Genomic DNA, 115343 nt, shown 5'->3' on the forward strand with positions numbered 1-115343 from the left:
TCATCAAAAATAGCTACACCATCACTGCCAATAATAATTCCATCGATTTCCGTATCAACAGCCATCACGCCATTTTCATAGAAGAAGTACGTATTCTCACCGATGTCATTCCAGCCAACAAACATTCCATATTCTGCATCTAGGTAGTACCATTTTCCAGAGTACGCAAACCAGCCCGTTTTCATTGAACCGTTCGCGTTGAAGTAGAACCAAGTACCTTCGAGGTTAACCCAGCCAGTCTTCATGACACCTTTTGCATCAAAGTAATATTCTTTGTTAGAAATTGTTGCCCAACCTGTAAGCATCTTACCGTTGCTGCTTAGGTAGTACCATTTGCCGCCAGACGCGATCCAGCCCGTTTTCATTACTCCGTTAGCATCAAGATAGTACCAAGAACCTGAAACCAGCTTCCATCCTGTTGCCATTGAACCGTCTGTGTTTAGGTAATACCACTTTCCGCCTGAAGCAACCCAGCCCGTTTTCATTGTTCCGTTACTATTTAAGAAGTACCACTTGCCGCCAGATTTTACCCAGCCTGTTTTCATGACGCCATTAGCATCTAGGAAGTACCACTGACCTCCCGTATAAAGCCAGCCCGTTTTCTTCACACCATTACTATAGTAGTACCACTTGCCATTGATTGCTTTCCAACCTGTATTGGAAGTTGTTGTAGTAGTTGTTGTAGTTTTGCTTTTTACATATGAGCTGTACTCGCCTGCTGAAACTTCGCAAGGTAGTCCATCATTGTCACGATCAAGGTCGTGTGGATCGTAAGACTTGCTATAACCATTTTTGTACCAGAAATCCATTACTGCTGTTTTGCTTGAGAATTCTCCGCAATCTTTGTCGCCAGCAATCGCTGCTTTTGAAGGCGTTGCGATTGTCAAAATTGCAAAGAGCATTGCTAATGAGAAAAATAACTTTTTCACTTATGTATCCCCCTATTTTTTTACATAATTAACACAACTTATAAAATATAACACTATTATCATAGTAAATAAATAGGTATTTTAGGAAAATAATCAGGACATTTTTACTGATTATTTAGGGTGAGTGGATGGTAGGGTGACTGGCACAAATATAATGCGGTTTACACAAATAAAACACTGATTCCCACGAGTAAACTTTACAGTTACACAAATAGGAATTGAGTGCCCAGATGGTCGGCGTATAAATCGTTCTGATTGGGGTTTATTTTGCACCTTGATTCGAACAGCGAGGTTGTTTTAGTGGTCTTGAGACGAATTTGAGGGCGGGTGTGGTTGGCGGTCTATGTCTGAATTTTGACAGGCGCGAGTAGAATCGGGATTTACCCAAGTAAAACTCTGATTTACACGAGTAAACTGTACAGTTACACGAATAAACCGTACAGTTACACAAATAGAAATTGTGCGTCAAGATGGTAGGCGTATAAATCGTTCTGATTGGCGTTTATTTTGCACCTTGATTCGAACAGCGAGGCTGTTTTAGAGGTCATGAGATGAATTTGAGGGCGGGTGTGGTTGGCGGCCTATGTCTGAATTTTGACAGGCGCGAGTAGAATCGAGATTTACCCAAGTAAAACTCTGATTTACACGAGTAAACTGTACAGTTACACAAATAAACCATACAGTTACACAAATAGAAATTGAGTGCCCAGTTGGTAGGCGTATAAATCGTTCTGATTGGCGTTTATTTTGCACCTCGAATCGGATAGCGAGGTCGTTTTGGAGTTCCTGTGATGGGTTTGAGGTAAGAATATGGGGTATCCTACAAGATGAGACAGCTTTTTTAGGTCGATTACCCTATGTTAATAGTGGCTGGTTCACTGTATTTTAGTAGGAAGAACGCGATCAGGAGGTTTTCGATGAGAAATCTATCAAAATTGCTGTTGCTGCTAGTGTTTCTGATAGGCAGTTCTATGAGTGTGTCGGCCGGCACGACGAATAATGGCTGGGTCGATACAGGCGGCAAGCGTTATTTTTATCAAAATCAGCAGGTTGTTAAAGGCTGGCTCTATTACGAGAATAATTGGTATTACTTTGATCCTAATACGGGTGCAATGAAGACCGGATGGGTGTTCTATAAGGAAAACTGGTACTACTTGAAGAGTGACGGGGCCATGAAAGTCGGCTGGCTTTATGAAAATGGCAAGTGGTATTATCTGACGAAGAGCGGCGCCATGAAGATGGGGTGGCTGCTCGATGAGGGCAAGTGGTATTACTTAAATAGTACTGGCGCCATGCATAAGGGATGGCTGAAATATAAGGATAAATGGTACTTTCTTGCTAACAACGGAGCGATGTTGACGGGTTGGGTGACGTTGGAAAAGCGCTATTACCTCAATAAATCTGGTGTGTGGATTCCGAACACGATTGCAGACGGGTTCAAGACGGTCGGAGATAATCAACAGTTGATTCTCGTGACTTCCGCTGGTTACGGCACGAACCGTGCGACCATTCGTACTTTTCAAAAAAGCGATGGCAAATGGTATCAAGGCATGTCGATCCCAGGCTATATCGGAAAACTGGGCTTTGCCGATGTGATGAGCGAAGGCGGACAGAAATCTCCAAGAGGTAAATATACGATCGGGACGGCGTTTGGGAGATACGACAATCCTGGCACAAAGCTTCCTTATCGAAAAATAACGAGCGATGACGTGTGGGTAGATGATCCGAAGTCTTCCCTCTATAACACTTGGCAGAAAGCTTCACAGAATAATGGCCAGTGGAATAGCGCTGAAAAAATGAACGTCCTTGCTTATAATTACGGTTTTGTGATTAATTACAATACGGTTGAGCGAACTCCTGGCGCTGGTTCGGCGATATTCTTCCATGTGGGTTCAAGTTATACATTGGGTTGTACGGCTGTTTCACAAGCGAATGTGGTGTCGATTATCAAATGGTTGAATCCTGAGCGTAAACCGGTGATTATTCAGTCACCAGAAGCGGAGTTAAGTAAGTATTAAGCAATAAACAAAACAAAACCGACAGCTGATTGCTGTCGGTTTTTATACTGATAAATGGTTATTCACTTGGGTTGCTTTTTTTAAAAATAGCTTGGGATATAACATCACAAACAATAGGAAAATCAACATTGTATAAATATAAGTCCAGTCCGTTGTATGATCAATAATCTTCAAGTCACTCATATTGCCGATCTGACTTTTGAAAAGTGATACGGTATTCCATCCCCAATGACAACCAATGGTGAACCAGAGGGAGCCTGTTGCGGCAAAAGGTATCGCGTAGGTTAAACCCATTAGGAGGAGCATAATCCACTGAGTATACCCTTCATCAATTCTCCAAATATGATTGAATACATAAATAAATGAAGAGATTAAAATCAGAGCTTCCGGTGTTAATTTTTGAGGAAGGTATTTGAAAACATACCCACGCGTTAAGACGTCCTCACTTGCTGATGAGAGAAACGTGATCAAGATGATTCCTAGCAAAGGAAGAATCATTTGATATATGGAGAATGTGCCTTCAAAAGTGATTTTACCTTGAATGACGGAGACAAGAAAACTTCCCCCGTAAAAAAGGACACCTAACAAATAACCTATTAAAAGATTGATAGGGGCATTTTTATGCTTCTGCATCCCAAATACGGTGATTCCTCTTTCTCCGAGCCATTTTGCTACTATTTGTGCTACTACAAAAAAGAGAATGAAACTCCCCAGAATAAATACCGGGTTATTTCCTACTATCTCTGAGGTATGGTAGACAGCGAATAGAATTAGAAAACCTAGAAAAGCTTTTAATCTCATTTTTATACCCACTTATGATTAAGATTTTTATAAAGTACAAGTATTCGACTTAAATGGGTAATTCCCTTTATTTTCTATAATTCGACTTTTATGATTGGAACTGAACATTCAAAGAACTAAACCTGATTACCTCTTTTCGGAAACCCTTTTATTTTGCGCTAAGTTCAAGTGTTATTCGCTTAATTCAAAGCGCCATCCTACGTCGCCAAACTTATGTTATGTTCGCGCGATTTTTTGCGGTGTTTTTGAGATATATGCGGTGTTTTTGAGATATTTGTTATGTTCAGTGAGATATATGCTTACTTCGAAAAACACCACTTGAAAAGGTGGCTGGCACCATTCAAAATTCAAAAGCATTTAGAAATTATGATACAAAAAATGTGCATCAATCCTGCTGGGATCGATGCACCTGGTCTTTAAAAACGGGTTAAATTTCATAGAATCACGATCTATTAGTCTCTGCAACCGCTGTAAAAACTTGCGCCAACAATGATTAATAATATAAACAATACAACGATGAGCACAAAATCGTTGCATCTATTCACTGGAGGGGGATAACAAAAGGCAGGAGCCGCATAGTAAGCAGGTTGAGGAGGCATATTGGCACTTAATACGGGTGCTACGTTTTCGTTTCTAAACATCTAAACACTTCCCTTCGTATCAAAAGAGGTTTACTTTTTTCTGAACATTACATTATACACACATAGACAAAAATGGAGCCCGTCTATGTTGAAAAATCGATAATCGTTTTTTTGTCAGGGTTAGTGTCATGTACAAGGAGTAGCGGGCTAGGACAATTTTCTTAACTTTTTCTTCAAAAATAAATGAAGCCCATCCTAATAAGATGGGCTTCTGGCTTAGATGTAAACATTGAAGTAAGCTAAATACTGGGCATATGCTATGGAACATTGATCATGGTGGATGACCCTGTGTTGCATTTTGTAAGTTTCATTTGTTCGTGGGTAGGCGGATAGGGATAACAGATCTTTAAATAACGGCCTTGTAATTAAGCTTGTTAAGTAGGCTGACGTTTGACTTTCTGGCTTTCTTTTTTCATTCAAAAGTTCAATCATTTCTTTAGGGGTCCTGATGCTAAATCCATGTCCAAAATAGGTTCCATCACCCAAATCAACTACGTTTTGACCTCTCCACCAAAAGGTTTTCGGATTAACATCTGGATTGTTAACATAAAGAACATCTCCAGGTAAAACGTGCTCTCCATAAAAGGTGTGAATCCTGTAATCAGAGTCTAAATGCCAACTGTATAAAGAGATGTTCCTGAAGTATTGATCAAATTTCGTTTCACCTATCATTTTTAATAACGCATAGTAATAGATGATTATGATTGAGGTGGCACACTCAAAAGTATAAAGGGAACTATTCATAAAAATGTCACGAATCGCATCAGATGGTTTCACATCAAGTCTCAATTGGAATTCCCCGAGTGGAGACATTACCCAGTATTGAGGGTTACCACGCGAATTTTTGAGAATATTAAACTTCGCCTTACTTTTACTCATTTCTATGGAACTATTGATAATATGTTTTCTGAACTTCAGTTCGAATACTAATTCAGCGAGGGTTTGATACGAATAAATGACCTTTGCTTCTTGCATGCGCTTAATAATGACGCTCTCGATACTGTCAGACTTCCAAAGGTCCTTTTTTTCGAAAGGCTTCCCAGATATTTGTATCATTTGGTTCCCTCCAATTTATTGATGTTATTATTTATATTTCAATCTCGTGAAAAATAGCTGAAATCTTGCGAAAAACAGTTGGAATCTTGCGAAAGTTGGTAGGAATCTTGCGAAAATCGCACTCTTTCTTGCAAAACCACTTTTACTCCTGCTCCCTGCCATCCTCAAATCAAACAGAAACCCTTTTCCTTGTGTCTACTGCCCTATTTTTAGGTATAATAGAGGAATATGGATTTTTCTTGAAGGGTGGTTCAGAGAATGGGAACGGGGCCTGGAGATTATGAGGAACGGATGAAGGATGCGGCGTTGAAGCTACAGGCTTTGCTGGATCCGACGATAGAAGATGAAGCGAGTCGCGTACAGAAGGGCTTGATGCTGTACCGTCAGAGTCAGGTGTACCAAATGGTTATCGAAGAGGACGGGATTTCTGCTTCGGTTCAGGATGTGACGCCGGTTCGCGTATTTATAGATTTGGACGAAATGGAACATAGTGGCTGTACGTGCCCAGCAGAAGGAATTTGCCGACATCAGGTGGCGGTTTTCTTTGCTGCGTACTCGAAAAAGAGTAGCGTTGGCGATTGGCTCGATCAATGGCGCAAGCCGCTCAAAGAACAGAATATCGCTTCGATGCTCGGTTTGCAGCGTGCGAAGGATTTGATCAAGACGAACGGTACACTCGCACCCGATTACGATCGTTGGGTTGCTTCCTTTGAAGAAAGCTTCGATTTCATTTTGAAATCAAAGACGCACGTCAATCCCTACATCGTGCCGGAGCTTTATCAAGTGTACATAAGGAAAATCAGAGTTGATGCTCCGATTGAACAGGAATGGCGCATGCTTTACGACTTGATTTCTACGGTTGTTTCTTTCCGCAAGCTTGCCGAATTGAGCGAGGAAATGGGACACACGGAAGACATGGCCCAGCGCTATTACGGACATCTATTTCAACGCGGCTTGGAAGAAGCTGAAATACATATCCGCCGCTTAGGCGTTCAGACATTGCCGTTTGCTTTTGACAACTTCCTGCCAAGGTTGAAGGATGATGCTTTCTCTTTGTTGACGGCATGCCGGACGCTACCATACGAACGCATTTATTTATACCGATTGCTTTGGACGAAGTTATTTAAGAATCGCCCTTGGCGTGAAGAAGAATCGGCTAGAATTCGCGATTTCCTTCAGGAGCAAGAGGACGGTGGAGATACCACTGCCCTGCTTATCTCGCAAATACACATAAATGTACTGCTCCAAGAGGATGAATTGGCCATCAGTGTGGCAGATTCCATAGAGAACAAAACGATCGTCCCTTACCTTCCCTACTGGATCGATTTATTGACAGAACAAAAGGAATGGACGCGCGTTGCCCTTTACATAGACCTGCTTATGGCAAAAATAAAAGCTTATTTCAGTGTGTTGCATTCGTATGCAGCTTCCGAATTCACAAGGATTGCATTGCGTTCCATCGCACCTTATTTTAAGGAAAATGGCCGAACGGATATGTATGAAAAAGCGCTTGTTCAGACGCTTCCGTACAGCTATCGGGAATACGAATACTTCCTATTTGACCAGCAGCAATACGAAAAATGGGGCGAACTCAATGCTTTCATCGGCTTCCAGCTTTCAGAGATGCCGAAAGATCGCTTGAAGGTCGTTGAAAAGGAACAGCCGCAAGTTGTTTTGGCGCTATACCATCAATCGGTCCAAAGCCATCTCGACATGAAAAACAGGCAGAGCTACAAAGCGGCTGTTCGCCATTTGAAGAAGTTGCGCACCCTTTATAAAAAGTTAAAACAACAGGATGAGTGGCAGGTCTTTTTCGACCGCCTTCTCGAAAAAACTAAACGTCTTCGCGCTTTTCATGAAGAATGCAGAAGGAGCAAGTTAATCGATGCTTAGGACGAGATACATCAAAATCGTGACCGAAAAACTGAATGATGGACGCTTTAGCGTTTCTGCTGTTGATGAGCATGACGAATCTTTAAGCGTCGCAGTCTGGAAAAACCTGCTTTTCTCCGGACACGACGAAAGCTATTTCGGGACCTTCATTGAAAAAAATACCACGGATTCCGTCATCCTTGATGCCTGGGAACTTCTTACCCTGTTTGCACGCGAGCGGTTCAACCAGTTTGTAGATTGGGACTGGGCGGAAGAAGCAGAGATTTGCTTTACGGCTGCGCCTGCCCTTCACGAGGCGATTATGGAGAGAGACTGGCTTCCTGATTTTAGTGCGCTTGAAGAAGGTGTATTCAAGTGGCAGCTGCCCGACCGCGTAAAATCGGAATTTGATGTGTCGTTTTGGGAGCAGCCGCTCGCTTCAGAGAACGTGAGCGAATTTATGAGCGGGTGGTTTTCGAATGCTCTCGATGCCTTTTTGACCAATGATAAAGAAATGAAGGATATGTTCGGGGCGAAGCTGGCGTTGCTTCGCGAGCATGGTATTGCGGGCGCGGATTTGGCGCGCTTTTTTACGGAGGAGAGCTGGCTTGAGTGGGTTGGCTTGAAGGAGAGCCCTGTGCCGTTTACGGTTGGTTTGCGTTTGGATGAGCCGATTGATGGTGAGGGTGATTGGATTCTTGAGATTGCGGTGCGTGATAAGAAGGATCCGGATGGTTTGTATAGTGTGGTAGATTCTCGTTTGCCGAAGGCTTGGCTTCCGTTTATGGATCGGGTTGGTGAGGAGCAGCTGCGCTGGATTCGCTTGATTCCTTGGCTTGAGGAGGATGGCGCTTTGAAGTCGACGCTGACGGAGGAGGAAGCATGGCTGTTTCTGACGGAGGCGAGTGAGACTTTGCTTGCGCTTGGCGTGGAGATTCTCCTTCCTTCTTGGTGGCAGGCGATTAAGAACGCGAATTTGAAGGTAAAGGCTTCGTTGAAAGGAACGTCTAGTCATCGTCCGTCTTTCGTTGGTTTGCAGGCGATGCTGGACTTCAATTGGCGCTTTTCGATGAATGGCGTGGATTTGTCGGAGGAGGATTTCCAAAAGCTTGTCGGGGAAAAACGCCGACTTGTGTATGTGCGCGGCCGCTGGGTGAAGTTGGATCCGAATTTTATCCGCCAAATTCAAGGGTTAATGAAGCAGGCAGAAAAAGAAGGCTTACACGTGCGCGATTTGCTTGAGCAGGAGTTGCAGGAGCACGACGAAGAAGAGGACGATTTGGAAAATCCTAAGGCGTTTGCGCGCATTCAGATTGAGCTGAATCGTCATTGGAAGCAGATGATCAAGCAGCTTTCGGAGATCAAGGAAGTCCCGTTGCTGCCGACCCCGAGCTTGCTTCAAGGTGAGCTCCGCCCTTACCAGCAATTCGGGATGAGCTGGCTGTTGTTTTTGCGACAGCATCATTTCGGGGCTGTTTTGGCGGATGATATGGGTCTAGGTAAGACTGTACAGTTGATTTCGTATTTGCTGGCGGTTCATGAGCAGGAAGGTCCTGGTGCGGAGGTTGTTCTTGATGGTGAGGCGTCTCCAGCTGGTCCTGCACTTATCATCTGTCCGACGTCCGTGCTTGGCAACTGGCAGAAAGAGCTCGAGCGCTTCGCACCTAATTTGCGCGTGTACTTGCATTACGGTTCGAACCGCTTGAAGGAAGAGGCTTTTGCCGAGTGTGTTCGCGGTTCGGATGTTGTGTTGACGTCATATGGATTGAGCCATCTCGATGCCACAGAGTTTGAAGGGTTCACGTGGAGCTCGATTGCGATTGATGAGGCGCAAAATATCAAGAATGCTCAAACGAAGCAGTCGCGGGCGGTTCGCCGTTTAAAAGGGCGTCATGCGATCGCGTTGACGGGGACGCCGATGGAAAACCGATTGAGCGAGCTTTGGTCGATTTTTGATTTTACGAATCACGGCTATTTGGGCAGTCTTGGCCAATTCCAGAAACGTTTTGTCATTCCGATTGAGAAGGAAGAGAAGAAGGAAAAGGTTCAGGAGCTTCAGAGCTTGATTCGACCGTTCTTGTTGCGCCGTACGAAGCGCGATGAGGAAGTCGCGCTGAATCTGCCAGATAAACAGGAGCAGAAGGAATATTGTCCGCTGACGGCTGAGCAGGCTTCACTTTATGAGCAGCTGGTCCGCGATACGTTTGAAGAGATTGAGAAGCTGAGCGGTTTTGAGCGCAAAGGCTTGATCCTCCAGATGTTGAGCAGGCTGAAGCAGCTTTGTAACCACCCTGCCCTTTACTTGAAGGAAAAAGCAGCGGCGAAGAACTTGCTTGACCGCTCGACGAAGCTCGAGAAGTTATCGGAACTTGTTGAGGCGTTGATTGAGAACGGTGAAAGTTGCCTTATTTTCACGCAATATATTGAAATGGGCGAAATGATTAAGCGTTTGATGAAGGAGAAATTCAAAGTCGATGTTCCGTTTTTGAATGGAAGTGTTCCGAAGGCGCAGCGCGATAATATGATAGATCGATTCCAAAATCGCGAGTTCCCTGTGTTCCTGCTTTCGTTGAAGGCTGGCGGAACGGGATTGAACTTAACGGCGGCGAATCATGTTATTCACTATGACCGCTGGTGGAATCCAGCCGTTGAGAATCAAGCGACTGACCGTGCCCACAGGATTGGGCAACAGCGCTTCGTGCACGTGCATAAGCTAATCTGTACGGGTACGCTCGAGGAAAAAATCGATGCGATGTTGGAGAAAAAGCAGCATCTCAATGATCAAATTATCCAAAGCGAAAACTGGATCACCGAGCTTTCGACGGACGATCTGCACGATTTGGTGAAGTTGACTTAAATATTGTGTTAGAGAACAAGCCACTTTTCGAGTGGCTTGTTTTTTTATAAAAATGATTGGTCGATTGGGATGGAAAACACGTCTTTCAGGCCTGCTTTTCCTTTTATTGTGACTGATAGCGCACGTGTTTCAGGCATGCGGGTGATCCACTTAAGTTCAATGAGTTTTTCTAAAATGGCATTCCCGAGTGCACCGCCTAGGTGATGTCGTCGCTCACTCCAATCTAGGCACTTGTGACAGAACGATCGCCTTTTCTTCCTTGTTTCCGGAATGTCGATTTGGAAATCTTCAAAGAAGAGTTCCCCTTCCTTTGTAAGTGAATATTCATTTGGATGATCACAAAGAATTCCTTTTTCCAATAGTGCTTCGGTGATTTTCACTCCTAAGCTTCCTGCTATATGGTCATAGCACGTTCTTGCCTGTCGGATGGCTGAATCATCCCGTGATTGTTTGAAAGACTTAATCGTAGATTGTGGTGAGATGACTAATAAAGATTCCAGTGTTGTGGCAATTTCCTGGTTGGGAATGCCAAAATAACGGTGCCTTCCTTGCTTTTCTACTGTAATCAGTTCTTGTTCTAATAGTTTGTTTAAGTGGTAGCTGATGGTTTGAGGAGTAATTCCTATTTTTGAGGACAATTCCGTTGCAGTATGATATCTGCCGTCTAGTAAAACGGTCAAGATTCCTGCTCGGGAAACATCGGCAATCGATGAAGCTACTCTTGCTACATTTGGGTTTATGGACATGCTTCAACTCTCCTTTTCGGTGTAATCCATATTTCGATGATAATGGAAGTGTTAATATTTTACAATCATAATGAAGCTAACTTAAAGGAGAGAGAAACTGATGTATACACATAAACCTGTAGCAAAATCTGTAGGGATTCAACCTAAAATTATGTATTATGGCACACCTGTGATTCTATTGAATACGCTTAATGAGGATGGGACGACGAATATTAGCCCTCTCTCGTCTTCATGGTGTTTAGGAGAGTACTTAATCTTGGGGATTGGGGTTGGCGGAAAGGCATTTGAAAATTTGCAAAGGACCGGTGAATGTGTAATCAATATTCCCAATCCTGATTTATGGGAAAACGTTGAGAGGTTAGCACCGTTTACAGGCAAGAAAGAGGTTCCCGATTATAAAAGACAACTAGGCTATACTTTTAAAAAAGATAAGTTTTCAGCATGTGGGCTGACTCCTATTTCTTCTATAAAGGTGGAGCCAGATAGAATCGAACAATGCCCGATTCAGATAGAAGCAGTTGTAAAAAACATGACTGTCCCCTCTTACTCTGATGATTTTGCCATTGTTGAAACGCAAAAAGTCATGATTCATGCACATGAAGATATCATTTGCGGCAATCACGTGAACCCTCAGAAATGGAGTCCTTTGATTTATAATTTCAGACACTACTTCGGGTTAGGCTGTGAATTAGGCAAGACATTTCGATCCGAAACATAAATGGGGAATGGTCTGAGAGTGCTCTTAGATTTAGGAGAAAAAACTCTATGTGCATCACACTTTTATTTAGAGCTGATGGTAGGGGTACAAGGGCTGTTGTACCCTACAATTTTGCCCTCCATTTGATTTACAAATTGTCTTATAAAAAATGCTCGGAATTAATGCTGAAATTGGATATATATGTTAAGTTTAAATAAAGTTTTTGAACATAGTTATTTTTTACTAGATAACAAAACAAAAATATATTGGAGTTAGTTTTTTAAGTGTATAATCTTCTAAGGGAAGGTAATTTATGGAAAATAATAATCGATATACAAGACATTACGATTTAGACTGGGTAAAGGTATTGGCTACCTTTATTGTGTTCCTTTATCATTGTTCAATGTTCTTTAATTCATTTGATTGGCATATCAAAAACGACATGATTAATAAAACATATATAGAGTTTTTTTCTCTTTTAGTGGGAAATTGGATCATGCCTATATTTTTTCTAATCTCAGGAATTGCTACATTTCACGCTCTTAAAAAAAGAAATGCTCAAAGTTTTATGAAAGAAAGGCTTTTACGACTAGGATTGCCTTTACTTCTAGGAATCTTTCTATTATCACCGCCTCAAGTGTATATTGAAAGAATAACGAACAATCAATTTGAAGGTTCATTCCTACAATTCTTTCCTCATTATTTTGATGGATTTTATTTAGAAATGGGCGGAACAGGTAACTTCGCATTTTTTGGACATCATCTTTGGTATTTATTGGAGTTATTACTTTTTTCAATGATCACACTTCCTTTTTTTCTGATGATTAAAAATAATGCGGGACGGGATGTTTTTGGATACTTTCATTATCTATTAATGCCTATCCCTTTAGTGGCAGCTGCTTTAACCTCCAATAGTATTGTCAATCTAGCGAGTTGGGGAATTATCTTTTATTTAATTTTATATGTTTATGGTTACTATTTTTTTTCAAGAGTATCTCTAAGGGAATTCGTCCGTAGAATAGGTGTTTTAGCAGGGGTTTTAAGTGTCCTTAGCACAGCTGCTTATATATTCTGGGCTATGTATATTGGGTTTCCGATGAATGTCTCGTTAAATTGGGCTATATTTATGATTCTTCGAGTCATTCTCGTATGGAATACACTCTTCTTTATCCTTTTTCTAGCCGACAAGTACTTTAATTTCTCAAATGCGGCATTAAAATATACAAGTGAAGCATCCATGCCCTTTTATGTGCTTCACCAACCTATTATTATCATCATAGGATTCTTTATCTATAACCAGGAGTGGCCAGTACCGGTGAAAGTGGTATTTTTAGTACCGATTGCATTTACAATAATAATGTTTATCTATCACTTTATTATTCGAAAAGTTAATTTGCTTCGAGTCTTTTTCGGATTAAAAACGGTTGAAAAAATCAACTCTATTACCGAGCAGGGATTAAATAACTCAAAGTAAATGGGATCTAATTCACCTATAGGGGCTTTACGGTAATAACGAACAAAGCCGTTTTCTAATTCTAGAAACTAGTGCGTTAGTTCAACAAGCTACAAAAATGGATATTAAAAATGGCTCTGGTGCACTGAGCCATTTTATATTTAATTGTAAAAACAGATTCAAAAGTCAGTACAAATTAGGCTACAATTTCGGGTTTTGGTGATAGGAAACGGAACCCGTTACTCTTTTGCACCTCCTTTTTATTCGAGCCTCTTTTCTTGTCCATGATAGAGGACTTCTTGTTTGTTTCTTTTTCTAATTTTGCTTTCTTTTGTATCAAAGAGGATATGAAACTTATTTTCGTGTTTTATGATTAAGTTAGATAACATTTTTATGATGGCTTCCGGAGATATGGCTGGATCTGAGCCGCTAATATGTATTTGTTTTTGGTGAAAATCTAATTGAATATTATTTAGGAATGTTTTGTTGCAATAAATGAGTGACATTTTATCGTGTTTTGGCAGCGGAATGATTTGATATCGTGAAGATACTGAAACGGAACTGGATAAATGAAAAGCATCGTATATACTGACGGATTCCTTTACTTCAATTTCATTGTTATGTTTTTCGCCGATAAAAATTATCGCGTTTTTGCGATTGAGCACTTTTCTCTTCTTCAAATTGTTTCCCCCAAAATATGATTTCACACAACATTATTCGACTATAACTTTATGTTTCCTTTTACCTAGAAAAAAAAAGTGAAGGCTGAAGCGAAATGTGTGACATTTTTGTCCACAATTTTCCCGTTATGTTTCCAAAACGCAAAGAAGACCGCTCGAATTCGAATTCGACGGTCTTCTTTTATCATCAGGGGGGTTTTTATCATTTTGTCCTTCATTATCGCTTTTATACCCATCTGACAAAAAAGATACCGGCAAAGAGGTACCGGTTAACGGGAGGGACTTGCGGGGAATTCTTTGAACGTCTCTCATTGAAGCTTTGCCATATGGGAGGACACTTCTCAAAAATTCTCGCTATCGCTGTGAAGTTAAATACTGATATTGAAACGGTTTTGTTTTGAAGAGTTCTGGGAGCACTGGCTCGTGGTGAGGAAGAATGTTTTTGCGTTTTCAGGCGGTTTCGCAGGTAGTTCCATTTCGTGGAGGATCCATTCAAGCTGGTTGATGCGTTTGTGGAGGTTACTGACTTGTTCATTTGTCTTTCCGACCATTTTGATCAGACTTCCAAGCAGTTGTTCTAAGTTTTTGGCGGGGTCATTGTTACATTCCAAGCGGCATCGCCTCCCGTTGTAGAGGTGGAGGTGTCAGCACTTCTTCTTTTGGAGGGGCAGGTTTTTTATCAAGGAAACGGACAGATTCTGCAACGACTTCCGTGACATACACTCTTTTCCCATCGTTATTTTCATAATTACGCGTTTGAATGCGGCCTGTAATGCCGATGACTGCACCCTTGCGGCAATATTGAGCTGTATTTTCAGCCGCTTTTCGCCAAAGTGTACATTGAACGAAATCAGTTTCAATATCACCATTATGGTTCTTGTAATGGCGGTTCACAGCTAACGTAATGTTCGCAACCGGCGTCCCTTCTGTTGTCATCTTCAGTTCGGGATCACGCGTAATTCTTCCCACAATCGTAACTTGATTGATCATATTTTCTCTCCTCTCATTTGATGCCTCCATCATAGCGCTGCGTGTTAGCCTTGTAAAATGCCGACTATGGTTTTTTTGAACTCACATTTTGTTGAAAATGGGTTTTTCTCTTGCTAGAAAATCACATTTTTAGTACCATTCCTGAATTGATTTTTCAAAAAGAGGACGGTTTTCATTTATTTTTCGACATGTGAAAAGTTTCTGTCGCTTCCGCTTGTATGCTATAATCTAGGAAAATTGCGTTTCGGGGAGGTCCACATGAAAACGTTCAAACTTGTATCGCTTCATGTAGAATCTGAAGAAGAAGTGCTAGAGGTTCCCATCGTTGATGGCTTGATCATTAACAAAGAAGATGAAAGAAGCTCGTGGCTTATTGAGGTTTACACTGACCAGAGTTTCCACGATAAGTTTAAGAAGCTTCACGACGATCAGACTGAGGTAATTGTTCATGCGATTATTACGAAAAAAGAAAATAATCCTGCCTTTTTCAAGATGAAGGTTTGCTCGGTAAAATTACTGACCGGCCATGTGAGCGCCCTATTGGATGGGATGTTAAAACTGACGCGTAGCGACTATGCTGAATTGCTGCTCGAGCACTTGATGGCTAGTGGCTTAACCGGGGACAAGTTGAAGGAAGAGTTCAAGCTCAAAATGAAAACTAGACCACCTATTACATCGAAAAAATAAGGGACAGGCTCCGATTACCGGGCCTGTCCTTCTTTTTGTGGGAACTTTTTACTCGTCCTTAGTATCAGCATCGTTGATATCTGTCTTATCTTCGATGATGTCTTCTTTAGGAGTGTTGTTATCCTTCACTGCGTCGCCATCATTATCTGTGTTCTTATCGTTTCCACCGTTGTTTAGATCACCATTGTCGTTGACGCCGTTATCGTTAACGCCATCGCCATTGTTGTCGTTCAGATTATCGTTCATGTCATTGTTTAGGTCATCGTTGACATCTGGATTTTCTACATCAACATCATCTTCCGGAGGCGGCTCCTGATCGTTGTTTGCGCAACCAGTTAGAAGCATTGCCGACAATAGTGTTCCACCAATTAACTTAAGTAGCTTTTTACTCATGAATAAAAGCCCCTTTCAATAAGAGTTTTTTTTGACCTTGTACATTGGTCTGCTGTTATGTTGCCCAATATTTGAAAAAACTCTCATTTTTACAGAAAAATTTTTGGGATCTATTTTGCAGGTGGGGTTAGTTGTGGTGGAATATGCGCGGAGTTTGCGGGTTTGTGGGCATTTTTTATAATCGGTTTTCATGGTCTTCGGGGTTGTGAGGGAAAATCTTCTGTTCTGCAAATAATTTCGTCTAACTGAGTGTTAATCTCTACTATCTGTTGAATAATCTCCCCCAATCTTGTATTAATTTCGTCCATTCTAAGGATAATACTTTTGATGATTCCGACGATTTTAAGTTTGGTAAGCACCGTTATCCACTATTTTTAAGCGACCTCTTTCCATTCCCGCCGAGTAGAGTGATAATCCCGCGGCTTTTCTTCAAAGTCCCGCGAACTCTGGCAATAATCCCGCGCGTTTTGCCGATTATTACGCGCGCCAGAATTTTCAGAACAAACAATAAAGCCGGCTCCCTCTCAAAAGGGAAGCCAGCTCATTCAAAATCCTATTCTTCTTTCTTTTCTCCTAAAGCAAACATCATTTCCAGTTCAACAGCTACTTCGCCGTCAACGGTTGCAACGCCTCGGCCTTTACCGATCTTTCCGCGGACACGAGTCATTTCAACTTCAAGGCGCAGCTGATCGCCCGGAACAACCTGACGCTTGATGCGGCAGTTGTCGATGCCTGCAAAGAATGCCAGGCGGCCACGGTTTTCTTCTTTTTTCAACATAGCGACTGCACCAACTTGTGCTAGCGCCTCGATGACAAGAACGCCAGGCATAACTGGATAGTCCGGGAAGTGTCCGTTGAAGAATTCTTCATTTGCCGTTACGTTCTTGATTCCAACCGCTCTTTGGCCTTCTTCGACCTCTAGGATTCTGTCCACCAACAAGAATGGATAGCGGTGTGGAATGATTTCTTTAATTTGATTGATATCTAACAATTTGTGACCTCCTCATAAGATAAGGTTATACTTTATTGTTATTTTACTATTAATCGCATACAAAAAGGAAGGGGTTTGTCCCCTTCCTGCTTATTTTTGTTTATTTACAAGGTCCACAACGTGTGTCCAAGTTGATTTATTGAAGACGTCAGTCGGTTTGCCGTCACCAAGAACGCCGTAACCTACCATGGCTCCAGCCGAGGCGCTTACGAATAGAAGGGCAAGGATGATAATCAGCCTGAGCCATATTGGAATAAGACGGATACGAATGCGCTTCTGCTTTACCCGCACTTCTCCCTCTGTTTGCTCTTTCTTTGCTTTTTTCAATTCCTCACGCGTTTTTGCTTCTTGGTTATTTAGTGACATTCCGATAATCCCCTTTAGCGAATCTGGTTAACAAGACCCATCATTTGATCTGATAAAGTAATTGATCTAGCTTGGAATTGGTAGGAGCGCTGCACATTGATCAGTTCAGTCATTTCTCTGCCCATGTCAACGTTCGATTGCTCGAGTACGCCTTGGTTAACAGCAATGCCGTTTCTCAATGCGCCATTCAATGCTGTAAAAGCAACGCCTTCACCCTGCCCCGCAAAATTAGCTGCCAGTCCAAGTAGATTATTTCCTTTTTGCTCAAAGAATTGCGGTTTATTAATCTGGATAACGCCTAGATTTGCAGTTTGCTGAGTACCATCAGCTTTCTCCGCAATGATTTGACCGTTTGCAGTGATTTTATAATTTTTTACGTCACCTGTAAACGTTATTGGATTATTATTTTCATCAAGAATCGGATTTCCCGTGCTATTCACGAGCATCGTTTCGTTTTCGGATACTGGTGAAAGTGAAAATGCCCCGTCTCTTGTGTACTGTACAGAGCTATTTGCACCATCCTGTACTAACACACTGAAATACTGATTTGGTGTTGTAAAAGCAACATCCAATGGTCTTTCAGTTGTTTTCAAGTTACCTTGGGTCATGTTGATTTGAACCTGGCCGAGTCTCGCACCAACACCTTGACGCAAGCCCATCGGCGTTAAGCGATTCGAATTCAACTCGTCCTGTTGAGGCTGAGTCTTGAACTCGCTGTATAGCAGGTCCGTGAATGTTGCGTCCCGCTTCTTATAGCCGGTTGTATCTATGTTAGCCATATTGTTGCTGATAATATCCATCTGTTTTTGCAGCTGGGATAACGTATTTGTGGCTGTAATCATCATGCGATTCATATCTCATATCCCCCTCAATGGACGTTTTTATTTTTAACCAACTCGTCCTATTTCGTTTGCTGCTTTTTCCATGCTACGATCATAGGCTTGAAGTACCTTTTGGTTCGCTTCGAAAGCACGGTAAGCTGTCAGCATATCTGTCATCGTTCTGCTTGCATCTACGTTCGAACGTTCCAAGAAACCTTGTTGCAGTTTGAATTGAGCACCTTGCTCGTTAAAAGCATTTGTAAGGGGCGTTCCGTCTTCCGTACGGAATAATCCGTCACCCTCTTTGATTAAGCGATTCGGATCTTGAGAGAATCCAATGCCTAGACGCGCTTGCTCACCATTTGCGCCTGTCAGCACACCTGCTTCATTGATTGAGAATTGATCACTAGAAAGCTGGATTTTTTGACCGCGGTCGTCTAGGACGAATAAGCCGCTGCCTGTTGTTAAAAATCCTGCATGATCAAGCGTGAAGTTTCCGTTTCTCGTGTAACGGGATGCGCCGCTTGGGTGCTGAACAGTAAAGAATACAGAACCTGTTGCACCGTCTTGGTTGGCAGGCATCACAACATCAAGTAATGATACATCTGTCTTTTTGTCTGTTTGCTGCAAGTCGCCCTGCAAGAAATTTGGCGCAATGTCTTGAACATATACACCAGAATTGATTGGGCCAATCGTTTTGTTATATGGAAGGTTTAAACCGTTTTCAGTTGGAATTGAATATTTGTCCATCTTTTGCAATAGCATCTCAGGAAAAGCACGAAGAGAGGCTTGGTCCGCTTTAAATCCTGGAGTATTCGCATTTGCCATATTGTTCGTAAGCATTTCCGTTCTGTGCTGCTGAGCAAACATTCCGGATGCAACCGTATAAAAGCCTTTGAACATGTTTTTCCCTCCTATGTGCATATCATTGAAGTAAATAAATCCGTGCAATTTAACAACTACTTATCTATTATAAAAAATTTTATTCAAATAAACATCAACTTTTTGCAGAAAAAGTCACTTTCAGTAAAAAAATGTATGTTCTTAGCGAAAAAATGGCGCAAATTCGCCATTTGATGAGGTTGTGTTAATTTATGTAAAACACTTTTTCATTTCACGTGTTGATTTCCGCTCCAATCAACAATGTGTCAAAATCATCAATGAACATATTTAAGAATAAAATAAAAATGCCAGGTACCATCCAAATCATGGACGGTGCCTGGCACTTTATCAATTATCCTAATCTGCGCTTTGGCAGTCTGTCGATGTTATCAAGCATGATGCCTGTTCCGATAGCTACGCAGTCCATTGGGTTTTCAGCGACTAGTACAGGAACTTTCAATTCTTCAGCAAGAAGCATATCAATTCCGTGCAACAGTGCGCCTCCTCCTGTCAGGATGACACCGCGATCGATGATGTCCGCAGATAGTTCAGGTGGTGTGCGCTCAAGAACGCTTTTCGCAGCCTGAACAATGACAGCTACCGATTCACGTAATGCTTGTTCGATTTCTTCGGAACGAACAGTAATCGTCCGCGGCAATCCGCTCACCATGTCACGACCGCGGATATCCAATTCCTCTGAACGAGAGCCAGGGAATACTGTCGCGATCTTGATCTTGATATCTTCTGCCGTACGCTCACCAATGAGGAGCTTGTACTCTCTCTTGATGTAGTTAAGGATTTCCATGTCGAACTTGTCACCGGCCATTTTTATAGAGGAAGAAGTCACGATATCGCCCATAGATAGTACCGCGACATCCGTCGTTCCTCCTCCGATATCCACAACCATGTTACCGCTCGGTTGGAAAATATCCATACCAGCACCGATTGCAGCCACTTTCGGCTCTTCTTCAAGGTAAATCTTCTTGCCGCCGCTTTTTTCAGCAGCTTCCTTGATTGCCTTTTGCTCAACGCTAGTAATGTTCGTTGGGCAGCAAATCAAGATTCTTGGCTTAGATAAAAAGCCTTTTACGTTCAATTTATTAATAAAGTGTTTTAACATTGCTTCCGTCACATCAAAGTCAGCGATAACGCCGTCTTTTAATGGGCGAATGGCAACAATGTTCCCTGGTGTACGTCCAACCATTTTACGAGCTTCTTCACCAACAGCCAAAACACGGTTCGTATTTTTATCAATAGCCACAACTGATGGCTCATTTAAAACAATTCCTCGACCTTTTACGTGGATCAACACATTTGCCGTCCCTAAATCAATCCCAATATCCCTAGCAAACATCGTAATTCCTTTCCTCCTCAACGAATCCATTTACTACTCTAATAGTTTATTTTAGCACAATCATTTCGAATTCCATACCTTTTGTCAAAAAATGTTGAAATTTTTACGGATTGTGTGTTAAGGAGGATGTAAACTTATAAAAAGACATTGTTACTTGACTGGTTCGCCTTCCCTTTCTTCCTTCTGGTACTTCATCTTTGTGGCTTCACCACCGCGCAAATGGCGGATCGATTTATGGTAATCTAAAATTTCTTTCACTTCATTCGCAAGCTCAGGATTAATTTCAGGAAGTCTCTCAGTTAGATCTTTATGGACTGTACTTTTGGATACGCCAAACTCCTTCGCAATGACGCGAACCGTTTTTTTCGTCTCCACGATATACTTTCCAATCTTGATAGTTCTCTCTTTGATGTAATCGTGCACACTCTCGCCCTCCCCAAATTGGATGTGAGAAGTGTGAAATGAGACTCGCTTTTCTCCCCGACGAGTTACTGAATCCGCAAGAAGGCTTCAGGCTTTTTTTCAGATACCACATTGCCAGTTCCTTTTTGCGGCAGAAGGTTAATTGCCCCTTCAACAACCTACCATGAATAATCATATCCCCGACAACATTCCCGTTGTTTTCAAACGATTCCTCACCTCAAACACTCTCTTTACAAGGTTTGTATCAGTGTATTAGCTTGGGTAGGGATATATGCACAAATTTGCATAGAAACGCAACTGTCTGCTGGACTCCATTTATAATCTTGTTGAGCACCCGCACGATTCGACAAAAAGGCGAATCCCAGCAACGCCTTGACGTGACTAGGATTCGCCTTATTTAGCGACATCATTATCAGATTATTTCCCAAGAAATTTGTCGTAAAAATCATTCAATGTTACCAAGCAGAAATGCAGCCATCTGTTCGTTTTTCAGTGCCACCAACGAGCACTCCTGTCTCAGGATTTCGGACAATTACTTGACCGCGCCCGAAACCTCCCGAATCGTGCGAAACTTGAATTTCATGTCCCTTTGCTACAAGTTGCTTAATCAAGTAATTTGGAAAATCTTGTTCAACCTCCACCTTCTTACCAGAAATCCACTGCCATCTTGGTGCGTCCAAGGCTGCTTGAGGATTAAGCTTGAAATCAATCAAGTTCATAGCCACTTGAACATGCCCTTGTGGCTGCATGTATCCACCCATCACACCAAATGGTCCGACTGCTGCCTCTCCCTTTGTGATGAAGCCTGGAATGATTGTATGATACGTCTTTTTACCTGGCGCTAGAGCGTTAACGTGATCAGCATCCAGTGAGAAATCATGACCTCGATTCTGCATTGCAATCCCTGTCCCAGGTACAACAACGCCCGAACCGAAGCCCATATAATTGCTTTGGATAAAAGAAACCATATTTCCATCACCGTCTGCTGTGGCCAAATAGACGGTACCACCTTTCGGAAGCATGCCAGGTTCAGGAATCCTTGCTGTTTCTTGCAATTTGGCACGAGCTTCCGCTCCAAAGCTTTCAGAAAGCAAATCTTCGACTTTGGCTTTCATCTCTGACGGATCCGTTACATATGCTTTGCCATCTGTGAAAGCCTGTTTGATGGCTTCGAGTTGAAGGTGAACAGTATGTACATCTTCCTTCTGCTTGAACTCATACCCTTTTAAAATATTGAGCGCCATTAATGCCACAATTCCTTGACCATTCGGTGGAATCTCCCAAATGCGATAGCCATTATAATCCACTCCGATTGGATCAACCCACTCCGGACGGTATGATTGTAAATCTTCTTTTGCCAAGAAACCGCCCGCATTAGCGGAGGCTTTTGCGATTTTTTCTGCTAGATTTCCACGGTAAAAGCTTTCTGCATTCGTTTCCGCGATTTCTTCCAGTGTGTTTGCATGATCCTCTGAACTCCAGATCTTGGCTATTTCAGGCGATTTGCCATTTGGAGCAAAGACGCGGAACCATTCTTCAAATTCCTCACCTTTCAAACGTTCCTTATAAACTTGTGAGGCACGTTCCCAGTTTGAAGCCAATATCGGGGAGACTGGATAGCCGTTTCGAGCGTAATCAATTGCTGGTTTCAGCACTTCTTGCAACGGCAGTTTTCCAAAACGGCGGGAAAGTTCTGCCCACGCTGCCGGAGCACCTGGTACTGTTACCGGAATCCAGCCGTGCACTGGCATATCCTTGTGTCCAAGCTCTTTTACTTTTTCAATTGATATGTTTTTTGGTGCAGGTCCGCTTGCGTTCAAGCCATAAAGCTCATTCTTCATCCAAATGAGCGCAAACGCGTCACCGCCAATGCCGTTTGAAGTGGGTTCTACCACTGTGAGGCATGCCGCTGTTGCAATCGCAGCATCGACAGCATTTCCGCCTTTTTTCAATATATCAAGTCCTGCCTGTGCAGCAAGCGGCTGAGAAGTAGCCACCATACCATTGCGGGCAACTGTTGCCATTCTTTGTGAACGATATGGATAATGGAGCATCCTGAAACCTCCCCCTCCTTTTCAAAAAGCTGTTTTCGCATAGATGCTTTCTTTTACGATTAGAGCAAAAACACGTAAAGATTCTAATTTCGTGCTCTCTTCCTCAAAATAAAATTCTAAACGCAAAATCTCGTCTGACTAATCCAATAACAACAAAGTTTACGAAAAGAGCTTATCCAAAAATTATAACAAACAGCGGTGGAATCTGTCTAAAAGTTCAGACTTTTAAGAGAGATGAAAAAACGGCACTTCCATTAAGAAGTACCGCTAGTTGATGCTTTATAAGATTTTTCTTCCGAGCTGCCCAAGAGCATATAGAATCCCATGTTGTAAGGTTTGAAAACAATCGAATTTAGAGAAATTAATATTCGATTCGGATATCGCTTTCCCAAGTTCTGCTGAAATTCCCACAAGGACCGTTTTCGTCCCAATTAGTGAAGCCGCAGAACCAATTTTATTAATCAAGCTGGTTGTATGCTCGCTGATATCCTTATCAAGTGCCGTTAAGTCAAGAATGAGATAGTTTGCCTGATGGGATGGTAAGTTGGTTAATGTTTTAATCACCAATTCCTCTGAACGTTCCTCATCGTATTTACCAATCAAAGGAACGACGACGATTCCATCGAGAACTGGAATGATGGGTGACGATAGTTTTTTGACTAATGCCTTCAATTCTCGAGTCTTCTCTTCCACAATCGCTTCTAAATGGAGAATTTGCTGCGATTCCTTTTTTCTAGCCAATTGATGAATATTATTCGCAACTGTAATATCTGTAGGAAAATATTCAATCACACTGTATTCATGTCCATCAAGTTGATCTTGAACAACCTTATACCAAGTATTTGAACCGAATAATCCTGTGAAAATCCCTGCATAATGGGCAGCGAGAAAATTTGTACTTTTGTTTTTCTCTTGAGCCACGTTGATTTTATGCTCCCAACTGTCCTTAAGATGGACTGTAAGCGTTTTTGATTCAGCATCTAAATCCTTGATTTCAGTACGTCCCCATCCAGCCGAGGCATATGTATTCGTGATGACCTCTGTTGCCTGAAAGACGTTGATATCCTTCATATTTTGAAAGTATTCGCCTACGACTAGGCCTTGACGGAATCCTGTTGTTTCAAATACTAGATTCGAGGATTCTTCCCCAGAAATTTCTTCAATTGTATCGAAGAAGGTTTTCATTGCGCTAGAAATCCAGAAAAGTACAGCATCTTGTCCTTCAAAGAGGAAACGTCCATTCTCTAAATCCCAACCAAAATCGAGTCCACCTATATTAATGTTTGAATCCATAGAATCTCCTTTTATTTTGTAGATTTGTCGTTCCAATATATTATTTTCATTATAGCGAGTCCCAAAACATTCGTCCAAAATTAGCGTTTGTACTACTTATTGTTCTCTACCGTTTCGACTATTATTTATTGCCTTTATCTCCATTCTAGTTGAATTTGCTAGAATCGAAAAAAAGCCAAGGCAACATACACCTTGACTTCATGCTTCTACTGCTTCAATTGTTCAAAAATCTTCTTCACTTTTTTAACCGGGACTTGAGAGCCTTTCCGCTTTCCAACATCCTCAATCATCATGGCAATCATGTGCGTTGGCTGTTCCGCTCCATAGGCGACAAACCAGCCATTTTCCGTTCCTTTTTCACCTTGCTTCAACTTCAACTCCGCTGTTCCTGTTTTACCTGCCAGCGGATAGCCTGGGATTTCCGCAGAATGTGCCGTACCACTCGCATCAGAAACGACTTTTCGCAAGCCACCTGCAATCGCCGTCACTGCTTCCGGGGTCATCACGCCTTCTTTTAACACCTGACTCTTCGGCTCGTCAAAGAGAAGCGTCGGCATGATCATCTTCCCTTGATTAACAAGCGGTGTATAAGTCGCCAACAAATGAACAATGCTCATTTCGATTTGGCCTTGGCCATAACCAGAATCGGCTAAGAGGATATCCGTATCCAAACCGCCGATTTTCGAAGATTCCAGCGGAAACGGATACTTCAGCTCTTGTTCGAATGCGAATTCCTTCAATCCTGCCGCGAACTTGTCTTTGCCAATTGCAAGTGCTGCTTGAGCAAAATAAATATTATCGGAAGCCACCAACGCCTCCTCTAAATTTACCGGTCCCCTCGATTCGTGAACCCTTGTCACGTTGTAGTTACCCCATGACTTATCCTTTTGCCACTTTAATCCTGTAATCGGCAACTCCTGATCTGCTGTCAGGGTATTATTTTTAAGCGCAATGGCAGCTGTGATCGGCTTCATCACCGAACCCGGCGCGTAAGTTTGCTTGAATCTCGTCATCAATGGCTGTTTTTTATCTTCCTCAAGTACCTTCCATTCATCCTTAGAAAGCCCTAGCACCATCTTATTCGGATTAAAACTTGGACTGCTCGCCAATGCCAGCGTCTCACCTGTGAAAGGATCAATCACCGCCGCAGTGCCTGCTTCTCCCTTCAGTTCTGCAAACACCTTTTGCTGCGTCTCCACATCTATCGTCAGCTTCACCGTTTTTCCGTTCTCAACCGGTTTTTCCGCCAAAGTCACCTCACGTCCACCGACTTTCGTAATCGTGATTTTCACACCATCTTTACCCTTTAGCTCATCCTCAAACACTTGCTCAAGACCACGTTTACCGACGACATCATTGCTCGTATACCCTTTACCTTTCAGCTTTTCCAAATCATCCGCCGTCACAGGACCCACATAACCAATCAAATGCGCAGCGACTTCACCTAGCGGATACGCTCGTGTCTCCACCTTCTTCGTTTGAACCGGCACCAATTCGACCAACTGGGCGACCAATTCCTTCTCATCCATCGAAATCTTCTTCAACGGGACAAAATAGCTCGGCTTCACCCAAGAAGCCGTCATGGCTTTATCGATTTGCTCAGGGCTCATCTTCAACAATGTCGAAAGCTTTGCCTTATCTGCGTCCGTCATTTTTTCAGGAATCACGCCTACCTCATAAGCGAGCCCATTAAAAGCAATCGGATTATCATGACGATCCACAATACTGCCGCGCTCCGCCTCAAGGGTACTTACCCCTATTTTCGCACCCTTTTCCAACTCTGGAAAAATGAACGTAGGGCTCCACTCAATATACCAGTTCGCTTTATCATCCCGTTCTTCCCTTGTAACACGTGCCATCTGATCGAACGCGATTTCTCCTGCCAAGCTGTTCATCTTCGCAGAAAACTTATATTCCATCTCTTCCGCTTTTTCATCGCGCTCTTCCTTCGGCTTTTTGAAGTTTACCTTTAAATCTGTAATTTCAAGATCGTTATAAATCTTCTCGTGCCTGCTTATAAATTCTTTTTTTGTCACCAACTCTTTTGCATCTTTTGATAAGTAGTCGTACATCTTATCAAACTTCTTCTCATTCCAAAGCTTTATGTATTGTGCAAACCGTTCTTCAGGCTGTGGTTCTTTGCTGCATCCGACAATCATCAGCAACATCGTCAATATGATCAGGAAAATCCGTTTCATCCTAGCCCCTCCCTTTTGTCATATTTTAACACAAATTAAAAACCAGATGAGGGTTCAACGTACGCAAAAAAGAGGAAGGTTTCCCCCTTCCTCTCTTATTGCCTTATGGAAAGCTAACGCTGCAAGTCACACATCACTCTACGATTGTATACGTTTATGTTTCGTGACTCCTCGCACTGCTTGATTAAGAGTTTTCGTTATCTAAGGAATCAGAAGACTCATCTGATGGTTCTTTAATTTCAGATGGATTTTCGTCATCTGCTGAATCTTTCTTATCGTCTGCGCTACCATCTTCAGATTTGCTATCATCCGCTGATTTACCAGCGTCACCATCTTCAGATGATTCTTGTTTTTTACCAGCAGCAGGAATTTTAGCTTCCTGTAATGCGCTTAATGACTTTTCAAAATAGTCAATTGGATTTACAGCAACATTGTCTTTACGAATTTCGAAATGTACATGTACTCCAGCTTTTTCATTGAACAAGCTTTGACCAGCCTTAGCAAGAGCTTGACCTTGTTTCACTTCATCGCCAACCTCGACCTTGATGTCTTTAACTGATTGATATTGTGTTACAATACCTTTGTCATGTTCGATTTCAATGACGTTACCAAGAAGTGAATCTTCTTCTACTTTAGTTACGGTTCCGCTCATCGCTGCTACTACATCAAATGCCTCGCCGCTTTTTAGAGCGATATCAATCCCTGTGTTTGGATGATACGTATTGTTGTAGAATACTAATGCTGCTTCTTGCTGTTCTTTCTTGCCTTCGAAATCATAGAATTGCTTTTGCACTACTGCATCTGCGTTTGTGACAGGCATTTTGAAGTTTTCTAATGCACGGTTTACCTCGAGTGATGGCTGGTTGAAACCTTTACCAGGTACATCTGTCGCATTGTAATCGTACATCTTAGACTTCTCATTAACATTACCGCTGCTTTGATACCAAAGTAGACCTGTTAGAATGATAGCAGCACTTGCAATATAAACGGCTGGAAATACCCAACGCTTTTGGAAAAAGCGCTTGAAACTGGAGTTTTGAGAAGATCGCTTGTTTTCTTCCTCTCTCATTTTACATCACCTCAGCAACAGTCTGAACAGATTGAGAGAAATATATACCACAGCCGAAAAAATTTTTTTCCACTTATTTTTCGACAAGCCCTTTCTTTTTATACATGTTTATTATAAAAATTTTTATGAGGTGTTTTTTATGAAAATCTTAAAATGGCCGTTGCGCCTTCTACCCTTCATTTACATGGCTCTGATCTGGATGATGTCGAGTTTGCCATCCAATCAATTCGTCGAGCTTCCCGCTTCCGACGTTGACCATTTTATGAAAGAATCACTGCACTTAATTGAATTTGGAATCCTGTATATGTTGTTTGTGGTTGCCGTCCTATCTACCGGGCGTGAACTGACACCACGCCTTAACATGGTGTTGGCTCTGATTTCGATCCTTTACGGACTAACAGATGAAATTCATCAATCGTTCTATCCATACCGCTCTTCCACTTTAATTGACTTCGTGAAAGATACCATTGGCGTTTCAGTCGGCTACTTCTTTGTAAGTCGCGCGCTTTTCAGAGGAAAGTTTGTAAGGTTGCAGAAAGTCTTGGAGTTGTTTAAAGCTTAATGCTTAAGGCCGCTGATAAACGCGGCCTTTTTTTGTGCCGGTTGGGTGGAGGTTGGAGGTTTCTAGGATTCTTAAAGCTATGTGACGGGAAGGTAACCGTAGAATATTTCGTAATTCTGTATTATTAATCGTGGATTTAATAATAAGTAAATAATCTTTAATATATTGTTCTACAACAATCTTGTGGATCTTGCGACAATGGAGACATTTCCAATTCCCCCTAAACACTGGTAAAGGACGGTAATTACAGACAGGACACCTAAGGCCTGAAAACAATTCCTCCTCTTTAATATCGTAAATTTTCATGAGTTCTGGTACATGTGGAGTGTGCTTGGCCAAAAGTTGTCGCGTCAATTTACGTAAATCTTTGTGGTTAAGTACATCTTTTGTGAAGCACTCTTCTAATTTGTTGATTCGATTGAGTAATTTATCAGGGTGGGAAACCGTATTATAGAGGCTTTGTTTACCGGGGTTCGTGGAAAGGATGGTACGTGGCTGGCTGATGACTACGAGGCACTTAATGGGAGGCATAGGAATCTTTTCATTTTGCAGCCATCTGGTGAGCTGCCGTTGCTGATGCTCGGCTTGGCTGATGGGATCTTGGAACCCCTCTTTCTTTTCGTTACTAGTTCTGATGAGTTGTCCCGCTTCTTGGTCAAAAAACAATGTCCCGTATATATTTTTGATTTCAATGATGATCGCTAAGCTTGCTGAAACGAGGAGCGTATCAATTTGGAAGTACTTTCTGCCATTCGTCAGCCTTAAATCATGAAAAATAAGATACTATTTTTCTGGTAGGAAGTCTAGATAATCGTCGATGGACTCCTCACCTCGAAATCCTGCCTCTCTCCTCGCAAGTTCTGCCTCGATCGATGGTCGTTTCGGATGATTTTTGGGAAGCCATCGTAAAATTGCCTGCAACATCGTAATTCTGAGCGGAATCGTTCTATTTTTTACAATCAATTTCATCAGCACCTTTCTTTTAAAAGAGAATTCTTGGTGCCGATAATGGTTTCCTGCTCAAATCTGAGGTCAGAAGTGTCAAACTCGTGTCCAAATGAAGTTACCTTTTTGTATGTGAAAAACTTTTGTTATGTTCGCGCAGATATTTGCGGTCTTTTTGAGATTTATGCGGTCTTTTTTTCATATTTGTTATGTTCAGCAACTTTTATGCTTACTTCTTAATATTCAGAAAACTAACCCTATCTAAAACACCTCATATTTAAGCTAAAATCTCAATATTTACGCCGCGCCAAAATCAAAGTGCAGACTTCATTAGATGCGCTCCCTTCATAGCGCAAACTTCAACAGAAAACAAAACCCCGCCACTTCTTTGTGCCGATAATGGCTATCTGCTCAAATCTGAGGTCAGAAGTGTCAAACTCGTGTCCAAATGAAGTTACCTTTTTGTATGTGAAAAACTTTTGTTATGTTCGCGCAGATATTTGCGGTCTTTTTGAGATTTATGCGGTCTTTTTTTCATATTTGTTATGTTCAGCAACTTTTATGCTTGCTTCTTAATATTCAGAAAACTACCCCTACTTAAAACACCTCATATTTAAGCTGAAATCTCAATATTTACGCCGAGGAAAAGTCAAAGTGCAAACTTCATTAGATGTGCTCCCTTCATAGCGCAAACTTCAACAGAATACAAAACCCCGCCACGTGAATGGCGGGGTTCATCATACCAATCTTATTTTTTCGCGGTGATGGTGGAGAGTGATTGTGCGGCGGAGGAGATTTCCACGCCTTGATAGTAATGCTGGACGATTTGCTTGTAGTTCTTGCCTTCTGACGCCATTCCGTTCGCGCCATACTGACTCATACCGACTCCGTGCCCGTAGCCTTTCGTTTTGACGACGATTTGGTTGCCTTTGCGCTCCCAAGTGAAGTCGGATGATTTCAACTCAAGTTTTTCACGAATATCTTTGCCGGTCAGCACCTTGCCATTAAAATCGACTTTGCTGACGCGTTTACCGGCTGTGCGTTCGGTGATTTTTCCGATTGTTGCTGCATCGCCAAGTTTGACGCCGAGCCTGTTTTCAAATTCCTTCACTGTATAAATGTTTTCAGAACTGAATTTCTCTGTTCCCACGTCCCAAGGGCTTTCTACACTTCGTAAATAAGGAAATGCGTTGGACCAATAGTCCTCGGAGTTTTCGGTAAACCCGTTGCTGGTGGAGAAAAAGGTGGCCGTGATCGCTTCACCTTTATACGTTAAGATTTGCCCGCTCGTTGCTTTCACGGCATCGAGGATCTTTTTCTTTTTCCAACTGTAGTCCTTGCCCCAGCTTTTCTGAAGTTCAGCGTCACTTCTGTACACTTGATGGAATTCCGTGTCGGAAACGTCGGCACCCTCTGGCAATCCTATCTTTTCTTTCGTGAGCATTTGTTTGACGTAATACGTCCGTGCAGTCAATGCCTGAGCCTTCAAAGCCTCCATCTCGAAATCGGCGGGCATTTCCGCTGCCACTACCCCTACCAAATATTGTTCGAGAGGAACCTTTTCAATCACCTCTTTCGCTGCCCTGAAAACCGCTACGTCTATTGCAGCATCGGCGGAAGCCTCCTGTGATTGCGCCTCTTCAACTGGCTGTTTCAGCTCTTCTCCCAGTTTGCCGTTGACCTTTTCTTCTGAAAAAGGCAGCACGAGCACCGATGGGACGATTAAAGTGACTGCGAATAGGATGACTGCTAGAACGAGTAGTGGTTTTATTTTTTTCATAAAAAAAAGCCTCCAGTTTGAAAAGTTAACGGCCTAAAGAATTGGCTTCGTCTCATTTCATCCTATGGCTCGGGACAAGCATTTATGACTAAAATCGGATGTCTGCCTTAGACAAATCGTCTATCAAAAGAAAAGCGCAAGCGCCCTGTTCAGCCCCGACAGGCATAAGACGAAGCGTGCAGGAAATCCTGATTTCTGGAGCGCTTTGGCTTATGACCCAGAGGGGCTGGGCGCTGAAGCTAGACAGTTAACTTCGTTATATTTTATACTTTCTTATTTGTTAAAAACAAAAAACCGAGTCGACTTCTTGTCAGACATCTGACAGCAAGTTTCCTCGGCTTTCCTCATTCGCTAGAGTCTGATGACTCTGGGCGATCTTTATGCGTTCATATCAGAGATATACGTTTGTTCCATTTCAACTGTTTCATCGACTTCTGTTACGCGTTCGATGTCAGCACCAAGTGCTTCGAGTTTCTTGTGGAAGTCAACATATCCGCGGTCTAAGTGTTTAAGCTCAGTAACGCGTGTCATGCCGTCAGCTACTAATCCTGTTAAAATTAACGCTGCTGCTGCACGAAGATCCGTTGCAGCTACCTCAGCACCTTGCAAGTCCGCACCGCCAGTCATAATCACAGAGCGGCCATCAATTTTGATTTCAGCGTTCATGCGACGGAATTCTTCCACATGCATGAAGCGGTTTTCAAATACCGTTTCAGTGATCATGCTCGTTCCTTCTGCGCGCAATAGCAATGCCATCATTTGAGATTGCATATCTGTAGGGAAACCTGGGTGTGGCATCGTTTTGATGTCGACAGCCTTTAATTTTTCAGGACCAATAACGCGTAGTCCATCTTCTTCTTCATGAATCTCAACGCCCATTTCTTGCATCTTAGAAACTAAAGATGAAAGGTGGTCATTCACTGCGCCTCTCACTAGAACGTTACCGCCAGTGATTGCAGCAGCTACCATGAAAGTTCCTGCTTCGATACGGTCTGGAATCATAGTGTGGTCTGCACCGAATAGTACATTTACACCTTCAATTGTAAGAGTTCCAGTGCCAGCACCTGTCACTTTAGCACCCATGCTGTTCAGGAAGTTTGCTAAATCAACGATTTCTGGTTCTTTAGCTGCATTTTCGATGATTGTTGTGCCATCTGCAAGTGTTGCAGCCATCATAATGTTTTCAGTCGCGCCAACGCTTGGGAAGTCTAAATAAACTTTAGCACCCTTTAGGCGGCCGCCTTCTGCTTCTGCTTCAATGAAGCCGTTACCGACTTTCACATTTGCACCCATAGCTTCAAAGCCTTTAAGGTGCTGATCAATAGGACGGGAACCGATTGCACAGCCACCTGGTAAGGCAACGCGTGCACGGCCATTCCGTGCTAATAATGATCCCATGACTAATACGGAAGCGCGCATTTTGCGCACATATTCAAATGGTGCTTCAACTTTTAACTCTCTGGATGCATTTACAACAACTCGATTATCTTTAAACTCCACTTCGGCGTTTAAATAGCGTAATACTTCATTGATCGTATATACATCGGAGAGAGTTGGCACATTGCGAATTACGCTTTTTCCATCACTTGCTAATAGTGTTGCAGCGATTACTGGCAAGACGGCATTTTTTGCCCCTTCTACTTGAACGGCACCGTTCAGCCTTCTACCGCCGCGGACGATGATTTTTTCCAAAAGTATTCCCCTCCGCGTCCAAATTCTCTATATTAATATTCAATCGTAATGATCGGCGTGCCAACTACAATGGTAGTCTTAGCGCCCAATCCTTGGGAACGTACGGCAATTTGCAAATTCATGTTATCTTTTTCGGACTGAATCGACTCAGCAAACTTAGGTGAAAAAGCCGAAACCGATATAAATGTATCTTCCTTTAACGCTTCTATTTCTTTCGCATTAAATCTTGACAGCACTTTATTTACTGAATTAGGTAAAGCCGAATCAATCTTATCACTGAAAACGCCTTTCATACAAGAGAAAATTGTAGGATTTCCACGAAATATGTTCGACAATCTCGGTTCAAAATGCTTAGACAAGAAAGCTTCTGATTCCTTGCTCCATTTTTGACCCTTAACTTCATAAACCATATACGCATCGATCTTGTCATTTGTGAGGGTTGCAATCATTTGAAGTTTTTCTTGGTGGTGTTTAGAAGCTGGAGAAACTGCTATAACTTCCCATTTGTGACCGTCGGAAGTTTCCGACCATTGCCACTTTGGAAATTTTTCTTGCAGTTGTGTTACGTATTCTTCAACTTCACGGTCACTCTTAAAAGAAAGCAAATGCTCACGTGCATGAAAAGTCCATTCATTGAGTAAAATATTTTCGTCCTTCAGAACAGTCGCGATTGTCTGTAAATCTAATTCTTGATTAGCTACAGTCGTCATATTCCCAAGTTGACTCATAATAAAACCAATAATGACAATTATTGATAAAATAAACTTTGTTTTCATATCTATAACCCCTCTCCCCTTAATAACATTGTTACCAGGGAGACAAGGAGCATACTTGGGAATTGTCGTCACTTTTTGACAAGCTTCTGTTCCTTGCAACTCGTAAAGAGCACAAAGAGAATTGTACTGAAAAAGTGTCCTCATGAAAACATGCTTGAAGACCTAAATTTCAAAGAAATTGATATTTTGTAAAATTAGCGGAAGTTGCTGGGACCAGAGAAGATAATTAAGGAAAAAATTGCTGACAGTTGAGCCGAGGACAATGGCTAATAATATATATAGTACGCGCGCCTGCACCACATGGTTCTTACGAAGCAACTTTTCAAAGTTAAAAGCTTGAATAGCCCACCATGACAAGGCAATGAACGCGATATGAACGACAATACTGACAAGAGCTTGAGTACCAAAACCAGTAATCATATCCGACCTCCTTTTCTTCCTTTTATAGATTACAACGTTTTAAGATTTGAGGCAAAAAACAATCCACTAAATTCGTAAAATAAATCAGGAATATTAAATTAATGTTACGAGTATGTTGCAATTTACAATTATTTACCATGACGAATTCCCTACTCCTATGGGGTATTCATAGTTGTTTTTTGATTTAACAGCGGTTGTGGAAATTTAACGGCGGTTACGCTCACTCTAACGGCGCTTAGAGAATGTTTAACGGCGGTTACAAACTATTTAACGAGTTTTCGACAAAACGGGGCCCAGACCACAAAAAAAGAAGGAGGTACGGCCTCCTTCTTCGTGTATCTATTCATTCCCCTTTGAATCTAGGACAAGAACTTCCCCCAAAGTTCCTTTCCTTCTCCCGTGAAAAACTTCTATTTAGCCTAAGAAATCCTGGAATTGATTGAAGTGTTCGTGAATAAAGTCGAGCCCGACGTTTGGTGCTACCCCTAATAGCACGGTTGCGATCAAGCAAATTCCTAACACAACAAGGATGGTGGCTGGTGCTTTAATTTTTTCATCGCTAGCAGATGGACGGAAGAACATTTGTACCATGATACCGAAATAGTAGAAGTATGAAACGACTGTTGTCGCGATCATAACAGAACCAAGTACATAATGTGCTTCATTTTCCACAAACGCACCCATGAAGATGTTTAGTTTTCCAATGAATCCAGCTGTGCCTGGGAAACCAGCCAATGAGATGATCAAGACTCCGAATGCTACAGCGAGTAGCGGTGCACGACGGTAAAGCCCTGCGTAAGCGCTGATTTCTCCTGAACCTGTTTTTTCCTCGATCAACTGAATGATAGCGAAAGCACCGATATTCATGAATAAGTATGCTGCTAGGTAGAACCAGATTGCATCAAACATGAAGAAGCTCATGGATGCAAAAGCAACTAACACGTAACCTGCATGCGCAATACTTGAGTAAGCGAATAAGCGCTTGATGTTGGATTGACGTAAAGCAATGACGTTTCCAATCACCATTGTAGCTGCCGCGATGAATGCGATGTAGTCTTGCATTTTAAGTAGGATTGGCATTGTACCAGGTCCTTCTGCCGGTGTAATACCAAAAACAGAAAGCAACACTCGAATCACTAGCACAAATCCTGCCGTTTTAGAAACAACGCTCAGGAATGCTGTAACCGGCGTTGGTGCACCTTGATACACATCTGGAGCCCACATGTGGAACGGTGCTGCTGCCAATTTGAATGACAAGCCTACAAAGATCATTAAGAAAGCTAAACTTAGCAAGTACACGTGCTGCGGGTCACTTAGAGTGGCCAATGCACTTGTCATGCCTTTAAGATTTGTTGTGCCTGTTAGTCCGTATACATAGCTCATCCCAAACAAAGTAATCGCTGTGGAAATTCCGCCATTGATGACGTATTTCATCGCTGATTCATTTGATTGAAGATGATGCTTGCGAATCCCCGCTAAAATATAAGAAGAAATCGACAATAATTCCAAACCAACAAACAAGGTGATCAAATCGCCACTTGATGCCATAAACATCGCACCAAGTAAGGCAGTCAGGAACAGGTAGTAGAACTCACCGTGAGCTTCTTCCATCCCGTCCTTCTTCTTGTAGCTAATTGCAAGCATCAACACAAGTGCCGAACCTGCAAGTAACAATAGCTTAAATGCCTTGCCGAATGCATCTAGGCGGAATGTGTCCGCTAAGATACTGACAACTGGCTCATCAACCATTCCAAGAAGTGTTACGATGGCTGCAGCAATACCTGCAACGCCTATCCAGCCAAGGATCTTTCGGTCGATCGATTTTGGCATAAATAAATCTAATAATGAAAGGATGGTGGCAACACCAAGGATGATGAATTCGGGTGCCATGGCGCCCCATTCAAATGATAGCAATACGTCCATATCCATCGTTCATCACCCTCCTAATCCAAGCATGATAGTTTCTAATGTCGTCTTCAATGGTGTGCTCAGAACAGTCGGGTAAACACCGATCAGCACAATCAAGCCGACCAAGGTTACAACAGGAACAAGCTCAATACCTTTTAAGTCTGTCATACTCGCAAATTCGCGATGTGCTTTTCCAAAAGTAATGCCAAGAACCGCACGTAGCAGATATACAGCCGTCATGATGATACCGATTGTTCCGATTGCTGCTAGGACAGGCTGTTCTTCGAATAAACCGAGGAAGGCCATGAACTCACTGACAAATCCGGACATTCCTGGCAGTCCAAGTGATGCCATTGCAGCTGCAAGCAAGACTCCTGATAATATTGGCATTCCTTTAGCCAGTCCGCCAAGGTTATCGATTAATGATGTGCCTACGCGCTCATAGAATGAGCCGACAAGGAAGAACAATAGTGCCGAAATTAAACCGTGGGAAACGACTTGGAAAATCGCTCCTTGGACTCCTGCTTCGTTCATTGCTCCAAGACCGATCAACACAATCCCCATGTGCGAAATGGAAGAATACGCAAGCACCATTTTGAAGTCTTTTTGTACAAATGCTAGGAATGCACCGAATAACAGGTTAACAACACCAAGTACGGCTAAAATAAACGCCATTTTTTCAAATTGCTCTGGGAAAATCCCCATTCCAAAGCGGATTAGACCAAATGCCCCAATTTTCAAAAGAATCCCTGAGTGAAGCATAACGATTGAAGGCGGCGCTTGAACGTGAACCTTCAGCATCCAGCTGTGCAAAGGGAAAATCGGAAGCTTTACTCCGAATGCGACTAGAAGCGCAATGAATAAGCCGTATTTCGCACTCTCTGAAATAGGTGAAACAATCTTTGCATCTGGCGTATTGATGAACGCCGTTAGCGCTTCAATATTCGTTGTACCCGTACGAGCAAACAGCACCATGATGACGATTAACAGGATTGCTGATCCAAGACCGTTATAAATCAAGAAGCTGTAAGCCGCTTTTTCTTTTTCAAAATAACCCCACTTCCCGATCAAGAAGAACATTGGAATCAATGTTACTTCAAAGAAAACGAAGAAGAGGATTAAGTTTTGCGCAGTGAAAACTCCAAGCATACCTATCTCAAGCAAGAGGAATAGCATGAAATAGCCTTTCCACTCCTTCTTGATACGGAAGGAAGCAAGAGCCGCCAATGTCGATAATACGGCCGTTAAAACGACCATGAGCATTGAGAAGCCATCCACGCTCAGTTCATAGTAAACGGCGAAAAGGTATTCATCGACACCCTTCATGCCTCCGAATTGAATCCATGGAACTTTTACCGAAAAATCGGCTAGCGCTTTTCCAGCCAAGTAGTGGAAATAAACCGCTAACGATAGCAAAAGTGCCGGAAGCGTCGCCAAGAAACCAATTCGTTTGATTGTCTTTTCATCCGTTTTAGGGAGAAAAGCAAGTACTAGCATACCTAATAAAGGGGAGAATACTAGGATGGACAAAACATACGTTAAATTCATTTTAAGTACCCCCCTGTTAAAGCAAAAATCAAAACTAGAACCGCAAGACCGACGAAAGCCATTGCTCCGTACGTCTGCACCTGCCCTGTTTGAAGCTTCGAACCAGTACGTCCAAGCGTTTGAACGAAGCCAGAAATCGCCTTCACAACTCCTTCAACCAGGAATACATCAATCATTCTTAAGAAGTAGCTAACTCCTTTTGTAAAATTAACTACTGTTAAGCTGTAGAATTCATCGATGTAGTATTTGTTGTAAAGGATGTTGTAGATTGTAGGTGCTCCTCCGCTCAGCCAGTCACGCGCAATAGAGCGCTTGCCGTACATGAGATAAGCAAGGAAGATTCCTGCCAGAGAAACGACTGTTGCCACAATCATGATCCAAATTGGACCTTCGATGTGACCGTGCCCAAGTGCTTCATTTCCTTCAGTCAGCCAATCGCCAAGGAATGTACCAAACCAAGGAGTGTTCACGTATCCAGCAACTACAGCAAGAACGCCAAGCACCATCATCGGAACGGTCATCGTTGCCGGTGACTCGTGAACCTTCTTCAAGTCTCCCTTGGCTGGGCCAGTGAACACCATAAAGAATAAGCGGAACATATAGAAAGCTGTAAAGAATGCGGCAATCAAGGCAAGTAAGAACAAGACCGGATGACCATTTTCCCATGCAGCAATCAAAATCTCTTCTTTACTGAAAAATCCCGAGAACAACGGCACACCGCTGATTGCGAGTGTTCCGATTAAGAATAATGGGCCTGTTAAGCGCAGCTTTTTCCAAAGACCGCCCATTTCCTCGATGTTTTGTGTGTGAACGGCATGAATGACGCTTCCTGCCGCCAAGAACAATAGTGCTTTGAAGAATGCATGCGTCATCAAGTGGAACACACCCGCCACATAGCCTGCAGATCCTAGCGCAAGCATCATGTAACCGAGTTGGCTCACCGTTGAGTAAGCTAACACTCTCTTAATATCTGTTTGGACAAGACCAATGCTTGCTGCAAAAATCGCTGTGAAAGCACCAATCACCGCAACTGTCATCATCGCCGTTTCACTCGCTACAAATAGCGGGAACATCGCCGCTACCAAGTAAACACCGGCAGCAACCATCGTCGCAGCATGGATTAATGCTGAAACAGGCGTTGGGCCTTCCATTGCGTCTGGAAGCCATGTGTGAAGCGGGAACTGACCTGATTTACCCACTGCCCCGACGAATATAAGGATCGCCGTTAATGTAATCATGCTAGCTGAAATCGCGCCTTCTTCAACTGCTGCGAAAATCGCGTCATATTCGAAGCTGCCAACCTGCCAGAATAATAGAATCATCCCGATTAGTAGACCAACATCCCCGATACGAGTCATGATAAAGGCTTTTTTTGCAGCCTGTCTTGCTTCATCTTTGTAAAAATAGAAACCGATCAGTAGGAATGATCCTACCCCGACAAGTTCCCAGAAAATATACGTTTGTAATAAGTTAGGTGAAAGCACCAAACCTAGCATTGCAAACGTAAACAAACCTAAATATGCATAGAATACCGGGAAGCGCTCATCGCCGTGCATATAACCTTTTGAGTATGTATGTACTAGACAGCTTACGAGCGATACGATAAACAGCATTAATGCATTTAACTGATTCACTTCAAAGCCCGCTGTTAATTGAAGCTCCCCTATTTTCAGCCAGACCGTTTCAGCCTTGTAAGTCGATTCTGTCAAACGTTCGAACAGAACCATGATGGAAAAGGCTAAAGCAGCGAGCGTAAGGATGATCCCCACGTGTGCACTGGCTTCTTTCAGCTTCTTGCCGAATAGTAGAAGAATCAAGAAAGACAAAAGCGGGAAAAGCGGTATGATCCATGCTAATTCCATCACTATCACAATCCCCTTTTTTAAACGCGCTGTTTGCTGCTGATTTCTAATAGAATGCGCGTAGATTGAGGCCCGCCTTATTTGGAGCGGGTCATACAGATCGTCCGTTGTATGCGGATAACCTGCAAGGCTCGGATTTGAACCTGTTAATTTTTCATCGTATTCATTTCATCAATGTTAACCGTTTTTCGGTTACGGTAAAGTGCAATCAAAATTGCCAGTCCAACGGCCGCTTCTGCTGCTGCAATTGCAATCGCGAATAGCGCAAACACTTGACCCGTGATGGAAGGCATAATTCCGTATTTACTAAAAGTGACAAGATTAATATTGACGGCATTCAGCATCAATTCGATGGAAATCAGGACAATAACCGTATTTCTCTTTGTTAATGCCCCGTAAAGTCCGATACAGAAAAGGATGAGTGCCAATGCCAGAAAGGCTGAAGCGGGAACCGTACTCATTATTTATCCCCCTCCTTGTCATCTTTCTTTGCAAGAATGATCGCCCCAATTAGAGCTACTAGCAGGACAACTGAAGTTAATTCAAACGGAATGATGAAGTCCGAATAAAGTGATACTCCGATTTGTTCTGTGTTGTTTTCATGCAAAGCGCTAGGTGCAGGATGGATATCCAAATTGTAAATCCCGATATAAACGGCAAAAGCGAAGGCCAATACACCAAGCAATAGGAACAGCTTGCGCCATTTATCACCTGTTGGTTCGCTATTGTCGTCATGCCTCGTCAACATGATTCCGAAGAGCATGATAATCGTGATCGCACCTGAGTAGATCAGGATTTGAACAGCTGCCACGAATTCAGCTGACAACAAAACGTAAATGCCTGCGATGCTGACAAATGTAAATACTAAAGCAACAATCATGTGTACGACTTTTGTAAGGTTTAATAAAAGCACGCCGCCGATAACTGCCACTAAAGCGAGAGACATAAATGCAAAAAATTCGCCTGATAACGTCATGCTTTATTCACCTTCCGTACGTTTTCGTCATTTTCATCAAGCCATTCCAAGTTTTTAAATAACTGGTCACGGCTGTATTCAGCTAGTTCGAAATTGTTCGTCATGATAATCGCCTCAGTCGGACATACCTCTGTACATAAGTCACAAAGGATGCAAAGTTCGAAGTTGATATCATACGTATCAATGATTTTCCCTTTTTTCGTCGGATCGGGATGCTTTTTACCAGTTAATTGAATGCAATCTGTCGGACATATCGCCGAACATTGATTACATACGATACATTTTTCCGGATAAAACTTCTGAATCCCGCGGAAACGGTCCGGTAACGGAAGCGGTTCGTTTGGGTAGTCATACGTTACTTTTTCCCGAGTTAGGTTTTTAAGGGTATATACTAAACCTTTTGCTAATCCTAGCATGCTATTTCACCCCTTTTGAGAAAGTAGGAGATGTTCTGTTAATCAGGCTCTGCTAGACTTGGCTGTTGATTTCCGTTCCAGTCGCTTGCTTTCCGGGGGCGTTCGCCGAGCCTCCTCGTCGCTATCGCTCCTGCGGGGTCTCGCCTGTAACGCTAATCCCCCAGGAGTCTAGCGCCTTCCACTCCAATCAACAAAGTGCCAAAAATAATACCGAGCCTTTAACAAAGTCTTTAATTAAAACCACACAACGAATTCTTTGATTAGTGCGGTGATGAAGATGTTTGCCAATGCGATTGGCAGTAGTACCTTCCAGCCGAACTCCATTAGTTGGTCGGCACGAACACGTGGGAACGTTACACGGAACCAGACAAGAATGAAGACAACCACACTGAATTTAATAGAAAACCAAACGGCACCTGGAATGAAGTCAAGCACTTCAAGCGGAGGCAGCCAACCGCCTAGGAATAATACTGTTGTTAATGACGCCATTGCGAAGAAATATACGTATTCTGAGAGCATGAAGAATGCCCAGCGGAATCCGGAATATTCAACGTGGAAACCGGCAACCAACTCGGATTCTGCTTCCGGAAGGTCAAACGGTGCCCTGTTTAATTCGGCAACGGATGCGATTAAGAAAATGATGAAGGCAATCGGCTGCCAAAGGATGAACCAGCCATGTTTTTGCGCTTCGACGATTTCGTTCAAGTTCAAGCTGCCAGCAAGTAAGATGACACCTAATACTGACATAACGAGCGGTATTTCGTAGGAAATCATTTGCGCCGCAGCACGCATGCCCCCGAGTAAGGCGTATTTATTGTTCGATGCCCAGCCGCCTGTTACAACACCGATTGTCGTCAATCCAGAGATGGCGATGTAGTAAAGCAAGCCGACACCGATATCAGCAAATTGAAGCTTATCCGTAAGCGGAATCGTTGCAAGCACCATGAATGCAGGTGCGAAAGCAATGACAGGAGCCAAAATGAACAATGGTCTGTCAGCCAGCTTAGGAATGCTGTCTTCTTTTAATAAAAGCTTCAGAACGTCAGCGACCGTCTGTAATAATCCCCAGCTTCCACCAACCTGATTCGGACCATGTCTGAGTTGCATGAAACCCATGACTTTACGTTCAGCTAAGATAGCATACGTAACAAATCCGAGAACTACTAATAGTAAGACTGTACCTAGTAAAAAGAAGATTCCAAAGTTTAGCCAGCCCGGACTTGATTGCAATAAATCTTCAATCATTAGCCGTCAACCTCCCCAAGAACAATGTCAATTGCCCCTAAAATCGCAATAAGATTTGCAATGTTTTCGCCTTCTAGAAGCTTCGGGAGAATTTGAAGGTTGTAGAAAGACGGCCTTCTGAATTTCAGACGGTAAGGTTCTTTTTTACCATCACTCGCAATATAACAGCCGATTTCACCGCGTGGCGACTCAATACGCACGAACGCTTCGCCTTTAGGCGCCTTAATGATCTTCGGCACTTTTGCTAAAATATCACCCTCGCTTGGGAATTGCTCAACCGCTTGCTCAAGGATTTTTAAAGATTCTTCGATTTCAGCCATTCTCACTTGATAGCGAGCCCAAGCGTCTCCGCCATTTTGAACCGGCACGTCAAAATCAAAGCGTTCATAAATCGAATATGGCTCATCTTTACGAAGATCCCACTTCACGCCAGTACAACGTAAGTTAGGTCCGCTTAGCGAGTATTGCAAAGCATCTTCCTTCGTGTATTTACCCACGCCTTTGACACGGTTCAAGAAGATTTCGTTGCCTGTTACAAGCGTGTGATAACCTTTTAACTGTTCTCTCATGTAAGGAATGAATTCCTGAACCTTCTCGATCCAGCCTTCAGGAGCGTCCCACTTAACGCCGCCCACGCGCATGTAGTTGAACGTCAAACGCGCACCAGATAACTCATTCAACATGTTGATGATCATTTCACGCTCACGGAAAGCGTATAGGAATGGACTGACTGCCCCGATATCCAATAAATATGTACCCCACCAAACAAGGTGGCTGGCAATACGGCCAAGTTCCATTACGATGACGCGCAAGTATTCCGCACGGTCAGGTACTTTGATGTCCATCATTGTCTCAACCGCGTGGCAAAGCACATAGTTCGTCGTCATGGCAGACAGATAATCCATACGGTCTGTGTATGGAATGATTTGTGTATATTGAAGATCTTCAGCAAGCTTTTCGGTTCCGCGGTGCAAATAACCGATAACAGGCTTTGCTTCCTTAATGATTTCCCCGTCAATTTTCAATACAAGCCGGAAAACACCATGCGTACTTGGATGCTGAGGACCTACATTCAGTAACATTTCTTCTGTACGTAACACTGCTTACACCTCCACATCATACGGCTCGTAGTCTTTTCTTAACGGATAACCAATCCACTCTTCGCCGAGCATGATCCGGTATAAATTTGGGTGGCCTGTGAATTTGATGCCAAGAAGGTCAAATACTTCACATTCTGGCCAGTTTGCACCGTTCCAAAGCGGCTGCAATGAATCTACGACTGGCTGTTCGCGATCCAACTTCACTTTTATCGCAACCGATTGACGGTTCTTATATGAGAATAAGTGCACATACACTTCCATATGTGTCTCGTAATCTGTTCCATGAAGATTTGATAGATAATCGAAGCTCAATAGCTCGTTGAATTTAAGGAATTGCGCCACTTTGAAGTAGCTCTCTCTTTTCACAACAAGCGTTGGGACATCCTTGGATAGTTTGTTAATGTAGGAATCTTCTAGAACGTCTGCACCAAGGTTTTCTTCAATTACTTTCAAATATTTATCTAAATATGGTTGATTCACAGATGGCGCTGTTGCTTCCGCTTCAGGGGCATCCCCTTCTGTCTTCGCTGCCGCTGCTGCACGTGCTTTTGCCGCCGCTGCCGCCTTCGCCTTTGCTGCTGCAATCGCTTTTGCTTTCTCGTCATCTGATGCCGGGGCTGAGTCTGCTCCGCCCGCTGCCTTGGCTTGAGCTGCCGCCTTTGCTTTTGCCGCCGCTGCCGCTTTCGCCTTCGCTGCTGCAATTGCCTTCGCTTTTTCATCATCCGATGCTGGCACTGACTCTGCTCCACCTGCTTGCTTCGCTAACGCCGCTGCCTTTGCTTTTGCCGCTGCTGCCGCTTTCGCCTTTGCTGCTGCAATTGCCTTCGCTTTTTCATCATCCGATGCTGGCGCTGTGTCTGCTCCGCCTGCTTGCTTCGCTAACGCCGCTGCTTTTGCTTTTGCCGCCGCTGCCGCTTTCGCCTTTGCTAGCTCAAGAGCTTTTGCCTTCTCGTCATAACTTGATGGGGCTGCTGACTCTGCTCCACCTGCTTGCTTCGATAACGCCGCTGCTTTTGCTTTTGCCGCTGCTGCCGCTTTCGCCTTTGCTAGCTCAAGTGCTTTTGCTTTCTCGTCATCACCTGATGCTGCAGGATCGCTCGCTTTCTGGCCATCATCACCCGTTGCCGTCGCAACAGAAGAAGCCGATCCACCCGCTTGCTTCGCCATTGCAGCCGCCTTTGCTTTTGCTGCTGCCGCCGCTTTCGCCTTCGCTAGTTCAAGTGCCTTTGCCTTCTCATCATCACCAGAAGTAGAAGCTTCAGGAACTTGAGCTTCTGTCTCAGCCTTTTCAGGTTTACTAGCCTCAGCTTGAGCGCCAGCCTGACCGGTTCTTTGCATCTTTGCCAATGCAGCCGCCTTCGCTTTCGCAGCCGCTTCTTTCTTTAACTGTTCCAGGTCCTTTTCACCGCTCATCGGTTAGATCACCTTCTTCCCAGTCTTCGCCTCATAACGGATTTTCTCTTTTAACTTATTAATTCCATATATCAATGCCGCAGGGTTTGGAGGACATCCAGGTATGTATACATCTACAGGAACAATCTGGTCAACACCCTTCACAACCGCATAAGACTTCACATAAGGTCCGCCCGCAGTCGCACAAGAACCCATCGCGATTACCCACTTTGGCTCAGGCATTTGATCATAAAGACGTCGTACAATCGGCGCCATCTTCTTCGTCAACGTACCCGAAACAATCATGACATCCGACTGTCTAGGAGAAGTACGGAAGAAAGAACCAAAACGGTCCAAATCGTAATGCGAAGAACCTACACCCATCATTTCAATCGCACAACAAGCAAGACCAAAAGTCATTGGCCACAGTGAATTACTACGAGCCCACGCCTTGACCTGCTCCAAAGTCGTCATAAAGATATTACGCTTCAACTCTTCCATTTCCATTGCGGAGATATTCATATTCTCTAACTTTAAATCCATTTCAGCACCTTCTTCTTCCATGCATAAACAAGACCAATTACTAGCATCAGTACAAAAATTAACATTTCAATCAACGCAAAAAGACCGAGCTTCTCATAGGCAACCGCCCACGGATACAAAAACACAGTCTCCACATCGAAAATAACAAACATAAGGGCAAAAATATAATAGCGGACATTGAACTGCACACGCGAATCGTGGAAAGGTTCAATCCCGCTTTCATATGTGGTGTACTTAGCTTCACTCGGTTTATATGGACGCAAAAGTTTACCTAAAAAAAGCGCCACCACAGGCAACAATACTCCAAGACATAGAAACACAAAAACTATCAGATAGTTATTCTGATATACATTCAGAAGATCCACGCCATCCCCTCCAATGATGTAGAATTTTCACACTCTTTAAACATGTAACCGAATTCATTATAGCACTGTTACAATTATGTGTCGACAAGCCCAACACTTTATTTGGAAAAATCTCTCGCCCGCAAAATGGAACATTTTAAGCGCTCGAGAGCTCGCTCTCGTAAAGCTGAAAATGTTCCTATTTTGCGCAGCTTCAGCGTAGCTGAAGCGCCGGGTGCGACAGCACCGCGAGAGCATTTTTCCAGATACGCCACACTGGTCGTCGACACATCATCCCCCTCCTGAGCGATTGCGTGATCTCGAAGAAATCACTCCCAGAAAAAGCTCCCAGAGATGACGCAAAAGCGAACTGTACAAGAACCCTGTTCATGGTCGGAAAAGAGCGCACGTGATCTGAAGCGCAGCGGAAGATGACGTGCCCAGCCGCACTGTTTTTCAAAATGAAGCTCGTAAGAGCAACCAGGTTATGATTCTTAAAAGTAGCTCGCCAGAGCGACATGTGTTTGGCCCTTAAAAAAGCAACTCACAAGAGCCAAGAAGGTTCGGCACTAATAAAAGGCTCGGCTCTAAAAAAGACTCGCCAGAGCCACTGCTTTTACACCAACTCAATCTCCCCATCATCCCTAACCCCCATCCTCGAAACCTTCACAACAGCATCCAAATTCAACTCTCCATAAATATGCGGAAACAATTTACCCGTCTCATACAAATCCTCAAAAACAATCTCAGCACTCACCAAATCAGAATCAATAGAAAGAATCCGTAAATCCTTCTCTCCCCTAAAAAATACATCCGCAACCTCTACCAGCTGCTCCTCTGTCGAACAATGGATGAAGCCCTCCGTTACCAAACTATCTGGAGCATAAACACTTTCTTCCCTCACCTTGTCCCACTCATCAGCACGAATAATGTGATACAGTACCTTTTCAGCTTCCATCCAAAACGCCTCCCTATCATTCTATTCAAAACCTGTCTAAATATTTGTCACGAGCCGAATCATCGCTGTAAAAATCCTTGCATATCTATCACATACTCCTTTAACAACAAAAAAACCTGCTATTTCACAGGAAATACACAGGTTTCAAGCTACTATTTTTTTATCAATGGCTCTGATAATCTTACCTGTTGATTTCCGTTCCTGTCGCTTGCTTTGCTGAACCAATTTAGAATAAGCCCTAATTCCCAAGGACACTGATGATCTTCCTCTAAAGAACCCAAGCACCTTTCGCTCCAATCCACAAAGTGCAGAAAACCAACATTTCACTTTAATTTTCCTTTATTTTTTAAAAATACTGTCAGAAGGTACGAAATGTCTACTTGTACATAAATTTGTATGATTAAATATGGAGAAATTGACGTAATTATCTCTTTTAAAGTGGATATGAAAATATCACATTATACCCTTGTGGGGTTTGTGATATTTTTTATACTCTTATTTTTTGATCGTAATCGCCATTTTCAAAAATGTTATCGCCTGTATTTTCATGGTAATCAACGTTTTCAAAAATTTATTCACTAAGTTCATATACAACTTTTTAGGAAAATCACGAAATCAGAGAAATCCACGTAGATTTTCCTAACAAATATGCTATGTTAATCTTACTGATGATTTCCGCTCCAGTCGCTTGTTTTCCGAGGAGTCCTTCGCCTTCCGCTCCAATCAACAAAGTGCAGAAATCCAGCAATGTACTTCAGCAGAGCCTATTCAATAAAAAAAGGACCGTAGAGGTCCTTACATAACGCTATAAGCAGCATTATTTAGATAAAAGAAAGTCCCCAATCCAATCGTTACTACCATCATAACAATCCCCAAAACACCACAAATAACCCCTAAAATAGCTAACCATCTTCCAGACTGTTTGCTACGTTTAATATCCTTCAAAGCTAAAATACCCAATATCAGCCCAGCAATTCCAAGAAAAACCCCAATAATAGGAAACACTATCATCCAAAAAATCGTCGTTAATCCAAGGATAAATGAAATAATGGCCTTAACATTGGTTCCTACGTTATTTGTTTCATTTGTCATCTCATTCACTCCGAAACACTCCAATTTATAAACTAAAATTACTTCCTAAACCTAAACCTTCTCCAAATAAAGAAAGTCACAACTCCTATTATACCAACCGCAATCAGCCATATATACAAATTTGACCCATTTAACTCTTTCCCTAGATCAACATCCTTAGTCGGAGCTTTCCCCTCTCCGAGAACAAGTAAATCTTCTTCCGCTGCACTTAACTCATTCGTCCTGCTACAAATTCCCGCACTTAGATAATCACTGTCTTCGTATATTGACGATTGATTCGCATATACCAAATATTCTTCGCCCTCAACGAAATCAATTCCGCAGTCACCACCACCTTGTCCTGTGACCACTATAACTTGAGATTCAGACACACCTTTCCAAGTACTATTCACCTCAAATAGTATCCTTTTTGACATATTACCCGTTTAACTTTTTTGAACTACAACATCCATAACCTTACCACTAAAAACTGCTTGAGATTCTTCCAACTCTACTTCAGCACCATCAGGTTCAACACACTTACAAGCAAAACATAAGGAAGGAATGATTGTGAGGGCTATCCCAGTCAACCCAATCCATAATGCCATTATCACTAGAATCCTCTTTCTCAATTCATTCACCCCTATAAGTCATCTTCAAATTTCCACTCTACTTCCTTTTATAACGATACTCCTAAATACATTCCACTCTTTTGAAAATAATTCCTTTTTTCTTTATATCTATTTAAAAAGCAACCTAATCTAAATAAAGTACCGTAAGGTACGCAAGAAGTTGTCATCTCTTCACCAAAACATTTTCAAAGCATTCTATTCTTATCAGGTCTAAATCCCACCATCATCAAATATTTTATAGGAGGATATATTGATGCACCACATACCATATGAAATAGGTGAGATAAAATGGTTGTTGTGAAGTATTTTGAGAACAAAAATCTTTTATTAAGTCAGTTACGCAAAAGCGTACCTGCTGTTGGTGATGACATCATAATCAAAGGGCGCAAAGCGAAGGTGTCGAGTATTAATTGTGTAGATGAGCAGAATTGTGATGTTCAGGTTGTCCGTGAAGTCGTCGTGAATAAAAATAAATTGCTTCTTGATAACTCGAAAAAGAAAAGGCGCTAACCCAAATAGGTATCTACCATAATAAAAGGACGCACAACGCGTCCTTTCTTCATTTGCTTTCAGGTGAGTTATCCATTCAAATAACCATCCCAATCATAATCATCAATTTTATAAAAAACTCCTATAGCATTTCTCTCAAATGCACATAAAGCTGGTACATCAATAAAGGATAAAGAATCATCCATTTTAAAATGACACCGATTGAAATAACTTGAAAGTGTTTAATCGGAAATTTTCTATATGACTTACCGGTTTCCATAGTAGCCAAAATTCTCTCCGATAAATTTTCAAATCACCATTTTTTTGTATCAGGATTCATTCATATTGGATTCGGCTTTGTTCCATCCCTTTTTGAAACATTTTTGTTTACTCCTGCTATTATTTGCTCTGTCATCTTTTTCGCACTTGATGAAATTACTAGAAAGAGATTTTACACAAGATAAAAATAAGAGCTGCAGACGCAGCTCTTACAAAGAATCTTACTTTTTCAAAACAGGGATCCATATTTCACTTTTAAACGTTGGTGAAGTTACATCCTTATTTTCATTCCACAAGATTTCTGGACCTTCGATCAATTCATAGTTAGAAGATGGAATCCATTCTGAATAAATGCGCCCCCATACACTTTGCAATGTTTCTGGGAAAGGTCCAACCGCTTCGAATACCGCCCATGTAGATGCAAGCACTTCAAGTTCTGCAAAGTGAGCTGGACACTCATTTGTTGTGGCTACACCTATATAATGATCAAGCTCCCCTTTTTCCTCCAACCTTCCTTCGGAAAAATTCGTTGATGCACTAAGCAATCCTAATGGCTTAACATTCGATAAATTTTTGAGCTCGTTAATCGTTCCCTCATTTAAACTACTCCACATCGAAGCGATCTCTGGATTTATCCCCTCAAAAATAATTGGTACTCGTTTCTTAATTCCCACAATACGAAATGCCTCTTTTTCAACGATTCGATAGTTCATTTCACTGCCTCCCTTTATGGATAAATGGAAGGACATCTGTGGATATGCTTTAAGTGAATGACCATCCCTTCTTGCTTCTGATGGAGTGATCCCATGCAATTGTTGAAACGCTCTTGCAAATGAATCAGGTGAATTGTATCCGTATTTGAGCGCTATATCAATGACCTTTATGCTATTATCCCTTAGTTCAAAAGCTGCCAGCGTGAGGCGTCTTCTTCTTATATATTCGGAAAGTGTAACACCTGCAAGAAAGGAAAACATTCTCTTAAAATGATATTCCGAGCTATAAGCTAGCCTTGCAACCTCTTTAAAGTCAATTTCGCCAGCAAGATTCTCTTCAATATATCTAATGGCAGTATTCATCTGTTTCAGCATATCCAATTAATGAACTCCTTCCTTGTATCAATAGAATATCAGGAGTTAATTCAAGACATCCGACAATCAGTGCACCGTTTTGCAGGATGTAGTTTTCAATCGAGTCATTCTAACACTTTTGTTATAAAAGAAAAACAGCCCCAAGGACTGCCTATATTCTACACAACGCTGTATGATTTATGAACTTAATACCTGTCTAGTAAAATCAGTGAAATCAGTTAGATGATATTCCACGATTTGCTTTAATATCTCAATGTTTAAGGTTTGATAGTCGTGTACTGCAATATTCCGAAAGCCAACCATCGCTTTTAGTCTATTTGCGACACTTTCGGTAATAATAGAATTCTTCTGCAGCATATCAAATGCATCCCTACTGTTCTGTGGCAACCCCAACCGCTTTTCCGATACAATATGCATTGCCAAATCAATCGAAGCTTCGCAAGAACGTTGAATATTTAAGATAATAGAATCTTGTTTTGTGAAATCGTTTAGGTTCGCTGGATCGTTTGAATAAACCTCTTTTACTCTCACAAGACATCGTTCAATGACACTAACCTTATTCAAAATGACGTCATTATTCATACACTGACCCACTTTCCTTAATCGATTTCAAAACATCCTCACGTTCCTCATTCAATTTTGCATACATACTAAGAGCCGTCATTTGTAAATTTTTCAGTGTGTAATCATCTTTTGAATAAATAACATTACCCGTTGTATATATTTGTGCTTTGAAAACTGTAGAAGCGGAACTAATATCAACCAAATCTATCTCATTCTTTAAAATATCTGCTAAATTTTGTGCCAGCATGAAAACTTCGTACTTAGTCTGACTTGATTTTTCACAATAAAAGGCGATATCAATGTCGCTATGCTCATGATTATATCCTTTGGCGTATGAACCAAAGACGATGATAAACACTGGATCCAATTTATTTATTAGGAAATCTTTAATTGCTTGGACCATTTCTGTTTTCATACGACACATCCCTTACCTATTTATGGAATATTATATCAAATAACACCGTGTTCTCCCACTACCCTCTATGAACACTAATTCCACAACGCATGTCCTAATCCTTCCACACAAATAAAAAACCACCCTCAAGCCGAAGCCTGAAAGGTGGTTTTTCATAAAAATATTATAACTTTCTCTCCACAACGGAGATACGGTTGATGGCACGTTGAAGAGCCAGCTCGGCACGTTTGAAGTCGACGTTGTCCTGCTTGCTTTCTTGCAAACGCTGTTCTGCACGTTCTTTCGCGCGGACAGCACGGTCAATGTCGATTTCAGAAGCTTGTTCAGCAGATTGAGCCAAAATTGTTACTTGATCAGGGCGGACTTCTAAGAAACCACCACTCACAGCAACAAATTCAGTCGTTCCAGCTTTTTTTAAGCGAACCGCACCGATTTCCAAAGGTGCAACCATAGGAATGTGACCTGGTAAAATTCCAAGCTCACCACTTTGAGCTTTTGTGCTTACCATTTCTACATCTGATTCATAAACCGGACCATCGGGAGTAACAACACTGACTTTAATTGTCTTCATTTTTTACCCTCCTGGGCATGTTTTAGACCTCTACACCCATGCGTTTCGCACTTTCGATTACTTCCTCAATACGGCCGACTAAGCGGAATGCATCTTCTGGAAGGTGGTCATACTTACCATCAAGGATTTCTTTGAATCCTTTTACTGTTTCTTTTACTGGTACGTAAGAACCTGCTTGACCAGTAAATTGTTCAGCAACGTGGAAGTTTTGTGATAAGAAGAACTGAACACGACGAGCGCGGTGTACGACTAATTTATCATCATCAGATAATTCGTCCATACCAAGGATCGCAATGATATCTTGAAGTTCTTTATAACGTTGTAATGTTTGTTGAACTTGACGAGCTACAGAATAGTGCTCTTCTCCAACGATTTCTGGTGACAATGCACGAGAAGTTGAAGCAAGTGGATCCACCGCAGGGTAGATACCCATTTCTGAAAGCTTACGCTCAAGGTTAGTTGTTGCATCTAAGTGAGCAAATGTTGTAGCTGGAGCTGGATCCGTGTAGTCATCGGCTGGTACGTAGATCGCTTGGATCGAAGTAACAGAACCAACGTTTGTAGACGTGATACGCTCTTGCAATTTCCCCATCTCAGTAGCAAGTGTCGGTTGGTAACCAACGGCAGAAGGCATACGGCCTAATAGCGCGGAAACCTCAGAACCTGCTTGAGTGAAACGGAAGATGTTATCCATGAAGAATAGAACGTCTTGTCCTTGATCATCACGGAAATATTCAGCCATTGTCAAACCAGTCAAGGCAACACGCATACGTGCACCAGGAGGCTCGTTCATTTGTCCGAATACCATCGCTGTTTGTTTGATAACGCCTGAGTCAGTCATTTCGTGGTAAAGGTCATTACCTTCACGCGTACGCTCACCAACACCTGCGAATACAGAGATACCGCTGTGTTCTTGTGCGATATTGTTGATTAATTCCTGGATTAAAACGGTTTTACCTACACCGGCACCACCGAATAGACCGATCTTACCACCCTTGATGTAAGGAGCAAGTAAGTCTACTACTTTAATTCCAGTTTCTAGGATTTCAACTTGAGTTGAAAGCTGTTCAAATGTAGGTGCTTCTCTGTGAATTGAATCACGACGAGCATCTGCAGGAATAGCTGCATCAAGGTCAATTGTTTCTCCTAAAACGTTGAATACACGGCCTAGTGTTACGTCACCAACCGGTACAGAGATAGGCGCACCCATATCGAGTACTTCCACTCCACGAGTTAATCCGTCAGTAGAAGCCATTGCGATTGTACGAACTGTGTCATCACCTAAATGAAGGGCTACTTCAAGAGTTAGGTTGATTTCAACACCAGACTCGCTGCCAGCACTGACAACTTTTAACGCATTATAGATCTCAGGTAATTGTCCGCTTTCGAACTTTACGTCAACAACCGGACCCATAATTTGAAGAACGCGTCCTTTGTTCATCTTATTCCCTCCTAACTTACTCTTTCAAACGAAAGACCGAGGGGGACCGAAATCCACCTGCAGTCTAATATTTTTTTACTATTCTAAAGCTGCCGCACCGCCGACGATTTCGGTAATTTCCTGTGTAATCGCTGCTTGACGTGCACGGTTGTAGCTTAGGCTTAATGCATTAATCAGTTCCTTTGCATTGTCCGTTGCGTTTCTCATCGCTGTCATACGAGCAGCATGTTCAGATGCTTTACTATCAAGTAAAGCGCCGTAAATCAAGCTTTCTGCGTATTGTGGCAATAAAACGTCAAGGATTTCTTCTGCAGAAGGTTCAAATTCATAAGATGTCAACTTGCCAGAAGGAGCGATATCCGTTAATGGAAGCAACTTCTTCTCCGTAACATCTTGTTGAATTGCACTGACGTAATGGCTGTAGAACATATATAGTTCATCGAATGTTCCGTCTGAGAACATGCCGACAGTACTGCTGGCGATATTTTTGATATCAGCGAATGAAGGCTGATCCGAAATACCAACAATATCAAGTACGACATTCATGCCGCGCTTGGCGAAAAAGTCACGACCAACTCGACCAATTGCGATTACTGCAAACTCATCATTCGACTTATGGCGATTTTTAATCGTCTGATATACCTGACGCAATACGTTACTGTTGTATGCACCAGCTAATCCACGATCAGAAGTAATAACTAGATAACCGGTCTTCTTAACTGGACGGGACTGAAGCATAGGATGGTTGGAGTTCTTGCTGCCAAGTGCAATAGCAGCTGTCACTTCTTGCATTTTTTCCATGTAAGGTACGAATGACTTAGCATTCATAACTCCACGGTTCCATTTAGAAGCGGATACCATTTCCATCGCTTTTGTAATCTGACTCGTCTTCTTAGTAGAAGTGATCCGGGATTTTATGTCGCGTAATGATGCCACAGGTTCTCACCACCTTCATTCAAAGTTTGTCGTTAGACCCTTAATTCCTTATCCAGCGAAAGCGCCAAGGCGCTTTCGCTTTTCTAATTACTCAGAAACAGCGAACGTCTTTTTGAAAGCGTTGATTGCAGCTGAGAAATCTTCATCAGAAGGAAGATCCTTCGTTGTGCGGATATGGTCTAACAACTCTTTGCGGTTGTGGTCTAACCATGTTAGGTATTCAGATTCGAAACGACGAACATCTGTTAATGGAATATCATCGATGAATCCGCGTGTTAATGCATAAAGGATTGCAACTTGCTTCTCAACGCTTAGCGGTTGGTTAAGGTCTTGTTTAAGAACCTCTACAGTACGCGCTCCACGGTTAAGTTTCGCTTGAGTTGCTTTATCAAGGTCAGATCCAAACTGAGCAAATGCTTCAAGTTCACGGTATGATGCAAGGTCAAGACGCAGTGTACCAGATACCTTCTTCATCGCTTTGATTTGAGCTGATCCTCCTACACGGGATACAGAAAGACCTGCGTTGATCGCTGGACGTACACCGGAGAAGAATAGATCTGATTGTAAGAAAATTTGTCCATCAGTGATGGAAATAACGTTTGTTGGAATATACGCAGATACGTCACCAGCTTGCGTTTCGATGAACGGCAATGCAGTGATTGATCCAGCGCCTTTTGCGTCGCTCAACTTAGCAGCGCGCTCTAATAAGCGTGAGTGCAAGTAGAATACATCCCCTGGATATGCTTCACGACCTGGAGGACGGCGAAGTAGCAAGGATAATTCACGGTAAGCAGCAGCTTGCTTAGATAGATCATCATAAACAACCAATACGTGCTTGCCAGCGAACATGAATTCTTCTGCCATTGTAACACCTGCATAAGGAGCAAGGAATAACAATGGAGCTGGTTGAGATGCAGATGCAGATACAACGATTGTGTATTCTAAAGCACCTGTTTTACGAAGCGTTTCTACCGCATTACGTACAGTAGATTCTTTTTGTCCGATAGCAACATAGATACATACCATGTCTTGACCTTTTTGGTTCAAGATTGTATCGATCGCTACAGATGTTTTACCAGTTTGACGGTCACCGATGATTAACTCACGTTGACCACGTCCGATTGGCACAAGAGCGTCAATCGCTTTGATACCCGTTTGAAGCGGCTCGTGTACGGATTTACGATCCATAACACCTGGAGCATTGCTTTCAATTGGGCGAGTTTTTGTTGTATTGATTGGTCCCATGCCGTCGATCGGCTGACCTAATGGGTTTACAACGCGTCCAATTAGCTCTTCGCCAACTGGAACTTCCATGATACGGCCTGTGCGGCGTACTTCGTCGCCTTCACGGATACCTGTATATGGTCCAAGAATGATAATACCGACGTTATTTGCTTCTAGGTTTTGTGCCATACCTAAAACGCCGTTTGAAAATTCAACAAGTTCTCCAGCCATGACATTGTCGAGGCCATGAGCACGAGCGATACCGTCACCAATTTGGATGACCGTACCTACATCACTCACTTGAATTTCCGACTGATAGTTTTCGATCTGCTTTTTTATCAGCGCACTAATTTCTTCAGCTTTGATGCTCATGAGTTTCACCCCTATCTACGAATCTTAGCCTAACAATTTGCGTTCTAAACGATCCAGCTTCCCGCGAAGGCTGCCGTCAAAAATACGGTTACCAATGCGTAGCTTTACGCCACCTAGCAAATTGGAATCAACTATATTTTCAATACGAAGAGAATTCTTTCCGACCTTTTTTGCAAAGGAAACGGAAATTGCTTCACGTTCTGAGTCCGTCAATGGACGAACACTATATACTTTTGCATCTGCTACTCCGCGAGCTTCGTTTGCAAGCACGATGAATTCTTCTGCCATTTCCACCGTTTGATCTTCACGGTGACGGTCAATCAGAAGCATAAGCGTGTTTACTACGAATGGGTTAGCAGATGTGAATGTTCCTTTTAAAATCTCTTTTTTCTTTTCAACTGAAAGCTTCGGAGATTTCAAGACAGCATTCATATCAGGATTATTGATAAAAACTTCTTTCACTACGCGAAGTTCTTGTTCCATTTGTTCAAGAATCTGGTGTTCCTTCGCCAATTGGAAAAGTGCCAACGCATAGCGCTTAGCTACCATGGAGTTGCTCATCGGCCTTCTCCTGCCTCTTGAATGTAATCATTGATCAGCTTTTCTTGATCTGCTGCAGTCAATTCTTTCTCAATCACTTTAGAAGCGACCAATACAGATAATGAAGCAACTTGTTCGCGAATAGCAGCTACTGCTTGTTCTTTTTGTTGCTGAATTTCAAGCTTAGCGGATTCTTTCAAACGGTCTGCTTCTGTACGAGCAGTTCCGATGATTTCTTCACGTTGGATATCGCCTTGTTTCTTAGCATTTTCAATAATATTCTGAGCGTCTGTGCGAGCTTCTTTTAAAAGATTACGTTGCTCTTCTAAAATTTTAGCTGCTTCGGCACGGCTTTGTTCTGCTGCCCCAATTTCAGTCGCAATCAACTCTTCACGTTGCTTCATGATGCCCATTAATGGACCCCACGCGAATTTTTTCAACAACGCTAACAAGATGATGAACATGATAAGTTGGAATAGAATATCTCCACCATTGATGCCGTGAGCTGCACCCTCAGCACTAGCTAATACAAAATTGCTTGTTAACACCCTCGATTCACTCCCTTCAAGAGTCTTTCACTTAGGAAAACAACATGTGACAATGTTCATTTATTTACATCAAGATGATAGATTAAAGATTTTAGGCATAAAGGAATGGCGAAGCTTTTAGAATGAAACCTCTCCGCCATTCAACGTTTTCCTATTATTGACCAAGAACCATGAACGCAATAACTACACCGATGATCGGTAATGCTTCTACTAACGCAACCCCGATGAACATTGTAGTTTGAAGCATACCACGTGCTTCTGGTTGACGAGCGATACCCTCAACTGTACGTCCTACGATTAAACCGTTACCGATACCAGCTCCTACTGCTGCTAAACCGATTGCTATTGCTGCTGCTATAAGATTCATTATAAAGTTCCTCCTTCAAATTGTATGAAAAGTATTTTTTTTACTTGTTTTGTTCATTAGATGAACAGGTATATATTAATGGTCATGACTCACTTTGTGTGACATGTATACCATCGTTAACATTGTGAAAATGTACGCCTGAATTGCACCTACAAATATTGAAAACCCTTGCCATACAAGTGTTAACGGTACGGCTGCAATCATTCCTAACGCACCCTGCCAAGCTAAACCGCCTGCTAAAAGCGTTAATAGCAATTCACCGGCGAAGATGTTTCCGTAAAGACGCAAACCAAGAGTTAAAGTATTGGCAAACTCTTCAATAATTTTCAGAGGAAATAAGAATTTCATCGGGCTAAAGAATCCCTTTGCATATTCCTTAGGACCTAAGAGACGTAATCCATAATAATGAGACAGCACAACCACCATTACCGCTAAAGTAAGTGTTATGACCGGATCAGCTGTTGGTGATTTCCACCAAAGTTCATGGCCAACTACCACTGAAAACGGAAGCCCAAGCATATTCGAAACAAAAATATACATGAGTAGTGTTAAACCTAGAATGTGGAATCTTCCACCGTCTTTCCAATCCATCGTACTGCTAATAATATTTCTAACAAAGTCCATTACCCATTCAAGGAAGTTTTGCATTCCTGTAGGTTTAATTGACATTGTACGCGTAGAAAGGATAGCAATGATTAAAACAATAGCACTTGCAATTGTGATCATCATAATGTTTGCTAGGTTAAAATTAAGTCCTAAAAACGTAACAATAGGAGCTTCATGATTCATCAAAATTCACCTCGCTTCCTGCTATTTGCTTTTACGAAAAGTTTGAACAAAAAAATCTATCATAATGACAATGTATGATGTCATTAATCCCAAAACAAGACTTGCAATATGGATTTTATCCGGGTACTTTAATGCGATAATCACGGCAATCGCTGCTGTAGCCATCCTTGAGAGTGAACCAAGTGATTTGACTTTCTTCCCATTCGACACATCTGTGTCAAACTTCTGTGATTTTCTCACTAATTGCCATAACATTAATAAACTAAAGCTTGTCCCCAAGATCAACCCTAAGAATATTGACTGGTAAGAGGTAAACCCCCAGCCAAGAACATAAATAGACAACAGTGTAAAGATGAGTTTCCGTTGCCTAAGGTACATCGCTCTAATTTCTGGCATGTTTATGATTCTCCTGAAAAGAATTTGCGGATCAATGCAAGCATTGCATAAATCCCTGACGCTAATCCCGAAAGCAATCCAACAATTAAGAAAATCGGTTCGCTCCCTATTTGATGATCAAGCCATCTTCCTCCGAAAATGCCGATCAAAACGGAGCCAACTAATTGTGAAAGGATAACAGACATTAATGCCATCGCTTGAAAAGGGTGGCGGTTGTTTTGACGCATATTATCCAATCCTCTCTTAAGAGAATACGAGATGCTAAAGAGACTATTATGTAAGAAGATAAACGTTACAAACACTAGATATTGCCCTTTGTAAACCTTATCATTCCATGCCCTTTGTAAGCATACAATAGCGGAATATCAATGTCAATCCATTTGGAGTGAAAATATTCACATACTAGTCACTCAATTTTCATCATTTGGTCTTATTTTTTTGAAGGGCATTTCTTGAAAAACGAAAACGCTCTCATTTTATAAAAGAAGGGTGATTTCCACTCCAGGATGCTCGCTTTCCGCGGGGCGGGCGGTGAGCCTTCTCGGCGCAAGCGCCTCCGGGGTCTCACCTGTCCCGCTAGTCCCGCTGGAGTCTCGCACCTTCCGCTCCAATCAACCTCAACAATCTTTTAGAAAAGAGCATAAAAAAAGAGGGCAAACCCCTCTTATTGATGTGTTTTTACACCCACTTCACTCTTTCCAATATGAATCATCATTTCAATCATATCTTCTTTGCCAGCCTTTTTAGCGAATACTTTAATGAGGTAATCCCCATCCTCTGGGAGTTGCTCACCTTTTAAATCCTTTTTCAGCATACCTTTTTTCACATTTCGAGCCGAATCTAGAAAGCCTTTGAAGGTGAGATCTGCCGGATCAAACAAGGCGATACCAAACTCCTCTGCCCCTCCAGGTAAATACACCTCATATCGATAGCTTCCAGCTTGATCTCCTTCCGCTAGATCAAATCCCATTACCCTTGGGTATCCCGGCTCCTCAAGAACATACAAGTACGGAATGTGAATGGTTTTTCTTCCTGCCTTCAAGCTTAAATACCCATCCTGTATCTTCCCTTTCAAAAGGAGAGGTTCAACGGTCAATTCTATTTCTACATCTTTTTTCTGCTTAGGAGCCAATGTAAAACTGAAAGGCATTCTCCACCTTAGCCCTTCGACCGCTTTGGGGATGTCAAATGAATAACGGAGCTTTTCAGAACTCACATTTTCTATCGTTAAGAAAGCCTTATGTTGATGTTTTCGATCGGCAAGTTGAAACTTCCCTAACTGGATCGAAGATGGGGTAACCAATGATTGACTCTCCAAAGCTTCTTTTATTTGAATCCTTCCCGCACCTTGTTCATATGTGCGATATAATTCTTTACTTTTCACAAGCGGTTTGGCAGCATTCATTAAAGCTGCTTTGATTTGGTTTGGAGACCAATCTGGATGCGCCTGTTTCAATAATGCGCAAGCACCAGCCACATGAGGTGCCGCCATACTTGTTCCTTGCAGCGGCATATATCCTCCTGGAACGGTACTATTGATGGCCACTCCTGGAGCAAGTACATCAGGCTTGATTTCCCATGTTGAAGTGACAGGCCCCCTAGAACTGAAGTCGGCCAATCTATCACTTTCTTCTATTAAATGAACTCGTGCCAATCCACCACTTCTTAGAAGTTCCTCCCCCGCTTTTTTCGGAATCGCTGCCACAGGTATCGGCAGTTTCTCTTCCAAGTTGCCGTAGAAGTTTCCTTTTGTATTGTTATAAATTAAAACGGCCTTGGCTCCTGCCTCTAGGGCGTTCCTCGCTTTTTCTGTAAAAGTGAGTCTTCCCCGCTTCACGACAACTAGTTTATTTTTCACATTCTTCATATCCTCTTTAAGACCAATTCCACCTTCCGCAATTTGCAAAGATCGGTCAATGTTCCACTCCGCTGCTCCTGCCATTGCTTCAAGTTTTGTCGTCCCCGTTCCTCCCTTTTGTAAAAAAGGAACCTTCATCACTGGTGTGGATGCTCCAACTGAAATGGCTTTTGTTGCCGTTCCTGGCGACCCCACTGTCCAAATGCCTGGTCCAGAATTGCCCGATGATGTGACGGCCACAATCCCACTGTCTACCGCCTTGTTTAGAGCCAAACTAATCGGCAGGTCTGGTCCATTAATGCTGTTTCCTAGCGATAAGTTCACCACATCGACTTTATCTTTGATTGCCTGCTCAATTCCCGCAATCACTTGCTCCGTTGTCCCACTTCCCCCAGGTCCAAGCGCACGATAAGCTTTGATTTTGGCTTCCGGTGCGACGCCTTTTATTTTTCCATTAGCCGCAATGATTCCTGCTACGTGTGTCCCATGCAATGTCGGTGCACCGGCCGAGCTTAAGGTTTCCATCGGATCATCATCCTGGTCGACAAGATCGCGCCCCCCACCATAGTTCCGCCTCAAGTCGGGGTGGTTATAATCGATTCCCGTATCAATGACGCCTACCGTGATGCCTTTTCCGGTAATCCTTTGATTATTTCGGTCAAAATAACCCCGTACGTCTTCTGCACCAATCATTTTTACGCTTTCTTCACCATCTATTGAGTATGACTGCGCATGTGAAACGAGTTGAACTTCTTCTATTCCTTCTAGCTTTTGGAGCGTTTTTGATTTCCCTTTTACCGAAAACCCTGTCAATGCATGTTTAAAAACATAGCGAAGTTCTAAATCCTGATATGGCTCCAGCAAAGTTTTAATTTCTTGTTCATTAAGAGGCTTTTTTGTAATAACGATTGCGATTTTCGAAGTTTCGGTTGATTCTACTGGTATTGGAGGATGCTCGAGCGCTCTCCCCGAGGCGGTCCATTGTGCTGAAATCATCAATATTACAAGCAATATGGTGATTTTTTTTGCCATCCGCTCGTCTCCTTCCTTTTTATATAGGGTTTTCTCAGGAAGGAGTCTGTATGCATGAGTTTGCGGAGCATTTGAATGGGATGCGAAGTTGGTCAGGGATGCATGAATTGTTAATTTCCTGTTTGGCCGGCTTAATTTCCGTTTCGCGTGGGAATTTTCCCGTTTTAAAAATTATTTTCCCGTATCTGTCAGATTTTTTCCCGTTACGCAGAATTTTTTCCCTTTTCGTAAAAGAGATAAGAAAAAGCACCCGAAATGGGTGCTTCCTTTTACACAATATAGTTTTCCGGACGCTCAGAAGTTTGTTTGAAATAGTAGCGGATGCTTTCGCAGATTCTGCTTGAAGCATTTCCATCGCCGTACGGATTTGTAGCTTTCGCCATTTTTTCGTATTCAGTCTGGTTAGTCAGCAATTCGTTTGCCAACGTGTAAATTGTTTCTTCGTCTACACCTGCAAGCTTTAATGTTCCTGCTGCAATTCCTTCTGGACGTTCCGTCGTATCACGAAGAACCAATACTGGTACTCCAAGTGAAGGAGCTTCTTCTTGTACGCCACCGGAATCAGTCAGAATGAGCGTTGCTCGTGAAGCGAAGTTGTGGAAGTCAATTACGTCTAATGGCTCGATTAGCTGAATGCGTGGATCATCGCCCAAGATTTCAGCCGCGATTTCTCTTACCACTGGATTCAAGTGCACGGGATAGACCACTTGCACATCTGGCTGCTCTTCTACGATGCGTTTAACCGCTTTGAACATGTTTCTCATCGGGTCACCAAGATTTTCACGACGATGCGCCGTTAATAGAATGAGGCGATCGTTCCCAAGTTTATCAAGCACATCGTGTTGGTACTGATCTTTTACCGTTGTTTTTAAAGCGTCGATTGCCGTATTTCCCGTAATAAAGATGTTCTCTTTATTCTTGTTTTCACGATAAAGATTTTCCGCTGATAGAGCTGTCGGTGCAAAATGCATGTCAGCCATTACGCCTGTCAGCTGGCGATTCATTTCTTCAGGGAATGGAGAGTACTTATTCCACGTGCGCAAACCAGCTTCCACATGCCCCACTGGAATTTGATTATAAAACGCAGCCAAGCTTGCAATGAAAGTTGTCGTTGTATCGCCGTGAACAAGGACGATGTCCGGTTTTACTTCTTTCATTACCTTATCAAGACCTTGAAGTCCGTTCGTTGTCACATCGATGAGTGTTTGGCGATCCTTCATGATGTTCAAATCGTAATCCGGCTTGATTTTGAAAATGTTCAAAACTTGATCAAGCATTTGACGATGCTGAGCTGTCACCGTCACAATCGATTCAAAATGTTCAGGGTGTTTTTGCAGTTCAAGCACAAGCGGTGCCATCTTGATAGCTTCCGGTCTTGTCCCGAAAATTGTCATTACCTTAATCGGTTTTTTCAATTTAAACCCTTCTTTCTATGCATAGCCAAAAGGCCGCTTTGTTTCTCGTTCGAAAAGCGCAAGCGCCTTGGTTAGCCCCGACAGGCATAAGACGAATCCCGCAGTCATCCTCGAAAATCCTCATGATGCTTTCGCATCATTTCGTGCGATGTGAATTCATGGAAGCATTCCTTGTGCTATCGCTTTTTCTTCGTGGGAAGTAACGCTGTCGAAGCGTTACTTGTCCTAATTTCTGTAGTGATTTGGCTTATAACCAAAATTGTTTTGGTTTTAGAAAACAATTAAAATTGTTTTGGCTTTAGAAAACAATTAAAATTGTTTTGGCTTTAGAAAACAATTAAAGTTGTTTCGGCTTTTAGAAACAACCCCGAGGGGCTAGGCGCTGGAGCTAGACATTTATCTCCCTCATACCTTGAAACTTCTTACTATTCAAAAAGAGAAGTGTGGAAATCACACTTCTTTGTATGTTTTATGATTACTTCGTTCCGAACAATCTGTCGCCAGCGTCGCCTAGACCTGGAACAATGTAGCCGTGGTCATTTAGCTTTTCATCTAATGCTGCGATATAAATATCTACATCTGGATGAGCTTCTTCTACAGCCGCTACACCTTCAGGAGCTGCAATTAGACACATGAAAATGATGTGCTTTGCTCCGCGCTTTTTCAATGAATTGATCGCTTCGATTGCAGAACCGCCCGTTGCAAGCATTGGATCTACAACAATGAAGTCTCTTTCTTCCACGTCGCTAGGAAGTTTTGCATAATATTCAACCGGTTGTAATGTTTCCGGATCGCGGTAAAGACCGATGTGACCTACTTTTGCTGCCGGGATCAACTTTAAGATGCCGTCAACCATTCCGATTCCCGCACGCAGGATAGGAATGATACCAAGTTTTTTACCAGAAAGAACTTTAGATTTAGTTGTACTAACAGGAGTTTCGATTGTAATTTCTTCTAGCGGCAAATCTCTTGTCGCCTCAAAAGCCATTAATGTTGCTACTTCGTCTACCAGTTCGCGGAACTCCTTTGTTCCTGTGCTTTTATCCCTGATGTATGTAAGCTTGTGCTGAATGAGTGGATGATCAAAAACGTGTACTTTTGCCACAACAATCGCTCCTTTTCAATATTAAATTTGACTGTGCTTGACACTTCGTCTAATTTTACAGAAAAAAATGGCGATGAGCAACTCCAAGACGAACAAATTTTTCAATTGTCAGTTGGCTGAAAACACTAATAATACTTTGATTTTTCTGAAGAATTTCTGCACTGGTTTCCTGGATCATATTCGAAAGAATCAGAGATTCCACTTTGTTTGATTTCTGCGATTATGACTATAAATCCTGATGACTTCAAGATAATCCCGCGGAATCCAACTATAATCCCGCAAACTTTCCTCATAATCCCGCGTGAATTTGCTAAAATCCCGCGCGCTTTACCGAGTATTACGCGTGATTTAATATTCAGAAAAACATCACACAAAAAAACCGGCCTACAAAGTAGACCGGTTCAATCCTATTAGTATTCAGGATATAGCGTGAAACGGCTTGTCAAAGCTTCAACGCGTTGTTTTGCTTCTTCAAGTTTCGCTTCATCATCATGATTTTTTAACGTTAATCCGATGATAGCAGCGATTTCCTTCATTTCGCCTGCACCGAAGCCGCGAGATGTAACTGCAGCTGTACCGATACGGACACCACTCGTTACAAATGGACTTTCAGGGTCAAAAGGAATCGTGTTTTTATTCACGGTAATACCGATTTCATCAAGAACCTTTTCAGCAACCTTACCCGTTAAACCGAGAGATCTTAAGTCAACAAGTAATAAATGATTGTCTGTGCCGCCAGAAACAAGATCCAGGCCTTCACTAACAAGTGACTCTGCCAATGAGTTCGCATTATCGATGATGTTTTGAGCATATTGCTTAAAATCATCCTGCAAGGCTTCGCCGAATGCTACTGCTTTTGCAGCAATAACGTGCATAAGCGGACCGCCTTGGATTCCTGGGAAAATCGACTTGTCGATTTTTTTAGCATATTCTTCTTTGCAAAGAATCATGCCACCGCGTGGACCACGCAATGTTTTGTGCGTTGTTGTCGTAACAAAATCTGCATATGGAACTGGATTTTGATGCAAACCAGCAGCAACTAAGCCAGCGATATGCGCCATGTCGACCATTAAATATGCTCCTACTTCATCAGCGATTTCGCGGAACTTTTTGAAATCGATCGCGCGCGGGTAAGCACTTGCTCCAGCTACGATTAGCTTCGGCTTGTGAAGAAGCGCTTTTTCACGAACGACGTCATAATTGATGCGGTGAGTTTCTTCATCCACACCGTAATCTACGAAATTGTACTGAATGCCACTGAAGTTTACCGCACTTCCATGCGTTAAATGTCCACCGTGTGAAAGGTTCATCCCCAGAACCGTATCGCCTTGCTCAAGAATCGTAAAATATACAGCCATGTTCGCTTGTGCACCTGAGTGTGGCTGAACATTCACATGCTCCGCTCCAAAAATTTGCTTCGCACGGTCGCGCGCCAAATTCTCTGCCACATCAACGTATTCACAACCGCCATAATAACGTCTGCTTGGATATCCTTCAGCATATTTATTTGTCAAAACTGACCCTTGTGCTTCCATTACCGCTTCACTAACGAAGTTTTCGGACGCAATCAGTTCGATTTTCGTGCGCTGACGTTTCAATTCATCTTGAATCGTATTAAATAATTGTGCATCTTGCTGAGCTAAGTTTTTCATCTTACTCCCCCTTGAAAAATGCATTTTTGTTTATGTATCCATGTTGTCTTACTAGTTAGAAAATTCCTTCTTATTTTAACACGTTTCTTCTATTAAATAAAAGGAATGCCTTTTCCCCTTATCTGCACGACTCATTTTCTTTCGTTGACTCATAAACGGCTCTAGCGCCACCAATTAGTTTCGGCCTTGTTTTGGCAAGCGTCACATGTGCATGTCCGACAGTCTTCTGTTTCGTTCGTACTGGAACAGCGACATGCTTCAAGTGCATGCCCATCAAGGTATGGCCGATGTCGATTCCGGCATCCGCTTTGATGAATTCAACGACTGTCGCTTCTGAAAGATGTTCGAAGGCATAGGTCGCCATTGCGCCACCAGCCGTCCTAACTGGGATGACCGTAACTTCATCCAGGTTTTTCTCTTCTGCTGTTTTCCGTTCCACAACGAGGGCACGGTTCAAGTGCTCACAGCATTGAAAAGCAAGGCTTGCGCCAGTTTGCACTGAGAATTTCTGAAGCTGGCTGAAAATCATTTCTGCAACATCGAACGTGCCTGCTGTGCCAATTTTTTCACCGATTACTTCACTTGTACTGCAACCGACAACAAGCACGCTACCCTTTTTCCATTCCACTTGAGTTTGAAATTCAGCAAGGATCGTTTCTAGTTCGCTTTCCCATTGCGTCAGCATTTGAACAACCCCTTTTATGTTAAAAATTTATTTGTTTTCGTAGTTTTTAATTTTGCTAACACGGTTTTCGTGACGTCCGCCTTCGAATTCGGTTGTCAGCCAAATTTCCGCTATATCTCTTGCCAGTCCTGGACCAATGACGCGTTCACCCATTGCCAACATATTGGTATCGTTGTGCTCGCGTGTTGCCTTTGCACTAAAAGTATCATGAACAAGCGCGCAGCGAATGCCTTTAACTTTGTTTGCCGCGATGCTCATGCCAATTCCTGTACCACAAATTAATATGCCGCGGTCGAATTCGCCATTGGCTACTTTTTCAGCTACCGGAAGTGCATAATCAGGATAGTCTACTGAAGTCGTACATTCACAACCAAAATCCTCATAGGGAATTCCTAGTTCGTCCATTAAGTTCATCATTTCTTTGCGGATGTTGATACCGCCATGATCAGAAGCAATTGCCACTTTCATATACCGTACCTCCTCGTTTTGTCTGCTTCACCTCTTGCAGACCTCTCGTGTTTATTTTGACATACTCAAGCTTATTTTAAAAGATTGTGTGAAATTTTATGTCTGAATGGCTGGCGTGTGCTTTTGAATAGGGCAGCTTCATATTTGCCACTTCAGTCACTTGCAAACTCCCTCACTTCGTTATTTCCACAACGAGCGCATACGTCTTTTCTTCCATTGTACAGGATTCCCGCTCGATAGATGACGAAACCATTTAGGTAATCCTCCTGGAGAAACTCGTAGGGGAGAAGCTGTTATTTTGAAGGTCTTTATCAAAATCGGACCGTTTGGTTGGGGCTGTGGGCTTTGTTTAATATCTGAAATTCGGAGAGAGCCAGGTTCGCGGCTGGTTATGTGGTGGGTTTCCTTTTGGGGTTACTCCTTTTTATATTTATCAAAGAGAGGTTGAAGATGATAAAACCTTTTGCAGGTTGAACCAGTATAGGTTAAATCTAATGTACGGAGCATTTTTTGACTTATATTACTTGTGGGAAGGCCAAGATAATTCTTGAAGTGGTAATTACCTATTGTTCGATCTAACAAAAGATAGTAATCGATTAAGGCTGCCAGATGTGCGTGCTTCGAAAGGTTATTGCAGAAGCGACATTGCCAACTACCTCTGTGGTATTTCATCTTTAATTGCAAGCATTTAGGACATTGAACACCCAACAAGATTTCTCTTTTATCAATTTCAAACAACTTTTCAATATCGAAAAACTGGGTAGTGTGTTTATTTAGGAGTAATTTATAAATTTTGCGGATTTCCTTTTTTGAGATGGATTCAGACATAAATTGCTTCTCAAGCTTTTCTATTCTTTCAGGGATATTATTTGCGTAACAAACTTTTTTGAGGTTTTGGCCTTTGAGGATGGTTGAAGAGTAACTGATAACTACCAAATAATCGAGAGGTATATTTAAGGCAAAGTACTTGCTTAATAAAGTTTTCAGTTGGAAGATTTGTCGTCTAGCTTGCGTATGCGGATCGGAAAGTCCCTGTTCTACACCCTTATACGTTCGGATCAATTGGTCATTGTTCTTATCAAAAAATAAAGAACCTGTAATATTCTTTGTTTCTAGTATAAGAAAAAAATGAGTACTTAATAAAAGTGTATCAATTTGAAAGAATACATCTTTATAAGGTAGACATAAATCATGCAAGATAAAATAATCCTTATCTGAAATGAGTTTCAGTGGAAAATCATTTGCCTTTTCACCATTGTATCCTGCATTTCTTTTGAGAAATTCCCTCTCAATGAGGGAGTATTTAGGATGCTCTTTTGGAAGTCTTCTTAAAAGGGCTTCTACTAATAGTAGTCTTATTGGCTTTTTTCTTTCTTTAACGATCAAATTTACTCCTCCCTTTTAGTTATCGGAGTAAACTTCTTCAAACAAGAGGATCATTCCTGCCATTTTTGTAAGACTAAATGGCAGTTTTGTGCCTATAGCTGAAATAAAAGAAGTTACTTTTTTCAGTCCCGCGCAAAATATCAAAAATCCCGCACACTTTGTTGAAAGTCCCGTGGGATTCCTTTAAAGTCCCGCGGGTTTTAGTTTATATTACGCCAAATTGAATTTTCAGAAAACTAATAATCCCTTCATAAAAGAGAACTACCACACCAAGGACTATGATAGGTTTAAATTTTATCCATTCTTTTCTTTAAAAAAAGCCAGCCGCTCCATCGCGACTGGCTTTCATGCTTATTATAATTTAAATCTCGTAATCGTATTTTTCAGCTTGTCCGCTTGTACTTTCAAGTCGGAGGCAAGTTCATCAACATGTTCAATAACGTCGACCTGTTGTTGAGTCGAAGCGGCTACCTCTTGAGCTCCCGCAGACGTTTCTTGAGCAATCGCGGCTACTTCCTGTGATTGCGTTGACGTATGCTGGATGTGATCCATTTGGCGGTCGACAAGGAGCGTAATCGATTTGACCATGCCTGCCATATCATTGACCGTTGCTGTCATCTCTTCGATCACTTCGTTTGTTTTCGTGCCTTTTACAGCTTCACTTGATGCGGTTGCCACTTGAAGGCTTATTTGTTTTACGACATTTTGAACTTCCGTCTGGATGTTTTGGACTAACTCGGAAATACCTTGAACAGCTTTGGCACTTTCGTCAGCAAGCTTTCGTACCTCTTCAGCAACGACCGCAAAACCTCTTCCATGGTCTCCCGCTCGAGCGGCTTCAATCGAAGCATTCAATGCGAGCAAATTCGTTTGTGCCGCAATATCCCCGACAAGCTGGATGATTTGTCCGACTTGGTTTGCATTGTCTTCTAGACGTTGTACTGTTTGCAATGATGCTTGATTATCTTCAGCAAGGCGCTCAATTCCTGCTACAAGCGACTGAATCACCTGTTTAGAGCGGCTTAGTTCATTGACCATATTCTTCGATACATCTTCAGACGTTTTCGCTTTCTCCTGAACTTCCTCTGCAATATGAATCACGTCGTTGACTGACTCTACTGTAGCCTGAATGGACGCAGCAGAGTTCTCAGCTCCAAGTGAAATATCACTAATGGTTCTAGAAATGGCCTCAGCCTGTTCAGCGGACAATGCTGATTGCTGTGAAATAGCGATGACTTTCTCATTTGTTTCTTTGAAGTTATCATCGATGTGATGAACCATTTCTCTGATATTCGCAAGCATGTTGTTAAACGCTTCACCTAGAGAGCGAATTTCGTCATCGGACTTAGCAAGCTTTACATCCTCGCTAATATCGCCGTTTGCTGCTTTTAGCGCTACTTTTTCAAGACTTTGAAGAGATTTTGTAATGAATCCAGCTGCAAAAAACGCTAGAATTCCTGACCACATAATTCCTAGGATCAGTGTGATTACCGTAAACATGCCTTGACTAACTGCTTTTTCAAAAAACGGATAAACCAAATAGATAAATAGAGCCGATGTTGTGTAAGTAATGACTGCTAGCGTTGTTGTAAACAGAACCAGTTTCTTTCTCAACCCAAACTTGTAACGCTTTTTCTCTTCCATGTTATCCCCCTGAAGTTTTTTCATTATTTAACCGCTCAATGGCTGAATCTATATTCTGCTCAATCTCGCGATAGGCTTCCCGGTAGTGATTCAAATTGCCGCCGAATGGGTCACCGATGTCCGCTGACGAGACGGAACCAGCGAATTCTTTTAACGTAAAAGTTTTCTGGGCAGCTTCGGTAAAGTGATGCAAGATGACACTCTTATGAGAAGCAGTCATGGTCAGGATATGCGTTGCCCACTTTACATCGTCTTCTGAAAGCTGTTTTGATGTATGCTCATGTTGGATTTCATTTTCCTTAAGGACACTTTTTGCATGATCGGAAGCATCGCTGCCAACTGCTGCATACACACCAGCTGATCTCACTTCGACCTCTGATAGATTTCGATTTTTTAAAATTGCTTCTGCCATCGGGCTGCGGCAAGTGTTGCCAGTACAAACAAATAGGATACGTTGCATGAGAGTTTGCCTCCTTTTTTCTATCATTATAGAGCAATTCTTCATGCCGAATACAGAGGAATGAATTTCACCTCTCTCTTAATAAATCGGCATGAAATTATCATATCTTAAGCGGTTTCTTGAAAAATTATATTTCTAAGGTGTAAAAGTGAATATCCTGTGACAATTTGGTTGTGATGATCCGCCAAACCTTTCGACAACCCCATCCATCCTCACAATAAAAAAACACCACACCCATTTTCGGTTGTGGTGTATTCCTTTTAAAAAGGCAACAATAATTTCAAACCGAAGGCAAACAAAATACTGCCTCCCAAGGCTTCCCCATAATGGCCAAACCAGCCCTGCACCTTACGCCCTAGCAGTAAACCTAGCCACGTCTGGATGGTTGCGGCTATCCCGAAACAAATGATGACGAGTGCGGTTTTTGCGCCGTAAATACCGAGCGTCAAGCCGACTGAAAAACTATCAAGACTGACGCTTAATGCAAATATCAATAAGCCTAGACCAGCTGGGGTAATCACACTTTCTTCGTCTTTCTTCAGACTGGATAAAACCATCTGAACGCCTAGCATCACCAGTAATCCACCGCCTATGTATGAAGCAAACGTCCCAAATTGATCAGAAAGGAATTTTCCGGCTATCATGCCAAACAACGGCATGATGACATGGAATATTCCAATCGTGAGACCGATTCGAAGGATTTGCCGTAGCCGCAATTTATACATCCCCATTCCGAGGCCGATCGAAAATGCATCCATCCCTAGTGCAAACGCCATTAATACGAGCGTCACGACTTCCCCAACCATTGCTGCCATTCTTTCGCCCCCTTGGACTTGCTAATTCAACATATGCACGTCCAAAGGAAAATAGAACGAGGGTCTTCCTGGAAAGAAAGACCCTCGTTTTTTATTCTAGACTCTTTTCGTAAACTTTATTGCTTCACATGCAGATCTAAAAATCGGCTTCTGGATTTTCACAATTTTTTATGAATTCTTCTTTCAGGAACTTCCCGAAAAGAGCCCCGAAGCCAAAAGAAATACGAAATGAGAGTAACATCCGAAAAGCAACAATCAATGCGAAAACAGCCTTATTCTGTAATGATCTTATTGCCCGCTGCTTTTAGCAATCGATTCATGATTGCCTGGCCAACACCAGCCGTTGAAAAAATTTCACTGTAAATCAAATCGAGTCCTTCATCATTGAAGGTTCTTAAAGTTTCATATAAAGCACTGGCAACCGTTTCCGGCTTCTCCCTTTGTCCACATGCGATGACCGCATCCGCCGTGTAGTGATGAAGATTTTCTGAAGTCGTCAGTATGCCCACCCGCAAACCTTCCCTTTTTTTCTCATCAACGAGATGTTGAAGGAAACTGGTACTGCCATCCACAATGTATAGTGGTGCATCTGGAGCATAGTGGCGATATTTCATACCAGGAGATTTCGGCTTTAAGGCTTCATCTTGCAGTGAAGGATCCACTGTCACTTCTCCAACTACATCTGCCAGCTGCTCTTTTGTGATTCCACCGGGCCTTAGGATTACCGGAATCGTTTCTGTACAATCGACTACTGTTGACTCGAGACCAACTCCTGTTAAGCCTCCGTCCACAATTCCGGCGATCTTTCCTAATAAGTCATCCATGACGTGCTTTGCCGAAGTAGGACTTGGTTTACCAGACTGATTGGCACTTGGCGCAGCAATCGGCAAACCACACTTCTCCAATACCGCAAGTGCTACGGGATGATCAGGAATCCTGACAGCAACCGTGTTTAGACCAGCAGAAGCTTTTGCAGAAAGGGCACCTTCACGCTTTTTTAAAATAATCGTCAAAGGACCAGGCCAAAAGGCTTCCATAAGCTTGGCCGCTTTGTCTGGAACTTCCTCTACAAAACTGTCAATTTGAGATTTTGTTGCAACATGAATGATAAGAGGATTATCGGATGGTCGACCTTTAGCTGCAAAGATTTTCGCGACTGCTTCATCACTATTTGCATTACCTGCAAGTCCATAAACCGTCTCGGTCGGTATCGCAATTACTTCATTATCCATCAAAAATTGAGCCGCTTCTTCTATTTCTAAAACATTATCCACAGGGTTATCCACTAACCAACGTTTTGTCTCCATAGTTATCCACCTTCAAAGATTACAATCTCTATTTAAAAAATGCTTCAAAAGACTTATAATTTCCAGTAAGTACGCTAGAAAGTATAAAAGAAGCAGGGGATAAATACAAGTCTTATCCACAAATTGTGCATAACTTTATCCAAACGGTGGATAACTTTGTGGATATACCCACAATTATAGAGAAAATTTTAAAAATAATGAGTTATCCACACATAAAACCCGTTGAACGTGCTGGCTGTCGGTTATTTCAACTGGGAGTTCCTTGCTATCCACATGCCTAAATCCTAGCACTTGAAAGAACGGAATCGCTCCCGGTTTATTTGTCGCCAAGTATAATGTCTCGATTCCCTTCGCTTTTGCTAAAACTAGCATCCTATCAAACAAGACAAAAATATCTTTTTCTGCCATACCTGGGGCAATGGCAAGGGAGCGTAGTAAACCCGCCTTGCCAGCAGGCTCAATTCCGAGCGTACCTTTCGTATTTCCCTGCTCGTCTTCTAGTAAAAGAAAGTACTGAGCCGTTTCCTCTGTGATTCCCTCAATTCCTAGTTTCGCTTTAGTCAGGAAATCCTGCAGTTTTTTCACATCATTTTCATCAGCATAACGGATCGTCGCTTGCATGTTCTCCACCTCTTTTTAGGATTCTACTCTATGAATATGAAAAGGTAGAGAAAGTAGAACCATATTTAATAAAAGGCTGTTTTCACATTTATTGTTGCCTTTCGAATACACTCTCATCCTGCATGTTTTATGGCTTCGGGGCTCTCTTCGAGAAGTTCCTGAACCAATATTCATAAAGAGTCGTAAAAATCCAGAAGCCGATTTTTCTTTTATTTTTGAATGCAACAGAGTTTACGAAAAGAGCCTAAGAGAAAAACGACAGCTAACTGCTGCCGTCTATCTCTTTCACATTTTCAATTAGTTGTTGGATTTACGCCCTCTACCATTCAAGGGATTATTACCGTTTTGGCTTCTTGCTTCTCCGCCTTTACGACCAATTTCCTGGAAGAAATCCCTGTCATGATTTTCAGACGTTGTTTCGCCACCTTTACGACCAATTTCCTGATAGAAATCACTGTCATGGTTTTGAGCAGTCGATTCTCCACCTTTGCGGCCGATTTCCTGGTAGAATTCTTTATCGTACTTCTGGCTCGTCGCTTTTCCGCCTTTGCTGCCAATTTGTTGATAGAATGTTTTATCGTGTTTTTTTCGCGTTGCCTTACCGCCTAGGCGGCCTCGCTCTTCATGTGTAAGCTTTTGACTATTTGTTGTCATGAGAAGATACCTCCTAAGAAGTTTTGCTACCTACGCCTACTTATACCCTCTTTAGAAGCTAATCAATCTCTTAGAAATATGAAACCTTCCCCTTTGGTAAAAAGGAATAAACAAAATTAAAAGTGCTGCCTGATTACGGCAGCACCATATTAGAACAATTTGTCCCATAATTCTTTTACAAAAAATTTCACTTTTACTTCTTCTTCTTCATTTTCAACATAAACCGGCTCTTGTTTTTCTTCTTCTTCAGTGTCAATCAGTCTTGGATTTGTTGTTCTCTTCGCTTCTTTTTCAGTTTTTTCTTTTACAACTAATTTCTTTTCCACTTTTTCAACATGTTCCGAATGCGAGACTTCTTCCTCATCCTCTTCGTTGGCATTCATTTCAGTAGCTTGCACTTCCGATACTACCTGCTTTGTTACTTGCTTTTCTTCATCTGCCTTTTTAGCAGCCACCTGTTGCTTCTTTTCCTCTTCAAAACCGTCACTTACAGCTACACCATTAGCAAAATCCAGAAAGCATAATGGTGGATAAAGGACGCACCACCAATTCGCACCCTTTGCTTCGCCCAATGTAATCAAAATCGCTTCATATTCACCTGCTGGATACAAGAATTGTCCGTATAGCTTTGTTGGAAACTGTACTTTACCAAATTTAACTTTAACTGTTTGTTTTGAACCTTGTTCAAGCACGACTTGCTCAGCAATTTCCTGTATCTCTGGTAATTTGGACTGAAGTAGGGTTCTCGCCCCCTCTACAGAAGTCAACTCTGAAACCCATTCTGTAATACTTTTGTTCACTTCATCGCGAACAAGTCTCTTTAATGCTTGATCCTCACTACTATCACTATTTGCTAGAATCCGAAGGCGTATTGCCTCGTTTGGAATCACGATCGCTTCCTTTGCCGTCACTTCATTTTTCGGTATATATAAACTCATTATTGTTCCAAGTGATAATATCAATAGGTATGCTAACACTAAGTATTTATTTCTCATCCCCTGCACCATCCCTTCACTATCCACAGTCTGGCCAGATTCAGAAAATCTTAAACTAGTAAAATGGGATTTTTGTTTTTTTCGTCTAGTCTTCTGATTATTTCCCTTTTTGCTAAAATAATCTCCCCTCGTTCTGAATGAATCTCTACCATTTTAAGTTATTTTCGTCCAATCTCGAATTAATTTCTACTTTGGGTAGACCACTGCAATTTTTCCATTATCGCTCTGTTAAATTTGTTTGTTGATTTCCGTTCCAGTCGCTTGCTTTCCTCTGACGAATTATGAAAAAGCCCTAGTGCCGGCTTTTTCAAGAGCAAATTCGTCTTGGGGGCGGTCGGGGAGCCTCCTCCACTCCAATCAACAAAGTGCAGAGAATCAACAATGTTCATTAACTTAGCAAATCAAAAAGCCCCGAACCGATTTTGGTCCGAGACTGTCTATATCTCTGCAAAAACCATGCGGTCCTTGCCGTTTATGTCATTGAGGATAGCCACTTTTGCACCAGTGAAGGTTGCACGTAATAAGCCTGCTACCGCTTCACCTTGACCGGCACCAATTTCAAAACCGACAATGGCACTCGGTGCAAGCACGGCTGGCAGTTCTTCCATAAATCTTCGGTAAAAATCTAGACCATCTTCCCCCGCAAACAATGCACGGTGCGGCTCATGTTCCGTAACGACAACCGACATCGAAGCCTCATCCGCTACAGGAATATAAGGAGGATTTGATAGAATGACGTCAAACTTACGGCCTTCTGCAATAAACGGCTTCAGCAAGTCCCCTTGCAAAAACTCGACTTCCGCCCCAAGTTCTTGCGCATTCAATCTGGCTACATCAAGTGATTCTTCCGCTATATCAGTGGCCGTTACCTGCAAGCGAGGAACTTCCAGCTTCATCGTAATAGCTATGGCGCCACTTCCGGTTCCGATATCCGCAAGAGTTACTTCTTGATCTGCGAACTTTTCATTAATCCGGCGAACAGCATCCATTATCAGTTCTTCCGTTTCCGGTCTTGGTATCAACACTGATTCATTTACGACAAAATCTCGTCCATAAAACTCTTCTCTTCCAATGATATACTGGATCGGTCTGCCTTCTGCATGTGTCAAAACCGCTTTTTCGAAATCTAGCCATGTTTGCGGCTCTAAATCACTACGGACTTCCGCAAACAGCTTTGAACGTGAAAAACCGGTGTAATGACGCAGCAATAACTCACCCGCATTTTCATCGCGACCCTTCTCCTTTAAAAAAGAAGAAGCCCATTGCAGGGCCTCATAAACTTTTTTATTCATCAGAAGCATTTTCAAGCTTGCTTGATTGATCTTCGAGGATAAGTGCATCGATGATCTCGTCAAGCTTGCCTTCAACGATTTGGTCGAGCTTTTGAATCGTCAAACCGATGCGGTGGTCGGTGACGCGGTTTTGCGGGAAGTTGTATGTGCGGATACGCTCAGAACGGTCACCAGTACCAACGGCTGATTTACGTACTTGATCGTATTCTGCCTGTGCTTCTTGCATGAACTTATCATATACACGGGCACGCAATACTTTCATCGCTTTATCTTTGTTCTTATGCTGGGACTTTTCGTCCTGACATGATACGACGATACCAGTTGGAATATGTGTCAAACGAACAGCTGACATCGTCGTGTTTACGCTCTGTCCGCCGGCGCCGCTTGATGCGAACGCGTCAAAACGGATATCCTTGTCATGAATTTCTACTTCAACATCTTCTGCTTCAGGTAAACAAGCTACTGTAGCTGTAGAAGTATGGATACGGCCGCCTGATTCTGTTTCAGGGACACGTTGTACACGGTGTGCGCCGTTTTCGAATTTCAGCTTCGAATAGGCACCTTTACCGTTAATCATGAAAATGATTTCTTTGTATCCGCCAAGTCCAGTTGGATTTGAATCCATGACTTCCGTTTTCCAGCCTTGCGCTTCGGCATAACGGCTGTACATACGGTATAAAGTGCCGGCAAATAGGGCTGCTTCATCCCCACCTGCTGCTCCACGAATTTCAAAGATAACGTTTTTATCGTCATTCGGATCTTTCGGGATTAACAAGAGTTTCAGACGCGCTTCTAGATCTTCGACTGAAGTTTGAAGTTCATTCACTTCTTCTTTAACCATTTCGCGCATCTCAGCATCCAGACTCTTGTCTTCTAGCATCGCTTTTGCATCGTTTAGTTGCTCACGTACATCTTTGTACTCACGGTAAGTTTGAACCGTGTCATTTATATCTGATTGTTCTTTTGAATACTCACGTAATTTTTTTGAATCATTTACAATTTCGGGATCGCTCAAAAGCTCATTTAACCTTTCATAACGATCTTCAACTGCTTGAAGACGATCGAACACAGTTATTCACCTCAGTTTTTAGTCCATAACATTCTAATTATAGTATAGGTGAAAACCCCCGTCAAAACCAAATCTTTCGCAAAAAAATTCATTTTTGACAAATGGCACGTTTCAGAGCCCTTATAAGATGCACTTAAAAAGGCGGTTGAGATATTCCAGAAGGTGTTTCCTGTGTTATGTTTTTAAATGAACCTCTTGATTTATTGATCCATAGAAGAATAAGTGCAATTACCACTATCCTGAAACTGATTCCGACGATTCCGCCTTCAGGTCCGTATAAACCGCCAGAAAGCCATGAGTGGTCAAGCAGTTTTAATTTTAAGATTCCCTCTACTTCAAATCCACTGACCGGAAATCCAAGCAATGGAGCCTGAACATAATTCCAAGCAAAATGTAGCGCCCATGGTAACCAGATTTTTCGGGTGCCTATAAACGCCAATCCATACATGATTCCACCTAAACCATTACTTACTACTGATAGCCATGTTGCGTGATCATTGGAAGCATGCATCGCTCCAAATACGATTGCCGTCAAAAGCAGTGGAATCCAAGGTCTTTTTAATACTTTAATGAGGAGGCTTAATAGGATGAACCTGTACAAAAATTCTTCCCATCCAGCAGCTACTAGAATAAGTCCTGTATAAAAAAGAATCGTCTTTGCATTGAATCCATTTCCCACCACTTCTATTAGACCGAATGCCAAACTTACCGCAAAGATGCCAACCATTGCAAAAGCAGTAATCGCCAATCCAACCCCAATATCCCGCTTCATATGTTGATCCGGAGTGTAAGCGGAGAAGAGTTTTCTTATTTCGATTTTTTTCCTCATGTCATTCCCCAGTCCTAAAAAATATTTTAATTTTATTATACAACACAAAATTGGTAAATTTTACATTTTAATAAAAAAACATGCCCTTGAAAAAGAGCATGTTAACGACGATCTTCTTTTACTTTCACTTCGATATTATAGCGCGGTAATGCTTGCACGAGTTTTTTATGAATTCGGGCCTCTGCATCGATTTTTTCATCTGCGTTGAGCATTCCTTTTTTGTACACTGTTATCCACATTTCGTTTCCGTTAATGGCAATACGACCTGGTTTGAATTCTTCCGTTGCATTTATGACTTCACGCGCCTTATCAATATCATTTTCTTGATATGCACTTGAGCCCGGTTCGGAATTATTAAGATTAAGGAAGTTTGGATTTTGATTCTCCATATTATTACGAACGACCCCTTGGTCTTTTCCAGCAGGTTTGTTCGCTGTGTACTGCGGTACCTCGCCTTTCGAGCGCATTTTCTGTGCAACTTCTCCATTTGAACCGCAAGCAGTTAAAGAGAGAAGCAAAATTGATAATAGTGGCAGTAATTTCTTCATTTTTGCACCTCCTGATATTAGGATGCCCAAAAAATGAGTGTAATTTATTCCATATTATGGTAGTTAAAGAGGGCAATTTCAGGATATGAGGTGTTTTCGAGAAGATATGAGGACAAATTTCAATATTTGACGGGTTTTAGAAATATATGACGGGTTTTGGGTCACATATGCTCGGTTCGTAATTTTTCTGATAACAACAAACCTCACTTACCTCTTTCACCACAAAAAAACTGCCCAGGTACACACCTAGGCAGTTCGCAAAAATATTATGATAACGTTTTTTCACTCAATGGTGATGGTGTTTTTGGCACTTCATGATGGTGACGGCAACGAGGCTCGTAAGCTTCCGATGCGCCTACTAAAATGACTGGGTCATGGTAGGATGCAGGGCGACCATTGATTAAGCGTTGCGTACGGCTTGCCGGTGAACCACAAGATGAGCACACTGCTTGCAGCTTTGTTACTAACTCAGCAACTGCCATCAATGCGGGCATATGGGTGAATGGCTCACCACGGAAGTCCTGGTCAAGTCCTGCGCAAATCACGCGGTATCCTGAATCTGCTAACTGCTGGATTACCTTCACGATCTCTTCATCGAAAAATTGGACTTCGTCAATCGCAATAACGTCCACTTCCGCATCGACATGTGCAAAAATGTCCGACGAATGAGAAATCGGGTGTGCAATGAAGGAAGAACCATTATGGGAAACAACGGATTCCTCACTATAGCGATTATCAATTTTCGGTTTGAATACAGCTATTTTTTGTTTGGCGAATTGAGCACGTCTGACACGACGAATCAGTTCTTCGGATTTCCCTGAAAACATACTTCCGCAGATAACCTCAACCCAGCCGCTTTGCTTCATTACATACATAATCGGTTTCTCCTTCCTATTGCATGCCACGATGGAATCTATATAAATTTTGATAAGGAAAGTACAAGCGCCCATAAGAGCGCCAAAGCTAAACCATTATCTACTAAAAAAGGTCAAAATATGTAGCTCGCGGGGTAAAAACCGCTGCTTAGGCAATAAAAAACAGGCAAGTAGCAATTTCCCTTGCCTGTTTTGAATGATTATTGTTGTTGTTCTGATTTGATGCCGTATTTTTTGTTGAAACGGTCAACACGTCCGCCAGCTTCAGCGAATTTTTGACGTCCAGTATAGAATGGATGGCATTCAGAGCAAGTTTCTACACGGATTTCTTCTTTAACAGAACCCGTTTCGAATTCATTGCCACATGCACATTTCACCATTGCTTTTTTGTAGTTAGGATGAATTCCTGCTTTCATTCTTTTCATCTCCTTCCGCCCTGAATCTTTCGAAACAGAGTTATCGTTTACGACAATGTCGTAAAATCTTAAAACACACTGCTATCATTATAACAAGGACAACCCTGATTTGCAAGATGGTAATTATTCTCTCAAAATTATTGTGATCGTCTAGCAGTGCTTTTGCTCTTCATCTCTTCATCAAGTGCTGCAAAGAAATCTTCGTTCGACTTTGTTTGTTTAAGTTTTCTTAGGAAACGCTCAGCGAAGTCTGGTGAATCTGACATCGATTTGCGAATTGCCCAAAGCTTGTCGAGATGTTCTTTCGGAATAAGCAACTCTTCTTTTCTCGTTCCAGAACGACGGATATCGAGTGCCGGGAAGATTCTGCGTTCAGCCAACTGGCGATCAAGATGCAGTTCCATGTTCCCTGTACCTTTGAACTCCTCGTAAATAACATCGTCCATTCTTGAACCTGTATCGACAAGAGCAGTTGCTAGAATCGTTAAGCTTCCGCCTTCTTCGATATTACGCGCAGCACCGAAGAAACGTTTCGGACGGTGGAAAGCAGCAGGGTCGATCCCTCCGGAAAGTGTTCTTCCACTTGGAGGAATAACCAAGTTGTATGCACGTGCTAAACGAGTGATACTATCCATCAGGATAATGACGTCACGCTTATGTTCGACTAATCGCATCGCGCGCTCAAGCACAAGCTCTGCCACTTTTATATGATTTTCTGGCACTTCATCAAATGTCGAGCTGACAACATCGCCCGCAACAGAACGTTCAATGTCTGTTACCTCTTCGGGACGCTCGTCGATCAACAGGACAATTAATTCAGCTTCTGGATGGTTCGTCGTAATGCTGTTTGCAATTTCTTTTAACAACATTGTTTTACCAGCTTTCGGTGGTGCCACGATCAATCCACGTTGCCCAAAACCGACTGGTGCGATGACATCCATAATTCTAGTTGAAAGATGCTTGTGTGTCGTTTCAAGCTTCATTTGGCGATCAGGATACAATGCAGTCAAACCAGGGAAATGAACACGCTCTTTCGCTGATTCAGGATCGTCACCGTTAACAGCTTCAACCTGCAAAAGTCCGAAGTAACGTTCGTTTTCCTTTGGAGGACGCACCTTACCAGATACCTTATCACCATTACGAAGGTCAAAACGACGTATTTGTGATGCTGAAATATATATATCTTGGGAACTCGGCGAATAATTAATCGGACGTAAGAATCCAAAGCCTTCCGATTGGATAATTTCAAGGACACCTTCCATGAAAAAATAACCTTGCTGTTCAGCGCGGGCCTTTAGGATCGCAAAAATGAGTTCTTTTTTCGTTAATTTGCTATAGTAGGCAACTTTATATTCTTTAGCAAGTTCATAAAGTTCCTTTAGCTTCATATTTTCTAGACTTGAGATTGTTAATTCCATTCCTACACCACGCTTTTAAATTTGAGTATCATTTGAAATTTCGTTCGCCCGTTCAATGTGAAATATTCTATCATGAGAAAACAAAAGCACTTAACGTGATACTGAGGCTAGCTAGCAGTATCATAACCTTAAGATGAAGTTTTCATATCTTGTATAAAGCCGGATCAGCGGCTTACTGAGAAGAAGATTCGGATAGAAAATGATTATTTTGAAGGCTTCTTTAGAAGAGGAGAAAGCAGACTTGACCTTTTTATAAAACAATTTCTATTTTAACCTTTATCCAAAAAATTAATCAACTATTTTAAATATGTAGGTTAAAACAGCTTAAACATTATGATTCAAAGAAGACGGACCGACTCTAGTTTCGTAGAGCCAGTCCTGCTTTATTATCGCATAGCCCTGTTAACTTGCCTGTTGATTTCCGCTCCAATCAACAAAGTGCAGGAAATCAACAATTTACTTTAACATAGCTTATCGCATTACAAGATTTGGTTTCTTTTTCAAGCTGTGACGGCCTTCAATAAAGCGGACTGTGCCGGATTTTGCTCTCATAACAATCGAATGCGTTGATCCGTATGATCCTTTAAATTGAACACCGCGTAATAATTCGCCATCCGTTACACCAGTTGCAGCGAAAATCGCATCGTCACCGCGAACGAGGTCTTCCATTCTTAATACTTTATTGACATCTAGGCCCATTTTGATACAGCGCTCAAGCTCTGCATCGTTTTGAGGAACCAACTTACCTAGAATTTCCCCACCAAGACATTTCAGTGCTACCGCTGCTAAAACGCCTTCAGGAGCGCCACCGCTACCAAACAAAATGTCAACACCCGTGTGGTCGAAAGCTGTGTTGATTGCGCCAGCCACATCTCCGTCGTTGATCAATTTGATGCGCGCACCTGCTTCACGAAGCTGTTGAATGATATGTTCGTGTCGTTCACGGTTCAATACCGTAGCTACCACATCTTCGATATCTTTATTCTTCGCTTTTGCCACAGCTTTCAAATTGTCGATTACGGAAGCATTAATATCAACTTGTCCAACCGCTTCAGGTCCAACAGCGATTTTGTCCATGTACATATCAGGTGCGTGCAAAAGGTTTCCATGGTCAGCAACCGCCAATACCGCTAACGCGTTCCAACCACCAGAGGCAACAATGTTTGTCCCTTCTAACGGATCGACTGCGACGTCTACACGTGGACCGTAGCCAGTACCTAGTTTTTCACCAATATAAAGCATCGGAGCTTCATCCATTTCTCCTTCTCCGATTACGACAGTTCCCTTCATTGGTACTGTATCAAATACATCGCGCATGGCAGAAGTTGCTGCATCATCCGCTTCATCCTTTTTACCGCGTCCCATCCAACGTGCTGATGCCAATGCGGCACCTTCCGTTACACGGACAAGTTCCATCGTTAAACTTCTTTCCATTGGTTCGTTCCCCCATTTTCCCTCTGTAATAGCTTGATCGTATATATATTATGCTTAGAAAAGCTTCAGCGTCATCTGCAGAAGCTGAAGCTATCCTTATTCAAAAGTTATAAAGCTTGTCTAAAGATTAAATACTGCCTAAGAGGAGATTACGTATTTTTCAGCTGCTCAGCTTCTTCTTGCGTCAAAGCTTCACGCCAAACTGTAGCACCCAAGCCATTTAGTTTTTCAACAAGGTTGCTATATCCCCTGTCGATATGTTCTAAACCTGTCACTTCCGTAATTCCTTCTGCCATTAATCCAGCGATTACCAATGCTGCACCAGCACGGAGGTCGCTCGCTTTCACTTTGGCGCCTTGCAACTGGACAGGACCATTTACAATCGCCGAACGGCCTTCAACCTTAATGTTCGCATTCATACGACGAAGCTCATCGATATGTTTGAAACGAGCACCATAAATGGTATCCGTCACTACGCTCGAACCAGTCGATCTCGTTAGTAGACTTGTGAATGGCTGTTGCAAATCAGTAGGGAAACCAGGATAAACAAGCGTTTTAATATCAACCGCTTTCAAATCTTTTGAACCGCCCACAAAGATTTGATCATCACCTGACTCAATATTTACGCCCATTTCACGAAGCTTGGCAATTAAGGATTCCATGTGAAGTGGAATGACATTGTCAATTAGGACACCTTCTCCAACCGCTGCGCCTAAAATCATGTACGTACCCGCTTCGATACGATCAGGAATGATGGTGTGGCGGCAACCGTGCAGACTGTCCACTCCATCAATACGGATGACGTCTGTTCCAGCGCCTTTGATTTTTGCACCCATGTTTGTTAAAAGTGTAGCCACATCAATGATTTCCGGCTCTTTCGCGGCATTTTCAATGATGGTGCGACCTTTTGCCCTTACGGCTGCAAGCATGATATTAATCGTGGCACCTACACTAACGACGTCAAGGTAAATACGCGCACCGCGCAGCTCATCCGCTCGTAAGTAAATGGCACCTTGCTCATTCGTAATGCTAGCACCTAAAGCTTCAAATCCTTTTATGTGCTGATCAATCGGACGAGGACCTAAATGGCAGCCACCAGGTAATCCGATAACAGCTTTTTTAAAGCGGCCGAGCATGGCACCCATTAAATAATAAGATGCACGAAGCTTCTTTACTTTGCCGCTTGGCATTGGCATAGAAATCATTTTTGAAGGATCGACTGTCATTTCCTCATCTGAGAAATTAACTTTCCCGCCAATCTCTTCTAATAAATCCTTAAGGATTTCAACGTCTGAAATATCTGGCAGCCCTTCGATTGTAACAGGAGAATCAGCTAGAATGGTTGCAGGGATAAGAGCCACCGCACTATTCTTTGCACCACTGATTTTGACTGTTCCTTTTAATGGATAACCGCCTGCAATTTTAAGTTTTTCCATTTCCGACTCCCTTCTAAGCCGTATGTAAGAAATGATCCGTTACATTCCGCATTATCTGACGGTAAAACCCTATCATAAGTTTCACTTTTTGAAAATGGGAAGGTTTGGCTTCTTTAATCCAATTCGCCATTAGGTATTATTTTCCAACAACAATAGGCATAATCCGACAGTGTCTTTTTCCTATAGTTTACACGAAAAAATAAATTTCATGTATCGATATTGAAAAAAGTTCGCGAAAATGGAAAAGAATAGGCATAAACTCTCATTTGAAGGTCCATGCCTTATTTCTTAAGTGCTAGATTATCGATTATTCCAATCTGCTAGGAAAGCTTCGATTCCTTTGTCTGTTAATGGATGGTGGAATAACTGGAGGATGACTTTGTATGGAATCGTTGCAATATGTGCACCGCGTAATGCCGCTTCTGTAACGTGCATAGGGTGGCGAATGGAAGCTGCAATGATTTCTGTTTCCAAGCCATGAATAGTAAAGATGTCTGAAATCGTATCAATAAGATCTAATCCGTTTTGACCGATATCATCTAGTCTGCCAAGGAATGGTGAGACATAAGTGGCGCCTGCTCTTGCTGCGAGCAATGCTTGGTTTGCGTTGAAAATTAGCGTAACGTTCGTCTTGATTCCTTCTTTTGAAAAAGCATGAACCGCTTTTAATCCGTCTGGAGTCATTGGTACTTTAACCGTGATATTTGGTGCAATCGCTGCAAGCTCTTTTCCTTCTTTGATCATGCCTTCAGCATCAAGCGCAATTACTTCTGCACTAACAGATCCGGGAACAAGTTCAGTAATTTCCTTTAAGCGATCATGAAAAGATACACCTTTTTCCTTTGCTACTAGGGAAGGATTTGTTGTAACTCCCGCTAATAATCCTAATGCATGTGCTTCGCGAATTTCTTCCAAATTAGCTGTATCGATAAAAAACTTCATATTATTACCCTCCAAGTCGATTGTTTTCGACGAAATATTTAATCATTAAAAAAAGAATTGAAACCGCCACTTTCAAAAAGGGCGGTTTCTTGTATGGATGTCGTTTCTATATGTTTTGCCCTTCGGCTATCACGCTTCGATTTTCTTGGAAGCTTACGCTTTGTTTGAAGAACCGAATTCGCGCATTTTACCGATAACTGTTTCTTTAATAGCATCGCGAGCTGGTCCAAGATATTTACGTGGATCGTACTCGTTTGGCTTAGCAGCAAGAGTTTCGCGAACTGCTTTAGCTGATGCGATTTGGTTTTCAGTATTTACGTTGATTTTTGCAGTACCGAAAGAGATAGACTTTTGGATATCCTTAGTTGGGATTCCAGTTCCACCGTGAAGTACTAAAGGTACACCAGCGATGCGGTTGATCTCTTCCATTTCTTTGAAACCAAGGTTTGGTTCGCCTTTGTAAGGTCCGTGAACAGAACCTAATGCAGGAGCTAAGCAGTCGATGCCAGTACGTTTCACTAACTCTTCGCACTCTTGTGGATCAGCATAGATAACGCCGTCAGCTACTACATCGTCTTCTTGTCCGCCAACTACACCTAGTTCAGCTTCTACAGAAACACCTTTAGAATGAGCGTATTCTACTACTTTAGAAGTTGTAGATACGTTGTCTTCGAAAGGACCGTGTGAAGCATCGATCATTACAGACGTGAAGCCTGCATCGATAGCTTCTTTACATTTTTCAAAGCTTGAACCGTGGTCTAAGTGAATGGCAACAGGAACTGTAATTTTATAGTCCTCAAGCAAACCTTCTACCATTTTCACAACTGTTTTGAAACCGCCCATGTAACGAGCAGCTCCTTCAGAAACACCAAGGATAACTGGTGATTTTTCTGCTTCAGCTGCTTGCAGGATTGCCTGCGTGAACTCAAGGTTATTTAAGTTGAATTGCCCTACAGCGTACCCTTCCGCGTTCGCTTTTTTCAGCATCTCAGTCATTGAAACTAAAGGCATATTTCTTCCTCCTTAATTTAGGTCGATCTCTTTTCATTACAGAGCTATTTCATATAAAGGTTTTCCCTCTATTTTCATGAATATGTATCTTTCTTTTTCTGTAAAAGAAAAGACAACCAACCATCTGCAAATTCACTAGTATCATACCAAACTGGATAAAGAAATACCATTAATCGAGCATAGTTTTTAAAACTGTCATAATGAAAGCGCGACCATTGAGTTACTAGTAGTTCGACAACTAAAATTTACCCAAAATCCCCCTAAAATAACGCTATATTAGTTTGATTTAAGTGGCAAATGTTTCCTAACTGCTGCTCTGATATCATCAATGTCGAAAGGCTTTGCAAAATGTGTAATTGCCCCTAAATCTTTCGCTTCCTGAATCATATCCAACTCGCCATATGCAGTCATGATGATTACGCGAATATCTTCATCAATGACTTTCATTCTTTTTAGGATTTCAATTCCATCCATTCCGGGAATTTTCATGTCTAGAAGGACAAGGTCAGGCGCATGTTTCTTCACGATATCGAGAGCCTGGATACCGTTCGCTGCTTGAAAAGTGTTATAGCCTTCTTTTTGAAATACTTCATTAAGCAAAATTCGAATTCCGAACTGATCATCAACGATTAACACTTTCTCTTTCATTTCGCCACCTCTTCCATTTATGTTAAAAAGTATCTATTTCTTATGTATTGCTTTTTACCTACTTCCCCAAATGTATATGTTCGACTTTTCTAATGAAAATCCTGCAACGTTTTACCTTTGTTTTTCGACAAAATTAGAAGAAAAGCGCAAGTGCCCTGGTTAGCCCCGACAGGCATAAGACGAATCACGCAGGAAATCCTGATTTCTGGAGTGATTTGGCTTATGACCCCGAGGGGCTGGGCGCTGGAGCTAGACAGTTCTCTACCTAAAAATGTATATCATGATTCTATCGAATCTCGTTTCTTTTACCTATTAATGTGAAACAGTTATAATAGGAGACATCGATTTATGACGTATAGGAGGCACTTTCATGTTAAAAATGTTCACTACCCAGCTAGGCGGCCTTTTCAAAAGAATTCAGGAAAAACAAGAATTTGCGATCGAGGATGCAGCTAGACTACTTGCCCAGGCTCCCGTCGGTGATGGAAATATCTATATTTTCGGTTCTAAAGAAATGGCGGCAGTTGCTGCAGAAGCAACAGAGGGGGCAGAACCCCTTAAAGGTGCGAAAATGCTTAAGGATGCTAAACTGCCGGCTGAATTTTCAGAAGCTGATCGAGTACTCATCATTTCACGAAATGCGGATGATATAGAATCAGTTGTGTTTGCGAAAGCTTTACAGGAGAAAAATCTGGCCTTTGTTGCAGTTAGTACGGTAAATGGCCAAGACGATTCGTCCTTAACTGAATGGGCTGATGTCCATATCGACTTAGGCTTAACTAAAGGCTTATTGCCTGCTGAAGACGGAAGCCGATTTGGTTTACCAACCTCAATGGCTGCACTTTTCGTCTATAACGCCCTCAAATTCACCATCGATGAGATTTTAGAGGAGTATTAATGGTTGGTTTGGGATTATCTAGTTTGAAATAGTTTTGAATATCGGATCTAGTAGCACAAATTTTTACTAGTTTTGAACATTGAATCTAGGACCAGTTTGAACATTGCTTGAACTTTGAGTTAACATTTTTGAAAACGTAGATTAACTTAAAAAACAGGCGATTACATTTTTGAAAATGGCGTTTAGGCTCCAAAAACAGGCTTATAAATTTCTACATTCCAGTTACCAACACAATCGGAGCGTAATTTTACCCTTTTAAGTTGCACTAAAAGGGTATTTTTTCACCTAAAACAAGAAAATGGCATCATTTTTACCTGTGATTCTTCAAAGACCAGCCTAAAACCCACAATTCCTTCCCATTATCCCATTAAAAAAGGTCAGTCCCGACTCTAAATCGGACTGACCTTTTCATTTACCGTAAAAATTATTCGTTCATAACCTTTATCGCTGCTTCAACAAAGTCACGGAATAGTGGCTGTGGACGAGTTGGTCTTGATGTGAATTCTGGGTGGAATTGACATGCAAGGAACCATGGGTGGTCCTTCAGCTCAACGATTTCGACTAAGCGGCCATCTGGACTTGTTCCAGAGAACACGAATCCTGCTTTCTCCATTGCAGGGCGATAGTGATTGTTGAACTCATAACGATGACGGTGACGCTCATAGATCACTTCATCCTTGTAAGCGTCAAATGCTTTTGTACCTTCTGTAAGCTTACAAGGGTAAAGTCCAAGACGAAGTGTACCACCAAGATCGTCGATGTCCTTTTGTTCTGGTAGTAAGTCGATGATTGGATGTTTTGTTTCAGGATCAATCTCTGCAGAGTGCGCTCCTTCAAATCCAAGTACGTGACGTGCAAATTCAACTGTCGCTAGCTGCATGCCAAGACAGATTCCGAAGAATGGCTTCTTTTTCTCACGAGCATAACGAGTTGCAAGGATTTTACCTTCGATACCACGGTCACCGAATCCACCAGGAACAAGGATACCATCTACATCCCCTAGCAATTCTTCTACGTTTTCAGCGTTTACTTCATCAGAGTTTACCCATTTCACTTGAACATCCGCGTCGAAGTTATAACCTGCATGCTTAAGTGCTTCAACAACAGAAATATAGGCGTCTTGAAGTTCTACGTATTTACCGACTAGAGCGATTTTAGTTGTCTTAGAAAGGTTGCGTACTTTATCGACAAGGCCTCGCCATTCAGTCATATCCGCTTCAGTCTTGCTTTCTAATTTCAAGTGATCGCAAACGATTTGATCCATGTTTTGAGCTTGCAATGCTAATGGAACTGCGTATAGCGTATCTGCATCCTGCGCTTCAACCACCGCTTTTTCGTCAATGTCACAGAAAAGGGCAAGCTTGTCCTTCATGTCCTGTGTCATTGGCATTTCCGTACGAACAACGATGATGTTTGGTTGAATACCAAGACTGCGCAATTCTTTTACGCTGTGTTGAGTCGGCTTTGTTTTCATTTCGCCAGCCGCTTTAATGTAAGGAACAAGTGTACAGTGAATGTACATGACGTTGTCGCGACCAATATCGCTCTTGATTTGGCGAATCGCTTCTAGGAAAGGAAGTGATTCAATATCTCCAACCGTTCCACCGATTTCAGTGATTACCACATCTGCATTCGTTTCGTGGCCAGCACGGAAAACGCGTTCTTTGATTTCATTTGTAATGTGTGGGATAACTTGAACGGTTCCGCCAAGGTAATCGCCACGACGCTCTTTACGAAGAACAGTGGAGTAAATTTTACCAGTCGTTACAGAGCTGTATTTTGTTAAGTTGATATCCATGAAACGCTCGTAGTGACCAAGATCCAAATCTGTCTCTGCTCCATCATCCGTTACGAAAACTTCACCGTGCTGATACGGGCTCATCGTTCCTGGGTCTACGTTGATGTATGGATCGAATTTTTGAACCGTTACACTGAATCCGCGATTCTTCAATAATCTACCTAATGATGCTGCAGTGATTCCTTTTCCAAGTGAGGATACAACCCCGCCTGTTACGAAAATATACTTTGTCATAAAATAATTCCCCCTTTTTATACTGTTGGTTCTCTTCCAGGTCGTTATAAGGCTTCTTTTTTACGTTTCCCAAAAAGTTGATATAAAAGTAGCCTCTTTCTAATAAATTAGCAGGGGAAGCGAAAAGATTTTGACCATTTGTGAAAAAATAAAAAAGCGCTCCGCCTACTTTCGTGTAAGGGAGCGCTTATTAGCAAGTTTAGTCGTCCTTTTTTAAGGAGCCCAAAAATGATTCTACAAGCCTGAAATGAAAAAGTCAAGCCGATTAAAGCTCTTCTTCTTCGTCCAATTCTTCTTCGTCGAGGTCATCTTCCAGCTCTTCTTCTTCATCAAGGTCGAATTCTTCTTCGTCTTCGATGACTTCATCTTCAACTAGAAGCTCTTCATCATCTTCTAGAAGATCGTCGTCGTCATCAAGAAGATCGTCTTCATCTTCATCAGCAAATTCATCAAGATCTTCGTACTCAAGATCTTCGTCAAGATCTTCATAATCTTCAAGATCGTCTTCATCAAGAGCTTTCTTAGCCTTTTTCTTCTTAGGCTTAATCGGTGTGATTGTATCTTCTTCCGATTGTTCAACCGGATACCAATCGCGGATACCCCAACGGTTGTCACCAAGACATAAGAAACGGCCATCTATATTTAAATCAGTGTAAAATTGTGCAATTCTTGATTTTACTTCACTTTGTGAAATACCTACTGCAGCCACAATTTCATTTAATAGTTCTTGAAATGGTATAGCTTGTTTCTCTTTTCCAATTAATGCTTCGTGAGCAAGCTCAATTAAAGACATTTCTTTAAGCTGCTCTTTTGAGTATTTATCTAGACTCAACCTTCGCACGTCCTTTCTTTGCCTATCCCTAGTAAAAGGGATTAACGTTCACCTTAAAAATACATATTCTTCATTATAAACAAATTCTTGACGTTTATGCTAGTTCTATCTATATCTAAATGCTATTTTTCAAATCTATTCATTGCCCTTTTGCCTTTTCGGCTCTGCGTTTTTCTTAGCCTGTTTATAAGCTAGTATAGAAAAGAGAATAGCTAAGAGAAAAAAAGGAATGGCCCCCAACTGCATTTGATATAGAAAATAAATGGATCCCACAATTACTATCAATACGGTAAAAAATATGATTTTTTGTTTCCTATCCATTTCTGACACCCGAATCCTTCTTATGTACTATTGATGCTTCATAACTGATTATATAAAACTCGGATGATTTTTTTACTATTTTCCTGAAAAAAAATCACAGTGCTTTACAACCTCAAAGGCATAATACACGAAAAACAAGGACCTTAACAGCCCTTGTTTCTATTTTTTACATATTTCTGCGGTATTGGCCGCCTACTTCATATAGCGCCTTCGTAATTTGACCGAGGCTTGCTACTTTGACGGTTTCCATCAATTCAGCAAAAATATTGCCGCCACTCACAGCAGTATGTTTCAAACGTTTAAGAGCTTCCTCAGAAACATCCTTGTGTTGAGATTGGAACGATCTTAAGTTATTGATTTGCATTTCCTTTTCTTCTGTTGTTGCACGGGCCAATTCCATATTATCGACGTCCTCTTCAGATGGAGGATTCGGATTCAAATACGTATTTACCCCAATGATCGGAAGTTCACCGGAATGCTTCTTCATTTCATAATGCATGGACTCATCTTGAATCTTTCCACGCTGATATTGCGTTTCCATCGCTCCAAGAACGCCACCGCGATCATTCAAACGTTCGAATTCCTGCAGCACTGCTTCCTCTACAAGATCCGTCAGTTCTTCCACGATGAAAGAGCCTTGCAGTGGATTTTCATTTTTCGTCAATCCGTGTTCTTTCGTAATGATCATTTGAATCGCCATGGCACGACGCACTGATTCTTCCGTTGGAGTCGTGATTGCTTCATCATATGCATTCGTATGAAGCGAATTACAGTTATCATGAAGCGCCATTAGGGCTTGTAAAGTAGTACGGATATCATTGAAATCGATTTCCTGTGCATGTAACGAACGGCCCGATGTTTGAATGTGGTACTTCAGCTTTTGACTGCGCTCGTTCGCCTTGAATTTATCGCGCATAACCGTTGCCCAAATGCGGCGAGCAACGCGGCCAATTACTGTGTACTCTGGATCTAATCCATTAGAGAAGAAGAACGACAGGTTCGGTGCAAAATCATCGATATTCATACCTCTGCTCAAATAATACTCCACATACGTAAATCCATTCGCTAAAGTAAATGCCAATTGTGAAATTGGATTCGCACCCGCTTCCGCAATATGGTATCCAGAAATGGACACGGAGTAATAATTGCGAACTTGCTTATCGATAAAATATTGCTGAATGTCGCCCATCATACGAAGCGCAAATTCAGTTGAGAAGATGCAAGTGTTTTGACCCTGATCTTCTTTTAGAATGTCAGCCTGCACCGTACCTCGGACTGTTTTTAACGTATATGCTTTTACTTCCGTAAACTCTTCCAACGTTAAAACGCGTCCTAATTCTGCTTCTTTCTTTTCTATTTGCTGTTCAATTGCTGTATTCATGAACATGGCTAAAATAATCGGTGCCGGACCATTGATCGTCATCGATACGGATGTAGATGGATGGCATAGGTCAAAGCCTGCATACAGCTTCTTCATGTCATCGAGTGTACAAACGCTTACGCCACTCTCGCCGACTTTACCGTAAATGTCCGGTCTGTAGTCTGGATCTTCCCCGTAAAGTGTTACAGAATCAAACGCTGTACTTAAACGCTTCGCTGAATCATCCTTTGATAAATAGTGGAAGCGACGATTCGTTCTTTCTGGCGTTCCTTCACCTGCAAACTGACGTTTTGGATCTTCCCCTTCGCGCTTGAATGGGAATACGCCCGCTGTATAAGGGAAGGCACCCGGTACATTCTCACGATATACCCAACGTAAAATCTCGCCATAATCCTTGTATTTAGGCAATGAAACCTTCGGAATTGCAAGTCCTGACAAACTAATTGTCTTAAGGATTGTGACGATTTCCTTGTCACGAATTCTTGTAACGAACTCGTTTGCTTCATAAGTAGACTTCGTTGTTTCCCAACCATCAAGGATTTTCTTCGATTCTGCCGTCAGTTTGGCTGCTGTTTCAGTTTTTAATGCTTCCAATGAAGCGAGAACTTCACTTTTCGCTTCTTTTTCTTTCACAAGTCCGATTGCGCCTTCAAGCTGGAACAACTTGCGCGCAAGGTCAACTTGCAGCTCTGCCGTTTTATGATACCCGCGAACGGTCTCAGAAATCTCACGCAAGTAATAACGTCGATCGTTTGGAATGATGACATTTTGTTTTTCTACCACTGCGGTTTTGCTTAATGATGTAACCCAATCCGTGCCTGTTTTTGCATTTACAACTTCAATCAATGTCGCAAACAAGGCATTTGTTCCCGGATCATTGAATTGACTCGCAATCGTACCATAGACTGGCATTTCAGAAGGATCTTTTTCAAAAAGCATATGGCTGCGCTGATATTGTTTTTGTACTTGGCGCTGTGCGTCTTCCGAACCTTTTCTTTCAAATTTATTGATGACGATTAAGTCCGCATAGTCGATCATATCGATTTTTTCAAGCTGTGAAGGCGCACCGAATTCGCTCGTCATGACGTAAAGTGACACATCACAAATATCCGTGATACCTGCGTCGCCTTGACCAATTCCACTTGTTTCAACGATAACAAGATCAAATCCTGCTGCCTTTACTACTGAAATGGCATCTTTAATCGCAAGAGATAGTTCGCTTTTTGACATACGAGTAGCAAGACTTCTCATGTAAACGCGCGGTGAAAAAATAGCGTTCATGCGAATACGGTCACCTAAAAGCGCACCGCCAGTCTTTTGTTTTGTTGGGTCTACCGATAAGATGGCGACCTTTTTCTCAGGAATTTCGTTTAAGAAGCGGCGAATCAATTCGTCCGTCAAAGAACTTTTCCCGGCTCCACCTGTTCCTGTAATCCCAATAACCGGAACATTTTGCGAAAGTGCTTTTACTTTTTCCATGACCGATTCAACAGCCGCTGCTGTCTCCATCGTCGTTTCTACTTGGTTTTCAGCCAAGGTAATCAGCTTTGCAACCGCATTGATATCGCCTTCGTGCAGCTTTTCAACCTGCTCAGCCGCATCCGAAGTGACAGTTGGGAAATCGCATTCCTCGATCATGCGGTTAATCATTCCTTGTAAGCCAACCGTACGGCCATCTTCCGGAGAAAAAATTCTTGCGATGCCGTAATCGTGGAGTTCCTTAATTTCACGCGGGATGATAACACCGCCGCCTCCGCCGTAAATACGGATGTGTGAAGCGCCTTTTTCAACTAATAAGTCACGCATGTATTTGAAGTACTCAACATGGCCGCCTTGATAAGAAGAAATGGCAATCCCCTGTGCGTCTTCTTGAAGGGCAGCATTCACTACTTCTTCTACAGAGCGATTATGACCAAGGTGGATGACCTCAGCACCGCTCGCCTGCAGGATTCTTCTCATAATGTTTATTGAAGCATCATGACCATCAAACAAACTTGAAGCCGTAACAAAACGAACTGGATTTTTCGGCTTATAAACCTCAGTTGTATGCATGTTCTCCCCGCCTTTTCCTTTTTGTGACACGAACCCCTTATTCATAAAAAACCGTTAAACGCTATTGTATCCCCCGGAGCAGAAGCTTTGTCTGTTCTTGGATATATTCATCGAGCGTGTAAATTTTCTGCAGTGCCCAGCGTCGGAAACCCCACATTTGTCCTTGGACGAAAATATTGTGGGCAATCAATTTCACTTGTTGATCCGTAAGTTGAAGTTCGCCGTTTTCCACACATTTGTGCAGAACTTCTTCGAACATCGCGACCATTTCTATTTCCTTCCTTAACACGTACGGAAGCGCGTCCTTTGATAGCGACTTTGCTTCCTGATACATGACGAGCACTTCGTCCTGCATTTCATCCATGACACGGAAATAGTAAGCTACAGCTAGTTCAAGACTTTTCAGCGTCCCCTGGGTTGTATCCAAATCCATTTGCATGCGGTCTCGTACCTGGTCGTAGATGCTGTCACAAACGAGATAAAGGACATCTTCCTTTGTCCGAATATATTCGTACAGTGTACCGATGCTAAAGCCTGCCGCCTTTGCAATTTCCCTTGTCGTCGTCCGATGAAATCCTTTTTCCTTAAAAAGAGTGACGGCTCCCTTAATCATTTGGTTACGCCTTTTGATGACAAGACGTTCATCCTTGACAGAGGCCTGCACTTCCCGTTTCTTTGACATCGTTTCTTACCCCTTTTGCCGGGACCGCTTTTTTCTACTTCGTTACCATTCTGGAAATAACAAGTCGTTGAATTTCCTGCGTTCCCTCATAAATTTGAGTGATTTTTGCGTCGCGCATATATCTTTCAACTGGGTAATCCTTTGTATAACCATAGCCACCAAAGATTTGAACGGCTTCTGTCGTCACTTTCATCGCTGCATCACCAGCAAATAGTTTAGACATTGCAGATTCCTTACCATACGGCAAGCCTTCTGACTCAAGCCATGCAGCTTGATAAGTTAATAATCTTGCCGCTTCAATGCTCGTTGCCATATCAGCCAATTTAAAGCCGATTCCTTGTTGAGCAGCTATCGGTTTGCCGAATTGATGACGTTCTTTTGCATACTCTACAGATGCATCGAGTGCTCCTTGGGCAATTCCAACCGCTTGCGCAGCGATACCATTACGTCCGCCGTCAAGTGTCATCATGGCAACCTTGAACCCTTCGCCAACTTCACCTAACACGTTTTCAACAGGAACCTTGCAATCTTCGAAAATGATTTCAGTTGTCGGTGATGAACGAATACCGAGCTTCTTCTCTTTTTTACCAACAGAGAATCCTGGGAAGTCACTTTCCACGATGAACGCCGTTGTACCTTTATGTTTGTTTGTCGGATCTGTCAAAGCAAATACCACATAGATATCAGCAATCCCGCCGTTTGTGATGAAAATCTTTGATCCGTTCAGTACGTAGTGATCGCCTTCAAGTCTTGCTGTCGTTCTCATGCCACCTGCGTCCGAACCGCTGCCAGGCTCAGTTAAGCCGTAACCGCCGATTTTTTCGCCAAGTGCCATCGGCTTCAAATACTTTTGCTTTTGTTCTTCTGAACCGAACTTGTAGATTGGCCACCCAGCCAATGAAGTGTGGGCTGATAAAGTAACACCTGTTGAAGCACATACTCTTGAAAGTTCTTCAACAGCGATACAATAAGCAAGATAATCACTGCCAATGCCGCCGTACTCTTCTGGCCAAGGAATACCCGTTAAGCCAAGTTCTGCCATCTTGTCAAAAATTTCACGATCGAAACGTTCTTCCTCATCGCGTTCCGCAGCGGTTGGAGCCACTTCGTTCTTAGCAAAATCACGAACCATTTTTCTGATCATTTCATGTTCTTCAGTCAATCGAAAATTCATTTCGTATCCCTCATTTTCTTCTTAGATATTGGCTATTTTCGCTTTCATTGTTGCTTTTCGGATGATACTCTCATCCCGCATTCTTTATGGCTTCGGTGCTCTTTTCGAGAAGTTCCTGAACCAAGAATTCATAAAAAATCGTAAAAATCCAGAAGCCGATTTTTACTTTTGCTTGTGAAAACAACAAAGTTTACGAAAAGAGCCTAGATATTTGCAAGTTTGACATGTGATTGTTTCTATAACTGCTTACTGATTACCATTCGTTGGATTTCACTTGTTCCTTCGTAGATTTCCGTCACTTTCGCATCACGGAAGTATCTTTCAACCGGATAATCTTCTGTGTAGCCGTAACCGCCAAATACTTGGATCGCTTCGGTCGTTACTTCCACTGCTGTTCTGGAAGCAAACAATTTAGCCATCGAAGCTTCTTTCCCACATTTGATTCCTTGATCTTTCAGATCTGCTGCACGGTAGATTAATAGTTTCGCAGCCTCAACATTTGTCGCCATGTCAGCTAGTTTGAAACCTACACCTTGCTGGAGGGCAATCGCCTTTCCAAATTGTTGTCTTTCCTTCGCATAACCAATTGCTGCTTCCATAGCCGCTTCAGCAATCCCTAGCGATTGTGCAGCAATTCCGATTCGCCCGTTATCAAGATTCGCCATCGCAATCTTGAATCCGTGACCTTCTTCACCAAGCAAATTGTTAGCTGGCACACGCATATCTTCAAATGTTAGTTGCACTGTTCGTGAACCGTGAAGGCCCATCTTCTTTTCATCCTTGCCAATGACTAAGCCAGGAGTGTCTTTATCAACAATAAACGCGGAAATCCCCTTGCTACCCGCTTCTGGATTAGTTGAAGCGAACACAATATAAACATCTGCTTCGCCACCGTTTGTAATGAACACTTTAGAACCATTGATGACATAACCATTTTCATCTTTGACGGCTCTTGTTTTGAGGCTTGCTGCATCCGAGCCAGCGCTCGGCTCTGTTAAACAGAAAGAGCCCAAGAATTCACCTGATGCCAACTTTGGCACATATTTTTGCTTTTGCTCTTCGTTTCCAAAGTAAAGGATTGGGTTCGTTACAACCGATGTATGAACAGAAAGGATCACCCCTACCGTTGCACTTACTTTAGAAATTTCATGAATGGCTGTGATATAGGAAATGAAGTCCATTTCGGCGCCGCCGTATTTCTCAGGAACGGGGATACCCATCAAACCTAACTCCCCCATCTTCCTTAGAATTTCACGCGGAAATTCACCTTTTTCCATCTTTTCTACAAATGGGGCGATTTCACTATTGGCAAAATCGCGAACCATTTTCCGCATCATATTTTGTTCTTCAGTAAATTTCAGATTCATCGTTTTCCCTCCCGGCCTTAATATTCGTAGAAGCCACGTCCTGTTTTACGACCGAGCCATCCTGCTTTTACATATTTGCGCAGAAGCGGACATGGACGATATTTATCATCACCGAATCCTTCATGAAGGGTTTCCATGATATAGAGGCAAGTATCTAGACCGATAAAATCAGCAAGTGTCAGCGGACCCATTGGATGGTTCATACCGAGCTTCATTACCTCATCAATCGCTTCTTTTGTTGCCACACCTTCATAAAGCGTATAAATAGCTTCATTGATCATAGGCATTAAGATACGGTTCGAAACGAATCCTGGGAAGTCGTTCACTTCGACAGGAACTTTTTTAAGCGTGTTGGTCATATCTTCAATCGCTTGGTAGACTTCATCTGCTGTCGCTAAGCCTCTAATAATTTCAACGAGTTTCATGACCGGCACAGGGTTCATGAAATGCATGCCGATTACTTTTTCGGGGCGCTTTGTCGCAGCTGCGATTTCTGTGATTGGCAAGGAAGACGTGTTGCTCGCTAATATCGCGTGTTCTGGTGCAAGTTCATCAAGTTGAGCAAAGATTTTTGTTTTGATTTCCATATTTTCAACCGCTGCTTCGATGACAAGGTCAACATGCTTGCTGTCTGCAAGTTCAGTAGAAGTAGTTAACCTTCCTAAGACTTCATTTTTCTCTTCATCTGACATACGGCCTTTTTCCACTTGTCGTGAAAGATTTTTTGAAATGACACCAAGACCACGCTCTACAAACTCGGGCTTCAAATCGTTTAAAAACACTTCATAGCCAGCTTGTGCACAAACTTGAGCGATACCCGACCCCATTTGACCCGCACCAATTACCATTACCTTTGATATCTTCATTTCATTTCCCCCCAATGGATTCATTTTTCGTAAGGCGTTAAGCCTTAGGAACTTCAATCATGATTGCATCGCCTTGGCCGCCACCGCTGCAAATAGCCGCGATTCCAATCCCTCCGCCTCTACGTTTCAGTTCGTGCATCAGCGTGATGATGATTCGTGCTCCGCTTGCTCCGATTGGATGACCGATTGCTACCGCACCGCCGTTCACATTTACCTTCTCTGGATCAAGACCCGCTATCTTACCGCTTGCCAATGCAACCGCCGCAAACGCTTCGTTGATTTCAAATAAGTTGATTTCATCCAGCGTTTTCCCTGCTTTTTTCAAAAGCGCATTGATGACAAGACCCGGAGTTTTCGGAAAATCCTTTGCTTCCACCGCAATTGCTTCGTGAGCGAGGATATAAGCTTCCGCTTTGCGTCCTTCTTTTTCCGCACGTTCTTCACTCATAAGGACAAGTGCAGCCGCTCCATCATTGATTCCAGGTGCATTTCCAGCTGTTATCGTGCCATCAGAGTTAAAAACAACGCCTAATTTAGACAGTTTTTCAAAAGAAGTATCTTTCCTTGGTGATTCATCATGTTCAACTACAATGGGATCTCCTTTGCGTTGTGGAACCGATACTGGAACGATTTCTTCAGCAAGTTTCCCCGCTTCAATTGCGGCGATTACACGTTCATGGCTGCGTGCTGCCCATCTGTCCTGTTCTTCACGTGAGATTTCCATTTCCTTCGCCGTTGAATTACCGTAAGTCCCCATGTGAACGCCTGTAAACGTACATGTTAGTCCGTCATAAACCATCAAGTCCTTTACAGATGAATCGCCCATCCGGAGTCCCCATCTTGCCTTTGGAAGTAAATAAGGCGCGTTGCTCATAGATTCCATTCCACCTGCGACAATTACCTCTTCATCACCTGCGCGAATAATTTGATCGGCAAGCGTTACGCTTCTCATTCCTGAAGCACATACTTTATTAATCGTTTCTGTTTTCACTTCCCATGGAAGTCCAGCATGTTTAGCCGCCTGCCTTGAAGGAATTTGTCCCTGTCCGCCTTGAAGAACGCTGCCTAGAATTACTTCGTTTACTTCTTCTGGTTTGATGTCCGCTCTATTCAGTGCTTCCTTTACAGCCATTCCACCTAATTCAGAAGCCGAAAATGAACTTAAGCTACCGCCAAATTTTCCAAATGGTGTTCTTACTCCGCTTAAAATAACCGTTCTGCCCATCAAAATCGCTCCTTTAATTCGTTTATTTAAAATAGTCCAAAAATTAAAGTTCTACTGCAGCCATTTCACAAGATCAAATGAGGAATACTCTTTCCATTGACTGAACGCTCGCTCGAAGCTTAGCCATAAATACATATGAAAGCGCTTTATCTAATATTTCTATCATACTGCAAAAATAGTAGAAATTGAAACTATTTACACCAAATTCTTACAAATACAAAATCTGTGTTCGTCTCAACTTCTACTATTCATGGGGTAAAGCTGTTTTCGAAAAACTTTTTTGCAATTTAACGAATTGAGGTAGTGGTTGATTTCCGTTCCAGATGCTCGCTTTCCGCGGGGCGGGCGGTGAGCCTCCTCGGCAAATTGCCTGTGGGGTCTCACCTGTCCCGCTGCTCCCGCAGGAGTCTCGCACCTTCCACTCCAATCAACTTCTTTGTTAATGATTCGCTTTCACAAAACGACAGGGCGCTTCCGCTTTTCTTATGAAACTAATTCTTGTTGGCTTCCGCACACTGATTTTTCAAGAAGCTCGGCAATGTCCAATGTGGATACTGTTTCTTCCACTTCTTTCGCTTTCGTGCCGTCTGATAGCATGGTTAAGCAGTACGGACAACCTGAACTGATAACAGAAGGATTTACTTCTAATGCCTGTTCTGTACGAGCTACGTTGATGCGGTGACCTGTTTCTTCTTCCATCCACATCAATCCGCCACCTGCTCCACAGCACATACCCGTTTCGCGCTTACGCTCCATTTCCACCAGCTTAACACCTGGGATGGCACGCAGTACGTCACGCGGCTGATCATACACTTCGTTATAGCGTCCTAAGTAACAAGAGTCATGGAAAGTAATCGTTTCGTTGACTTCATACTTCGGAACAAGACGTCCTTGCTTCACTAAATCCGCAAGCAATTCAGTATGGTGGTAAACTTCAGCTGTAAAGCCAAATTCAGGATACTCGTTCTTAAAGATATTGTATGCATGAGGATCGATTGTGACGATTTTCTTCACTTCGTTCTTCTCAAATTCCTCAATATTTTTTGTTGCCAGCTCTTGGAACACAAACTCATTTCCTAGACGGCGCGCTGTATCTCCAGAGTTCTTTTCTTTGTTACCAAGAATCGCAAACTTCACACCTGCTTCGTTTAACAGCTTCGCAAATGAAAGAGCGATCTTTTGGCTGCGGTTATCGTATGAACCCATAGAACCAACCCAGAAGAGATATTCGAACTCTTCGCCCGCTTTGCTTAGTTCTTTTACAGTCGGGATATGAACATCCTCGCGAGCTTCACGCCAGTCTTCACGCTGTTTGCGATTCAGCCCCCAAGGATTTCCTTGTTTTTCGATATTTTGCATTGCGCGCTTTGCATCAGGATTCATTTTTCCTTCTGTTAAAACAAGATAGCGACGCAAATCAATGACTTTGTCAACGTGTTCGTTCATGACCGGACATTGGTCCTCACAGTTACGGCAAGTTGTACAAGCCCAGATTTCTTCTTCTGTGATGACATCCCCAATTAGACTTGGGTGATAAGCCAACCCTGCCGCCGCTTCTTCTGCACCTTTACCTGCTGCAGCAAGAGCAATTTGGTTGCCCTTCGTGTTTGAAAAAGCGAATGTTGGCACCCATGGCTGTCTAGAAGTAACCGCAGCACCATGATTCGTTAAGTGATCACGCAATTTTACGATTAAATCCATTGGTGAAAGCATCTTACCTGTGCCGGTAGCTGGACACATATTTGTACATCGTCCACATTCTACACATGCATATAAATCGATTAACTGAAGCTGATTAAAGTCTTCAATTTTTCCGACACCGAATGTTTCTTGAGTTTCATCTTCAAAATCGATTTTCTTCAACACACCTGGTTTGCCAAGGCGATCAAAATAAACGTTTGCTGGTCCAGCAATTAAGTGAGCGTGTTTGGATTGTGGTACATATACCAAGAATGCTAAAAGGAACAAGAGATGAATCCACCAGCAAATGTAAAAGACTACCGTTGCACCCGTTTCGCCTATCCAACCAAAAGCTCCAGCGACAAGTGAAGCAACCGGCTCGCTCCAAGTACCTTCATGACCGTGCCAAATCATGCCCATTCCATTTCCGATTAAAACGGAAAGCATTAAACCACCGATAAATAATAATACCAGCCCAGATTTAAAGCCTCTTTTTAAGCGGACAAGCTTTTCAACATAACGACGGTGAAAAGCCCAAAGGACAGCCACTAATATCATCAACGTAACGATTTCCTGGAAAAAAGTAAATCCAGGATACAAAGGTCCTAACGGAAGATGAGCTCCCGGCTTGATTCCTTTAATGATAAAATCAATCGCTCCAAATTGAACGAGGATAAATCCATAGAAAAACATGACGTGGATGATTCCACTTTTCTTATCTTTTAAAAGTTTCTTTTGGCCAAATACATTGACCCAGATTTTTCCTAAACGTTCTTTTACGTTGTTATCAAACTCGAATTTCTTACCAAGCTTGATAAATTCGATTCTTGTTTTTACAACATAAACGAATAAGCTAAGTGCGTAAGCGGTTACAAATAAGAACGCAATTAAGTTAATCCAAAGTAATCCGTTCATCAACATGCCCCTCCCTTAAAATCTTCTGCCGTTTCTCTCTCCATGGATACATACCATTTGAAGAAAATTCCTAAACAATTAAATTTTCTGAATAAACTATACTTCTATTATATTATGAATGAGCATTCAGTCAACAGATTTGTGAAAACGCGGAGAGAATTATTTGTGTAATTTACGGAAAACCTAACACAAATTATTGCGAGGAGCAGATTACAATGAATGCAGGCTGGATTATAGCTATCATCCTTTTCATGATTGCCGTATGGCTGCCGCTTGATTTTGCTCTTGGCAGAAAAAAGCATCGTGCAGCTCTAAAACGCAAGGATTATCCAATCCGGATGAGTGACATAGACATTTTCACGCACGGTAAAACTTTATTTTCCTCATACTTCGGAGAGTTGAAAAATGCAAAGCACCACATTCATGTTTTATTCTATATCGTGAAGGAAGATGACATCAGCGAAGAGTTTCTTTCCATTCTTGAAGAAAAGGCAAAAGCGGGAGTAGAAGTTCGTCTTCTTCTTGATTGGCTCGGAAGCTGGTCTGTGAAAAAGAAGACCGTCAAAAGGATTGAAGCTGCTGGGATCAAATTTGCTTTCTGTCACAAACCACAGTTTCCTTTTGTCTTTTATACCTTTCAAACACGGAATCATCGAAAAATCACCATCATTGATGGAAAAGTAGGCTTTCTCGGCGGTTATAACGTCGGCAAAGAGTATATCGATCAAGATCCTAAACTAACACCTTGGCGGGATTATCATTTAAAAATTACAGGTGAAGCCGTTCAAGATATACAGCATGAATTCCTCACAGACTGGCAAAAATGCGCAAAGGTCGATTTATTTAATCTCAAGACCTTTTTTCCAGCGTTGGAGAAAGGTTCAATTAGGCATCAAATCCTCCCCACAGAAGGTTTTGAACTTGAAACCACTTTTTCAGGTCTCATAAGTAAAGCGGAGAAAAGCATCACAATCGGCAGTCCTTATTTTATTCCAAGCAAGAAAGTCATGGCAGAACTCATGCGAGCCTTGCATAGAGGCGTTGAAATACAAATTATTGTGCCTGCAGTAGCTGATCATATTCTAGTAAGGGAAGCTTCTTTCCCTTATTTTCGTAAACTGTTGAGGGAAGGCGCCACGGTTTATCAGTATATGAAAGGCTTCTATCATGCAAAAGTTCTGATTATTGACGATTACGTATGCGACATTGGAACAGCTAATTTCGATAAAAGAAGCTTTTTTCTGAATCACGAAATCAATTGTTTTATTTACGATTTCAACACCATCCAAAAGGTTAAGGATATTATCGCCAAAGACATTCTTGATTCACAGAAACTTACATTAAAGCATCTCAATAAGCCTAATTTATTGCGCTCCATAAAAGAAGCTTTTTCCCGACTGTTTTTGCTTTATTTATAGGCGCTGTTACCTGTTGATTTCCGTTCCAGGATGCTCGCTTTCCGCGGGGCGAATTATGAAAAATCCCTAATGCCGGCTCTTTCATGGGCAAATTCGTCTTGGGCGTGCGGTGAGCCTCCTCGGCGTTTGACACAATGACTTTATACTCGTGTAACTGTACGGTTTACTTGCGTAAATCTCAAGTTTACTTAGGTAAATTTGCATTCTACTCGCGCCTGTCAAATTTCAGACACAAAAACGCTACTCAATTTCTAATCAAAGGGAGGCTGTTCCTATGAAAATTAGATTCGGCTATGTTTCCCATGCCATAAGCTTGTGGGACGCTTCTCCAGCTAAAACACTGACCTTTACTCGTTATGCGCAAATGGATCATGAAACGCGCATGGCGAAATTACTGGACGTTACAAGACAAAATATCGAGAACACCATGAGGATGCTCTATTTCAATGTGGCCCATGGCATCGAAGTTTATCGAATGTCGAGTTCCATCGTCCCATTGGCTACCCACCCAGAGGTGAAATGGGACTTCGTTACGCCATTTCGTAACGAATGGCAGGCAATGGGACGTTTTGTCAAAGAACATAAGCTACGGGTCAGTTTTCACCCAAATCAATTCACTTTGTTCACGTCTCCTCGCGAGGATGTGACTAATAACGCAGTCGTTGATATGGAATACCACTACAGGATGTTAGAAGCGATGGGCGTTGAGAAACAGGGAGTCATTAATATTCATATCGGGGGTGCCTATGGTGATAAGCTTGCGACTCTCGAAAGATTCCATCCGAACCTTACGAAACTCCCAAGACATGTAAAAGACCGAATGACGCTTGAAAATGATGATAAAACTTATAATGCCGAAGAAACGCTGGCGGCTTGTCAAAAAGAGACGATTCCTTTTGTTTTTGATTATCATCATCATATGGCCAATCTTTGTGAAAAAAGCTTGGACAAGCTTTTACCTGCGATTTTCAGTACATGGGATCATCTTGACCTGACTCCTAAAATTCACATATCCTCCCCTAAAACAGCAAGTGCGTTCCGTTCTCATGCTGATTTCGTCGATTTGGAATTCATCCGTCCCTTCCTTGATATTCTAAGGCAAGTGAACGAAGATGTAGATTTCATGATTGAAGCGAAAGCAAAAGATCAGGCATGCTTAAAACTTGTGGAAGACATTAGCTCTATTCGCGGGGTGAAAAGAACGAGCGGTGCAACGATTGAGTGGAAATAAAAGGAGGTCGTCACATGGACAACCTCCTTCTGTTATTCTTCAATTAAATTCAATACCGGTACATCTTTTTCTTCATCTGGATTGGTTTTTGTGTAGATTCGAGCCATTTTCGATTGTTCATCCACATTTTGAATGATGACAGGTGTTCCATCATACGTAACATTAATCATATCAGCTGAATCCATTATTTCCTTTGCACGCCCAACGTTCATCCTCGTGCCTCCTCTTTTTCATTACGGATAAATATAATGTGTGTGATTTTAAGGCTTTTATCCTGAAAAAAAGATAATTTCGGATGAATAATTAAGGAGTTCGGTTTCTTGCCCTGCCATTTTTAAACGCTGGCAATGGACATCAAGAATGCTTTGGGAGCAGTACTTCTACCGTTGTTCCGACGTACATTTTGCTCTTAATATGCATTTCACCACCATGATCTCTCAAGATCTTGTAGCAAATCATCATGCCCAATCCCGTTCCTTTTTCCTTTAGAGAGTAGAAGGGTTCACCAATATGTTTGAGCCTTTCAGATGGAATGCCCATACCTTCATCTATAATCTTGAGCTTCACAAATTGTTCGTCTCCTGACAAATCGAGCTTAATATTTCCACCCGAAGGCATCGCCTCGATGGCATTTTTCAGCAAATTCATCACAAGCTGTTTCATTTGATTCTTATGCCCCAGCACGAGCGGGTCACATGCCATTTCCGAACTAAAATCCAACTTGATACTGTTCATCGTGGCTAACGGGCGCATAGCTTTCATGACTGGCTCTATGATTTCTTGATAATACTGAAGAAGACGCTTTTTTTCGTCTTGCGGCTTTGACAAAGATAGGAATTCACTCGTCACAAGATCTATTTTCGCCACTTCATCAAATAAGATTTCTAAATACATTTGCTCTTTTTGATTCAAGGATGGTTTCATCAACTTCAAGAAGCCGTCAATGCTCGTCAGCGGATTCCTAATTTCATGCGCCATGGCGGCTGCCAATTGACCAATGACCGCTAATTTTTCAGCTTGATGCATCCTCTTATCCCATTCTTTCTTTTCGGTAATATCGAAGAATGTTGTAATAACCGATTCAATCTCACTCGCGTTATTTTCTTCCTCGTAAATGATCCTGGTATCCACAAGAAGCCATCTGTATTGATTCATAACTTGATTAAAAACACCTATTACAGCTCCAGTTACCTCTTTACCTGTGCTTAGGGTAACCATCGATGGATGCCTGTCCCTTGAGAGCGGATTGCCATTTTCATCAATAGTCTTCCACGCTTCGTCATAGGAATTCATCAGTCTCAATTGCTCAATCTCATATCCAAGTATTTCACTGGCAGTCCGATTGGCGAACCGAATTTGACCTTCCCTTGTTTGCACGGTAATACCACTGGCAATAGCATCGTAAATATTCTTTTCACGCATCTTTGATTTTTTCTTAAAAGTAATATCCCTAACAGAAAGAACATCACCTAAGGATTCTTGAGCCATGGCGATCGATTGCTTGACGATTTCAAGGTGATATTCACATTCATCTTTTGAATAGAGTACCTCTAGAATCATTTTTTCCTTTGTTTCATAACGTGCCAACACTTGGAAATCATCTTGATACATCTGTACCAGTTCCAGAAGAGTCTTGCCTAATATGGGCTTTTCCTTCTTCATCAGCTTCATGACATTCTCATTGATGTATGTGATGATTCCTTCTTTATCAATGACAATCATGCCTTCCGCTGTACCTGTTAAGATGGCCTGATTTTGTGCATATAACTCTTGCAGAGCAAGCGTTTTCAATTTCATAGCTGTGATATCCCTTGTGACAGCCACAACCTCTGTTGTATGATCATGAATCACCGAAGACATTGATCCCTGGAAATAGGTCACCCGCCCTTCAGAAGTAAGAGACCATTCATAAATAGATTTGTTTCCCTTCAAAGCTTCTTCAAAAGCCTGACGGTGAACCATTCCATCTTCGTCCGAAAAACACTCTTCTATTCTTTTGCCAACATACTTCTTTTCCAATTCATGATCGTCATCAAACCATTTCCCCAGAATATTTGAAATGCACCCTTGTTCATCCAAAGTCACAACTAAATCATTCATGGAAGAAACGAGCGTCCGAAAACGATTTTCGCTTTTTAGCAATGATTGGGCTGTATGGCTTGATTCTTTCGTTTGCCTTTGTGCAAACGGTTCGACAACACTCTTGATCGTATGGTAAGAAAACCATATTTCTTCCTCTTGAACCACTACAGAATCAACATCTGCCTCAAACATATGACCATTCTTTGTTCTAAAACCAACCTTCGATTCATGGCGACCGTTTTTATCTAATATGTCTCGGTCCTCTAAGCAAATAATTTTTTCCAAACCAATGCCTAGTAAATCCTGTTTATTATATCCGAGAATGCGGCACATTTTCTCATTTACATCGATCAACCGATTTGTGCCATTTGTAGCATTCTCAACTAAAAAAAATGCTTCATCTAGTTGCATAAGAACCTTGGTGTACACACGACCCAAATCAAGTGTGGATTCCAATTCAATCCCTCATCCCATATGCATCTTTCTAATCTCTTTCTCTATTTTATAAATTCGACTAGCAAAAGAAAAATCCTCTAAGAAAGTAGAAATTCCAAATATTTTGTCGCTGAAATTTGTAAAAAGCGTAAAAGTCCTTGCACATAAAAAAGCCCCTTTTTTCAAAGGGACTTTCCATGACTATTACATTTTTTCAGGAGCGGATACACCGATCAGCGCCATTGCATTTTTAAGCGTCATTTGAACTGTCTTGATTAATGCTAAACGTGCCTTCGTACGTTCAAGGTTGTCCGTATCCAACACTTTTTCAGCATTATAAAAGCTATGGAAATCAGACGCCAAATCGTAAATATAATTTGTGATGCGGTGCGGCATACGTTTTTGAGCCGCTTCACCGACTGCCTGAGGGAATTCCCCAAGTCTCTTTAAGACGTCCATTTCTTTTTCTGCCTGAATGAGTTTGAAATCAGCATTCATATCTGCCACTAATCCTTGTTCTTCTGCTTGACGAAGAATGCTGCAGATACGTGCATGTGCATATTGTGCATAGAATACAGGATTTTCATTGGACTGGGAAACGGCTAGATCCAAGTCGAAGTCCATGTGTGTGTCTGCGCTTCTCATCGCAAAGAAATAACGAACCGCATCCAATCCTACTTCTTCTACAAGGTCACGCATTGTGACTGCTTTACCTGTACGCTTACTCATCTTCATCTTCTCACCATCTTTGTAAAGGTGAACAAGCTGGATGATTTCTACTTCAAGCGCATCTCCGTAGCCCATTGCCTGGATAGCTGCCTTCATTCTTGGGATATAACCGTGGTGATCGGCACCCCAGATATTGATGAGCTTTTCAAACCCGCGCTCAAGCTTATCCTTATGGTAAGCAATATCTGGCGTCAAATAAGTGTATGAACCATCATTCTTAATAAGAACGCGATCTTTATCGTCACCATATGTCGTTGAACGGAACCATGTCGCGCCTTCTTCTTCATATATATGACCATTTTCTTTTAACGCCGCAAGTGCCGCATCAATTTTGCCATTATTGTATAGTGAAGTTTCAGAGTACCATACGTCAAAACCAACGCGGAAGTCTTCCAAGTCCTTTTTCAACTTAGCCATTTCATATTTCAAACCATACTCACGGAAAAAGTCAAAGCGTTCTTTTTCATCGACTCCTACAAACTTGTCACCATATTCTTCGGCAAGAGCTTTACCAATTCCAATGATGTCTTCTCCATGATAACCGTCTTGAGGCATTTCCTTATCTTGACCAAGCGCTTGGAAATAACGTGCTTCAACAGATAGAGCAAGATTATTGATTTGATTACCAGCGTCATTGATATAGTATTCGCGTGATACGTCATAGCCTGCTTTTGCAAGCACATTACATAAGGAATCACCAACAGCCGCACCGCGAGCATGTCCTAAGTGAAGGTCACCCGTCGGATTCGCCGATACGAACTCGACTTGAATTTTTTGATTGTTTCCAACCGTTGTTTCGCCGTACTTGTCTCCTGCTTCCAAAATCGTTGGAATTAGGTCAGTCAGATAGCTATTATCCATATAAAAATTGATGAAGCCAGGTCCTGCGATCTCCATCTTCTCGATCGATGCCTTTGAGCTATCGAAGTTTTCAATCAAAGCCTCTGCAATCATTCTTGGAGCCTTTTTCGCTACACGTGCAAGTTGCATCGCCATATTCGTTGAATAATCACCGTGTGTTTTATCTTTCGGGATTTCAAGAATAACGGATGGAATTTGATCTTCAGTCGCCAAATTCGCTTTTAAAACAGCTTCTTTTATTTCTTGTTTCAACTTGCTTTGAACTTGTTCAACTATGTTCATTTCGCTTCCTCCTTAAAGGTTAACTGCAAATGATATGTACCTGCTGTCTCGCCCTGTATGCTCAAATCATATTTGATTTCGACATGCCCACCGCGATTGGTGTCCGTCATGTCCATATGATCAATCTTATTTGCCAATGCCAATGTTGATAGTGTACCATATGGCGTTTCGTAGCTTCCAATGCATGCTTCTCCGATTCGGAAAGGCATTCTCATTTTAACCGCACCGCTTCTTAATATAAGCGCTTCACCTTTAGAAATTTTCACAATCGTCTTGATTGTGCCTTCTTCTGCAATTTCTTCATAGCGCAAAAATAATGCTTCATCACGTTTATCATAACGGCCCATTGTGGTCAGTTCGTAAACTTCCTCATTGCCTTCATGATGTATGGCTGTTTTCACATGAATTTTTACTGAAATCGTATCTGTTGGAGATCCGGACAACGCCAACACTCCTTTATATAAATTTGATGCCTGACACCACTTAACGGGAGTCAGGCACCGAAAAAGGTTTATTTATTTTACCCAACCAAGAATCATTTCGCGGATTAACTTACTAGCTGTATTCGCTGTTTGCTCTGATGAATCGTAAATTGGAGCAACTTCTACAAGGTCTGCTCCTACTACATTTACTTCTGAACGAGCAATCGCATGAATAGAAGCTAACAATTCTTTTGAAGTGATTCCGCCACAGTCCACTGTGCCTGTACCAGGAGCGTGAGCAGGGTCTAAAACATCGATATCGATTGTAACGTATACCGGACGTCCTGCTAGTGTAGGCAAAATTTCTTTTAATGGCTCAAGTACTTCGAATTTTGAAATGTGCATGCCTACTTCTTTCGCCCATTGGAATTCTTCTCTCATTCCAGAGCGAATACCAAATGAATATACATTTGTAGGACCAATTAAATCAGCCACTTTACGGATTGGCGTCGAGTGCGACAAAGGCTCGCCTTCGTAGTTTTCACGAAGATCTGTATGAGCGTCCATATGAATGATCGCTAAATCCGGGTACTTTTTGTACATTGCCTGGAAGACGCCCCAAGATACTAAGTGTTCTCCACCCATTCCAAGCGGGAATTTGCCAGCATCCAAAACCTTACTGACGAATTCTTCAATCATATCAAGGCTCTTTTGCGGGTTTCCGAATGGCAATGGAATATCGCCAGCGTCAAAGAATTTCACTTCGTCAAGCTCGCGGTCTAAGTATGCGCTGTATTCTTCAAGTCCGATAGAAACTTCGCGAATACGTGTCGGGCCAAATCTAGAACCTGGACGGTAACTTACTGTCCAGTCCATCGGCATTCCATAAAGGACTGCCTTACTTTCTTCAAAGTTTGGATGGCTTTTAATAAAAACATTGCCTGAATATGCCTCATCAAAACGCATAAAACATCCCTCTTTTTCTGTTTTTTATGGGCTAGCTATTTATCAAAAGATAGGAGTGAGTGGTGATTTGCGCTCCAGGATGCTCGCTTTCCGCGTTGCGGGCGGTGAGCCTCCTCGTCGCTATCGCTCCTGTGGGGTCTCACCTGTCCCGCTGCTCACGCTGGAGTCTCGCACCTTCCGCTCCAATCAACATGGTGCGAAAAATCGACCCTTTACTTTAATAGAGTCCTTATTATAATTGCAAAACGATTAAAAAGGGAGCCGCAACTCCCTTCAAGTTCAATCTATTTTGTTGATATTACTTCACTAAATCTCCAACAAATTTAGGCAATACAAATGCCGCTTTGTGAAGTTCCTTTGTGTAGTACTTCGTGTCGATTTCGTGGAAACGATCTTCACTTACTTCAAGTGGATCATACTTCTTAGATCCTACAGTGAAAGCCCACATACCGCTTGGGTAAGTTGGGATGTTAGCAATGTATAGACGAGTGATTGGGAAGATTTCCTTCACGTCTCTTTGAACATCACGGATAAGGTCAGCCTTGAACCAAGGGTTGTCAGATTGTGCTACGAAAATACCGTCTTCTTTTAATGCTTTAGAAATGCCAGCATAGAAGCCTTTTGTGAATAAGTTTACTGCCGGGCCAACAGGCTCAGTAGAGTCAACCATGATTACATCATAAGCATTTTCACTTTCCGCGATATGCATGAATCCGTCGCCCACTTGTACATCTACACGTGGATCGTCAAGCATGCCTGCAATTTCAGGAAGGTACTTCTTAGAGTACTCAATAACCTTACCATCGATATCAACAAGAGTAGCTTTCTTCACGCTTGGGTGTTTCAATACTTCACGGATAACTCCTCCGTCACCGCCGCCTACAACAAGAACGTTTTCAGGGTTTGGATGTGTAAATAAAGGAACGTGCGCAACCATTTCATGATATACGAACTCATCTTTAATAGAAGTCATAACCATATCGTCAAGAAGAAGCATATTGCCCCACTCTTCTGTTTCTACCATATCAAGCTTTTGAAAATCCGTTTGCTCTGTATGTAATGTGCGTTTCACTTTCATTGTAATTCCAAAGTTCTCAGTTTGCTTTTCTGTAAACCAAAGTCCCATCTAAATGCACCCTTTCATGATTGAGTTATGATGAAAAATTATTTTCTTTTTCCGTGGCCGTGTTAAACTTGTCTGTTGATTTCCGCTCCAGTCGCTTGCTTTCCTGGGGCGTTCGCCGAGCCTCCTCGTCGCTATCGCTCCTGCGGGGTCTCGCCTGTAACGCTAATCCCCTAGGAGTCAAGCGCCTTCCACTCCAATCAACAAAGTGCACTAACTCAATAATGTACATTAACATAGCCTTTTCCGTAATAAATAGCACGCGCAATACCGCTCGTGCCTTCCATTTAAGCTTCAGCACAGACAGAGCGCTTCCACTTTTCTTACATATTGTTCCCTAAGTTCATAATTACAAACATGAGAAAAAGTATAGAGGAATCTAGCAAAAATGCAAGGAAAATTTTCAATATCTTGTGTCATATGTTTAAAATGCCCTATTTTTTTTCATACTGTCACTATAGGTTTATTTTGCCATTCATTTGAGGAGGGGTGACAGTATGGAAATTATCGCCGACCAGCGCTTTCGAAAGACCATCAAATATTTACGAGCCGGAGTGATACTCAGTATTATCGGTTTGATTATTATGTTTCTTTTATATGTAGGCGTTCTCGCTTATGCAAAGATTTTAGGTGCACCCGCGCTTGCTGTTCCCCAATCTACTTTATATTTTTCAGATGATGGCACATTGATAGGTGAAAGCAGCAACGGTCAAAAAAGATATTGGGTCCCTCTTAAAAATATTTCCAAGGATCTAGTGAATGCGACCGTCTCTATTGAAGATAAAAGTTTTTATGAACATAATGGCTTTGACTATAAGAGGATAGCTGGTGCAGCCTTAGCCGATTTGAAAGCGATGGATAAAGTACAAGGCGCAAGTACAATTACACAGCAATACGGACGCAACCTTTTCCTTGAACACGATAAGACTTGGAAGCGTAAAATTTTAGAAGCTTTTTACGCAATGAGACTGGAAATGAACTATAGCAAAGAACAAATACTAGAAGGCTATTTAAATACCATCTACTACGGTCACGGTGCTTATGGGGTTCAAGCTGCCAGCCAATACTATTTTGGTAAGGATGCTAAAGACCTTTCCCTCGCTGAATCAGCGATGCTTGCAGGAATTCCAAAAGGACCAAGCATTTATTCACCCTTTGCTTCCTTAGAAAGGGCCAAAGCGCGACAAGAAGTGATACTAAATTCTCTATTGAAAAATGGCTATGCAAACAAAAAAGAAGTGAAGGACGCTTTAAACGAAAAGTTGACTCTCGTCGGAAAATATCCAAACTTGGCAGTCCAAGCTGCTCCATACTTCCAGGACGCAGTTAAAAATGCATTAAAGAACCAGCTCAACCTTGATGATCGCACGATTACATTTGGTGGTTTAAAGGTATTTACGACGTTGGACTTAAAACAACAGGAAGCGGCTGAAAAACAAGTGGCTGAGTCCATTGCGAACAGCTCTGAAATACAAGTTGGCCTTGTAGCACTTAACCCGAAAAATGGCCATGTTAAAGCTCTTGTTGGAGGCAGGGACTACACGAAAAGCCCGTTCAATCGAGCCATCCAAGCTGTTCGTCAGCCTGGTTCCACTATTAAACCGATTCTCTATTATGCGGCTTTGGAACAAGGATTCACTCCTTCGACAACGATGCGAAGCGAGCTTACGACGTTTAAATTCGAAGACGGGCAAGCTGATTATACACCACATAATTACAATAACAAGTATGCAGATGGCGACATTACAATGGCTCAAGCCCTTGCTGTGTCAGACAACGTATTTGCTGTAAAAACGCACTTGTTTTTAGGTGAAGAGACTTTATTGGAAACCGCTAAGAAGTTTGGTATTTCTACAACAATGAAAAAGGTTCCATCATTAGCCCTTGGAACTTCTGGAGTTCGGGTTATTGAAATGGCCAACGCTTACAGTATGTTTGCGAACGGCGGCAAGAAGGTTTCCCCTACCTTTATTACACGTGTCGAGGATCAGAACGGAAAAGTGATTTACGAAAGTGATGACGAGGGCCTTCCGATTCTTAAGCCGGCAGAGGCATTTGTTATGACACATATGCTGACAGGCATTTTTGATTCTAAATTAAACGGTTATGCGAGCGTGACTGGCAGCACGATCATCAATGATATTACCCGCCCTTATGCGGGGAAATCTGGTTCGACTGAAACGGACAGCTGGATGGTAGGATTCGCCCCGCAACTCGTAACAGCCGTATGGACAGGCTATGATAAAGGCGTTCCTATCAATTTGACAGCTGAAAAAACTTACGCAAAAAATATTTGGGTTAATTTTATGGAAGATGCGTTAAAAGGGAAGGCGATTAAAGGATTTAAACCGCCGAAAGAAGGCGTTAAAGGCGTCTATGTGAATCCTGAGAACGGAAAGCTCGCGTCAAAAGATTGTCCCGTCAAACGCTTCACTTATTTCAAAACAGATACAGTGCCAACGGAATATTGTACGGATCACTTGAAGCATACGGAAAAGAAAACGAAGAAGAAAAAGGCTGAAAAGAAGAAAACGTGGTACAAATCCATTTTTGATTGGAATTGATATTTTATTCTACAAATAACCTTTTCTGAGGATAATAAAAAAACCCGGGTGTGTGGCCCGGGTTTTTTTGTGTCCTAGCTTAGACATGTGTCATTGCTGATTATAAGTGTACTTTTTTTAAAGCAATTGGGCAAGACATTAATTATTACAATTTCAAAAAAATGTTTTTTATCCGTTTACTGTAAGACCAGCCTTCAACTCTTCTGAAGAATTATTCCAGAATATTTCATTGTGATTCTTTAAGAAGTCAGCAAGTGTTTTCTTTGAAGCATTATCCATATGATCAACGATAATATGACGCTTAATTGACTTATCCATACGATTTACATGCTCTGGCAGTGATTTGTAGCCACGGCGGATTTCACGGTCTACCGTCATTTCACAAGCCGTCACCCCAGCGTAGTAAGGACCTGCAGGCTTATGGTCAATCGTTACCCAAACTAACCAGTATGGCTTTCCGTTTGGCACTTGTTCTTTTGAAGGCAAAAACTTGATTCCCTTTTCTACAACGCTACGCGCGTGCATCGCACCAATGTCAATCGTCGCTTCTCCAGCTTCGACATCAATGATGACTGGTGAGACGTTACTTAAGCTTAATGCTCCCCCACCGAAACCACCATGACCATCTGTTGGATCATCTTTTATAATATTAAAGCCAAGCGGCTTCTTCTTTTTCTCTTCCATCTTGGAACCTCCCTGCAATTTTTCATAAAGGCTGTCTTAAATTCTCATCAGCTATTTTCTAAATACCGATAAAACCTACATATTGAAAAGCGAATAGAAAAAATCTCCCATTCCGTTAAGAATAACAGGCAATACTACGTTAAAAATAGGACTGATTGTATATTCGCTTAACGGTGTAATGACTAACACTAGGAAGATCAATGAGCCGTATTTTTCTAATTCCGTCATTTTCACACGAATATTTTGAGGCATCAAGTCTTCTACGATCCGATATCCATCAAGAGGTGGGAACGGCAGTAAGTTAAAAATAAATAGGACGATGTTCAACTGGATGAACTTATCGAGGAATTCAGTTACATAATAGGGCATGTTTTCTGCCAACCCTGCTGATCCTAATCCAAACCAAACGATAAATCCTATGGATGCCAAAATAAAGTTACTAATCGGACCTGCAACGGAAACGAGAATGCTTGCGAGTCTTGGCTTTTTAAAGAAAAAACGATTTACCGGTACAGGGCGTGCCCATCCAAATCCAGCGATAAAAATCAAGATCGTTCCAATCGGATCAAGATGCTTCAAAGGATTAAGCGTAATTCTGCCTTGATTTTTTGCAGTCGGATCGCCAAACTTATAAGCCACGTAAGCATGCGCAAGTTCGTGAACCGTAAAGGCAATCACCAATGTTAATGCAATGTAGGGAAAATCCCTTAAATATTCCATCATTGCCTTTATCCCCTTTTAATTGATTTTTCTATACTAACAGTATACAACATCGCCCTTTTAAAGGAAAAACCTTTAAGCGTCTTCACTCTTGCACATTTTCGCGATTTGTGGAAAACTACAATCAATTACATAAAGGAGGAGTCAACCATGCCATACGTTACTGTAAAAATGCTAGAGGGTCGTACTGAGGAACAAAAGAAAGCACTCGTCGAGAAAGTGACAGCTGCCGTAAGCGAAACTTCAGGCGCTCCTAAAGAAAATATCGTTGTCTTCATTGAAGAAATGAGCAAAAACCACTATGCTGTTGGCGGGCAACGTCTAAGTGATAAGGAATAAAAAGACTATATTCCTAAACTTTTTTGCTGTTTAAGGAGTGGTTAATTTCCACTCCAGGATGCTCGCTTTCCTGTACGAATTCTTGAAAAAGCCCTAATGCCGGCTTTTTCAAGAGCAAATTCGTCTTGGGGGCGGGCGGTGAGCCTCCTCGGCGCACAGCGCCTGTGGGGTCTCACCTGTCCCGTTGCTCCCGCAGGAGTCTCGCACCTTCCGTTCCATTCAGCTTCTTTTTAAAAGATTTGCTTTTATAAACCTATTTACAAAACAATAATCTTTTTGAAAACAATCAAAAACAAAGCTAAGCCCATTAATTGGACTTAGCTTTTGTTTTTAAGGTTTCGATATATCCGTATGCTTCATCGATTTCTGCTTCTGTATAGCGTTGCTTGCTTTTTAAAGTAAAGATCTTGTTAATGACTTCGCTCTTTTCCAAGTCTTCGAAATATAAAACCGTGGAAACCAGTTCCAGGAAACGGGCACTCTGCTCATTCATATCGATTAAGCAGTCTTGTAAACAAGGCATCTCTACTTCATTTAAACTTAGAAACTCTTTTCCGGAATCAGTCATTGAGTAACGGTATTGAGAG

Annotated in this window: 111 protein-coding genes and 1 pseudogene (2 of these 112 cut by a window edge); 13 read left to right on the forward strand and 99 right to left on the reverse strand. The window is 42.1% G+C overall.

Annotated features, from left to right (window positions below; genetic code table 11):
- Positions 1–929, reverse strand: partial view of an excalibur calcium-binding domain-containing protein gene (locus BMZ31_RS14250; protein ID WP_090832560.1) — the 5' portion only. Its footprint begins 358 nt before the window's first position; the window shows 929 of its 1287 coding nt (coding positions 1–929); it begins with the start codon at positions 927–929; the stop codon falls past the left edge of the window.
- A gap of 917 nt (positions 930–1846) precedes the next feature.
- Here BMZ31_RS14250 and BMZ31_RS14255 point away from each other — a divergent pair.
- Positions 1847–2947 carry a L,D-transpeptidase family protein gene (locus BMZ31_RS14255; RefSeq protein WP_175478130.1) on the forward strand — a complete coding sequence of 367 codons (1101 nt, stop codon included), beginning with the start codon at positions 1847–1849 and terminating at the stop codon, positions 2945–2947.
- A 42-nt stretch (positions 2948–2989) separates the two neighbouring features.
- Here BMZ31_RS14255 and BMZ31_RS14260 read toward each other — a convergent pair whose 3' ends face one another.
- The 3 genes from BMZ31_RS14260 to BMZ31_RS14270 form a co-directional block, all read right to left on the reverse strand.
- Positions 2990–3748 carry a CPBP family intramembrane glutamic endopeptidase gene (locus BMZ31_RS14260; RefSeq protein WP_090832564.1) on the reverse strand — a complete coding sequence of 253 codons (759 nt, stop codon included), beginning with the start codon at positions 3746–3748 and terminating at the stop codon, positions 2990–2992.
- A gap of 452 nt (positions 3749–4200) precedes the next feature.
- Complete coding sequence (locus tag BMZ31_RS20090; protein WP_139205964.1) at positions 4201–4293, reverse strand: YjcZ family sporulation protein; 93 nt, start codon at positions 4291–4293, stop codon at positions 4201–4203.
- A 312-nt stretch (positions 4294–4605) separates the two neighbouring features.
- Complete coding sequence (locus BMZ31_RS14270) at positions 4606–5445, reverse strand: protein-glutamine gamma-glutamyltransferase (protein WP_090832567.1); 840 nt, start codon at positions 5443–5445, stop codon at positions 4606–4608.
- A 372-nt stretch (positions 5446–5817) separates the two neighbouring features.
- Here BMZ31_RS14270 and BMZ31_RS14275 point away from each other — a divergent pair, with 372 nt between their 5' ends.
- The gene (locus BMZ31_RS14275; protein WP_254778834.1) at positions 5818–7338 is read left to right on the forward strand and encodes an SWIM zinc finger family protein; all 1521 of its coding nucleotides are present in this window, start codon (positions 5818–5820) and stop codon (positions 7336–7338) included.
- Entirely contained in the window at positions 7331–10174 is a 2844-nt protein-coding gene (locus tag BMZ31_RS14280; protein ID WP_090832568.1) for a DEAD/DEAH box helicase, read from the forward strand. Before BMZ31_RS14275 ends, BMZ31_RS14280 begins: the two co-directional genes overlap by 8 nt.
- Positions 10175–10218: 44 nt before the next feature.
- On the opposite strand, the gene BMZ31_RS14285 is transcribed toward BMZ31_RS14280, so the two are convergent.
- The gene (locus BMZ31_RS14285; protein ID WP_090832570.1) at positions 10219–10920 is read right to left on the reverse strand and encodes an ArsR/SmtB family transcription factor; all 702 of its coding nucleotides are present in this window, start codon (positions 10918–10920) and stop codon (positions 10219–10221) included.
- A gap of 100 nt (positions 10921–11020) precedes the next feature.
- Between BMZ31_RS14285 and BMZ31_RS14290 the strand changes: the two genes are divergently transcribed.
- Both BMZ31_RS14290 and BMZ31_RS14295 read left to right on the forward strand, forming a co-directional pair.
- A complete protein-coding gene (locus BMZ31_RS14290; protein WP_090832572.1) occupies positions 11021–11638 on the forward strand; it encodes a flavin reductase family protein in 618 nt (205 codons plus the stop codon).
- A 292-nt stretch (positions 11639–11930) separates the two neighbouring features.
- Positions 11931–13091 (forward strand): acyltransferase family protein, encoded by a 1161-nt coding sequence (locus BMZ31_RS14295; protein WP_090832574.1) that lies wholly within the window; start codon positions 11931–11933, stop codon positions 13089–13091.
- Positions 13092–13330: 239 nt separating this feature from the next.
- On the opposite strand, the gene BMZ31_RS14300 is transcribed toward BMZ31_RS14295, so the two are convergent.
- The 3 genes from BMZ31_RS14300 to ssb form a co-directional block, all read right to left on the reverse strand.
- The gene (locus tag BMZ31_RS14300) at positions 13331–13750 is read right to left on the reverse strand and encodes a hypothetical protein (protein WP_090832575.1); all 420 of its coding nucleotides are present in this window, start codon (positions 13748–13750) and stop codon (positions 13331–13333) included.
- A gap of 368 nt (positions 13751–14118) precedes the next feature.
- The gene (locus BMZ31_RS14305; protein ID WP_090832578.1) at positions 14119–14361 is read right to left on the reverse strand and encodes a hypothetical protein; all 243 of its coding nucleotides are present in this window, start codon (positions 14359–14361) and stop codon (positions 14119–14121) included.
- On the reverse strand, positions 14351–14740 hold the full coding sequence (ssb, locus tag BMZ31_RS14310; RefSeq protein WP_090832580.1) for a single-stranded DNA-binding protein: 390 nt from the start codon (positions 14738–14740) through the stop codon (positions 14351–14353). The genes BMZ31_RS14305 and ssb overlap by 11 nt, the downstream gene beginning before the upstream one ends.
- Before the next feature lie 258 nt (positions 14741–14998).
- Here ssb and BMZ31_RS14315 point away from each other — a divergent pair, with 258 nt between their 5' ends.
- Positions 14999–15427 carry a YwpF family protein gene (locus tag BMZ31_RS14315; protein ID WP_090832582.1) on the forward strand — a complete coding sequence of 143 codons (429 nt, stop codon included), beginning with the start codon at positions 14999–15001 and terminating at the stop codon, positions 15425–15427.
- Positions 15428–15475: 48 nt separating this feature from the next.
- Here BMZ31_RS14315 and BMZ31_RS14320 read toward each other — a convergent pair whose 3' ends face one another.
- From BMZ31_RS14320 to BMZ31_RS14370, 12 genes are all read right to left on the reverse strand, one after another.
- The gene (locus BMZ31_RS14320) at positions 15476–15820 is read right to left on the reverse strand and encodes a hypothetical protein (protein WP_090832583.1); all 345 of its coding nucleotides are present in this window, start codon (positions 15818–15820) and stop codon (positions 15476–15478) included.
- A 188-nt stretch (positions 15821–16008) separates the two neighbouring features.
- On the reverse strand, positions 16009–16179 hold the full coding sequence (locus BMZ31_RS20555) for a hypothetical protein (RefSeq protein ID WP_217644044.1): 171 nt from the start codon (positions 16177–16179) through the stop codon (positions 16009–16011).
- A gap of 194 nt (positions 16180–16373) precedes the next feature.
- On the reverse strand, positions 16374–16811 hold the full coding sequence (fabZ, locus tag BMZ31_RS14325; RefSeq protein ID WP_090832585.1) for a 3-hydroxyacyl-ACP dehydratase FabZ: 438 nt from the start codon (positions 16809–16811) through the stop codon (positions 16374–16376).
- 90 nt (positions 16812–16901) lie between these two features.
- Positions 16902–17177, reverse strand: coding sequence for a DNA-directed RNA polymerase subunit beta (locus BMZ31_RS14330; protein WP_090832587.1), 276 nt, complete (start codon positions 17175–17177; stop codon positions 16902–16904).
- Between the two features lie 14 nt (positions 17178–17191).
- Positions 17192–18031: a flagellar hook-basal body protein gene (locus BMZ31_RS14335; RefSeq protein ID WP_090832589.1), complete on the reverse strand. Its 840-nt coding sequence runs from the start codon at positions 18029–18031 to the stop codon at positions 17192–17194.
- Between the two features lie 33 nt (positions 18032–18064).
- Entirely contained in the window at positions 18065–18901 is an 837-nt protein-coding gene (locus BMZ31_RS14340; protein ID WP_090832590.1) for a flagellar hook-basal body protein, read from the reverse strand.
- A 331-nt stretch (positions 18902–19232) separates the two neighbouring features.
- A complete protein-coding gene (locus BMZ31_RS14345; RefSeq protein ID WP_090832592.1) occupies positions 19233–20234 on the reverse strand; it encodes a rod shape-determining protein in 1002 nt (333 codons plus the stop codon).
- A gap of 150 nt (positions 20235–20384) precedes the next feature.
- Positions 20385–20657 carry a sporulation transcriptional regulator SpoIIID gene (gene spoIIID / locus BMZ31_RS14350; protein WP_090832594.1) on the reverse strand — a complete coding sequence of 91 codons (273 nt, stop codon included), beginning with the start codon at positions 20655–20657 and terminating at the stop codon, positions 20385–20387.
- 455 nt (positions 20658–21112) lie between these two features.
- A complete protein-coding gene (locus BMZ31_RS14355; protein ID WP_175478131.1) occupies positions 21113–22711 on the reverse strand; it encodes a gamma-glutamyltransferase family protein in 1599 nt (532 codons plus the stop codon).
- 279 nt (positions 22712–22990) lie between these two features.
- Positions 22991–24004 carry an STAS domain-containing protein gene (locus tag BMZ31_RS14360; protein ID WP_090832596.1) on the reverse strand — a complete coding sequence of 338 codons (1014 nt, stop codon included), beginning with the start codon at positions 24002–24004 and terminating at the stop codon, positions 22991–22993.
- 206 nt (positions 24005–24210) lie between these two features.
- The gene (locus tag BMZ31_RS14365; RefSeq protein WP_090832597.1) at positions 24211–26202 is read right to left on the reverse strand and encodes a penicillin-binding transpeptidase domain-containing protein; all 1992 of its coding nucleotides are present in this window, start codon (positions 26200–26202) and stop codon (positions 24211–24213) included.
- 184 nt (positions 26203–26386) lie between these two features.
- The gene (locus BMZ31_RS14370) at positions 26387–27271 is read right to left on the reverse strand and encodes a stage II sporulation protein SpoIIQ (protein WP_090832599.1); all 885 of its coding nucleotides are present in this window, start codon (positions 27269–27271) and stop codon (positions 26387–26389) included.
- Between the two features lie 184 nt (positions 27272–27455).
- Here BMZ31_RS14370 and BMZ31_RS14375 point away from each other — a divergent pair, with 184 nt between their 5' ends.
- The gene (locus BMZ31_RS14375) at positions 27456–27833 is read left to right on the forward strand and encodes a VanZ family protein (protein ID WP_254778836.1); all 378 of its coding nucleotides are present in this window, start codon (positions 27456–27458) and stop codon (positions 27831–27833) included.
- 3 nt (positions 27834–27836) lie between these two features.
- On the opposite strand, the gene BMZ31_RS14380 is transcribed toward BMZ31_RS14375, so the two are convergent.
- The 21 genes from BMZ31_RS14380 to BMZ31_RS20095 form a co-directional block, all read right to left on the reverse strand.
- Positions 27837–28610, reverse strand: coding sequence for a nuclease-related domain-containing protein (locus tag BMZ31_RS14380; RefSeq protein ID WP_090832603.1), 774 nt, complete (start codon positions 28608–28610; stop codon positions 27837–27839).
- Positions 28611–28616: 6 nt separating this feature from the next.
- Positions 28617–28796: a hypothetical protein gene (locus BMZ31_RS14385; RefSeq protein ID WP_090970907.1), complete on the reverse strand. Its 180-nt coding sequence runs from the start codon at positions 28794–28796 to the stop codon at positions 28617–28619.
- A gap of 730 nt (positions 28797–29526) precedes the next feature.
- Complete coding sequence (gene spoIID, locus BMZ31_RS14390) at positions 29527–30558, reverse strand: stage II sporulation protein D (protein WP_090832607.1); 1032 nt, start codon at positions 30556–30558, stop codon at positions 29527–29529.
- A 378-nt stretch (positions 30559–30936) separates the two neighbouring features.
- Positions 30937–32250, reverse strand: coding sequence for a UDP-N-acetylglucosamine 1-carboxyvinyltransferase (murA, locus tag BMZ31_RS14395; RefSeq protein ID WP_090832608.1), 1314 nt, complete (start codon positions 32248–32250; stop codon positions 30937–30939).
- A 32-nt stretch (positions 32251–32282) separates the two neighbouring features.
- Positions 32283–33026 (reverse strand): YwmB family TATA-box binding protein, encoded by a 744-nt coding sequence (locus tag BMZ31_RS14400; protein ID WP_090832610.1) that lies wholly within the window; start codon positions 33024–33026, stop codon positions 32283–32285.
- Positions 33027–33188: 162 nt separating this feature from the next.
- Complete coding sequence (locus BMZ31_RS14405) at positions 33189–33446, reverse strand: DUF1146 family protein (protein ID WP_090832612.1); 258 nt, start codon at positions 33444–33446, stop codon at positions 33189–33191.
- A 414-nt stretch (positions 33447–33860) separates the two neighbouring features.
- Complete coding sequence (gene nuoN, locus BMZ31_RS14410; protein ID WP_090832613.1) at positions 33861–35375, reverse strand: NADH-quinone oxidoreductase subunit NuoN; 1515 nt, start codon at positions 35373–35375, stop codon at positions 33861–33863.
- A 6-nt stretch (positions 35376–35381) separates the two neighbouring features.
- Positions 35382–36902 (reverse strand): complex I subunit 4 family protein, encoded by a 1521-nt coding sequence (locus tag BMZ31_RS14415; RefSeq protein WP_090832615.1) that lies wholly within the window; start codon positions 36900–36902, stop codon positions 35382–35384.
- On the reverse strand, positions 36899–38767 hold the full coding sequence (nuoL, locus tag BMZ31_RS14420) for an NADH-quinone oxidoreductase subunit L (RefSeq protein WP_090832617.1): 1869 nt from the start codon (positions 38765–38767) through the stop codon (positions 36899–36901). Before nuoL ends, BMZ31_RS14415 begins: the two co-directional genes overlap by 4 nt.
- Positions 38768–38910: 143 nt before the next feature.
- The gene (nuoK, locus tag BMZ31_RS14425) at positions 38911–39225 is read right to left on the reverse strand and encodes an NADH-quinone oxidoreductase subunit NuoK (protein WP_090832618.1); all 315 of its coding nucleotides are present in this window, start codon (positions 39223–39225) and stop codon (positions 38911–38913) included.
- A complete protein-coding gene (locus tag BMZ31_RS14430) occupies positions 39225–39740 on the reverse strand; it encodes an NADH-quinone oxidoreductase subunit J (protein WP_090832620.1) in 516 nt (171 codons plus the stop codon). The genes nuoK and BMZ31_RS14430 overlap by 1 nt, the downstream gene beginning before the upstream one ends.
- Positions 39737–40156, reverse strand: coding sequence for an NADH-quinone oxidoreductase subunit NuoI (gene nuoI / locus BMZ31_RS14435; RefSeq protein ID WP_090832622.1), 420 nt, complete (start codon positions 40154–40156; stop codon positions 39737–39739). Before nuoI ends, BMZ31_RS14430 begins: the two co-directional genes overlap by 4 nt.
- Positions 40157–40390: 234 nt before the next feature.
- A complete protein-coding gene (gene nuoH, locus BMZ31_RS14440; protein ID WP_090832625.1) occupies positions 40391–41401 on the reverse strand; it encodes an NADH-quinone oxidoreductase subunit NuoH in 1011 nt (336 codons plus the stop codon).
- Complete coding sequence (locus tag BMZ31_RS14445) at positions 41401–42501, reverse strand: NADH-quinone oxidoreductase subunit D (protein ID WP_090832627.1); 1101 nt, start codon at positions 42499–42501, stop codon at positions 41401–41403. Before BMZ31_RS14445 ends, nuoH begins: the two co-directional genes overlap by 1 nt.
- Before the next feature lie 3 nt (positions 42502–42504).
- Positions 42505–43914 carry an NADH-quinone oxidoreductase subunit C gene (locus BMZ31_RS14450; protein WP_090832629.1) on the reverse strand — a complete coding sequence of 470 codons (1410 nt, stop codon included), beginning with the start codon at positions 43912–43914 and terminating at the stop codon, positions 42505–42507.
- A gap of 3 nt (positions 43915–43917) precedes the next feature.
- Complete coding sequence (locus BMZ31_RS14455; RefSeq protein ID WP_139205957.1) at positions 43918–44436, reverse strand: NuoB/complex I 20 kDa subunit family protein; 519 nt, start codon at positions 44434–44436, stop codon at positions 43918–43920.
- On the reverse strand, positions 44427–44801 hold the full coding sequence (locus tag BMZ31_RS14460; protein ID WP_090832631.1) for an NADH-quinone oxidoreductase subunit A: 375 nt from the start codon (positions 44799–44801) through the stop codon (positions 44427–44429). Before BMZ31_RS14460 ends, BMZ31_RS14455 begins: the two co-directional genes overlap by 10 nt.
- Positions 44802–45396: 595 nt before the next feature.
- Positions 45397–45738 carry a DUF952 domain-containing protein gene (locus BMZ31_RS14465; RefSeq protein WP_090832633.1) on the reverse strand — a complete coding sequence of 114 codons (342 nt, stop codon included), beginning with the start codon at positions 45736–45738 and terminating at the stop codon, positions 45397–45399.
- Positions 45739–46533: 795 nt separating this feature from the next.
- Entirely contained in the window at positions 46534–46830 is a 297-nt protein-coding gene (locus tag BMZ31_RS14470; RefSeq protein ID WP_090832634.1) for a DUF4190 domain-containing protein, read from the reverse strand.
- Positions 46831–46868: 38 nt separating this feature from the next.
- Positions 46869–47222, reverse strand: a complete 354-nt coding sequence (locus BMZ31_RS14475; RefSeq protein WP_090832636.1) for a hypothetical protein — start codon at positions 47220–47222, stop codon at positions 46869–46871.
- A gap of 33 nt (positions 47223–47255) precedes the next feature.
- Positions 47256–47417, reverse strand: a complete 162-nt coding sequence (locus BMZ31_RS20095; protein ID WP_175478132.1) for a hypothetical protein — start codon at positions 47415–47417, stop codon at positions 47256–47258.
- A gap of 312 nt (positions 47418–47729) precedes the next feature.
- Between BMZ31_RS20095 and BMZ31_RS14480 the strand changes: the two genes are divergently transcribed.
- The gene (locus tag BMZ31_RS14480) at positions 47730–47951 is read left to right on the forward strand and encodes a hypothetical protein (RefSeq protein ID WP_090832638.1); all 222 of its coding nucleotides are present in this window, start codon (positions 47730–47732) and stop codon (positions 47949–47951) included.
- 68 nt (positions 47952–48019) lie between these two features.
- On the opposite strand, the pseudogene BMZ31_RS14485 reads toward BMZ31_RS14480, so the two are convergent.
- The 40 genes and pseudogenes from BMZ31_RS14485 to BMZ31_RS14680 form a co-directional block, all read right to left on the reverse strand.
- A pseudogene (locus BMZ31_RS14485) lies at positions 48020–48180 on the reverse strand (DUF2185 domain-containing protein); the annotation flags it as partial.
- Between the two features lie 250 nt (positions 48181–48430).
- Positions 48431–49303, reverse strand: a complete 873-nt coding sequence (locus BMZ31_RS14490; protein WP_090832640.1) for an AraC family transcriptional regulator — start codon at positions 49301–49303, stop codon at positions 48431–48433.
- Between the two features lie 171 nt (positions 49304–49474).
- On the reverse strand, positions 49475–49879 hold the full coding sequence (locus BMZ31_RS14495) for a type VII toxin-antitoxin system HepT family RNase toxin (RefSeq protein WP_090832642.1): 405 nt from the start codon (positions 49877–49879) through the stop codon (positions 49475–49477).
- Positions 49872–50276: a type VII toxin-antitoxin system MntA family adenylyltransferase antitoxin gene (locus tag BMZ31_RS14500; protein ID WP_090832643.1), complete on the reverse strand. Its 405-nt coding sequence runs from the start codon at positions 50274–50276 to the stop codon at positions 49872–49874. The genes BMZ31_RS14495 and BMZ31_RS14500 overlap by 8 nt, the downstream gene beginning before the upstream one ends.
- A 163-nt stretch (positions 50277–50439) precedes the next feature.
- The gene (locus tag BMZ31_RS14505) at positions 50440–50847 is read right to left on the reverse strand and encodes a F0F1 ATP synthase subunit epsilon (RefSeq protein ID WP_090832645.1); all 408 of its coding nucleotides are present in this window, start codon (positions 50845–50847) and stop codon (positions 50440–50442) included.
- 22 nt (positions 50848–50869) lie between these two features.
- Positions 50870–52288 (reverse strand): F0F1 ATP synthase subunit beta, encoded by a 1419-nt coding sequence (gene atpD, locus BMZ31_RS14510; RefSeq protein WP_090832646.1) that lies wholly within the window; start codon positions 52286–52288, stop codon positions 50870–50872.
- A 78-nt stretch (positions 52289–52366) separates the two neighbouring features.
- Positions 52367–53224 (reverse strand): F0F1 ATP synthase subunit gamma, encoded by an 858-nt coding sequence (locus tag BMZ31_RS14515; RefSeq protein WP_090832647.1) that lies wholly within the window; start codon positions 53222–53224, stop codon positions 52367–52369.
- A gap of 87 nt (positions 53225–53311) precedes the next feature.
- Positions 53312–54820, reverse strand: a complete 1509-nt coding sequence (gene atpA / locus BMZ31_RS14520; protein ID WP_090832648.1) for a F0F1 ATP synthase subunit alpha — start codon at positions 54818–54820, stop codon at positions 53312–53314.
- A gap of 24 nt (positions 54821–54844) precedes the next feature.
- Positions 54845–55381 (reverse strand): F0F1 ATP synthase subunit delta, encoded by a 537-nt coding sequence (locus tag BMZ31_RS14525; protein ID WP_090832649.1) that lies wholly within the window; start codon positions 55379–55381, stop codon positions 54845–54847.
- A complete protein-coding gene (gene atpF / locus BMZ31_RS14530) occupies positions 55378–55908 on the reverse strand; it encodes a F0F1 ATP synthase subunit B (RefSeq protein WP_090832650.1) in 531 nt (176 codons plus the stop codon). Before atpF ends, BMZ31_RS14525 begins: the two co-directional genes overlap by 4 nt.
- 154 nt (positions 55909–56062) lie before the next feature.
- The gene (gene atpE / locus BMZ31_RS14535) at positions 56063–56275 is read right to left on the reverse strand and encodes a F0F1 ATP synthase subunit C (RefSeq protein WP_090832651.1); all 213 of its coding nucleotides are present in this window, start codon (positions 56273–56275) and stop codon (positions 56063–56065) included.
- A gap of 75 nt (positions 56276–56350) precedes the next feature.
- A complete protein-coding gene (gene atpB, locus BMZ31_RS14540; RefSeq protein ID WP_090832652.1) occupies positions 56351–57064 on the reverse strand; it encodes a F0F1 ATP synthase subunit A in 714 nt (237 codons plus the stop codon).
- Between the two features lie 21 nt (positions 57065–57085).
- Positions 57086–57460: an ATP synthase subunit I gene (locus BMZ31_RS14545; RefSeq protein ID WP_090832653.1), complete on the reverse strand. Its 375-nt coding sequence runs from the start codon at positions 57458–57460 to the stop codon at positions 57086–57088.
- A gap of 2 nt (positions 57461–57462) precedes the next feature.
- Positions 57463–57687, reverse strand: coding sequence for an AtpZ/AtpI family protein (locus tag BMZ31_RS14550; protein WP_090832654.1), 225 nt, complete (start codon positions 57685–57687; stop codon positions 57463–57465).
- Positions 57688–58124: 437 nt separating this feature from the next.
- Positions 58125–60350, reverse strand: coding sequence for a S8 family serine peptidase (locus BMZ31_RS14555; RefSeq protein ID WP_090832655.1), 2226 nt, complete (start codon positions 60348–60350; stop codon positions 58125–58127).
- Between the two features lie 269 nt (positions 60351–60619).
- Positions 60620–61765 carry a non-hydrolyzing UDP-N-acetylglucosamine 2-epimerase gene (gene wecB / locus BMZ31_RS14560; protein WP_090832656.1) on the reverse strand — a complete coding sequence of 382 codons (1146 nt, stop codon included), beginning with the start codon at positions 61763–61765 and terminating at the stop codon, positions 60620–60622.
- Between the two features lie 475 nt (positions 61766–62240).
- Positions 62241–62870, reverse strand: coding sequence for a uracil phosphoribosyltransferase (gene upp, locus BMZ31_RS14565; RefSeq protein WP_090832657.1), 630 nt, complete (start codon positions 62868–62870; stop codon positions 62241–62243).
- A gap of 410 nt (positions 62871–63280) precedes the next feature.
- Positions 63281–64522, reverse strand: coding sequence for a serine hydroxymethyltransferase (glyA, locus tag BMZ31_RS14570; protein WP_090832658.1), 1242 nt, complete (start codon positions 64520–64522; stop codon positions 63281–63283).
- A gap of 118 nt (positions 64523–64640) precedes the next feature.
- Positions 64641–65207, reverse strand: coding sequence for a TIGR01440 family protein (locus tag BMZ31_RS14575; protein WP_090832659.1), 567 nt, complete (start codon positions 65205–65207; stop codon positions 64641–64643).
- Positions 65208–65234: 27 nt separating this feature from the next.
- The gene (gene rpiB, locus BMZ31_RS14580; protein WP_090832660.1) at positions 65235–65675 is read right to left on the reverse strand and encodes a ribose 5-phosphate isomerase B; all 441 of its coding nucleotides are present in this window, start codon (positions 65673–65675) and stop codon (positions 65235–65237) included.
- A gap of 414 nt (positions 65676–66089) precedes the next feature.
- On the reverse strand, positions 66090–67061 hold the full coding sequence (locus BMZ31_RS14585) for a nuclease-related domain-containing protein (RefSeq protein WP_090832661.1): 972 nt from the start codon (positions 67059–67061) through the stop codon (positions 66090–66092).
- A gap of 354 nt (positions 67062–67415) precedes the next feature.
- Positions 67416–68705 (reverse strand): methyl-accepting chemotaxis protein, encoded by a 1290-nt coding sequence (locus BMZ31_RS14590; RefSeq protein WP_090832662.1) that lies wholly within the window; start codon positions 68703–68705, stop codon positions 67416–67418.
- A gap of 1 nt (position 68706) precedes the next feature.
- Positions 68707–69165, reverse strand: a complete 459-nt coding sequence (locus BMZ31_RS14595; RefSeq protein WP_090832663.1) for a low molecular weight protein arginine phosphatase — start codon at positions 69163–69165, stop codon at positions 68707–68709.
- 260 nt (positions 69166–69425) lie between these two features.
- Complete coding sequence (locus BMZ31_RS14600) at positions 69426–69980, reverse strand: manganese efflux pump MntP (RefSeq protein ID WP_090832664.1); 555 nt, start codon at positions 69978–69980, stop codon at positions 69426–69428.
- 272 nt (positions 69981–70252) lie between these two features.
- A complete protein-coding gene (locus BMZ31_RS14605) occupies positions 70253–71287 on the reverse strand; it encodes an L-threonylcarbamoyladenylate synthase (protein WP_090832665.1) in 1035 nt (344 codons plus the stop codon).
- Positions 71288–71461: 174 nt separating this feature from the next.
- Positions 71462–71908, reverse strand: coding sequence for a GNAT family N-acetyltransferase (locus BMZ31_RS14610; protein WP_090832666.1), 447 nt, complete (start codon positions 71906–71908; stop codon positions 71462–71464).
- A 297-nt stretch (positions 71909–72205) separates the two neighbouring features.
- The gene (locus BMZ31_RS14615; protein ID WP_090832667.1) at positions 72206–72562 is read right to left on the reverse strand and encodes a KGG domain-containing protein; all 357 of its coding nucleotides are present in this window, start codon (positions 72560–72562) and stop codon (positions 72206–72208) included.
- A 149-nt stretch (positions 72563–72711) separates the two neighbouring features.
- Positions 72712–73557 (reverse strand): stage II sporulation protein R, encoded by an 846-nt coding sequence (gene spoIIR / locus BMZ31_RS14620; protein ID WP_090832668.1) that lies wholly within the window; start codon positions 73555–73557, stop codon positions 72712–72714.
- A 437-nt stretch (positions 73558–73994) separates the two neighbouring features.
- Positions 73995–74849: a peptide chain release factor N(5)-glutamine methyltransferase gene (gene prmC, locus BMZ31_RS14625; RefSeq protein ID WP_090832859.1), complete on the reverse strand. Its 855-nt coding sequence runs from the start codon at positions 74847–74849 to the stop codon at positions 73995–73997.
- On the reverse strand, positions 74842–75918 hold the full coding sequence (gene prfA / locus BMZ31_RS14630; protein ID WP_090832669.1) for a peptide chain release factor 1: 1077 nt from the start codon (positions 75916–75918) through the stop codon (positions 74842–74844). Before prfA ends, prmC begins: the two co-directional genes overlap by 8 nt.
- A gap of 133 nt (positions 75919–76051) precedes the next feature.
- Positions 76052–76747, reverse strand: coding sequence for a CPBP family intramembrane glutamic endopeptidase (locus BMZ31_RS14635; RefSeq protein WP_090832670.1), 696 nt, complete (start codon positions 76745–76747; stop codon positions 76052–76054).
- A gap of 101 nt (positions 76748–76848) precedes the next feature.
- Complete coding sequence (locus BMZ31_RS14640; RefSeq protein WP_090832671.1) at positions 76849–77295, reverse strand: hypothetical protein; 447 nt, start codon at positions 77293–77295, stop codon at positions 76849–76851.
- 266 nt (positions 77296–77561) lie between these two features.
- Positions 77562–78170, reverse strand: a complete 609-nt coding sequence (locus BMZ31_RS14645; RefSeq protein WP_090832672.1) for a thymidine kinase — start codon at positions 78168–78170, stop codon at positions 77562–77564.
- A 200-nt stretch (positions 78171–78370) separates the two neighbouring features.
- On the reverse strand, positions 78371–78586 hold the full coding sequence (gene rpmE, locus BMZ31_RS14650; RefSeq protein ID WP_090832673.1) for a 50S ribosomal protein L31: 216 nt from the start codon (positions 78584–78586) through the stop codon (positions 78371–78373).
- A 137-nt stretch (positions 78587–78723) separates the two neighbouring features.
- A complete protein-coding gene (gene rho / locus BMZ31_RS14655; RefSeq protein ID WP_090832674.1) occupies positions 78724–80004 on the reverse strand; it encodes a transcription termination factor Rho in 1281 nt (426 codons plus the stop codon).
- 471 nt (positions 80005–80475) lie between these two features.
- Positions 80476–81438, reverse strand: a complete 963-nt coding sequence (glpX, locus tag BMZ31_RS14660) for a class II fructose-bisphosphatase (RefSeq protein ID WP_090832675.1) — start codon at positions 81436–81438, stop codon at positions 80476–80478.
- Positions 81439–81587: 149 nt separating this feature from the next.
- Complete coding sequence (locus BMZ31_RS14665; protein ID WP_090832676.1) at positions 81588–82874, reverse strand: UDP-N-acetylglucosamine 1-carboxyvinyltransferase; 1287 nt, start codon at positions 82872–82874, stop codon at positions 81588–81590.
- A 300-nt stretch (positions 82875–83174) separates the two neighbouring features.
- The gene (fsa, locus tag BMZ31_RS14670) at positions 83175–83816 is read right to left on the reverse strand and encodes a fructose-6-phosphate aldolase (protein ID WP_090832677.1); all 642 of its coding nucleotides are present in this window, start codon (positions 83814–83816) and stop codon (positions 83175–83177) included.
- 153 nt (positions 83817–83969) lie between these two features.
- A complete protein-coding gene (locus BMZ31_RS14675) occupies positions 83970–84827 on the reverse strand; it encodes a class II fructose-bisphosphate aldolase (RefSeq protein WP_090832678.1) in 858 nt (285 codons plus the stop codon).
- Positions 84828–85103: 276 nt separating this feature from the next.
- Entirely contained in the window at positions 85104–85475 is a 372-nt protein-coding gene (locus BMZ31_RS14680; RefSeq protein ID WP_090832679.1) for a response regulator, read from the reverse strand.
- 370 nt (positions 85476–85845) lie between these two features.
- Here BMZ31_RS14680 and BMZ31_RS14685 point away from each other — a divergent pair, with 370 nt between their 5' ends.
- Positions 85846–86373 (forward strand): DUF2529 domain-containing protein, encoded by a 528-nt coding sequence (locus tag BMZ31_RS14685; protein WP_090832680.1) that lies wholly within the window; start codon positions 85846–85848, stop codon positions 86371–86373.
- Positions 86374–86797: 424 nt separating this feature from the next.
- Here the strand turns inward: BMZ31_RS14685 and BMZ31_RS14690 are convergent, their stop codons facing one another.
- The 9 genes from BMZ31_RS14690 to BMZ31_RS14735 form a co-directional block, all read right to left on the reverse strand.
- Entirely contained in the window at positions 86798–88405 is a 1608-nt protein-coding gene (locus tag BMZ31_RS14690; RefSeq protein WP_090832681.1) for a CTP synthase, read from the reverse strand.
- Positions 88406–88670: 265 nt separating this feature from the next.
- On the reverse strand, positions 88671–89237 hold the full coding sequence (rpoE, locus tag BMZ31_RS14695; protein ID WP_175478133.1) for a DNA-directed RNA polymerase subunit delta: 567 nt from the start codon (positions 89235–89237) through the stop codon (positions 88671–88673).
- Positions 89238–89724: 487 nt separating this feature from the next.
- Complete coding sequence (icmF, locus tag BMZ31_RS14705; RefSeq protein WP_090832860.1) at positions 89725–92991, reverse strand: fused isobutyryl-CoA mutase/GTPase IcmF; 3267 nt, start codon at positions 92989–92991, stop codon at positions 89725–89727.
- A gap of 61 nt (positions 92992–93052) precedes the next feature.
- Positions 93053–93673, reverse strand: coding sequence for a TetR/AcrR family transcriptional regulator (locus tag BMZ31_RS14710; RefSeq protein WP_090832684.1), 621 nt, complete (start codon positions 93671–93673; stop codon positions 93053–93055).
- 34 nt (positions 93674–93707) lie between these two features.
- On the reverse strand, positions 93708–94847 hold the full coding sequence (locus BMZ31_RS14715; protein ID WP_090832685.1) for an acyl-CoA dehydrogenase: 1140 nt from the start codon (positions 94845–94847) through the stop codon (positions 93708–93710).
- A 236-nt stretch (positions 94848–95083) separates the two neighbouring features.
- Positions 95084–96214, reverse strand: a complete 1131-nt coding sequence (locus BMZ31_RS14720; RefSeq protein WP_090832686.1) for an acyl-CoA dehydrogenase — start codon at positions 96212–96214, stop codon at positions 95084–95086.
- Positions 96215–96231: 17 nt separating this feature from the next.
- A complete protein-coding gene (locus BMZ31_RS14725) occupies positions 96232–97080 on the reverse strand; it encodes a 3-hydroxybutyryl-CoA dehydrogenase (RefSeq protein ID WP_090832687.1) in 849 nt (282 codons plus the stop codon).
- Between the two features lie 37 nt (positions 97081–97117).
- Positions 97118–98305: an acetyl-CoA C-acetyltransferase gene (locus tag BMZ31_RS14730; protein ID WP_090832688.1), complete on the reverse strand. Its 1188-nt coding sequence runs from the start codon at positions 98303–98305 to the stop codon at positions 97118–97120.
- 483 nt (positions 98306–98788) lie between these two features.
- On the reverse strand, positions 98789–100900 hold the full coding sequence (locus BMZ31_RS14735) for a 4Fe-4S dicluster domain-containing protein (protein ID WP_090832689.1): 2112 nt from the start codon (positions 100898–100900) through the stop codon (positions 98789–98791).
- 215 nt (positions 100901–101115) lie between these two features.
- On the opposite strand from BMZ31_RS14735, the gene cls reads away from it, so the two are divergent.
- Both cls and uvsE read left to right on the forward strand, forming a co-directional pair.
- Positions 101116–102318, forward strand: a complete 1203-nt coding sequence (gene cls / locus BMZ31_RS14740; protein WP_090832690.1) for a cardiolipin synthase — start codon at positions 101116–101118, stop codon at positions 102316–102318.
- A 274-nt stretch (positions 102319–102592) separates the two neighbouring features.
- Positions 102593–103549 (forward strand): UV DNA damage repair endonuclease UvsE, encoded by a 957-nt coding sequence (gene uvsE / locus BMZ31_RS14745; RefSeq protein ID WP_090832691.1) that lies wholly within the window; start codon positions 102593–102595, stop codon positions 103547–103549.
- A 32-nt stretch (positions 103550–103581) separates the two neighbouring features.
- Here the strand turns inward: uvsE and BMZ31_RS14750 are convergent, their stop codons facing one another.
- The 6 genes from BMZ31_RS14750 to speE form a co-directional block, all read right to left on the reverse strand.
- Positions 103582–103761, reverse strand: coding sequence for an H-type small acid-soluble spore protein (locus tag BMZ31_RS14750; protein WP_090832692.1), 180 nt, complete (start codon positions 103759–103761; stop codon positions 103582–103584).
- Positions 103762–103903: 142 nt separating this feature from the next.
- Positions 103904–106087, reverse strand: coding sequence for a PAS domain-containing protein (locus BMZ31_RS14755; protein ID WP_090832693.1), 2184 nt, complete (start codon positions 106085–106087; stop codon positions 103904–103906).
- Positions 106088–106270: 183 nt separating this feature from the next.
- Positions 106271–107938 carry an arginine--tRNA ligase gene (gene argS, locus BMZ31_RS14760; RefSeq protein ID WP_090832694.1) on the reverse strand — a complete coding sequence of 556 codons (1668 nt, stop codon included), beginning with the start codon at positions 107936–107938 and terminating at the stop codon, positions 106271–106273.
- On the reverse strand, positions 107935–108381 hold the full coding sequence (locus tag BMZ31_RS14765) for a YwiB family protein (RefSeq protein WP_139205959.1): 447 nt from the start codon (positions 108379–108381) through the stop codon (positions 107935–107937). The genes argS and BMZ31_RS14765 overlap by 4 nt, the downstream gene beginning before the upstream one ends.
- A gap of 72 nt (positions 108382–108453) precedes the next feature.
- The gene (gene speB, locus BMZ31_RS14770) at positions 108454–109326 is read right to left on the reverse strand and encodes an agmatinase (RefSeq protein ID WP_090832695.1); all 873 of its coding nucleotides are present in this window, start codon (positions 109324–109326) and stop codon (positions 108454–108456) included.
- 298 nt (positions 109327–109624) lie between these two features.
- Positions 109625–110452 (reverse strand): spermidine synthase, encoded by an 828-nt coding sequence (gene speE, locus BMZ31_RS14775; protein ID WP_090832696.1) that lies wholly within the window; start codon positions 110450–110452, stop codon positions 109625–109627.
- 494 nt (positions 110453–110946) lie between these two features.
- Between speE and BMZ31_RS14785 the strand changes: the two genes are divergently transcribed.
- Positions 110947–113013 (forward strand): transglycosylase domain-containing protein, encoded by a 2067-nt coding sequence (locus BMZ31_RS14785; RefSeq protein WP_090832698.1) that lies wholly within the window; start codon positions 110947–110949, stop codon positions 113011–113013.
- A gap of 168 nt (positions 113014–113181) precedes the next feature.
- On the opposite strand, the gene BMZ31_RS14790 is transcribed toward BMZ31_RS14785, so the two are convergent.
- Together BMZ31_RS14790 and BMZ31_RS14795 are read right to left on the reverse strand one after the other, a co-directional pair.
- Entirely contained in the window at positions 113182–113697 is a 516-nt protein-coding gene (locus tag BMZ31_RS14790; protein ID WP_090832699.1) for a YwhD family protein, read from the reverse strand.
- 75 nt (positions 113698–113772) lie between these two features.
- A complete protein-coding gene (locus BMZ31_RS14795) occupies positions 113773–114429 on the reverse strand; it encodes a site-2 protease family protein (protein ID WP_175478142.1) in 657 nt (218 codons plus the stop codon).
- 138 nt (positions 114430–114567) lie between these two features.
- On the opposite strand from BMZ31_RS14795, the gene BMZ31_RS14800 reads away from it, so the two are divergent.
- Positions 114568–114756 (forward strand): 2-hydroxymuconate tautomerase, encoded by a 189-nt coding sequence (locus BMZ31_RS14800; protein ID WP_090832701.1) that lies wholly within the window; start codon positions 114568–114570, stop codon positions 114754–114756.
- Positions 114757–115063: 307 nt separating this feature from the next.
- Here the strand turns inward: BMZ31_RS14800 and BMZ31_RS14805 are convergent, their stop codons facing one another.
- Positions 115064–115343: the 3' portion of a YwgA family protein gene (locus tag BMZ31_RS14805; RefSeq protein ID WP_090832702.1), read on the reverse strand. Its footprint extends 230 nt past the window's final position; only the last 280 of its 510 coding nucleotides appear in the window; its start codon lies beyond the right edge, outside the window; the stop codon is at positions 115064–115066.

This window comes from Bacillus sp. cl95 (genome assembly GCF_900115925.1).
Taxonomy (GTDB): Bacteria; Bacillota; Bacilli; order Bacillales; family Cytobacillaceae; genus Neobacillus_A.

What these genes read in the sequence shown, in the direction of transcription:
- BMZ31_RS14335 (WP_090832589.1), bottom strand. Translation starts at nt 18,031, where the DNA reads ATGAATCGCATGATGATTACAGCCACAAATACGTTATCCCAGCTGCAA.
- BMZ31_RS14665 (WP_090832676.1), bottom strand. Translation starts at nt 82,874, where the DNA reads ATGGAAAAACTTAAAATTGCAGGCGGTTATCCATTAAAAGGAACAGTC.
- speB (WP_090832695.1), bottom strand. Translation starts at nt 109,326, where the DNA reads ATGCGTTTTGATGAGGCATATTCAGGCAATGTTTTTATTAAAAGCCAT.
- BMZ31_RS14645 (WP_090832672.1), bottom strand. Translation starts at nt 78,170, where the DNA reads ATGTATGTAATGAAGCAAAGCGGCTGGGTTGAGGTTATCTGCGGAAGT.
- BMZ31_RS14590 (WP_090832662.1), bottom strand. Translation starts at nt 68,705, where the DNA reads ATGGAAGAGAAAAAGCGTTACAAGTTTGGGTTGAGAAAGAAACTGGTT.
- BMZ31_RS14340 (WP_090832590.1), bottom strand. Translation starts at nt 18,901, where the DNA reads ATGTTCAAAGGCTTTTATACGGTTGCATCCGGAATGTTTGCTCAGCAG.
- BMZ31_RS14610 (WP_090832666.1), bottom strand. Translation starts at nt 71,908, where the DNA reads ATGCAAGCGACGATCCGTTATGCTGATGAAAATGATGTGAAAAAACTG.
- BMZ31_RS14555 (WP_090832655.1), bottom strand. Translation starts at nt 60,350, where the DNA reads ATGGCAAAAAAAATCACCATATTGCTTGTAATATTGATGATTTCAGCA.
- fsa (WP_090832677.1), bottom strand. Translation starts at nt 83,816, where the DNA reads ATGAAGTTTTTTATCGATACAGCTAATTTGGAAGAAATTCGCGAAGCA.
- BMZ31_RS14575 (WP_090832659.1), bottom strand. Translation starts at nt 65,207, where the DNA reads ATGCTGACGCAATGGGAAAGCGAACTAGAAACGATCCTTGCTGAATTT.
- BMZ31_RS14640 (WP_090832671.1), bottom strand. Translation starts at nt 77,295, where the DNA reads ATGAAGAAATTACTGCCACTATTATCAATTTTGCTTCTCTCTTTAACT.
- BMZ31_RS14430 (WP_090832620.1), bottom strand. Translation starts at nt 39,740, where the DNA reads ATGACGTTATCAGGCGAATTTTTTGCATTTATGTCTCTCGCTTTAGTG.
- BMZ31_RS14680 (WP_090832679.1), bottom strand. Translation starts at nt 85,475, where the DNA reads ATGAAAGAGAAAGTGTTAATCGTTGATGATCAGTTCGGAATTCGAATT.
- BMZ31_RS14400 (WP_090832610.1), bottom strand. Translation starts at nt 33,026, where the DNA reads ATGAAAACAAAGTTTATTTTATCAATAATTGTCATTATTGGTTTTATT.
- BMZ31_RS14355 (WP_175478131.1), bottom strand. Translation starts at nt 22,711, where the DNA reads ATGCTCCATTATCCATATCGTTCACAAAGAATGGCAACAGTTGCCCGC.
- atpD (WP_090832646.1), bottom strand. Translation starts at nt 52,288, where the DNA reads ATGAACAAAGGACGCGTTCTTCAAATTATGGGTCCGGTTGTTGACGTA.
- uvsE (WP_090832691.1), top strand. Translation starts at nt 102,593, where the DNA reads ATGAAAATTAGATTCGGCTATGTTTCCCATGCCATAAGCTTGTGGGAC.
- BMZ31_RS14500 (WP_090832643.1), bottom strand. Translation starts at nt 50,276, where the DNA reads ATGAAAACAGAAATGGTCCAAGCAATTAAAGATTTCCTAATAAATAAA.
- speE (WP_090832696.1), bottom strand. Translation starts at nt 110,452, where the DNA reads ATGGGACTTTGGTTTACAGAAAAGCAAACTGAGAACTTTGGAATTACA.
- BMZ31_RS14455 (WP_139205957.1), bottom strand. Translation starts at nt 44,436, where the DNA reads ATGGATTTAAAGTTAGAGAATATGAATATCTCCGCAATGGAAATGGAA.
- BMZ31_RS14545 (WP_090832653.1), bottom strand. Translation starts at nt 57,460, where the DNA reads ATGCCAGAAATTAGAGCGATGTACCTTAGGCAACGGAAACTCATCTTT.
- glpX (WP_090832675.1), bottom strand. Translation starts at nt 81,438, where the DNA reads ATGGAAAGAAGTTTAACGATGGAACTTGTCCGTGTAACGGAAGGTGCC.
- BMZ31_RS14365 (WP_090832597.1), bottom strand. Translation starts at nt 26,202, where the DNA reads ATGAAACGGATTTTCCTGATCATATTGACGATGTTGCTGATGATTGTC.
- rpiB (WP_090832660.1), bottom strand. Translation starts at nt 65,675, where the DNA reads ATGAAAGTGGCAATTGCTTCTGATCATGGCGGTATCAACATCCGCAAA.
- cls (WP_090832690.1), top strand. Translation starts at nt 101,116, where the DNA reads ATGAATGCAGGCTGGATTATAGCTATCATCCTTTTCATGATTGCCGTA.
- BMZ31_RS14465 (WP_090832633.1), bottom strand. Translation starts at nt 45,738, where the DNA reads ATGGAAGCTGAAAAGGTACTGTATCACATTATTCGTGCTGATGAGTGG.
- BMZ31_RS14725 (WP_090832687.1), bottom strand. Translation starts at nt 97,080, where the DNA reads ATGAAGATATCAAAGGTAATGGTAATTGGTGCGGGTCAAATGGGGTCG.
- BMZ31_RS14375 (WP_254778836.1), top strand. Translation starts at nt 27,456, where the DNA reads ATGGCTCTGATCTGGATGATGTCGAGTTTGCCATCCAATCAATTCGTC.
- rpmE (WP_090832673.1), bottom strand. Translation starts at nt 78,586, where the DNA reads ATGAAAGCAGGAATTCATCCTAACTACAAAAAAGCAATGGTGAAATGT.
- BMZ31_RS14785 (WP_090832698.1), top strand. Translation starts at nt 110,947, where the DNA reads ATGGAAATTATCGCCGACCAGCGCTTTCGAAAGACCATCAAATATTTA.
- BMZ31_RS14790 (WP_090832699.1), bottom strand. Translation starts at nt 113,697, where the DNA reads ATGGAAGAGAAAAAGAAGAAGCCGCTTGGCTTTAATATTATAAAAGAT.
- spoIID (WP_090832607.1), bottom strand. Translation starts at nt 30,558, where the DNA reads ATGAAAAAAATAAAACCACTACTCGTTCTAGCAGTCATCCTATTCGCA.
- BMZ31_RS20095 (WP_175478132.1), bottom strand. Translation starts at nt 47,417, where the DNA reads ATGGCATTATGGATTGGGTTGACTGGGATAGCCCTCACAATCATTCCT.
- BMZ31_RS14275 (WP_254778834.1), top strand. Translation starts at nt 5,818, where the DNA reads ATGCTGTACCGTCAGAGTCAGGTGTACCAAATGGTTATCGAAGAGGAC.
- BMZ31_RS14735 (WP_090832689.1), bottom strand. Translation starts at nt 100,900, where the DNA reads ATGAACGGATTACTTTGGATTAACTTAATTGCGTTCTTATTTGTAACC.
- spoIIR (WP_090832668.1), bottom strand. Translation starts at nt 73,557, where the DNA reads ATGAGAAATAAATACTTAGTGTTAGCATACCTATTGATATTATCACTT.
- BMZ31_RS14345 (WP_090832592.1), bottom strand. Translation starts at nt 20,234, where the DNA reads ATGTTTGCTAGGGATATTGGGATTGATTTAGGGACGGCAAATGTGTTG.
- BMZ31_RS14470 (WP_090832634.1), bottom strand. Translation starts at nt 46,830, where the DNA reads ATGACAAATGAAACAAATAACGTAGGAACCAATGTTAAGGCCATTATT.
- BMZ31_RS14360 (WP_090832596.1), bottom strand. Translation starts at nt 24,004, where the DNA reads ATGGATTCAAACATTAATATAGGTGGACTCGATTTTGGTTGGGATTTA.
- BMZ31_RS14315 (WP_090832582.1), top strand. Translation starts at nt 14,999, where the DNA reads ATGAAAACGTTCAAACTTGTATCGCTTCATGTAGAATCTGAAGAAGAA.
- BMZ31_RS14525 (WP_090832649.1), bottom strand. Translation starts at nt 55,381, where the DNA reads ATGAGCAACTCCATGGTAGCTAAGCGCTATGCGTTGGCACTTTTCCAA.
- BMZ31_RS14270 (WP_090832567.1), bottom strand. Translation starts at nt 5,445, where the DNA reads ATGATACAAATATCTGGGAAGCCTTTCGAAAAAAAGGACCTTTGGAAG.
- BMZ31_RS14635 (WP_090832670.1), bottom strand. Translation starts at nt 76,747, where the DNA reads ATGAGGAAAAAAATCGAAATAAGAAAACTCTTCTCCGCTTACACTCCG.
- glyA (WP_090832658.1), bottom strand. Translation starts at nt 64,522, where the DNA reads ATGAAAAACTTAGCTCAGCAAGATGCACAATTATTTAATACGATTCAA.
- atpA (WP_090832648.1), bottom strand. Translation starts at nt 54,820, where the DNA reads ATGAGCATCAAAGCTGAAGAAATTAGTGCGCTGATAAAAAAGCAGATC.
- BMZ31_RS14255 (WP_175478130.1), top strand. Translation starts at nt 1,847, where the DNA reads ATGAGAAATCTATCAAAATTGCTGTTGCTGCTAGTGTTTCTGATAGGC.
- BMZ31_RS14405 (WP_090832612.1), bottom strand. Translation starts at nt 33,446, where the DNA reads ATGATTACTGGTTTTGGTACTCAAGCTCTTGTCAGTATTGTCGTTCAT.
- BMZ31_RS14595 (WP_090832663.1), bottom strand. Translation starts at nt 69,165, where the DNA reads ATGCAACGTATCCTATTTGTTTGTACTGGCAACACTTGCCGCAGCCCG.
- BMZ31_RS14685 (WP_090832680.1), top strand. Translation starts at nt 85,846, where the DNA reads ATGTTAAAAATGTTCACTACCCAGCTAGGCGGCCTTTTCAAAAGAATT.
- BMZ31_RS14330 (WP_090832587.1), bottom strand. Translation starts at nt 17,177, where the DNA reads ATGTCACTAAATAACCAAGAAGCAAAAACGCGTGAGGAATTGAAAAAA.
- BMZ31_RS14800 (WP_090832701.1), top strand. Translation starts at nt 114,568, where the DNA reads ATGCCATACGTTACTGTAAAAATGCTAGAGGGTCGTACTGAGGAACAA.
- icmF (WP_090832860.1), bottom strand. Translation starts at nt 92,991, where the DNA reads ATGCATACAACTGAGGTTTATAAGCCGAAAAATCCAGTTCGTTTTGTT.
- BMZ31_RS14675 (WP_090832678.1), bottom strand. Translation starts at nt 84,827, where the DNA reads ATGCCTTTAGTTTCAATGACTGAGATGCTGAAAAAAGCGAACGCGGAA.
- BMZ31_RS14710 (WP_090832684.1), bottom strand. Translation starts at nt 93,673, where the DNA reads ATGTCAAAGAAACGGGAAGTGCAGGCCTCTGTCAAGGATGAACGTCTT.
- BMZ31_RS14615 (WP_090832667.1), bottom strand. Translation starts at nt 72,562, where the DNA reads ATGACAACAAATAGTCAAAAGCTTACACATGAAGAGCGAGGCCGCCTA.
- ssb (WP_090832580.1), bottom strand. Translation starts at nt 14,740, where the DNA reads ATGATCAATCAAGTTACGATTGTGGGAAGAATTACGCGTGATCCCGAA.
- BMZ31_RS14370 (WP_090832599.1), bottom strand. Translation starts at nt 27,271, where the DNA reads ATGAGAGAGGAAGAAAACAAGCGATCTTCTCAAAACTCCAGTTTCAAG.
- BMZ31_RS14415 (WP_090832615.1), bottom strand. Translation starts at nt 36,902, where the DNA reads ATGAATTTAACGTATGTTTTGTCCATCCTAGTATTCTCCCCTTTATTA.
- BMZ31_RS14450 (WP_090832629.1), bottom strand. Translation starts at nt 43,914, where the DNA reads ATGAGCGGTGAAAAGGACCTGGAACAGTTAAAGAAAGAAGCGGCTGCG.
- BMZ31_RS14285 (WP_090832570.1), bottom strand. Translation starts at nt 10,920, where the DNA reads ATGTCCATAAACCCAAATGTAGCAAGAGTAGCTTCATCGATTGCCGAT.
- nuoN (WP_090832613.1), bottom strand. Translation starts at nt 35,375, where the DNA reads ATGGATATGGACGTATTGCTATCATTTGAATGGGGCGCCATGGCACCC.
- BMZ31_RS14730 (WP_090832688.1), bottom strand. Translation starts at nt 98,305, where the DNA reads ATGGGCAGAACGGTTATTTTAAGCGGAGTAAGAACACCATTTGGAAAA.
- BMZ31_RS14600 (WP_090832664.1), bottom strand. Translation starts at nt 69,980, where the DNA reads ATGGCAGCAATGGTTGGGGAAGTCGTGACGCTCGTATTAATGGCGTTT.
- BMZ31_RS14280 (WP_090832568.1), top strand. Translation starts at nt 7,331, where the DNA reads ATGCTTAGGACGAGATACATCAAAATCGTGACCGAAAAACTGAATGAT.
- BMZ31_RS14750 (WP_090832692.1), bottom strand. Translation starts at nt 103,761, where the DNA reads ATGAACGTTGGGCGTGCAAAGGAAATAATGGATTCAGCTGATATGATT.
- BMZ31_RS14605 (WP_090832665.1), bottom strand. Translation starts at nt 71,287, where the DNA reads ATGGAGACAAAACGTTGGTTAGTGGATAACCCTGTGGATAATGTTTTA.
- nuoH (WP_090832625.1), bottom strand. Translation starts at nt 41,401, where the DNA reads ATGATTGAAGATTTATTGCAATCAAGTCCGGGCTGGCTAAACTTTGGA.
- BMZ31_RS14690 (WP_090832681.1), bottom strand. Translation starts at nt 88,405, where the DNA reads ATGACAAAGTATATTTTCGTAACAGGCGGGGTTGTATCCTCACTTGGA.
- prmC (WP_090832859.1), bottom strand. Translation starts at nt 74,849, where the DNA reads ATGAATAAAAAAGTTTATGAGGCCCTGCAATGGGCTTCTTCTTTTTTA.
- BMZ31_RS14505 (WP_090832645.1), bottom strand. Translation starts at nt 50,847, where the DNA reads ATGAAGACAATTAAAGTCAGTGTTGTTACTCCCGATGGTCCGGTTTAT.
- BMZ31_RS14260 (WP_090832564.1), bottom strand. Translation starts at nt 3,748, where the DNA reads ATGAGATTAAAAGCTTTTCTAGGTTTTCTAATTCTATTCGCTGTCTAC.
- BMZ31_RS14480 (WP_090832638.1), top strand. Translation starts at nt 47,730, where the DNA reads ATGGTTGTTGTGAAGTATTTTGAGAACAAAAATCTTTTATTAAGTCAG.
- BMZ31_RS14495 (WP_090832642.1), bottom strand. Translation starts at nt 49,879, where the DNA reads ATGAATAATGACGTCATTTTGAATAAGGTTAGTGTCATTGAACGATGT.
- rho (WP_090832674.1), bottom strand. Translation starts at nt 80,004, where the DNA reads ATGGAATTAACAATCTCAAGTCTAGAAAATATGAAGCTAAAGGAACTT.
- nuoI (WP_090832622.1), bottom strand. Translation starts at nt 40,156, where the DNA reads ATGCTAGGATTAGCAAAAGGTTTAGTATATACCCTTAAAAACCTAACT.
- BMZ31_RS14550 (WP_090832654.1), bottom strand. Translation starts at nt 57,687, where the DNA reads ATGCGTCAAAACAACCGCCACCCTTTTCAAGCGATGGCATTAATGTCT.
- BMZ31_RS14715 (WP_090832685.1), bottom strand. Translation starts at nt 94,847, where the DNA reads ATGAATTTTCGATTGACTGAAGAACATGAAATGATCAGAAAAATGGTT.
- atpE (WP_090832651.1), bottom strand. Translation starts at nt 56,275, where the DNA reads ATGAATCTTATAGCAGCAGCAATAGCAATCGGTTTAGCAGCAGTAGGA.
- atpB (WP_090832652.1), bottom strand. Translation starts at nt 57,064, where the DNA reads ATGAATCATGAAGCTCCTATTGTTACGTTTTTAGGACTTAATTTTAAC.
- BMZ31_RS14720 (WP_090832686.1), bottom strand. Translation starts at nt 96,214, where the DNA reads ATGAATCTGAAATTTACTGAAGAACAAAATATGATGCGGAAAATGGTT.
- BMZ31_RS14320 (WP_090832583.1), bottom strand. Translation starts at nt 15,820, where the DNA reads ATGAGTAAAAAGCTACTTAAGTTAATTGGTGGAACACTATTGTCGGCA.
- nuoK (WP_090832618.1), bottom strand. Translation starts at nt 39,225, where the DNA reads ATGAGTACGGTTCCCGCTTCAGCCTTTCTGGCATTGGCACTCATCCTT.
- BMZ31_RS14290 (WP_090832572.1), top strand. Translation starts at nt 11,021, where the DNA reads ATGTATACACATAAACCTGTAGCAAAATCTGTAGGGATTCAACCTAAA.
- BMZ31_RS14295 (WP_090832574.1), top strand. Translation starts at nt 11,931, where the DNA reads ATGGAAAATAATAATCGATATACAAGACATTACGATTTAGACTGGGTA.
- argS (WP_090832694.1), bottom strand. Translation starts at nt 107,938, where the DNA reads ATGAACATAGTTGAACAAGTTCAAAGCAAGTTGAAACAAGAAATAAAA.